This is a genomic window from Pseudomonas allii, from assembly GCF_055380095.1.
This window is the reverse complement of sequence record NZ_AP039450.1, coordinates 3208942-3324284: the sequence shown is the minus strand read 5'-3', so window position 1 is coordinate 3324284 and position 115343 is coordinate 3208942. Positions and strand designations below refer to the sequence as shown.

General features: G+C 60.8%; 107 protein-coding genes (2 of these 107 only partly in view). 62 read left to right on the top strand and 45 right to left on the bottom strand.

Features of this window, described 5'->3' with window-relative positions:
• Positions 1–305 carry the 3' portion of an Lrp/AsnC family transcriptional regulator gene (locus tag ACZ445_RS14830; protein ID WP_058425903.1) on the top strand. It extends 145 nt beyond the left edge of the window, so the window shows 305 of its 450 coding nt (coding positions 146–450); its start codon lies beyond the left edge, outside the window; its stop codon occupies positions 303–305.
• Positions 306–513: 208 nt separating this feature from the next.
• Here ACZ445_RS14830 and xylB read toward each other — a convergent pair whose 3' ends face one another.
• The 5 genes from xylB to ACZ445_RS14805 are packed head-to-tail and all read right to left on the bottom strand — an operon-like array spanning position 514 to position 6474.
• Entirely contained in the window at positions 514–1974 is a 1461-nt protein-coding gene (gene xylB, locus ACZ445_RS14825) for a xylulokinase (protein WP_464707178.1), read from the bottom strand.
• A 7-nt stretch (positions 1975–1981) separates the two neighbouring features.
• Positions 1982–2983 carry a LacI family DNA-binding transcriptional regulator gene (locus ACZ445_RS14820; protein WP_464707176.1) on the bottom strand — a complete coding sequence of 334 codons (1002 nt, stop codon included), beginning with the start codon at positions 2981–2983 and terminating at the stop codon, positions 1982–1984.
• A gap of 21 nt (positions 2984–3004) precedes the next feature.
• Complete coding sequence (locus ACZ445_RS14815) at positions 3005–3937, bottom strand: ABC transporter substrate-binding protein (protein ID WP_058425906.1); 933 nt, start codon at positions 3935–3937, stop codon at positions 3005–3007.
• A gap of 34 nt (positions 3938–3971) precedes the next feature.
• Positions 3972–4949, bottom strand: a complete 978-nt coding sequence (locus tag ACZ445_RS14810; RefSeq protein WP_310863064.1) for an ABC transporter permease subunit — start codon at positions 4947–4949, stop codon at positions 3972–3974.
• Complete coding sequence (locus ACZ445_RS14805; RefSeq protein WP_058425908.1) at positions 4942–6474, bottom strand: sugar ABC transporter ATP-binding protein; 1533 nt, start codon at positions 6472–6474, stop codon at positions 4942–4944. The genes ACZ445_RS14810 and ACZ445_RS14805 overlap by 8 nt, the downstream gene beginning before the upstream one ends.
• A 323-nt stretch (positions 6475–6797) precedes the next feature.
• Here ACZ445_RS14805 and ACZ445_RS14800 point away from each other — a divergent pair, with 323 nt between their 5' ends.
• Genes ACZ445_RS14800 through ACZ445_RS14790 form a run of 3 tightly spaced genes read left to right on the top strand, consistent with a single transcriptional unit; the run spans position 6798 to position 9745 of the window.
• Positions 6798–8138 (top strand): sensor histidine kinase, encoded by a 1341-nt coding sequence (locus ACZ445_RS14800; protein WP_310863065.1) that lies wholly within the window; start codon positions 6798–6800, stop codon positions 8136–8138.
• Positions 8123–8506 (top strand): response regulator, encoded by a 384-nt coding sequence (locus ACZ445_RS14795; RefSeq protein WP_058425910.1) that lies wholly within the window; start codon positions 8123–8125, stop codon positions 8504–8506. Before ACZ445_RS14800 ends, ACZ445_RS14795 begins: the two co-directional genes overlap by 16 nt.
• 9 nt (positions 8507–8515) lie before the next feature.
• Positions 8516–9745 (top strand): EAL domain-containing response regulator, encoded by a 1230-nt coding sequence (locus ACZ445_RS14790; RefSeq protein ID WP_058425911.1) that lies wholly within the window; start codon positions 8516–8518, stop codon positions 9743–9745.
• A 232-nt stretch (positions 9746–9977) separates the two neighbouring features.
• On the opposite strand, the gene ACZ445_RS14785 is transcribed toward ACZ445_RS14790, so the two are convergent.
• Entirely contained in the window at positions 9978–10976 is a 999-nt protein-coding gene (locus tag ACZ445_RS14785) for a M14 family metallopeptidase (protein WP_058425912.1), read from the bottom strand.
• Positions 10977–11067: 91 nt separating this feature from the next.
• Here ACZ445_RS14785 and ACZ445_RS14780 point away from each other — a divergent pair, with 91 nt between their 5' ends.
• On the top strand, positions 11068–11703 hold the full coding sequence (locus ACZ445_RS14780; protein WP_464703596.1) for a TetR/AcrR family transcriptional regulator: 636 nt from the start codon (positions 11068–11070) through the stop codon (positions 11701–11703).
• Positions 11704–11710: 7 nt separating this feature from the next.
• Here the strand turns inward: ACZ445_RS14780 and ACZ445_RS14775 are convergent, their stop codons facing one another.
• The 5 genes from ACZ445_RS14775 to ACZ445_RS14755 form a co-directional block, all read right to left on the bottom strand.
• Positions 11711–12409 (bottom strand): ABC transporter permease, encoded by a 699-nt coding sequence (locus tag ACZ445_RS14775; protein ID WP_179030063.1) that lies wholly within the window; start codon positions 12407–12409, stop codon positions 11711–11713.
• Positions 12410–12416: 7 nt separating this feature from the next.
• Positions 12417–13121: an ABC transporter permease gene (locus ACZ445_RS14770; protein WP_058425915.1), complete on the bottom strand. Its 705-nt coding sequence runs from the start codon at positions 13119–13121 to the stop codon at positions 12417–12419.
• A gap of 2 nt (positions 13122–13123) precedes the next feature.
• Positions 13124–13978: a transporter substrate-binding domain-containing protein gene (locus ACZ445_RS14765; protein WP_058425916.1), complete on the bottom strand. Its 855-nt coding sequence runs from the start codon at positions 13976–13978 to the stop codon at positions 13124–13126.
• Between the two features lie 25 nt (positions 13979–14003).
• The gene (locus ACZ445_RS14760; protein WP_310863066.1) at positions 14004–15998 is read right to left on the bottom strand and encodes an aminotransferase class I/II-fold pyridoxal phosphate-dependent enzyme; all 1995 of its coding nucleotides are present in this window, start codon (positions 15996–15998) and stop codon (positions 14004–14006) included.
• Between the two features lie 417 nt (positions 15999–16415).
• Complete coding sequence (locus tag ACZ445_RS14755) at positions 16416–17399, bottom strand: aldo/keto reductase (protein ID WP_179030475.1); 984 nt, start codon at positions 17397–17399, stop codon at positions 16416–16418.
• A 114-nt stretch (positions 17400–17513) separates the two neighbouring features.
• On the opposite strand from ACZ445_RS14755, the gene ACZ445_RS14750 reads away from it, so the two are divergent.
• The gene (locus ACZ445_RS14750; protein WP_464707175.1) at positions 17514–18434 is read left to right on the top strand and encodes a LysR family transcriptional regulator; all 921 of its coding nucleotides are present in this window, start codon (positions 17514–17516) and stop codon (positions 18432–18434) included.
• A gap of 3 nt (positions 18435–18437) precedes the next feature.
• On the opposite strand, the gene ACZ445_RS14745 is transcribed toward ACZ445_RS14750, so the two are convergent.
• The gene (locus tag ACZ445_RS14745; RefSeq protein WP_259641570.1) at positions 18438–18563 is read right to left on the bottom strand and encodes a hypothetical protein; all 126 of its coding nucleotides are present in this window, start codon (positions 18561–18563) and stop codon (positions 18438–18440) included.
• A gap of 14 nt (positions 18564–18577) precedes the next feature.
• A complete protein-coding gene (locus ACZ445_RS14740; RefSeq protein WP_058425920.1) occupies positions 18578–19123 on the bottom strand; it encodes a hypothetical protein in 546 nt (181 codons plus the stop codon).
• Positions 19124–19596: 473 nt separating this feature from the next.
• Between ACZ445_RS14740 and ACZ445_RS14735 the strand changes: the two genes are divergently transcribed.
• Together ACZ445_RS14735 and ACZ445_RS14730 are read left to right on the top strand one after the other, a co-directional pair.
• Complete coding sequence (locus ACZ445_RS14735) at positions 19597–21006, top strand: circularly permuted type 2 ATP-grasp protein (protein WP_058425921.1); 1410 nt, start codon at positions 19597–19599, stop codon at positions 21004–21006.
• Positions 21007–21008: 2 nt separating this feature from the next.
• Positions 21009–21959 (top strand): alpha-E domain-containing protein, encoded by a 951-nt coding sequence (locus tag ACZ445_RS14730; RefSeq protein ID WP_071495662.1) that lies wholly within the window; start codon positions 21009–21011, stop codon positions 21957–21959.
• Between the two features lie 114 nt (positions 21960–22073).
• On the opposite strand, the gene msrA is transcribed toward ACZ445_RS14730, so the two are convergent.
• From msrA to msrB, 3 genes are read right to left on the bottom strand one after another with little or no spacing between them, the layout of a single operon-like run.
• Entirely contained in the window at positions 22074–22769 is a 696-nt protein-coding gene (gene msrA, locus ACZ445_RS14725) for a peptide-methionine (S)-S-oxide reductase MsrA (RefSeq protein WP_058425923.1), read from the bottom strand.
• A 15-nt stretch (positions 22770–22784) separates the two neighbouring features.
• Positions 22785–24485, bottom strand: coding sequence for a cytochrome c biogenesis protein DipZ (locus ACZ445_RS14720; protein ID WP_058425924.1), 1701 nt, complete (start codon positions 24483–24485; stop codon positions 22785–22787).
• Between the two features lie 32 nt (positions 24486–24517).
• Positions 24518–25018: a peptide-methionine (R)-S-oxide reductase MsrB gene (gene msrB / locus ACZ445_RS14715; protein WP_464705452.1), complete on the bottom strand. Its 501-nt coding sequence runs from the start codon at positions 25016–25018 to the stop codon at positions 24518–24520.
• Positions 25019–25299: 281 nt separating this feature from the next.
• Here msrB and ACZ445_RS14710 point away from each other — a divergent pair, with 281 nt between their 5' ends.
• Complete coding sequence (locus ACZ445_RS14710; RefSeq protein WP_058425926.1) at positions 25300–26010, top strand: response regulator transcription factor; 711 nt, start codon at positions 25300–25302, stop codon at positions 26008–26010.
• Complete coding sequence (locus ACZ445_RS14705) at positions 26007–27473, top strand: sensor histidine kinase (protein ID WP_058425927.1); 1467 nt, start codon at positions 26007–26009, stop codon at positions 27471–27473. Before ACZ445_RS14710 ends, ACZ445_RS14705 begins: the two co-directional genes overlap by 4 nt.
• On the opposite strand, the gene ACZ445_RS14700 is transcribed toward ACZ445_RS14705, so the two are convergent.
• The 3 genes from ACZ445_RS14700 to ACZ445_RS14690 all read right to left on the bottom strand — a co-directional run bounded on the left by ACZ445_RS14700 (position 27436) and on the right by ACZ445_RS14690 (position 32347).
• On the bottom strand, positions 27436–28368 hold the full coding sequence (locus ACZ445_RS14700; RefSeq protein WP_058425928.1) for an alpha/beta fold hydrolase: 933 nt from the start codon (positions 28366–28368) through the stop codon (positions 27436–27438). The genes ACZ445_RS14705 and ACZ445_RS14700 overlap by 38 nt on opposite strands.
• Positions 28369–28448: 80 nt before the next feature.
• A complete protein-coding gene (locus tag ACZ445_RS14695) occupies positions 28449–30704 on the bottom strand; it encodes an ATP-dependent DNA helicase (protein WP_058425929.1) in 2256 nt (751 codons plus the stop codon).
• On the bottom strand, positions 30701–32347 hold the full coding sequence (locus tag ACZ445_RS14690) for a VRR-NUC domain-containing protein (RefSeq protein WP_179028708.1): 1647 nt from the start codon (positions 32345–32347) through the stop codon (positions 30701–30703). Before ACZ445_RS14690 ends, ACZ445_RS14695 begins: the two co-directional genes overlap by 4 nt.
• 186 nt (positions 32348–32533) lie before the next feature.
• Here ACZ445_RS14690 and ACZ445_RS14685 point away from each other — a divergent pair, with 186 nt between their 5' ends.
• Positions 32534–32758 carry a YgdI/YgdR family lipoprotein gene (locus tag ACZ445_RS14685; RefSeq protein ID WP_058425931.1) on the top strand — a complete coding sequence of 75 codons (225 nt, stop codon included), beginning with the start codon at positions 32534–32536 and terminating at the stop codon, positions 32756–32758.
• A gap of 47 nt (positions 32759–32805) precedes the next feature.
• Here ACZ445_RS14685 and ACZ445_RS14680 read toward each other — a convergent pair whose 3' ends face one another.
• The 11 genes from ACZ445_RS14680 to ACZ445_RS14630 all read right to left on the bottom strand — a co-directional run bounded on the left by ACZ445_RS14680 (position 32806) and on the right by ACZ445_RS14630 (position 50013).
• Positions 32806–32970 (bottom strand): hypothetical protein, encoded by a 165-nt coding sequence (locus tag ACZ445_RS14680; protein ID WP_179028709.1) that lies wholly within the window; start codon positions 32968–32970, stop codon positions 32806–32808.
• Between the two features lie 185 nt (positions 32971–33155).
• A complete protein-coding gene (locus ACZ445_RS14675; protein ID WP_058425932.1) occupies positions 33156–34586 on the bottom strand; it encodes a polyurethane esterase in 1431 nt (476 codons plus the stop codon).
• Positions 34587–34673: 87 nt separating this feature from the next.
• Positions 34674–37784 (bottom strand): autotransporter domain-containing protein, encoded by a 3111-nt coding sequence (locus ACZ445_RS14670; RefSeq protein WP_179028710.1) that lies wholly within the window; start codon positions 37782–37784, stop codon positions 34674–34676.
• Positions 37785–37827: 43 nt separating this feature from the next.
• Complete coding sequence (eprS, locus tag ACZ445_RS14665; protein ID WP_464708590.1) at positions 37828–40785, bottom strand: autotransporter serine peptidase EprS; 2958 nt, start codon at positions 40783–40785, stop codon at positions 37828–37830.
• A 30-nt stretch (positions 40786–40815) separates the two neighbouring features.
• Complete coding sequence (locus ACZ445_RS14660) at positions 40816–42150, bottom strand: TolC family outer membrane protein (protein WP_058425935.1); 1335 nt, start codon at positions 42148–42150, stop codon at positions 40816–40818.
• Positions 42151–42152: 2 nt separating this feature from the next.
• Positions 42153–43466, bottom strand: coding sequence for an HlyD family type I secretion periplasmic adaptor subunit (locus ACZ445_RS14655; RefSeq protein WP_310863076.1), 1314 nt, complete (start codon positions 43464–43466; stop codon positions 42153–42155).
• Positions 43463–45214 (bottom strand): type I secretion system permease/ATPase, encoded by a 1752-nt coding sequence (locus ACZ445_RS14650; protein ID WP_464708588.1) that lies wholly within the window; start codon positions 45212–45214, stop codon positions 43463–43465. The genes ACZ445_RS14655 and ACZ445_RS14650 overlap by 4 nt, the downstream gene beginning before the upstream one ends.
• 103 nt (positions 45215–45317) lie before the next feature.
• Positions 45318–45686: an AprI/Inh family metalloprotease inhibitor gene (locus tag ACZ445_RS14645; RefSeq protein WP_464708587.1), complete on the bottom strand. Its 369-nt coding sequence runs from the start codon at positions 45684–45686 to the stop codon at positions 45318–45320.
• Positions 45687–45735: 49 nt separating this feature from the next.
• On the bottom strand, positions 45736–47169 hold the full coding sequence (locus tag ACZ445_RS14640) for a serralysin family metalloprotease (protein ID WP_071495677.1): 1434 nt from the start codon (positions 47167–47169) through the stop codon (positions 45736–45738).
• A gap of 363 nt (positions 47170–47532) precedes the next feature.
• The gene (locus tag ACZ445_RS14635; RefSeq protein WP_058425940.1) at positions 47533–48639 is read right to left on the bottom strand and encodes a DmpA family aminopeptidase; all 1107 of its coding nucleotides are present in this window, start codon (positions 48637–48639) and stop codon (positions 47533–47535) included.
• A gap of 9 nt (positions 48640–48648) precedes the next feature.
• Positions 48649–50013, bottom strand: a complete 1365-nt coding sequence (locus tag ACZ445_RS14630; protein WP_310863079.1) for an APC family permease — start codon at positions 50011–50013, stop codon at positions 48649–48651.
• Positions 50014–50213: 200 nt separating this feature from the next.
• Between ACZ445_RS14630 and ACZ445_RS14625 the strand changes: the two genes are divergently transcribed.
• On the top strand, positions 50214–50999 hold the full coding sequence (locus tag ACZ445_RS14625) for a helix-turn-helix transcriptional regulator (RefSeq protein ID WP_058425942.1): 786 nt from the start codon (positions 50214–50216) through the stop codon (positions 50997–50999).
• Between the two features lie 78 nt (positions 51000–51077).
• Here ACZ445_RS14625 and ACZ445_RS14620 read toward each other — a convergent pair whose 3' ends face one another.
• From ACZ445_RS14620 to ACZ445_RS14600, 5 genes are all read right to left on the bottom strand, one after another.
• Complete coding sequence (locus ACZ445_RS14620; protein WP_464708586.1) at positions 51078–51494, bottom strand: hypothetical protein; 417 nt, start codon at positions 51492–51494, stop codon at positions 51078–51080.
• Between the two features lie 235 nt (positions 51495–51729).
• On the bottom strand, positions 51730–52809 hold the full coding sequence (locus ACZ445_RS14615; RefSeq protein ID WP_464708585.1) for a polyamine ABC transporter substrate-binding protein: 1080 nt from the start codon (positions 52807–52809) through the stop codon (positions 51730–51732).
• Positions 52810–52869: 60 nt separating this feature from the next.
• Positions 52870–53211, bottom strand: coding sequence for a cupin domain-containing protein (locus ACZ445_RS14610; protein WP_058425945.1), 342 nt, complete (start codon positions 53209–53211; stop codon positions 52870–52872).
• Between the two features lie 26 nt (positions 53212–53237).
• A complete protein-coding gene (locus ACZ445_RS14605; RefSeq protein ID WP_464708584.1) occupies positions 53238–54644 on the bottom strand; it encodes an NAD(P)/FAD-dependent oxidoreductase in 1407 nt (468 codons plus the stop codon).
• Between the two features lie 49 nt (positions 54645–54693).
• Positions 54694–55503 (bottom strand): helix-turn-helix transcriptional regulator, encoded by an 810-nt coding sequence (locus tag ACZ445_RS14600; RefSeq protein ID WP_058425947.1) that lies wholly within the window; start codon positions 55501–55503, stop codon positions 54694–54696.
• A gap of 257 nt (positions 55504–55760) precedes the next feature.
• Between ACZ445_RS14600 and ACZ445_RS14595 the strand changes: the two genes are divergently transcribed.
• On the top strand, positions 55761–56033 hold the full coding sequence (locus ACZ445_RS14595; RefSeq protein ID WP_058425948.1) for a DUF1652 domain-containing protein: 273 nt from the start codon (positions 55761–55763) through the stop codon (positions 56031–56033).
• A 152-nt stretch (positions 56034–56185) separates the two neighbouring features.
• Here ACZ445_RS14595 and ACZ445_RS14590 read toward each other — a convergent pair whose 3' ends face one another.
• Positions 56186–58633: a UvrD-helicase domain-containing protein gene (locus tag ACZ445_RS14590; RefSeq protein ID WP_058425949.1), complete on the bottom strand. Its 2448-nt coding sequence runs from the start codon at positions 58631–58633 to the stop codon at positions 56186–56188.
• 218 nt (positions 58634–58851) lie between these two features.
• Between ACZ445_RS14590 and ACZ445_RS14585 the strand changes: the two genes are divergently transcribed.
• Positions 58852–59547: a pirin family protein gene (locus ACZ445_RS14585; protein WP_179028660.1), complete on the top strand. Its 696-nt coding sequence runs from the start codon at positions 58852–58854 to the stop codon at positions 59545–59547.
• 112 nt (positions 59548–59659) lie between these two features.
• Here ACZ445_RS14585 and pgm read toward each other — a convergent pair whose 3' ends face one another.
• The 4 genes from pgm to ACZ445_RS14565 all read right to left on the bottom strand — a co-directional run bounded on the left by pgm (position 59660) and on the right by ACZ445_RS14565 (position 65964).
• Entirely contained in the window at positions 59660–61303 is a 1644-nt protein-coding gene (gene pgm / locus ACZ445_RS14580) for a phosphoglucomutase (alpha-D-glucose-1,6-bisphosphate-dependent) (protein WP_058425951.1), read from the bottom strand.
• 106 nt (positions 61304–61409) lie between these two features.
• Positions 61410–62816, bottom strand: coding sequence for an aminotransferase-like domain-containing protein (locus tag ACZ445_RS14575; RefSeq protein ID WP_058425952.1), 1407 nt, complete (start codon positions 62814–62816; stop codon positions 61410–61412).
• Positions 62813–64237, bottom strand: a complete 1425-nt coding sequence (locus ACZ445_RS14570) for a hypothetical protein (RefSeq protein ID WP_179028659.1) — start codon at positions 64235–64237, stop codon at positions 62813–62815. Before ACZ445_RS14570 ends, ACZ445_RS14575 begins: the two co-directional genes overlap by 4 nt.
• A 704-nt stretch (positions 64238–64941) precedes the next feature.
• The gene (locus ACZ445_RS14565; protein WP_058425954.1) at positions 64942–65964 is read right to left on the bottom strand and encodes a zinc-dependent alcohol dehydrogenase family protein; all 1023 of its coding nucleotides are present in this window, start codon (positions 65962–65964) and stop codon (positions 64942–64944) included.
• Positions 65965–66211: 247 nt separating this feature from the next.
• On the opposite strand from ACZ445_RS14565, the gene ACZ445_RS14560 reads away from it, so the two are divergent.
• The 3 genes from ACZ445_RS14560 to ACZ445_RS14550 all read left to right on the top strand — a co-directional run bounded on the left by ACZ445_RS14560 (position 66212) and on the right by ACZ445_RS14550 (position 69149).
• Complete coding sequence (locus ACZ445_RS14560; RefSeq protein WP_003230110.1) at positions 66212–67126, top strand: LysR family transcriptional regulator; 915 nt, start codon at positions 66212–66214, stop codon at positions 67124–67126.
• 152 nt (positions 67127–67278) lie between these two features.
• Positions 67279–68529: a tyrosine-type recombinase/integrase gene (locus ACZ445_RS14555; protein ID WP_464708583.1), complete on the top strand. Its 1251-nt coding sequence runs from the start codon at positions 67279–67281 to the stop codon at positions 68527–68529.
• A gap of 377 nt (positions 68530–68906) precedes the next feature.
• On the top strand, positions 68907–69149 hold the full coding sequence (locus ACZ445_RS14550; protein WP_464708581.1) for a hypothetical protein: 243 nt from the start codon (positions 68907–68909) through the stop codon (positions 69147–69149).
• Between the two features lie 470 nt (positions 69150–69619).
• Here ACZ445_RS14550 and ACZ445_RS14545 read toward each other — a convergent pair whose 3' ends face one another.
• Positions 69620–70474: a LysR substrate-binding domain-containing protein gene (locus ACZ445_RS14545; RefSeq protein WP_092243375.1), complete on the bottom strand. Its 855-nt coding sequence runs from the start codon at positions 70472–70474 to the stop codon at positions 69620–69622.
• A gap of 162 nt (positions 70475–70636) precedes the next feature.
• Here ACZ445_RS14545 and ACZ445_RS14540 point away from each other — a divergent pair, with 162 nt between their 5' ends.
• From ACZ445_RS14540 to ACZ445_RS14525, 4 genes are all read left to right on the top strand, one after another.
• Positions 70637–71620: a hypothetical protein gene (locus ACZ445_RS14540; protein WP_464708579.1), complete on the top strand. Its 984-nt coding sequence runs from the start codon at positions 70637–70639 to the stop codon at positions 71618–71620.
• A gap of 18 nt (positions 71621–71638) precedes the next feature.
• Complete coding sequence (locus ACZ445_RS14535) at positions 71639–72607, top strand: 2OG-Fe(II) oxygenase family protein (protein WP_092244407.1); 969 nt, start codon at positions 71639–71641, stop codon at positions 72605–72607.
• Complete coding sequence (locus ACZ445_RS14530; RefSeq protein WP_464708578.1) at positions 72601–73515, top strand: DMT family transporter; 915 nt, start codon at positions 72601–72603, stop codon at positions 73513–73515. The genes ACZ445_RS14535 and ACZ445_RS14530 overlap by 7 nt, the downstream gene beginning before the upstream one ends.
• Before the next feature lie 352 nt (positions 73516–73867).
• Positions 73868–74881: a YiiX/YebB-like N1pC/P60 family cysteine hydrolase gene (locus ACZ445_RS14525; RefSeq protein WP_464708577.1), complete on the top strand. Its 1014-nt coding sequence runs from the start codon at positions 73868–73870 to the stop codon at positions 74879–74881.
• A gap of 90 nt (positions 74882–74971) precedes the next feature.
• Here ACZ445_RS14525 and ACZ445_RS14520 read toward each other — a convergent pair whose 3' ends face one another.
• Positions 74972–75601 carry a hypothetical protein gene (locus ACZ445_RS14520; protein WP_169892568.1) on the bottom strand — a complete coding sequence of 210 codons (630 nt, stop codon included), beginning with the start codon at positions 75599–75601 and terminating at the stop codon, positions 74972–74974.
• A gap of 504 nt (positions 75602–76105) precedes the next feature.
• Here ACZ445_RS14520 and ACZ445_RS14515 point away from each other — a divergent pair.
• The 11 genes from ACZ445_RS14515 (at position 76106) to ACZ445_RS14465 (ending at position 84301) form a co-directional block, all read left to right on the top strand.
• Positions 76106–76840, top strand: a complete 735-nt coding sequence (locus tag ACZ445_RS14515) for an ATP-binding protein (protein ID WP_464708575.1) — start codon at positions 76106–76108, stop codon at positions 76838–76840.
• Between the two features lie 113 nt (positions 76841–76953).
• Positions 76954–77172, top strand: coding sequence for an AlpA family transcriptional regulator (locus ACZ445_RS14510; protein WP_123750546.1), 219 nt, complete (start codon positions 76954–76956; stop codon positions 77170–77172).
• Positions 77173–77184: 12 nt separating this feature from the next.
• Complete coding sequence (locus ACZ445_RS14505) at positions 77185–78036, top strand: ParA family protein (protein ID WP_464708574.1); 852 nt, start codon at positions 77185–77187, stop codon at positions 78034–78036.
• Positions 78026–78229 (top strand): hypothetical protein, encoded by a 204-nt coding sequence (locus ACZ445_RS14500; RefSeq protein ID WP_464708572.1) that lies wholly within the window; start codon positions 78026–78028, stop codon positions 78227–78229. Before ACZ445_RS14505 ends, ACZ445_RS14500 begins: the two co-directional genes overlap by 11 nt.
• Entirely contained in the window at positions 78222–79541 is a 1320-nt protein-coding gene (locus ACZ445_RS14495; RefSeq protein ID WP_464708571.1) for a ParB family protein, read from the top strand. Before ACZ445_RS14500 ends, ACZ445_RS14495 begins: the two co-directional genes overlap by 8 nt.
• Positions 79538–80098, top strand: coding sequence for a DUF2857 domain-containing protein (locus ACZ445_RS14490; RefSeq protein WP_464708570.1), 561 nt, complete (start codon positions 79538–79540; stop codon positions 80096–80098). The genes ACZ445_RS14495 and ACZ445_RS14490 overlap by 4 nt, the downstream gene beginning before the upstream one ends.
• Before the next feature lie 3 nt (positions 80099–80101).
• Positions 80102–81238, top strand: a complete 1137-nt coding sequence (locus ACZ445_RS14485) for an STY4528 family pathogenicity island replication protein (RefSeq protein ID WP_464708568.1) — start codon at positions 80102–80104, stop codon at positions 81236–81238.
• A 155-nt stretch (positions 81239–81393) separates the two neighbouring features.
• Positions 81394–82152, top strand: a complete 759-nt coding sequence (locus tag ACZ445_RS14480) for a PFL_4669 family integrating conjugative element protein (RefSeq protein WP_464708567.1) — start codon at positions 81394–81396, stop codon at positions 82150–82152.
• Positions 82140–82616, top strand: a complete 477-nt coding sequence (locus ACZ445_RS14475; RefSeq protein ID WP_464708565.1) for a DUF3158 family protein — start codon at positions 82140–82142, stop codon at positions 82614–82616. The genes ACZ445_RS14480 and ACZ445_RS14475 overlap by 13 nt, the downstream gene beginning before the upstream one ends.
• Positions 82613–83014 carry a single-stranded DNA-binding protein gene (locus ACZ445_RS14470; protein WP_169892550.1) on the top strand — a complete coding sequence of 134 codons (402 nt, stop codon included), beginning with the start codon at positions 82613–82615 and terminating at the stop codon, positions 83012–83014. The genes ACZ445_RS14475 and ACZ445_RS14470 overlap by 4 nt, the downstream gene beginning before the upstream one ends.
• Before the next feature lie 381 nt (positions 83015–83395).
• Positions 83396–84301, top strand: a complete 906-nt coding sequence (locus ACZ445_RS14465) for a hypothetical protein (protein ID WP_464708564.1) — start codon at positions 83396–83398, stop codon at positions 84299–84301.
• Positions 84302–84408: 107 nt separating this feature from the next.
• On the opposite strand, the gene ACZ445_RS14460 is transcribed toward ACZ445_RS14465, so the two are convergent.
• The gene (locus tag ACZ445_RS14460) at positions 84409–86238 is read right to left on the bottom strand and encodes an AAA family ATPase (protein WP_464708562.1); all 1830 of its coding nucleotides are present in this window, start codon (positions 86236–86238) and stop codon (positions 84409–84411) included.
• Positions 86239–87124: 886 nt separating this feature from the next.
• Between ACZ445_RS14460 and ACZ445_RS14455 the strand changes: the two genes are divergently transcribed.
• Positions 87125–88444 carry a hypothetical protein gene (locus tag ACZ445_RS14455; RefSeq protein WP_464708561.1) on the top strand — a complete coding sequence of 440 codons (1320 nt, stop codon included), beginning with the start codon at positions 87125–87127 and terminating at the stop codon, positions 88442–88444.
• A 96-nt stretch (positions 88445–88540) separates the two neighbouring features.
• Here ACZ445_RS14455 and ACZ445_RS14450 read toward each other — a convergent pair whose 3' ends face one another.
• Positions 88541–89164 (bottom strand): hypothetical protein, encoded by a 624-nt coding sequence (locus ACZ445_RS14450; protein ID WP_464708559.1) that lies wholly within the window; start codon positions 89162–89164, stop codon positions 88541–88543.
• A gap of 612 nt (positions 89165–89776) precedes the next feature.
• Here ACZ445_RS14450 and ACZ445_RS14445 point away from each other — a divergent pair.
• From ACZ445_RS14445 to ACZ445_RS14370, 16 genes are all read left to right on the top strand, one after another.
• Positions 89777–90169, top strand: coding sequence for a hypothetical protein (locus ACZ445_RS14445; RefSeq protein ID WP_464708558.1), 393 nt, complete (start codon positions 89777–89779; stop codon positions 90167–90169).
• A 76-nt stretch (positions 90170–90245) separates the two neighbouring features.
• Positions 90246–90965 (top strand): DUF5983 family protein, encoded by a 720-nt coding sequence (locus ACZ445_RS14440; protein ID WP_464708556.1) that lies wholly within the window; start codon positions 90246–90248, stop codon positions 90963–90965.
• Positions 90966–91251: 286 nt separating this feature from the next.
• Entirely contained in the window at positions 91252–91725 is a 474-nt protein-coding gene (locus ACZ445_RS14435) for an STY4534 family ICE replication protein (protein ID WP_464708555.1), read from the top strand.
• Between the two features lie 75 nt (positions 91726–91800).
• Complete coding sequence (locus tag ACZ445_RS14430) at positions 91801–92094, top strand: plasmid related protein (protein ID WP_464708554.1); 294 nt, start codon at positions 91801–91803, stop codon at positions 92092–92094.
• 72 nt (positions 92095–92166) lie between these two features.
• Positions 92167–92811 carry a DUF6904 family protein gene (locus ACZ445_RS14425; RefSeq protein ID WP_464708553.1) on the top strand — a complete coding sequence of 215 codons (645 nt, stop codon included), beginning with the start codon at positions 92167–92169 and terminating at the stop codon, positions 92809–92811.
• 119 nt (positions 92812–92930) lie between these two features.
• Positions 92931–93422 (top strand): PFGI-1 class ICE element type IV pilus protein PilL2, encoded by a 492-nt coding sequence (pilL2, locus tag ACZ445_RS14420; RefSeq protein WP_464708552.1) that lies wholly within the window; start codon positions 92931–92933, stop codon positions 93420–93422.
• Positions 93419–94042 (top strand): hypothetical protein, encoded by a 624-nt coding sequence (locus tag ACZ445_RS14415; RefSeq protein WP_464708550.1) that lies wholly within the window; start codon positions 93419–93421, stop codon positions 94040–94042. The genes pilL2 and ACZ445_RS14415 overlap by 4 nt, the downstream gene beginning before the upstream one ends.
• 3 nt (positions 94043–94045) lie before the next feature.
• Entirely contained in the window at positions 94046–94792 is a 747-nt protein-coding gene (locus ACZ445_RS14410) for a TIGR03759 family integrating conjugative element protein (RefSeq protein WP_464708549.1), read from the top strand.
• Positions 94777–95340, top strand: coding sequence for a lysozyme family protein (locus tag ACZ445_RS14405; RefSeq protein ID WP_169892526.1), 564 nt, complete (start codon positions 94777–94779; stop codon positions 95338–95340). The genes ACZ445_RS14410 and ACZ445_RS14405 overlap by 16 nt, the downstream gene beginning before the upstream one ends.
• Positions 95337–95756 (top strand): integrating conjugative element protein, encoded by a 420-nt coding sequence (locus ACZ445_RS14400; RefSeq protein WP_464708548.1) that lies wholly within the window; start codon positions 95337–95339, stop codon positions 95754–95756. The genes ACZ445_RS14405 and ACZ445_RS14400 overlap by 4 nt, the downstream gene beginning before the upstream one ends.
• A 1-nt stretch (position 95757) precedes the next feature.
• Positions 95758–97821, top strand: coding sequence for a type IV conjugative transfer system coupling protein TraD (gene traD, locus ACZ445_RS14395; RefSeq protein WP_464708547.1), 2064 nt, complete (start codon positions 95758–95760; stop codon positions 97819–97821).
• Positions 97814–98557, top strand: a complete 744-nt coding sequence (locus ACZ445_RS14390) for a TIGR03747 family integrating conjugative element membrane protein (RefSeq protein ID WP_464708545.1) — start codon at positions 97814–97816, stop codon at positions 98555–98557. Before traD ends, ACZ445_RS14390 begins: the two co-directional genes overlap by 8 nt.
• Positions 98558–98807: 250 nt before the next feature.
• Positions 98808–100397: an SAVED domain-containing protein gene (locus tag ACZ445_RS14385; protein ID WP_464708544.1), complete on the top strand. Its 1590-nt coding sequence runs from the start codon at positions 98808–98810 to the stop codon at positions 100395–100397.
• A 23-nt stretch (positions 100398–100420) separates the two neighbouring features.
• On the top strand, positions 100421–101695 hold the full coding sequence (locus ACZ445_RS14380) for a nucleotidyltransferase domain-containing protein (RefSeq protein ID WP_464708543.1): 1275 nt from the start codon (positions 100421–100423) through the stop codon (positions 101693–101695).
• 17 nt (positions 101696–101712) lie between these two features.
• Entirely contained in the window at positions 101713–103392 is a 1680-nt protein-coding gene (locus tag ACZ445_RS14375) for a ThiF family adenylyltransferase (protein ID WP_464708541.1), read from the top strand.
• On the top strand, positions 103389–103964 hold the full coding sequence (locus ACZ445_RS14370; protein ID WP_464708540.1) for a Mov34/MPN/PAD-1 family protein: 576 nt from the start codon (positions 103389–103391) through the stop codon (positions 103962–103964). The genes ACZ445_RS14375 and ACZ445_RS14370 overlap by 4 nt, the downstream gene beginning before the upstream one ends.
• Here ACZ445_RS14370 and ACZ445_RS14365 read toward each other — a convergent pair.
• The gene (locus tag ACZ445_RS14365; protein ID WP_464708539.1) at positions 103961–104530 is read right to left on the bottom strand and encodes a 3'-5' exonuclease; all 570 of its coding nucleotides are present in this window, start codon (positions 104528–104530) and stop codon (positions 103961–103963) included. The two genes, ACZ445_RS14370 and ACZ445_RS14365, sit on opposite strands and share 4 nt — an antisense overlap.
• 420 nt (positions 104531–104950) lie before the next feature.
• On the opposite strand from ACZ445_RS14365, the gene ACZ445_RS14360 reads away from it, so the two are divergent.
• From ACZ445_RS14360 to ACZ445_RS14300, 13 genes are all read left to right on the top strand, one after another.
• Positions 104951–105292, top strand: a complete 342-nt coding sequence (locus ACZ445_RS14360) for an integrative conjugative element protein, RAQPRD family (protein ID WP_464708538.1) — start codon at positions 104951–104953, stop codon at positions 105290–105292.
• Positions 105282–105515, top strand: a complete 234-nt coding sequence (locus ACZ445_RS14355; RefSeq protein ID WP_464708616.1) for a TIGR03758 family integrating conjugative element protein — start codon at positions 105282–105284, stop codon at positions 105513–105515. Before ACZ445_RS14360 ends, ACZ445_RS14355 begins: the two co-directional genes overlap by 11 nt.
• Positions 105516–105568: 53 nt before the next feature.
• Entirely contained in the window at positions 105569–105898 is a 330-nt protein-coding gene (locus ACZ445_RS14350; protein WP_464708614.1) for a TIGR03745 family integrating conjugative element membrane protein, read from the top strand.
• A 9-nt stretch (positions 105899–105907) separates the two neighbouring features.
• On the top strand, positions 105908–106300 hold the full coding sequence (locus ACZ445_RS14345) for a TIGR03750 family conjugal transfer protein (RefSeq protein WP_464708536.1): 393 nt from the start codon (positions 105908–105910) through the stop codon (positions 106298–106300).
• Complete coding sequence (locus tag ACZ445_RS14340) at positions 106297–106956, top strand: PFL_4703 family integrating conjugative element protein (RefSeq protein WP_464708535.1); 660 nt, start codon at positions 106297–106299, stop codon at positions 106954–106956. The genes ACZ445_RS14345 and ACZ445_RS14340 overlap by 4 nt, the downstream gene beginning before the upstream one ends.
• Positions 106953–107792 (top strand): TIGR03749 family integrating conjugative element protein, encoded by an 840-nt coding sequence (locus tag ACZ445_RS14335; RefSeq protein WP_464708534.1) that lies wholly within the window; start codon positions 106953–106955, stop codon positions 107790–107792. Before ACZ445_RS14340 ends, ACZ445_RS14335 begins: the two co-directional genes overlap by 4 nt.
• On the top strand, positions 107782–109161 hold the full coding sequence (locus ACZ445_RS14330; RefSeq protein ID WP_464708533.1) for a TIGR03752 family integrating conjugative element protein: 1380 nt from the start codon (positions 107782–107784) through the stop codon (positions 109159–109161). Before ACZ445_RS14335 ends, ACZ445_RS14330 begins: the two co-directional genes overlap by 11 nt.
• Complete coding sequence (locus tag ACZ445_RS14325; protein ID WP_464708532.1) at positions 109142–109561, top strand: TIGR03751 family conjugal transfer lipoprotein; 420 nt, start codon at positions 109142–109144, stop codon at positions 109559–109561. Before ACZ445_RS14330 ends, ACZ445_RS14325 begins: the two co-directional genes overlap by 20 nt.
• Positions 109561–112380 (top strand): conjugative transfer ATPase, encoded by a 2820-nt coding sequence (locus ACZ445_RS14320; protein WP_464708531.1) that lies wholly within the window; start codon positions 109561–109563, stop codon positions 112378–112380. Before ACZ445_RS14325 ends, ACZ445_RS14320 begins: the two co-directional genes overlap by 1 nt.
• Positions 112381–112445: 65 nt before the next feature.
• Entirely contained in the window at positions 112446–112757 is a 312-nt protein-coding gene (locus ACZ445_RS14315; protein ID WP_464708530.1) for a type II toxin-antitoxin system RelB/DinJ family antitoxin, read from the top strand.
• Complete coding sequence (locus ACZ445_RS14310; RefSeq protein WP_464708529.1) at positions 112754–113053, top strand: type II toxin-antitoxin system RelE/ParE family toxin; 300 nt, start codon at positions 112754–112756, stop codon at positions 113051–113053. The genes ACZ445_RS14315 and ACZ445_RS14310 overlap by 4 nt, the downstream gene beginning before the upstream one ends.
• Positions 113054–113137: 84 nt before the next feature.
• Positions 113138–114451: a hypothetical protein gene (locus ACZ445_RS14305; RefSeq protein ID WP_464708528.1), complete on the top strand. Its 1314-nt coding sequence runs from the start codon at positions 113138–113140 to the stop codon at positions 114449–114451.
• Positions 114452–115221: 770 nt separating this feature from the next.
• On the top strand, positions 115222–115343 hold the beginning of the coding sequence (locus ACZ445_RS14300; protein WP_464708527.1) for a DUF6124 family protein. The gene runs 124 nt beyond the window's last position; 122 of the gene's 246 nt are visible here — the first part of the coding sequence; it begins with the start codon at positions 115222–115224; its stop codon lies beyond the right edge, outside the window.

Sequence of the window (115343 nt, the reverse complement as noted above, 5' to 3'; positions counted from 1 at the left end):
CCCACTACACCGTCGACATCGACCCCAGGCACTTTGGCTACCTGCTGCAGGCCATCGTGCGCATCCGCCCCTTGCCCGGCAAATTGCATGAGGTGGAGCGGCAGATCCAGGCGATTCCCGAGTTTACCGAGTGTGACAAGGTCACCGGGGATGATTGCTTCATTGCGCGATTGCATGTGCGCACCATGGATCATCTCGACAGCCTGCTTGACCGGCTTAACGCCTACGCGGAAACCAATACGGCCATCGTCAAGAAAACCCCGGTGAAACGGCGTCTGCCGCCCTTGGGGACTAGCAAAAGCTGACCTGTCGTGGCAAGCAGGCCTGCCCCGCGTTGGGGCGCAAAGCGGCCCCCTCTCGGCATCACCGCGTTTCTCCAGAAAAACCGTGGCGCCTGGGTTTGGGGCTGCTTCGCAGCCCAACGCGGGGCAAGCCCGCTCGCCACAACAGGCCCTCTCACCACAACAGGCCTCCTCACTACAACAAATCCCCTCAGCACAGGAAACCCGGTCATCAGTCGTGAAGGGCCTTGGCAGCGCTCAGCAAACCTTGAAACTTGCGATAACGCGCCTCCAACACGGGTTGCTGCATAAGATCCGGGCTGTACCGGACCTTGACCGGCATCCCCGCCTCGAGCAATTGCGCACCCTGCCCTATCGCCACAAACCCCAGCTTCGCCGCACCGATACACGCGCTCAATTCGCTGCCGTGCAGGGTGAAGATGTCCCGTTGCAGGATGTTGGCCAGCAACTGCGCCCAATATTCACTGCGCGCACCACCACCCACCAACGCGCAGGCGCCCACGTCGGCTCCGGCTGACTGCACTGCGCGCAACGCATCCAGCAGCCCGAACCCCACACCTTCCATCACCGCATAACCGAGCATCGCCGGCGTGCAGTCATGGCCCAGGCCCATGAAACCACCGCGCAGCAGCGGGTCGTTATGCGGGGTGCGTTCACCGGCCAGGTATGGCAGGAACAATGGCGTACCGAGCGGCACTGGTTGTTCGATCGGCAGTTGCGCCTGCACCTGGTTCAATAAGGTTTGCTCATCCGCCGTTCCCGTGAGGCGTGTGACCCAGCGCAGGCAACTGGCGCCGGCCAGCATGGCACCCATGGTGTACCAGCGATCAGGCAGCGCATGACAGAAACTGTGCACGGCACTCGCGGGATTTCCGGCAGCGTGATCGGTAATCGCGACAATCGCAGCGCTGGTACCGAGGGTGATGAAGCCATCGCCGGCATTGATCGCCCCGATCCCCACGGCAGCCACCGGGTTGTCACCACCGCCGCCGGCAATCACCACCGAGGGCGCCAAGCCCAGGCCTTGCGCCGTCAGCACGGCACTCGCCGCGCCGCCTTCCACCAGCCGAGGCATCTGCTCCGGCGAGAGACCCGTCGCCCGCAGCATCGGCGCGAACCACTCGCGTTGCGCCACATCCAGCCACAACGTACCCGCCGCATCGGACATCTCGCTGATGCGCTCGCCACTCAAGCGCAAACGCAGGTAATCCTTGGGCGACAGTACGCAATCAATGGCCTTGAACACCTCGGGTTCATGGCGTTGCAGCCACAGCAGTTTCGGCGCCGTCAGCCCGGCCATGGGCAGGCTGCCAGTGATGTCGGCAAACGCAGGACCCAACTCTTCGGCCTCGGCAACGGCACGGGAGTCGTCCCACAGGATCGCCGGGTACAACACGCGGTTGTCCGTGCCCAGCAACACCGCACCGTGCATCTGCCCGGACAGGCCGATACAGGCCACGCGGGCAAATCCAGGATGCTCGCGCAATTCGGCCAGCGCCTGCAAACACGCCTGCCACCAGTCTTCCGGCGCCTGCTCGGACCAGCCGCTGTGGCGCCGCGACACACTCAAGCGCACGCCGGCATGGGCCAGCACCGTACCGTCGAGGTCCATGAGGATGGCCTTGAGTTCCGAGGTGCCGAGGTCGATGCCGAGGGAAACGGGACTGCTCATAAGGGGGTCATTCCAATCCATTACAACCACATGAATTACGGCGTTGCAGAGTCGGCGCCAGGCGCACACTGTGGGTGGGGGCGTCGGGCGACGCCATGCGCTGCAACAACAGGTTCACTGCCTGCGTACCCAAGGCCTGGACCGGCTGCGCGATCAGGGTCAGGCGCGGCACGAAAAAATCCGCCCAGTCAAAATCATCAAAACCCACCAGGGCCATCTGCGCCGGTACGTCGATCTTCGCCTCTCGCAAGGCCTGCATCGCGCCGAGGGTCATCAGGTTATTGCCGGCCATGATCGCCGTGGGTGGCTCCGCCAGGCGCAGCAGCTGCACGGTCGCCTGGCGCGCCGGCGCGGTACTCGAGCCGCCGTTGACCAGCAAGTGCGGATCAAACGTCAGCCCGGCGCTTTGCAGCGCCGCGCGGTATCCGGCAACCCGCTCATCGGTGGTGCTGAAACCCTCACGCCCGGCGATAAAGCCGATGCGGCGGTGCCCGTGTTCAATCAAGTGCTTAACCAAGGCTTGGGTGGACTGCGTGTTTTCCACCCCGACCTGGTCGAATTGCTCGCTCATCATGCGGTCCACCAACACCGCCGGGATCTGGTTGTCCCCTAGGTACTGCAGGGCCTTGGAACCGTTGGAGGGCGCCAGCACTATGCCGTCGACCCGTCGATGATGCAGCGCCGTGACCACCCGTAGCTCGTGCTCCGGGTCGTCGTGGGTGTCGACAAACAGCATCATGTAACCGTGCTTGGCGCACTCGTTCTCAATGGCATGCACGGTTTCGCTGAAGTAATGGTTGGACAGCGCCGAAATCGCCACGCCAATCGTGCTGGTGCTCGACCGCGCCAACGAACGCGCCAGGGTGTTGGGGATGTAGCCCAACGCCTGGATCGCTTGCTGCACCGCGTGCACCGTTGCCGGGCTGACCTTGCGGGTGCCGTTCAACACATGGGACACCGTCGACGTCGACACCCCCGCCCTGCTTGCCACGTCATCCATGGTGACCACGACGCTGTTCCTCTCAGTTGATCAATGTTTGCTCGACCAACCGCTGTACGTCGCGACGTTGTCACGGGTGATCAGTTTTGGCGTGAGCAGGGTAACCGCTTCGGCCGGGGCTTTGTCATTGAGAATGTCGTTGCCCACGTTGACGGCAGTCTGCGCCATGGCCCAAGGGTCCTGGCTGGCCGACGCCTGGATCTGCGTGTCGGTTTTCAGCGCGTTCTCGATATCCGGCGCACCGTCCACCGAAGTGATGATGATGCCGCTGCGCTTGAGCTGCTTGGCCGCCAGGTCGCTGCCGATGGCTTGCGGGTCGTTGATCGCGAACAGGCCGTCGATTTTCGGGAAGCGCGTGAGGTAACCCTGCATCACGTTCAGGCCGCCTTCGCGGGAGCCTTTGCCGTCCTGGTCATCGGACAGCACCTTGATCTCCGGCGCGGCGGCCAGTGCGGCCTTGCAACCCTTGACGCGATCGGTCACCGCGGTGACCTGCGGGCCGTTCTGGATAATCACGTTGCCCTTGCCGGAGAGCTTGTCCACCAGGTACTGGCAGGCCAGCTTGCCGGCTTCGACGTTGTCGGTCTGCACCGTGGCGTTGACGCCCTTGGCATCTACGTCCACGGCCACCACGACGATGCCGGCATCGCGGGCTTTCTTGATCGCCGAGGCCATGGCGGACGGGTCGACGGCGTTGATCAGGATCAGGTCGACCTTGGACGAGATGAAGTTGTCGATCTGCGAGAACTGCTTGCTCAGGTCATAGTCAGCCGACACAGAGGTGACCTTGACGTTGGGGTTCAGCTCCTTGGCGCGGGCGGTCGCGCCATCGGCCAGGGTCACGAAATACGGGTTGCCCAGCGAGCCCATGCTGATGCCGAGGGCCTTCAATTCGCGGGCTTCGACGGCTTGGGACATCAGGGCAGCCAAGGCAATGACCGGAAAGATACGTTTGAGGTTCATGCGGGTCTCTCTTGTGATTGTTGTGGGAATGAACTCAGGTCCGTGCGCCGGACTGGCGATAACGATCCAGCGCCACCGCGCCGATGATCACGATGCCCTTGATGATGTACTGCCAGATGTCCGAGACACCCAGCAGCACCAGGCCGTTGGTGAGTACCGCGATGATCAGCGCGCCGATCAGCGTGCCGCCGATGGTGCCGACACCGCCGGTAAAACTGGTGCCGCCGAGGATCACCGCGGCAATCGCATCCAGCTCGTAGGATTGCCCCAGTTGCAGGCCATTGGCGGCGAACAGGCGCGACGCGCTCATCACCGCGCCCAGCCCGGCCAACGCGCCGGACATGGCGTAGACGAACAGCAGCACCTTCCACACCTTGATCCCCGACAGCCGCGCCGCTTCCGGGTTGCCACCCACCGAGTAGATCTGCACACCCATCACGGTGCGGCGCAGGATGAACCACGACAACGCCACCACTGCCACGGCGATCACCACCAGCCAGGGCACGCCGAGGATCGAGTCGTTGCCGATGAAGGCAAACGGCAGGTCCGGGTTGAACACGGTCTTGTCGTCGGCCAATAGCCGCGCCAGACCGCGCATGGCCGTGAGTGCACCGAGGGTGACGATAAACGGCGGCAGGCGCATAAAGGCGATCAAGCCGCCATTGACCAGGCCCAACAACAGGCCAAAGCCGATACCGGCGGCTATCCCGAACATGCCGAACTGCGGCGACATCGACGCCTGCAACGCCACCACTGCCGACGCCGCGAGGATCGCGCCCACCGACAGGTCGATGCCCGCCGTGAGGATCACAAAGGTCATACCCGCCGCCAGCACCACGTTCACCGACGCCTGCTGGGTGATGATCGACAGGTTCTGCACCGTCAGGAAGTTCTCGCTGGCCAGGGCAAAGCCCACCAGCAGCAGAACCAGCACCGGCAACATGCCGACCGTGCGCATCAGCTCGCGAGCGCGCTCTGCCTTACCGGTTGTTGCGATATTCACTTCAGCCATGGGCCACCACCTGATCGCCACCGGTGGCGAGGTCAATAATACGTTCCTGGGAAATAGCGTCGCCGGAGGCGCCGCCGACTTCTGCGACCAACTGGCCTTCACGCATGATCAGCACGCGGTCGCAGGTGCCGATGATTTCCGGCAGCTCGCTGGAGATCACCACGATGCCGACACCGGCCTGGGCCAATTGGTTGATGATGCGGTAGATCTCGGACTTGGAGCCGATGTCGACGCCACGGGTGGGTTCATCGAGGATCAACACGTGCGGCTTGACCTCCAGCAGCCGTGCCAGCAGCACCTTCTGTTGGTTGCCACCGGACAACGCACCGACATTGACCTTGCCCGAGGCCACGCGAATCGACAGTGACTTGATCGCCTGCGTGGCGCGCTGCGCGGCATGGGCGCGATCGAGTACCCCGCCGGCGTGGGCATCCGGCACGCAGGCGCAGACATTGATGTTGTCCGCCACGCTCATGTCCAGGAACAGGCCCTGGGCCTTGCGGTCTTCGGTGAGATAGACGACACCGGCACGGATCGCATCCGCCGGGGTGCGCAGTTGGGTGACGGTCTTGCCGACCACTTCCAGGCTGCCCGAGGTGCGTGGGTCGGCGCCGAAGATCAGCCGCGCCAGCTCGGTGCGCCCTGCCCCGACCAGCCCGGCGATGCCCAGCACTTCACCGGCGTGCAAGTCGAAACTGCACGGGCGCACGCGCTTGCCGTCGGCCATGTCGCGCACGCGCATCACCACGTTGCCGGGGTTATAGGCGGCGTGTTCCTTCTTGTAGAACCCTGACAGGTCGCGACCGACCATCATCTTCACCAGCACGTCGGCCGACAGCGCTTCGCGGGTCAGTTCGCCGATGTACTGGCCGTCGCGCAGCACCGAGACGCGGTCCGACAGCTCGTAGATCTCGGCCATGCGGTGGCTGATATAGATGATCGCCAGGCCCTGGCTGCGCAGTTGTTTGATCAGCGCAAACAGGCGGTCGGTCTCACGGGAGGACAGCGGCGTGGTCGGTTCGTCCATCACCAGGATCTTGGCGTGGGCATGCAAGGCGCGGGCGATTTCCACCAATTGGCGCTCGGCAATCGACAGGCTGCTGACCCGCGTGGCCGGGGTGAATTCGGCGCCCAGGCGTTGCAGCACTTCGCTGCAACCGGCCTGCATGCCCTTGCGGTCGATGGTCCAGCCACGGCGCAGTTCACGGCCCAGGTAGATGTTCTCGGCCACGCTCAGGTTGGGGCACAGGCTCAGTTCCTGGTAGATCACGGCGATGCCGAGGGCTTTGGCGGTGGCGGGGTCGAATGTGGGGACGGGCTGGCCGGCGATGCGGATTTCGCCGCCGGGGTCGGCTTGGTAGGCGCCGGAGAGGATCTTCATCAGCGTCGATTTGCCGGCGCCGTTTTCCCCCATCAAGGCGTGGATTTCGCCGGGGTAGACCTTCAGGCCGACATTCTTGAGCACGCGCAAACCGTTGAAGGTTTTGCTGATGCCCTGCATTTCGAGCAAGGGTTCAAGGCTCATGGATGAGCTCCTGGTTTTATTATTTTTGTCGTCAGTGGGCCGACTCTAATGTAGAAACATTTCCTTACGCAAGCGCTTGCGTCGATCATTTATCGCCAGATGAAACGTTTCATCAGTCATTAATCCGAAAAGTACCCAATTTCACCCACGGGTATCCGTTTGAAGTGAAATAGCCTGTGGCCCGCCATCCAAACGCCACAATCTCTGCTATTGTCCAAGGACCTCATCTCCTCCTCGTCGCCCCCCAGCGATCTTCTGTGAGCATGCTCTGCGCCATCGCCGCTTGACGATGGCGGGCCTGAACGTCACGGAACGCCAACGCGATGGACACACCGTTACCCGAACAACCGCAATCGCGGGCTGAAAAGATCGTCGAGTTCAAGCGGCAGAAAACCCTGCTCAAGACCGGCGCCCTGCAAGACGCAATCTTCAACAGCGCGTACTTCTCCAGCATCGCCACCGACGAGAAAGGCGTGATCCAGATCTTCAATGTCGGCGCCGAACGCATGCTCGGCTATGCCGCCGCCGATGTGGTCAACCGCATCACGCCAGCCGATATTTCCGACCCCATCGAGCTGATCACCCGCGCCGCCGCCCTCAGCCTGGAACTGGACACGCCGATCACGCCGGGTTTCGAAGCGCTGGTGTTCAAGGCCTCGCGGGGTATCGAAGACATCTACGAGCTGACCTACATCCGCAAGGACGGCAGTCGCCTGTCGGCCATGGTTTCGGTGACCGCCCTGCGCAACCGGCATGACACCATCATCGGCTACCTGCTGATCGGCACCGACAACACCGCCCGCAAACAGGAAGAGGCCGAGCGCAAAGGCTTCGAGCGGGCACTGGAAGAAAAGAACCTGGAGCTGGAGCACGCCAGCCATATGAAGTCGGAATTCCTCGCGACCATGTCCCATGAGCTGCGCACACCGTTGAACGCGGTGATCGGCTTTTCCGAAGCGCTCAAGGATGGCCTGGTCGGCGACATGAGCGAGACCCAGCGCGAATACATCGGCGACATTTTCACCAGCGGTCAGCACTTGTTGTCGTTGATCAACGACATTCTCGACCTGTCCAAGGTCGAGGCCGGCATGATGGAACTGGAACTGGAAAACGCAGAACTGCCGGGGCTGTTGGCCAATAGCCTGCTGATCGTGCGGGAAAAGGCCGCGTTGCAGCGCATCCAATTGAAGCTGGAATATCCCGAGGACCTCGGCCTTCTACAGCTGGACCTGCGCAAGACCAAACAGATCGTCTACAACCTGCTGGCCAACGCCGTAAAGTTCAGCGCCCACGGCAGCTCTGTGACGTTGACCGTGCGCCAGGTGCCCCGCGCACAGGTCGGGCAGATTCCCGGCGACTGGCCGGTGTACCGTTTTGCCTTGCCCGACGGCGCTGATCAACCCTTCCTCGAACTCAGCGTCAGCGACACCGGCATCGGGATTGCCGAGGTGGACATGGACAAGCTGTTCAAGGCGTTCAGCCAGATCGACAGCAGCCTGGCACGCAAATTCGAAGGCACCGGCCTGGGGCTGGCGATGGTCAAGCGGCTGACCGACCTGCATGGCGGCAGTGTCGCCGTGGCCAGCCGTGAAGGCTGCGGGGCGCGGTTTGTTGCCTGGCTGCCGCTGCACCGCGCCCCGGAGGCCACATGGCCCACATCCTGATCGTTGAAGACAATGAAGCCAATATGCGCCTGGCGCGCCTGTTACTGGTCAATGCTGGCCACGACGTGCTGTGGGCCGCGGATGCGGAGACTGGCCTGACCCTGGCCCGCGAACAGCAACCGGCGCTGATCCTGATGGACATCCAGTTGCCCGGCATGGACGGCCTGGCTGCCACCGCGCTGCTCAAGCGCGACCCGCTTACCGCCCACATCCCGGTGATCGCCCTGACTGCAATGGCGATGAAAGAAGATCGCGAAAAGACCCGGCTCGCCGGTTGCGACGCCTACATCATCAAGCCGCTGCGTTACAAAGAGCTGTACCAGGTGATCGACACCTTGCTGCAACAGCACACCCGCCCTCTCACATGAGTCCTCTCCATGGCCAGCCAACCCGCAACGTTGTTGATCGTTGATGATGAACCCCAGGTGCGCAAACTCCTGGAAACCCTTCTGCAACATGAGGGCTACCAGACCCTGAGCGCGAGCAGTGGCGAAGAAGCCTTGCTGTTGGTGGCCCGGCAGCCGCCGGACCTGATCCTGCTGGACATCATGATGCCGGGCATGGACGGCTACGAGGTTGCCAGCCAGTTGAAAAACGATGAAACCACGGCGGGTATTCCGATCATCATGCTGTCGGCCCTCAGCGAACCGAGCGCGCGCGTCAGCGGACTGCAGGCCGGTGCCGAAGAATTCATCAGCAAGCCGGTGGAACGTGTCGAGCTATGGTTGCGCGTGCGCAACCTGCTGCGGCTCAAGGAACGCGGCGACCTGGCGAGCCACTCCCGTGAGTTGGCGCAACGACAGATCGGCATGAACGTGCATGACCTGGCCCACGAGGCCCTGGAAAACGACTTGCGTGAAGCGGTGGCGCGCCATGACTTCACGGTGCATTACCAACCCAAGGTCGAGGTGCTGAGCGGTCGCATCTGCGCCCTCGAAGCGCTGCTGCGCTGGGAACGGCCGGCATACGGCGCGGTATCGCCGGCAGTGTTTATACCGATCCTGGAAAGCCTGGGCTTGATCGTCCCCGTGGGGCGCTGGGTGATCGAGCAGGTCTGCCAACAGATCGCCGAGTGGCAACGCGGTGCGATTGGCGCGGTGGAGGTGTCGGTGAACGTCTCTGGCCATCAATTGATCGAAGGCGACCTGATCGCCGATATCGCCAGCACCCTTGCCCGCACCGGGGTCGAGCCGCATTGGCTGGAGGTGGAACTGACCGAAGGTTCGTTGATGGAAAACACCCAGCACACCATCGCCAGCCTGCAGCGCCTGCACGCCATGGGGGTGAAGATCTCCATCGATGACTTCGGCACTGGCTATTCGAGCCTGGCGTACCTGCGACGGTTTCCCATCGACACGCTGAAGATCGACATCGCGTTCATCCGCGAAGTCACCAGCAACCCGCAGGACGCGGCGATCACCCGTACCATCATCGAACTGGCCCACAGCCTCAGCCTGCGGGTGGTGGCCGAAGGCGTGGAAACCCAGGCGCAACTGGCGTTCTTGAAGGAGGCTGGCTGTGATCAGATCCAGGGCTACCTGTTCAGCCGGCCGCTGCCGGTGGACACCCTGGAGCGCTTGTTGCTGGAACGTTTAGAGAGTCCGTGAGAGTTCCTCACGCAGGCACTCGATCAAACCCCGGTAGGTGGTGCATATCTGTGCAAGCCTGCATCTGGACAGTGCGATGCGGCGGTTGAAGCGGTTGGGATGACACTTCGAGCAATGACACACTGCGCTAGAAATGTGGGAGGGGGCTTGCCCCCGATAGCACCAGGCCAGTCAACTCATCTACAGCTGATCCACCGCAATCGGGGGCAAGCCCCCTCCCACACAGACGCCGCTACGGGTCCAGCACGCCGCCGCTGTAGCTGTCGGATAGACGCGTCCCGGTGAACTTGGCGACTACCGCCCCCTGCGCCACCAGGCGTTCGCGGTGGCCGGTGACCATGCGGCCGGCCTGGGCGGCGTGCAGGATCACTTCGGAACACGGGTCACCGGGGCGGCCGATGATGCGTGCGAAACGCTGGCCTTCCTCCACGTAATCCCCCAGGGCTATCTCGAATACCAGCACCCCGGCACAGGGCGCGAGGATGGTTTCCATGCAGCCCATGTCGACCACGTCCCCTGGCCACTCGGCGATGGCGGCCACCTCGTCGATCACGCCATTGATGCACAACCACGCCCACAGGCCGTCGGCATCTTGTTGCGCCAGCGCATCGCTGACGTCTGCCTGGCCGCGCAGCTCAATGGTCGCGGCCAGTTGCGGCGATGCATGGTTGATGATGGTCTCTTCAAAGGAGCCATCGCCGCCCTCGTCCCAGACGATCACCAGGTCCACGCGCAAGGCCGCCGCCAACGCCAGGCCCTGGTCGGGCCAGAAGCTGCGGTGGATGTAGAGGTACGGCAGCGCTTCGTCATCGGTGTGCAGGTCCAGCACCAGGTCGGCTTCAGCGGCCAGTTGCACCAGGCGCTTTTGCCACTGCGCCAGGTTGCTCGCCGGGTGCGCCATGGCCAGGGAGTGATCAAAAGCGCGGTTGAAGTTCTGCCCGGTGGCTTCATGAAAGCGCCCCAGCAAACGGCCTTGGCGGAACTGGCCGATCCCGAACGGGTTGGCCTGGGGCACCACGGTGACGCCGCCCTTGAGGCGCCCCTGGTCCTGGCACGCCTGCAAGCGCGGCAGCAGCTGATGCAGCACCAGCATGCCGGCGATTTCATCCGCGTGCACACCCGCCTGCAGGTGTACGCTGGGCCCGCTGCCGTCGCCTTCGAAGCGCCAGGCGCCAATGTGCAGCGGGTTGCCGGCGTCGCCGGTGACGTGCCACGAAAGGTCGTTTGCCATGCCTTGCCCTCCTCTCATCCATTAACCGCTAGAGATTGAACACACGTTCAACTAACCTGAGCGCTGTGGTGTTTCCATCAAAGGCCTGCCCATGACCGTCGACCCTCCCAAACTGCGCCGCGCCGACCCCGACGAGCGCCGCGACCTGCTGATCGCCGCCGCCCTCACCTGCCTGGCCCGCGACGGGCACGCCGGGATCTCCGTGCGCCGCATTGCCTCCGAAGCCGGTGTATCGGTGGGCTTGCTCAACCACCATTTCGGCAGCATCGACGCGCTGATCGCCGAGACCTACCACAAGCTCGCCAACGAACTGACCAGCGCCCTGTGGGAACAGGTCGAGCTGGCTGACGGCGCCGCCGCACGGCTGGACGCGTTTCTCAGTGCCTCGTTCTCGCCACGGGTCATGGACCCCGACCTGCTTGGCGTGTGGGTGGTGTTCTGGAGCCTGATCCGTCACTCGCCCCACGTTAATCAGTCCCACGAAAACAGTTACCACGCCTACCTGGGGTTGATCCAACGCCTGCTGGACGATCTGGCCCGCAGTGAAAACCTGCTGATCCACGACAGCCACCTGGCCGCCATCGGCCTATCGGCGATGCTCGACGGACTCTGGCTCGAAGGCTGCCTCAACCCCGGCACCTTCAGCTCTGCCAACGGGTTGCACATCTGCCGCTGCTGGGTCCAAGGCTTGCGTCACGGCGCATTCAGCGCCGATTACGTCCTGTGACAGCGGTTTATCCGGCCGACCTGCGCAGCGGCGTGCCGCGCCGTTCGGCGATGGCGTAGACGCCTTCGATCAGGAAGGTCAGGCACAGGTAGACCCCCGCCACCAGTAGCAGCGGCTGGTAGATCTGCAAGGTCTGCGCGCGCACCACGTTGGCCGCACCGAGCAGGTCGACCACGGCAATGGTCGACGCCAGCGCGGTGGACTTGAGCAGCATCACCGTTTCCCCGGCCAGGGTCGGCAGCAACAGGCGCATCGCCCGTGGCAAACGCACACGCAGCAGCGCCTGGCGTGGGGTCATGCCGAACGCCGAGGCGGCTTCCATCTCGCCTTTGGGCACCGCCAGCAGGCCACCGCGAATCACCTCGCCGACATAGGCGCCTACCGACAACACCAGGGCAAACAAGATGTACCAGTAGCCATCGCGCAGATACGGCCACAGGAAGCTGCCACGGATCATCGGGAACTGGGCGAACAGGCTGCCCAGGCCGTAGTAGAAAATGTAGATCTGGATCAGCAACGGCGTACCGCGCAGCACGCTGGTGTAGGCCAGCGCACTGCGCGCCAGCCACTTGCGCCGCGACAACCGTGCCAGCGCCACCAGCACCGCCAGGGCAAAACCGAGTACTGCCGAAACCACCAGCAGCGACAAGGTGGTCTGCAACCCCTTGGCGATGAGCCCGGCGTAGTAGCTTATCCACTCAGGCATGTGCGCCTCACTCGACAACCGGCATCCAGCGACGGATACGGCGCTCCAGGCGCCCGGACAGGTAGTTGGAAGCCAGCGTCACCAGGTAATACAAGGCGGCGGCCGCGAGGTAGAACAGCAGGTATTGGCGGGTCGACCCCGCTGCCTGCTTGGCGGTGTACAGCAACTCGTTGGTGCCGACCACGCTGATCAAGGCGCTGTCCTTGATCAGGTTGATCCACAGGTTGGACATGCCGGCCAGGGCGAACGGCGCCATGATCGGCAGCGTCACCCGCCGGAACAGCCCCAGCCCGCTCAAGCCAAAGGCCCGCGCCGCTTCGATCTGCCCGTGGGGGATCGCCAGGATCGCCGCGCGAAAAATCTCCGAGGCATAGGCGCCCTGCACCAGCCCCAGCACCAGGATCGCCACCAGCGGGCCGCTGATATTCACCTGGGCGAAGCCCAGCCACAGCATCAGCGCGTTGAGGCCCATGGAGCCGGCGTAGTACAGCAGCAGGATCAGCAGCAGTTCCGGCACCGCGCGAAACACTGTGGTGTAGCCGCGCATCAGCAGCGCGATCGGGCGCGGCGCGCTGAGCTTAGCGCAGGCCACCACCAGGCCGATCAGCAAGCCCACCGCAAATGACCCGGCGGAAATCTGCAGGGTCATCCATAGACCCTTGAGCAACGCCTGGCCCCACCCTTGTTCGCCGAAGCCGAGAAGGTCGAACATGGTTATTCGGTCTTCTGGGCGATTTGCTGGTACGGGCTGTCACAGGTCTTGCTCACAAACGCGGGGGTCTCGGTGCGCTTGCACGGGCTGACCGACAGGCCGAAATAGTGCTGTGACAGGTCGTCGTAGTCCTTGCTCACCAGCAACTCGCCGATGGCCTTGTCCAGCCGGGCCTTGAGCGCGGTGTCTTCCTTGCGCAAGCCGGCGCCGACGCCACGGCCGATGATCGGGTCGTAGGGCACGCTGGCGATGTGCGCCAGGCCGCTGGCTTCGGGGGTCTTGACCATCATGGCGATGGCGGTGTCGTCGGCCATCATGTAGTCGATACGCCCGGCGATCAGGTCGGCGTTGGCCGATTCCTGGGTGTCGTAGTACTTGAGGTCGGCGATGTTTTCGTAATACTTCTTCAGGTAATTGGCGCTGACCGTGGAGATCTGCACGCCGATCAACTTGCCCTTGAGGCCCGTCGGGGATATCTCCACTTCGCTGCCTTTTGGCCCCGCAACCCCCAGCAGGGAGTCGTAGTAGGCGCGGCTGAACGCGATCTGTTTTTCGCGCTCGTCGGTCACCGACATCGACGAGAAAATCACGTCGATCTTCTTCGCCAGCAGCGAGGGAATGATGCCGTCCCACGCCACTTCCTTGATCTGGCACTCGGCTTTCATGCCTTCGCAGAGCTTGTGGATCAGGTCCACCTCGAACCCGGACCACTGGCCGTTACCGCCCTTCACGGTAAACGGCGGGTAGGGTTCGGCCGCCACCGCAAACACGATGGGTTTGTCGCCCGCCCAGGTAAAACCTGCGGCCAGCATCAACACTGCACTGCTCAACCACGTTGCCATACGTTTGAATTGCATGATGTTGCCCCGTCTTTTTCTGGAGTTAGCGAGTTTGGTGCGCGTTGACGAACTGTCGGCAACGTTCACTGCGTGGGTCGATAAACACCGCGTCCGGCGAACCGGTTTCTTCGATCATGCCTTGGTGTAGGAACGCCACTTTCGACGACACATCCCGGGCGAATGCCATTTCATGGGTGACCAGGATCATGGTACGGCCCTCTTCGGCCAGGGAGCGGATCACCCGCAGCACTTCGCCCACCAGCTCCGGGTCGAGGGCCGAAGTGGGTTCGTCGAACAGCATGACTTTTGGGCGCATGGCCAGCGCCCGGGCAATCGCCACGCGCTGTTGCTGACCACCGGAAAGGAAGGCCGGGTATTCATTGCGCTTGGCGGCCAGGCCGACGCGGTCGAGCAGGCTTTCTGCGCGTTCGATGGCCTCGGCGCGGCTTTCGCGCAATACCTGGGTGGGGGCTTCGATGAGGTTTTCGAGCACCGTGCGATGAGGCCACAGGTTGAAGTTCTGGAACACCATGCCCAGGGTCGAGCGGATGCGCACCAACTGCCGGGCATCCGCCACCAGGGGCGCGCCGGGGCGGCCGTAGTTGAGCTTGATGCTTTCGCCGTCCACCTGAATGCTGCCCTGGTCCGGCACTTCGAGCATGTTGATGCAGCGCAGCAAGGTGCTTTTGCCCGAGCCGCTGGCGCCGATCAGCGAGATCACCTCGCCTTCGTGGGCCGTGAGGGAAATGCCCTTGAGCACTTCGATATTGCCGAAGCGCTTATGCAGGTCGATGACTTCGATCATCTTCCGGGCTTCGGCCGGTTGCGCCACTTCAATCCTGGGAGCAGTGGCGATACGTGGCTCACCGGCCAGCTTGGCGACAAACTGCGCGATACGCTGGCAGGCCTGCGCCAGGCGTTCTTCGCCGAGGGTAAACGAGAGCCGCACGAAACCTTTCGCGGGCTCGCCGAAGGCCGCCGCATCCAGCACCGACACCCCGGCCTCGCGAAACAGGCGCCAGGCAAAATCCAGGGAGCCCAGGCCGGTGCCGCGTACGTCCACCAGCACGAACATCCCCGCTTGCGGCGCCTGCACCTGGATCCCAGGGCAGGCACTCAGCGCGGCCACCACCAGGTCGCGGCGGCGCCGGTAAATCTCGCGCATGCCCCGGGTCACTTCATCATGGGCCAGCACGGCGGCGGTGGCGGCTTCCATCACAAAGCCGGGCAAGCCGTACAGCATGCTGAGCACCAGGGTTTCGGCATGGGCGATCAGCGCGGGCGTGGCGATGAGCCAACCGATGCGCCAACCGGTCATGGCATGGGACTTGGACAGGCTGCCAATCACCACGCAGCGCTCGGCCATGCCCGGCAGTGCAGCGAGGCTGTGGTACTCGCCGTCAAACACCAGGCTTTCGTAGACCTCATCCACCACGACCCACAGGTCGTGGGCGATGGCCAGTTCGGCGATGGCCTGCAACTCCTGCGGGTTGAGCACCACGCCGGTGGGGTTGTTCGGGTTGGAGAAGAAAATCGCCCGTGTGCGCGGGGTGATCGCGGCGGCGAGCAACGTGGCGTCGACGCGAAAGCCCGATTCAGGGGAACACGGCACGCGCACCAGTGTGGCGCCGCTGGCCTTGAGCGTGGCTTCGTAGGTGACGTACATCGGGTCGAGCACCAGCACCTCGTCACCGGCCTGCAACAGGCACAGCGACGTTACGAACAAGGCGTTCTGCGCACCGGCCACAGTGATGACGTTTGCGGCATTGAGCGGGCGTGCCAGCGTCTGGCTGTAGCGTGCTGCAATCGCTTCGCGCAGTGCCGGGCGGCCAGGGATTTCGGTGTAGTGGGTGTCGCCATCGCGCAAGGCACTGACGGCAGCGTCGGTGATAAAGGACGGGGTGGCGAAATCCGGGTCGCCGACGCTGAGGATGATGATGTCTTCGCCCTGGCTGGCGGCGTGGAACGCGGCGTGGTGGATGTCCCAGGCGGCGACGCCCTGCCCTGCAATTCGTTCGACGAAGGGGGAAAACCGCATGCCAGAGCCTCTCGTTCAAGAAGAAAAAGCGCTAACCCGTTCGGTTGCAAACGGGTGGATGCGGTCAACATAGTGCAAACTGAACAGTCGTTCAATGGGCGTGTTTGGCTCGGTGTCGTTTATCGTCCAAAGAGGTCGTTATGGTGATTTCTGCTCATTTACAACCAGCCCTTTCAAAGTCTTGGAGGGCGAGCACTGCAACTGTGGCGAGCGGGCTTGTCCCGCGTTGGGTTGCGAAGCGACCCTGGCAAGAGGAATGCGGTGAGTCAGGCACGCTTCGACCGCCGGTTTTGGGGCTGCTTCGCAGCCCAACGCGGGACAAGCCCGCTCGCCACAGGGTACTTATCGCCTGTTCTACGGGGCTGACAGATCAGGTACCGCGCTTCATGCAAAAACCTCGACATCCCTGTCGAAGGGTTAACGCTTGGGGGGCGCCAAAAATTCCGCGCCGATGGGATCTTTTATCGTGCTGGCCAGGATACGGTCGATATGCGACAGGTCTTCGGGCGTCAGGTGCCAGCCGAAGGCTTCTTCATAACCCTTCAACTGCTCCGGCCGGCGGGCGCCCCACAGCGCAATGGTCGGGCCTTGGTCAAGCACCCAGCGCAGGGCCAGGGCGAGCACCGACTTGCCGTGGCACTCGCGGGCGTAGCTACTCAGCGCGGCCACGGCGGCCAAGTATTGCTCGAAGCGTGGCGGCTTGAACTTGGGGTCGAGCGTACGCACATCGTCGCCGGCAAAGCGCGTGGCCGAGTGCATGCTGCCGCTGAGCAAACCCCGGCACAGCGGGCCGTAGGCCAGGACCACCAGCGAATGCTGCTTGGCGTAGGGCAGGATGTCGCTGTCGATGGCGCGTTCGAACAGGTTGTACGGTGGCTGCACCGTGGCCAGGGCGGTGTACTGGCGGAAATCGTCCATTTGCGCCGAGGAATAATTACTCACGCCAACCGCCAGGATCTTGCCCTCACGGCGCAGGCGCTCCAATTCATCGGCGGTTTCTTCCTGGGCCACCAGCGGATCGGGCCAGTGCACCTGATACAAGTCGATGTAGTCGGTTCCCAGGCGTATCAAGGAATCTTCGACCTCTTTGCGAATGCGCTGGGCCGTGGCGTTGCGCCGAGTGGCGCCGGTGTCCCATTGCAGCCCCGCCTTGGTCGCGATCACGGCGCTGTGGCGCACTCCGCGCAAGGCCTTGCCGATCAGCTCTTCGGACAGGCCAAAGCCGTACAGCGGCGCGGTGTCGATCAGGTTGATACCCACCGCCAACGCGTGCCGCAAGGTGCGCGAGGCTTGCTCGGTGTCCGCCCCGCCCCACAGGTGCCCGCCCATGGACCAGGTGCCGAGGGCGATCCGCGAGATCGCTTGTTCGATGCCGGCAATTCTGATGGTCTCAACGCGCATGAAAATATCCCGTGGCTTGCAATAATGCTTAGAAAAACAATTACTCTAAGTCATCCACGGTTGAATCGGGCTCAACGCCGCATGCAGCCGAACTCCCGCATAAGAGACTTGAAAATGGCTGCTTTCAACCGTTCCGAACTGGCCGATCTCAACGTGTTCATGGCCATCATCCGTCGCCGCAGTTTTCGCCACGCCGCTCATGAGTTGGGCGTTACCACCTCGGCCTTGAGCCACACCATGCGCAACCTGGAAACCCGCCTGGGGGTGAAGCTGCTGTACCGCACCAGCCGTGCCGTGGAACCCACCGATGCCGGTTCGCTGCTGGCAGAAAAACTCACCCAGGGCTTTGCCACCATCAAGGACGGCCTCGACACCCTGGAGTTGTACCGCGACGCGCCCATTGGCCGGCTACGCTTGAACGTGCCACGGGACGCGGCGGTATTGCTGCTGGCGCCGATCCTCGGGGACTTCTGCACCGCCTACCCGCAACTGCGCGTGGACCTGATCGTGCAGGACCAGATGATCGACATCATCGCCGAGGGCTACGACGCCGGTATCCGCTACGGCGCCACCGTGCCCCAGGACATGGTGGCGGTGCCCTTGACCGGTGAGCTGCGCTGGATCGTGGTCGCGTCGCCCGCCTACCTGGCCCGCCGGGGCACGCCGCAGGTGCCCAAAGACCTGCTGCAACACGCCTGCATCCGCATGTACCTGGGCGACAAGACCCCCTACAAGTGGGAACTGGGCAACGGCACCCGCCAGCAACGCATCGACGTGCCGGGCCACTTCAGCGCGGCTGATACCGAGACTATTGTGAATGCGGCGCTGCAAGGGGTGGGCATCGCCTACTGCCTGTCCAACCGCGTGGAACAGGAGCTCAAGGACGGCCGTCTGGTGGAGGTCATGCCCGACTGGGCCTGCATGGGCGAGCCGTTGTGCATGTACTACCCGAGCCGACGGCAGTCGCAGCCGGGGCTGCGGCAGTTGATGGACATGATCCGGATGAAAACCATCGGCAAACAGTTGATCGAATAGGCTTCAATCCGGCGGCTCGGTAGCGTCATCCTCCTGGTCAATCAACGGCACGGTTGCATCGTCCATCAAGGAACCCGGGTCTTCGTTGCCCGGGTCATTCGGTTCTTCTTCCTCGCAGTCGTTTGTCATGACGCTCTCCTCGGTTATGAGCCAGGGTTATCCACCTGGATGTAGAACGCATAGGCCCCCAGCAACAGCCAGAACACCATGAACAGCCAGGGCGCACGCATTGAGAATAGCAGCGACTTGCGATAGCCCTTGTGGGACGACTCCATCTCGGAGAACAACGGCGACTCATCGTAGGCCAGGCCCATCACCGGCTCGCTGCGCAGCAGTTCGCTCTGTTTGTAGTGCCAATGATCGATGATCTCGTAGGCCGCGCGGATGCCCGGCCAGGCGTTCAATGAGCTGAGTACGCCCAGCATCACCAGGAACACCGGCACCACCAGGGTGAACAACTTGCCCCACTCCGGGTTGAGATTGCCCATGCCGGAGACGAAGGCGATCACCAGGAAGGATTGCGCGGTGAGGTAGGCGTCGGTGCGGTTGGCCAGGATGGTGGTTTCGTACTGGATTTCGCGCCGGTAGAAGTCCAACCGGTCCTTGGGCGAACCGAAGATCTTGGCGTTGTGTTCGCTGTGGTCGGTCAGGGCCGCTTCCGGTGTATGGGGAGAGATGATTCTGGGCACGACGGTGCTCCCTGCGGGTTCGAGTCCTGTTAGAAGAAGCGGCGATGAGTGAAGTTCAAGTTTGTTCATGCACCAAGTTGGGGCGCCAACCAGGCACTGCCCCCTTGTGGTGAGCGGGCTTGTTGTGGTGATGGCCTTCTGTGGTGAACAGGCTTCTGTGGCGAGCGGGCTTGCCCCGCGTTGGGCTGCGCAGCGGCCCCAGAAAGAGCGGGAGCGCTGCGCACTCCAACGCGGGGCAAGCCCGCTCACCACAACAAGCGCCTCGCCACAAGATTCGCCGTTTCGGCACACGCATTGCTTTATCCATTCATCTGCCCGTAAACAGGAGCATTCGTTACCCCCCGACCCAGAGCCGACCCCACAAGAAAGTAAGGACCAGGCCCAATGGCACCCTCAGCCACGGGCTCATAAAAATGCGTTTTTTGAAACGGCAGTGCCACCCAAGCGTCCCTCGGCACTGACAAGGTACTGGAATGGCTCGATCTTTCTTCGATGAAATGAATGACGCAAACGGCGCCTGCCGTGCGCACTATCAGGACTTCTCCCGCTGGCTGGCGAATACGCCGCCGGAACTGCTGGCCCAGCGTCGCCGCGAAGCCGATTTGCTGTTTCATCGCGCCGGGATCACCTTCACCCTCTACGGCGACGAACAAGACACCGAGCGCCTGATCCCCTTCGACATCATCCCGCGCAGCATCCCTGCCAGTGAATGGAGCGTGATCGAGCGCGGCTGTATCCAGCGCGTCAATGCGCTGAACATGTTCCTCGCCGACATCTACCACGACCAGCGCATCATCAAGGCCGGGATCATTCCCGCGGACCAGGTGCTGGGTAACGAGGGCTATCAGAAGGCCATGGTCGGCCTGGACCTGCACCGCGACATCTACTCGCATATCTCGGGTGTCGACCTGGTGCGTGACGGCGACGGCACCTACTACGTGCTCGAAGACAACCTGCGCACCCCCAGCGGCGTCAGCTACATGCTCGAAGACCGCAAGATGATGATGCGCCTGTTCCCCGAGGTCTTCGCCAAACAGCGCATCGCGCCGGTGGACCACTACCCCAACCTGCTGCTCAAGACCCTCAAGAGTTCCAGCCGCCTGGACAACCCCAATGTGGTGGTGCTGACCCCAGGCCGCTTCAACAGCGCGTTCTTTGAACACGCCTTCCTCGCCCGTGAAATGGGCGTCGAGCTGGTGGAAGGCGCAGACCTGTTCGTGCACGACCTCAAGGTGTTCATGCGCACCACCGACGGCCCCAAGCCGGTGGACGTGATTTACCGGCGTATCGACGACGCCTTCCTCGACCCCAAGGCCTTCAACCCCGAGTCCATGCTCGGTGTGCCTGGCCTGGTTGCCGCCTATTGCGCCGGCAACGTCGTGCTGGCCAATGCCATCGGCACCGGCGTGGCGGACGACAAGTCGATCTACCCCTATGTGCCGGAAATGATCCGTTTCTACCTGGACGAAGAACCGGTGCTACAAAACGTACCGACCTTCCAGTGCCGCAAGCCCGATGAACTCTCCCACGTCCTGGCCCACCTGCCGGAACTGGTGGTCAAGGAAACCCAGGGGTCCGGCGGCTACGGCATGCTCGTCGGCCCGGCCTCCAGCGCCGCCGAGATCGAGGACTTCCGCCAACGCATCAAGGCCCGTCCCCACGCCTACATCGCCCAACCGACCTTGAGCCTGTCCACCTGCCCCACCTTCGTTGAAAACGGTATTGCCCCACGGCATATCGACCTGCGGCCCTTTGTGCTGTCGGGCAAGGAAACGCGCCTGGTGCCCGGTGGGCTTACCCGCGTGGCATTGAAGGAAGGCTCGTTGATCGTCAACTCGTCGCAGGGCGGCGGAACCAAGGACACCTGGGTGGTGGAGGGCTGAGTATGTTGAGTAGAACCGCCGCAGATCTGTACTGGATGTCCCGTTACCTGGAGCGTGCCGAAAACCTGGCGCGCATGCTCGAAGTCAGTTACTCGCTGTCGTTGATGCCTCAGGCGGGGCGCAGCGACGGCCTGGACGAACTGGCCATGTCGTTGCTCAGCAGTGGCACCCTGGACAGCTACCTTGAGCGGCATAAGCAACTGGATGCCGAACGCATGCTGCACTTCTTCGCTCTCGACGAAGAAAACCCCGCCAGCATCTACAACTGCCTGCGCGCCGCCCGTGGCAATGCCCACGCCGTACGCGGACGCATCACCGCCGACATGTGGGAAAACCTCAACGCCACCTGGCTGGAAATGCGCAGTATCGCCGCCGGCGGCCTGGCGCGACATGGCATCAGCCACTTCTGTGACTGGGTCAAGCAGCGTTCGCACCTGTTTCGTGGTGCCACCTCGGGGACGATCATGCGCAATGACGCCTATCGGTTCATTCGCCTGGGCACCTTTGTCGAGCGCGCCGACAACACCCTGCGTTTGCTGGATGCGCGCTACGAGATGTTCGGCGAAGAATCGGAAGAAGTCAGCGACTTGTCGGCACGCGGTTACTACCAGTGGAGCGCCCTGCTCCGCGCGTTGTCGTCGTTCGAGGCGTATACCGAGCTGTACCCGAACGCGCTGAATGCCCGTTCCGTGTCCGAATTACTGCTGTTGCGCAGCGATGTACCGCGCTCGTTGCATGCGTGCATCGAGGAGTTGAGCCATATCCTCGCGGACTTGCCCGGCAGTTATGGACGCACGGCGCAGCGCCTGGCGGCGGAGTTCGAGGCGCGACTGAGGTACACCGGCATCGATGAGATCCTTGAAGACGGCCTGCACAGCCGTCTCACCGAGTTTATCGACACCGTGCGCGAGCTGGCGCGGGCGATTCACAGCTCGTACCTGGAGGTCATCTAACGTCCACTGGGATTAAGCAATATGGGAGGGGTTGCCCCCGATAGCAGTGGGTCAGTCAGCCAATTCGGGGACTGATTCACCGCTATCGGGGGCAAGCCCCCTCCCGCATTCCGGTTATTGGTGTTTTACCAGCACCGGCTCGGCGCGGTATTGGTCGGGGAAGAGTTTCTTGAGCTGCGCCACCTTCGGCAGATCATTGATCACGATGTACGGGTAGGACGGGTTCTCGGTGAGGAAGTCCTGATGGTAGGACTCCGCCGGGTAGAACACCTTGCCCATCTCGATTTTAGTCACGATGGGTTTGTCGAAGGACTTGGCCGCATCCAGCTGGGCGATGTAGGCCTGGGCGACTTTTTGCTGTTCGGCGTTTTGCGCAAAGATCGCCGAACGGTACTGGGTGCCGGTGTCGGGGCCCTGGCGGTTGAGTTCGGTGGGGTTGTGGGCCACCGAGAAGTAGATCTGCAGCAATTTGCCGTAGCTGATCTTGCTCGGGTCGTAGGTGACCGACACCGACTCGGCGTGGCCGCTGTTGCCGTCGCTGACGGACTCATACTGTGCCGTGCTCGCAGCACCGCCTTCGTAGCCGGACACGGCGTTTTTCACGCCTTGCACATGTTGGAACACCCCTTGTACGCCCCAGAAACAGCCGCCGGCGAACACAGCGGTTTGCAGGTTGCCGGCTTCGGCGGGCAGGTCCAGGGCGGGTGGCGCGATCACCACGGCGTCGTCGGCGGCGCCGAAGGAAAAGGCCTGGCTTTGGCCGACGAACGCGGCGAAGGCCAACACGGGCAGGTATTTGAATACATTCATGGCAGGGACTCCGGGTTAACCAAAGGTGAAGGCATACGCCGACACGTTGGGGTCAAGGAATTCAATGGTGAAGGTGCGGTCCTGCACGGCACCCGGCTGACGCACCAGCTGGTACAAACGCTGTTCGGTGACGGTGCCGCTGCCATCTGGCGCAACGTCGGTGCCATGGGCATCGCCCGGGGCCTGGCCGTCGATCGTGACCTTGTAACGCACCGGCTTGCCGTCGGCGCCGGGGCCGAGCACCAGGTGCAGGTCACGGGCGTGGAAGCGATAGACGATGCGCCCACCGGCCTGGTCGAGGTTGGCTTGCTGGCCGCCGACGTTCCATTGGCCTTCCAGTGTCCACTGGTTGAGTGCCAGGGGGCCGGACTTGACGAAGTTTTCGGCGCGCTGCGAACCCAGGTAGGTTTCCGGCGACTGCACCTCGTTCATGTCCGGCGCTTGCTGCACGCCCTTGGCATCGGCTTCGATCAAACCGCCCGCGACGTTCTTCGCGCCGGCTTCACGCAACAATTGCTGGATCACCCGCTCCGACTCGGCGTAATCGCCTTCACCGAAGTGGTGATAACGAATCTGGCCCTTGGCGTCGGCAAAATAATGCGCCGGCCAGTACTGGTTGTTGAACGCGCGCCAGATCTTGTAGTTGTTGTCGATGGCCACCGGGTAAGTGATGCCCAGGTCCTTCATGGCCTGAGTGACGTTGTTCACGTTGCGCTCAAAGGCGAATTCCGGCGCATGCACGCCGATCACCACCAGGCCCTGGTCGCGGTATTTCTCGGCCCAGGCCTTTACATACGGCAGCGTGCGCAGGCAATTGATGCAGGAGTAGGTCCAGAAATCCACCAGCACCACCTTGCCCTCGAGTGCTTCGGCGGTCAGTGGCGGGCTGTTGAGCCATTGCACGGCGCCATCGAGGGACGGCAGCGCGCCTTCGATCGGCAAGGTATCGCTGTGGTTGGCGGCCATCATCATCGCACCGCTAGGCTGCGCCGGCTTGGCGCTGAGGCGATCCACCAGGCTTTGTTCCAGGCCACCGGTGGATGCGGTCGACAGCCGCGACAGCACGCCGGTGTCGAGGCCCAGCGCAATCGCGGCCACACCGGCCAGCATCAGCGCGCCCAAGCCACGGCGTAGCCATTCGCCGGCGCCGAGGGACTTTTTCATGAAACCAAAGACTTTACCGCCGACCAGCAACGCCAGCGCGAGGGAGGTGGCAGCACCGGCGGCGTAAGCCAGCAAGAGCAAGGTAGTACCGATGCTGGCGCCCTGCAGCGCGGCACCGGTGAGCACCAGCCCCAGGATCGGCCCGGCGCACGGCGCCCACAGCAGCCCGGTGGCCACGCCGATCAGGAACGACGCGCCCGGACGCGGCCGGGCATCGGCCCCGGCGGCTTCCGACAAACGACTGCCGGCGGCCACCAGTGGGCGCGTCAGGCGCTCCGAGAGTTGCGGCAACAACAACGTGAGTCCGAACAGGGCAACGCACAGCAACGCGAGCCAGCGCCCGTATTGATTGACTTGCACCACCCAACCGCCGCCGACTGCCGCCAGCGAGGCGACCAGGGCGAATGTCACCGCCATCCCCGCTAACAGCGGCAAGCCACTGCGCAAAAACGGCTGCCCGGTGCGAGCGAAGACAAAAGGCAGAACAGGCAGGATGCACGGACTGACGATTGTCAGCACGCCGCCCAGGTACGCGAGAACCAGAAGCCACATGGGATGGACCCTTATAGGAAAAAGACATTGGCTTACGCCGCCGTGAACGTCATGGCGGCGCCGTTCATGCAGTAGCGCAGGCCGGTGGGTGGCGGGCCGTCATCGAACACGTGCCCCTGGTGGCCACCACAGCGACGGCAGTGGATTTCCTTGCGCAGCACGCCGTAGGACGTATCGGTACGGCTGGCCACCGCGTTCTCCAGCTGCTGCCAGAAACTCGGCCAGCCGGTGTGGCTGTTGAACTTGGTGGCCGAGGCAAACAGCGGCAGCGCGCAACCGGCACAGGCGAAGGTGCCGGCGCGGTGTTCATCGTTGAGCGCGCTGCTGTACGGGCGTTCGGTGCCCTCTTCGCGCAGGATGGCGTATTGCTCGTCGGTGAGCAGGCTGTGCCATTGCGCGTCGGTGTGGCTGACCTCGAAGGTTTCGGCGGCTTCGGCGTCAGCGACCCTATTGAGTTGCTTGAGCAGGCCGCCCGCCAGGACGGCGACACCCAGGCCGCCACTGGCCAGGAGTATTTGTCGGCGTGAGTACATGAGCTTCTCCTAACTACATAGGCCTGATGGCTAGCGATAGTCCTGTAGTGAGCGAGCTGGCTCGCGCTGGGCTGCGTAGCGGCCCCAAAAAAACGGGAGCGCTGCGCACTCCAGCGCGGGGCAAGCCCGCTCACCACAGGTTTCTTTTGCGCGACAAGCAATGAGGTCATCCTGCGCGTTCGCCGGTCGCGGAATCCTCACGCAGAGTTAAACAATTCGTGATAACTACACTGTTGCAAAAGCCGCACAATGCGCGAACTACAAGCAAAGGTTTCTCTTACATGGATCAGCCAAAACGTGTCCTGGTGGTCGAGGACGATGCGCATATCGCCGACCTGATCTGCCTGCACCTGCGTGACGAACAGTTCGAGGTGGTGCACAGCGCCGATGGCAACGAAGGCCTGCGCCTGCTGGAGCAAGGCGGCTGGGATGCGCTGATCCTCGACCTGATGCTGCCCGGCGTCGATGGCCTGGAGATCTGCCGGCGCGCCCGTGCCATGACGCGCTACACCCCGATCATCATCACCAGTGCACGCTCCAGCGAACTGCACCGCATCCTCGGCCTGGAGCTGGGCGCGGATGATTACCTGGCCAAGCCGTTTTCCATGCCGGAACTGGTGGCCCGCGTGAAAGCGTTGCTGCGCCGGGTCGACGCCATGGCGCGCAACCTGAAGATGGACGCCGGCAGCCTCGACCTCGGTCAATTGTTCATCAACCCGCTGACCCGCGACGCCACGTTGCAAGGCCAGCGCCTGGACCTCACCCCACGGGAATTCGACCTGCTGTACTTCTTTGCACGCCAGCCGGGCAAAGTGTTCTCGCGAATGGACTTGCTCAACGCGGTGTGGGGCTACAGCCACGAAGGCTATGAACACACGGTCAACACCCACATCAACCGCCTGCGGGCCAAGGTCGAAGCCGACCCGGCCAACCCGGCGCGTATCCTCACGGTGTGGGGCCGTGGCTACAAGTTTGCCGAGAGCCCGCCATGAAGCTCACCCTCACCCAGCGCCTGTCCCTGGTGTTCGCGGTTTTGCTGTTGATCTGCAGCGGCACGTCGGCGTGGCTGCAGGTGCGTTCCAACCACATGCACGAGCTGGAGGTAGTGCAAGGCCTGTCCCGCGATCTCGCGGCGCACATTGCCCGCGACACCCAATTGATGGACGCCGACGGCCTCAAGCCCGACGCCGTGCGCAACCTGTTCAGCCAGTTGATGCTGGTCAACCCCAGCGTCGAGGTGTACCTGCTCGATATCGACGGTCGCGTGGTCGGCAATGCCGCACCCAGTGGCCACCTGCTGCGCGACAAGGTCGACCTGGCGCCCATCCGGCGCTTCCTCGCGGGCTTCATGCTGCCGATCCTCGGGGACGACCCGCGCAGCGTCGATGGGCGCAAGGTGTTCAGCGCCGCGCCCCTCATGGCCGGCGGTAAGCAGACCGGGTTCCTGTATGTGGTGCTGCTCGGTGAAGCCCACGATGAATACGACGCCAAGGACGCCACGGGCATGGCCTTGAAGATTGCCCTGTGGTCCATCGGCCTGGTCGCCCTGCTCTGCCTGATGGCCGGCCTGATCGCATTTGCCTGGATCACACGGCCGCTGCGTCAACTCACCGACAAGGTTGGTCAGTTCGACATCAATGGCGCGCCCAAACCGGCGGAGTCCGTCGCCGTGCCACTCGCCAGCGGCGATGAAATCGCCGTGCTGGACCACGCCTTCGTGCAAATGGAAAACCGCCTGGGCGAACAGTGGCGCGCCATCACCCACCAGGACCAGGAACGCCGGGAAATGGTCGCGAATATCTCCCATGACCTGCGCACACCGCTGGCCTCGTTGCACGGTTACCTGGAAACCCTGTCGCTCAAGGATGCCAGCCTCAGCCCTGAAGAGCGCCGCCGCTACCTCGGTATCGCCCTGGACCAGAGCCGCAAAGTCGGCGGCCTGGCCCAATCGCTGCTGGAACTGGTGCGCCTGGAGCATGGCTTTGTGCAGCCGGTGATCGAAGGTTTTTCATTGCCGGACCTGGTGCAGGACATCTTCCAGAAATTCGAACTGACCGCCGAAGCGCGCGGCATCACGCTGACGGCGAGCCTGCCGCCGCAGGTGCCGACGGTGCAGGCAGACCTGGGGCTGATCGAACGGGTGCTGACCAACCTGCTGGACAATGCCCTGCGGCACACACCGGTGAACGGCGAAATCGAGGTCATTCTGTCGCCTCAAGCACACACGGTAGCGGTCACGGTCAGCGACAGCGGGCCTGGCATCGACGCCGAATTACGCGAAGGCTTGTTCCTGCGTGCCTTTACCATCGGCGGCGCTCGGCGCGACGGCGGCCTGGGCCTGCGCATCGTGCACCGTATCCTGCAATTGCACGGGCGCAGCATCAGCCTGGTGGACCGCCCCGGCCGCGGTGCAACCTTTACGTTTTGCCTAGAAACCCGAGCATCAGCGCGTTGACCTGTTGCCCCTGCTCGTTCTGGATCCAGTGGCCGCAGTTGGGCAGCACGTGCTGCTCCAGCTGAGGCACGGTGTCTGGCATGCGCTTGAGCGTATGCGCCTCGAATACCCCGACCGGGTCGCGGTCGCCAATCAGGAACAGCGTGGGTTGCAGCACCTGCCTGCCCGCCAGGTGTTCTGTGCGTTGCCAGTTGCGTTCGAAGTTGCGATACCAGTTCAACGGGCCGCGAAACCCCTGCTCGGTGAAGGTTTGCACGTAGACGTCGAGGTCTGCCTGGGAACACCAGTGTGGCAACGCGCCGGGGGCTGGAACGCCTTCAAGCAACCTGGCATTCGCCGGTTTCCTTTGCAGAAATACATCCTGATCCTGCATGAACAGCCGCAATGTGCGTTCGATATCGGCGTTCAGTTCCTGCTCGGCAACGCCGGGTTCCTGGAAATACAGGATGTAGTTGAAACGGTCGGCGTACAGCTCACGCATGATTTCAATCACCGGCCGCCGCGCTCGCCCGGCAAAAGGCACCGACATCGTGATCAGGCGCGTGACCCGATCAGGTTCGAGCAACGCCAGGTGCCAGGCGACGACCGCGCCCCAGTCATGGCCAACCATCACCACCTGGCTATGACCGAAGTAATCCATGGCCTGCTGGATATCGCCGCATAGCGTCAGCACGTCGTAAGCGGCGACCTCGGCCGGTGCGCTGGTCTGGCCATAGCCACGCATTTGCGGGGCAAATACCCGATAGCCCGCCGACCCCAGTGCGGGAATCTGCTCGCGCCAGGAGTGCCAGCACTCCGGGAAACCGTGCAGTAGCCAGATCGGCGTGCCCTGGTCAGGGCCGGCAATGTGGACACTCAACTCAATACCGTTGACGCTGATGATCTGCTGGCTCATGGGCATCGCCTTCTTCAAGGTTTTTGCCAGCGTGCGCGATTACCGGCCCAGGCGCCAGCATCATTGATGGCAGGAATAACTCACGCCAGCGCCCACCAGCGCGGCAACAACTGGCGTACCCATCCTTCACCGAAACGGTCATCGATCAGCATTACCACGCCACGGTCCTGCTGGCTGCGGATCACCCTACCCGCCGCCTGCACCACTTTCTGCAGGCCGGGATACAGGTAGGTGTAGTCGTAGCCCGCGCCGAATATCGCACCCATGCGCAGCTTCATCTGTTCATTGACCGGGTTCAGTTGCGGCAACCCGAGGGTGGCAATAAACGCACCGATCAAGCGTGCCCCCGGCAGATCGATGCCCTCGCCAAATGCGCCGCCCAGCACGGCAAAGCCGATGCCCTGGCTGTGCTCGGTGAACTGGTCGAGGAACGCCTGGCGCTCGGCCTCGGCCATGCCGCGTGACTGTTGCCACAGCACGATCCGCGGGTGTCGCTCGGCCAGCAACTGCGCGACCTGTTGCAGGTAATCGAAGCTTGAGAAAAACGCCAGGTAGTTGCCCGGTTGTTGCGTGTACTGGCGGGCAATCAGCTCGACGATAGGCTCCAGCGAGGCCTGGCGGTGCACAAAGCGCGTGGAGATTTCAGCGACGATGCGCACTTGCAGCTGCTCGGCCTTGAACGGTGACTCTACATCGACCCAGGCGGTGTCGGCCGGCAGGCCCAGCAGGTCGGCATAGTAATGCCGGGGGCTCAGGGTCGCGGAAAACAGCACGCTGCTACGGGCGGCGGTCAGCCGTGGGCGGATGAATTCGGCGGGCACCACATTGCGCAGGCACAGGGTGGAACTGCTGCGTTTGCCGCTGAGCTGGCGCTTGCTGATGTCGAAAATGAAGTGCTCGTTGAACAGCTCGGCCACCTTGGCAAATTGCAGTACGTCGAAGTAGAAGGTTTGCAGGTCGCCGCTGAGGGACTCGGGATGCTCGTTGAAGTATTCGCCCATGGCGCTGGCGCACAGGCTCAGGGCCTGCAGCAGTTTTTCCGGGCGGGCGGCGTAGGCCTGGTACGGCGCGAGCTGGTCCTTGTGCAACGCGTTCCACTCACGGTTGAGGCGCTGCAAGGGTTTCTTCAACGGCTCCGGGGCGCTGTCGCGCAGGGTCTTGAGGTGGTACTGGTCGAGGCTGGCGCTGTACATCGAACGCGCCCGCTCAACCAGGTTGTGCGCCTCGTCCACCAGCACCGCCGCGCGCCATTGGTTGAGCTGGGCCAGGCCGAACAGCATGGCGCCAAAGTCGAAGTAGTAGTTGTAGTCAGCGACCACCAGGTCGGCCCAGCGCGCCATTTCCTGGCTCAGGTAGTACGGACAGACCTGATGGGCCAGGGCCACGTCACGCAGGTTGCGCTGGTCGAGCAGGCGCACCTTGGACGCGGCGATGCGCGCGGCGGGCAAGCGGTCGTAGAAGCCCTTGGCCAACGGGCAGGACTCGCCGTGACAGGCTTTGTCCAGGTGTTCGCAGGCTTTGTCCCGCGCCACCAGTTCCAGCACGCGCAGTGGCAAGCCAGGGCTGCTGGCATACAGCACTTGGGCGGCGTCCAGGGCGAGTTTGCGGCCGGGAGTCTTTGCGGTGAGGAAGAACAACGTGTCCAGTTGCTGGGGCGCCAGGGCCTTGAGCAACGGGAAAATCGTGCCGATGGTCTTGCCGATGCCGGTCGGTGCCTGAGCCATCAGGCAGCGGCCGGTGCTGACCGCCTTGTACACCGACTCGGCCAGTGAACGCTGGCCAGGGCGAAAATCCGCATGGGGGAACGCCAGGGTTTGCGCAGCGGCGTTGCGCGCTGCGCGGTGCTGCATTTCCTGCTCGGCCCAACCGAGGAACAGCGCGCATTGCTGGGTGAAGAACGCTTCCAGGTCGTTGGCGTGGAAGCGTTGATTGAGCAGCGTCTCACCTTCACCGACGATATCGAAGTACACCAGCGCCAGGTCGATCTCCGCGAGCCCGAGTTTCTGGCACATCAACCAGCCATACACCTTGACCTGAGCCCAGTGCAATTGCCGATGGTTGGCAGGCTGGGCGTCGAGGTCGCCACGATAGGTTTTGACTTCTTCCAGGCGGTTGGCATCCGGGTCATAGCCGTCCGCCCTGCCCCGCACCGTGAGCTGCTGGTAGTGCCCCTCCAGCGCCACTTCATTCTGGTAGTGCTGGCTGCGCCGCGAGGCCACGGTGCGGTGGCCGGCGATGCCTTCCTGGGCGCTCGGTGACGGCGTAAAGCGCAGGTCGAGGTCACCGACCTTGGCCGTGAACTCGCACAGCGCCCGCACCGCCACGGTGTAGCTCAAGCGGGTGGTGCCCAGCGCACATAGCAGACCGTCACCGGCATCTGGTACTCGCCGCAGAACTCCAGCCAGCGCAGTTGGTTGTCTTGCAGGCGATCGCCGGGGCCTTTCACCTCGATCATGCGGTAGGTCTTTTGCGCAGGCCAGAACTGGATCAGGTCGGGCATGCCGGCGCGATTGGCGCGGATGTCCAGCAGCAGCCGCTCGAACCAGTAGCGCAGGTGATCGGCGGGCAAACAGGCCAGCGCCTGCTCCAGCAGCTCTTCGCTGAGCAGGTTCCAGAACACGAAGGGCGACTGGATCCCCCATTTGTCGCGGTAGCGTTGGCGGATAATGGTTTTGTAGCGCTCATCCTGCAGTTGCTCGAAACACGCGGCGAACAGCGGCGCACGGCGCTGGTGAAAATCCGCGCTGTGCAGGTCGGCAGGGCCGCGCTGGAACGGGTGGAAGAACGAACCCGGCAACGGCGCAAAAATCACCTCCCAGCACAGCAGGCCGAACAGCGAATTGATCAGGCCGTTTTCCACGTAGTGCACCGGCCCATCCGGCTCGCTGAGGTGCGCCTGCACGCAGTACTCCACCGACATCAAGGGTTCCGGCAGCGCGAGGGCCAGGTCCAGGCGCGTGACCGGCCGTGGCTTGACCTTGGGCAATGCCGGCTCGCCGAGTTTGCGGCGCAGGCGTGGGATGACACGCAACACGTGCTGCTGTTCGGCGGCGCTTTCCGGGGCCTGTCGGGCGGCGTTCGCCAGGGCCATGGCCTGGGTGTAGTCCTGCTGGCGTTCCAGCACGCGGATCAGCCGTGAGCGGGCACCGGGGTAGGCGCAGTTCCGGTAAATCCGCTCCGCCAGGGCCAACTCGGCAGTGCGCTCGCAATATTGCCCCATCTGGAACAACAACTTGGCGCGGCGTTTTTCCAGCCAGGGGTTATCGGTGTCCAGCGTGGCAATCCCGGCCAGTACATCTTCCAGCGGCTCACCGGCCTCGTACGCCTTCTGGCAGTGGTGCAGGAACAGATACCCCTGCACGTCGTGACGGTGGCGCAAACCCCGGGATTCGGCGCAGAACTCGACTTTTTCATAGGTGTAGATGCCCAGGTCGGCCAACACGAACTCGGACCAGTCCTGATGCAGGTTACCGAAGAACATCAGGCGCAGACGGTCGCACAGTTCCATCACAGTAAGGCTGAACAACCTGTCGGCCAGGTCGGGGCACCAGGTGGCAAAGCTGCGGCTGTCCATGAATTGTGCCGACAGCCCTTCCAGCCAATCGGTTTTCTTGCCTTTGGGCTGGTCGATCCAGGGTTTGAAAGCGGCCAGGATTTCACCTTTTTGCAGCACGGCGAACAGCTCGTCAAAGGCCAGCAGGTACTGATCGTCCACCCACCCCAGTTCCATCAGCGGCCCGGCAGCGGCGTGGGGGCAACCAATCTCCAGGTAATTGAGCTTGCCCGCACGAAAGTGCACACCCTTGCGCATCACCATGCGCACCAAAAGCGCCTGGGACGCCTGCGGCAACCTGTCAAATTGCTGAATAAAAAGCTGTTCGTCCGCGTCGAGCAAATCGGCATAGCGCTGCTCCAGCCAGAGCAGCACTTGGCGGAAGTTATGCAGGTAATACAGGGGATCGTCGAGGGGATTGGCCATTTCACGCGCTGATCGAATACTGGTTATGCATACAGAGTGCCGCTCCAAATGCCCTGTTGCAATCGGTAATAGATAAATGGCACCTGCAACTTTTTGTATAAAAGTGATCAGATGGGAGAATCGATGGCGTAACATTTGTCGCCCGCCGCCTCTGGCGCGGGACTTTTCAAGGTCAAGGTAAGGGTTATGAACATGAAGAATTTGGGTCTGCCGCTGGTTGCACTCACATTTCTGGTATTGGCCGGTTGCGCGACGCAAACCGTAGTGACGCTGCAAAATGGCACACAGTATTTGACCAAGGACACCCCAAACGCCAAGACCGCCGATGGCTTCTACGAATTCACCGACATCGCCGGTAAGCGGGTACGGGTCAAGGCTTCCGATGTCGCGACGGTGATCAAAGAAAAATAACAATGAAAAGCCCCGCAGTGCGGGGCTTTTTTTGCATTGTCGCCCGGTCAATACCGGTAATACGGGTGGTAATACGGGTGATAGTAGGGATGGTAATAGTACGAGTGGTAGTACGGGTGATAGCAGCACGGGCCCGAATACGCCGGGTACACCGCACACCCACCCAACCCCAGCAGTACCAGGGCGCACAGCAACAATCGCAATCGGGACATGCTCGGTTCCTCCCACGTCATCACGCGAAACGGCTCGCTTGATCGTTAAACGCAGGCGTACCGGGCGATCCGTCGCAACAAATAGTTAGATATTTATTTACCGAAGGATTTTCCACGCCGCTGCGTGTAACCGATACCACAGGCCTTACCGGGTGATAGCTGGTGGGGGGCAGCATCGGCATTGATCAGCCGATGCTGACGCCGTCCGCCCACAGGCCGCCATGCCCGACGCCCACCAAAGTCACCGAGTCGGCGCCAAAAGTGAGCACCGTATCCGCGCCGACCACTTTTGCATGGTCACGCAGGTCGGTGCTGCCTTCCACATCCTTGAACAGCAACTTGTCCGTGGTTTGATAGCCGATCACCCGATCGGTGCCGAAGTGGCCGCTGAACAAAAAAGTGTTGTGCCCACTGTTATCGCGGATCGTGTCATTGCCCTTCCCCCCCTCGATAAAGTCCGCGCCCTTGCCGCCCTGGATCAGGTCATTGCCGTCGCTACCGATGATGAAGGTATTCCCTTTGTGCGGCTCGGCATTGCGGTTGAGGTCCTGCACCCAGGTGTTGGCCCGTGCCGGGTCGGACAGGTTGGCGACGATTACCGTGGAATCGCGGGTCATCTGCTCGTAGAAGCCCGATTCGAGGATGCGCGTCATGCCATCGCCATAGCCGGTGGGCAGGTGCGAGATCCAGGTCGGCAGATTAACGATGGAAAACGGCATCACATTCCATAGCGTCGACGCATAGTGGTCGTTGAAGCTGACGATATTGTCGGTGGTCGACTCATGGGGTTTGTCGTGCACGCCCAGGGACGACAGGTTGAAGGACGAGCCATCCAGCGCCCGGAATACCGGGTCGTTTTCGTAGCCGATGTTGAGCACCTTGTCGCCGGCACTCTGGGTCGGCGACGCATAGGCCACGTAGTTGGCGTCCTTGTAGAAGCCGGACCATTTGCTGTTGCTCAGGTCGGCCATGCTGTTGACCGCCAACCCACCCAGGCTGTGCCCGCTGACCACCACGTCCTTGCCGCTCAGGCCATGGGCGCTGGCATAGTCGGCGACATTCTTGAGCAAGCCGCCAAAAGCTTCTCCGGCGTAGTTCTTCGCGTAGTCCTTGGGCCCCAGTGCCGCCAGCAGGTCGCTGACCAGGTCGCCGATGGAGTCGCTGATCAAGGTTTCCCGTGGGCCGGAGGTGCCGCGAAAACCGATGCCGATTTCCAGCAGCTTCCCGGCGTCATCGTACTTGCCCAGCACCTCGACCTGGGCCGTGGTGTAGCCGGCCTTTTCACCGAAGAACGTACCTCGCGCATCGACCTTGCCACCGTAGCCCAGGGCGCTGGCGCTGATCGGCGTCCAACCGGCCTTTTGCACCGCGTCCAGGGCGGCTTTTTCCGAATCCGGGTTCCACGGAATGCCGGGGATCACCCCCTGTGAATCCGTGCTGCCGAGCAACGCCCCGACCAACGTGGCCGGTAGGCCCAGCCCCAGGCCATTGTGTTGGTAACCCACGGCAAAGCCGTTATCCAGGTTGTGATAGGTGTACAACGTGATCGCCATCGCATCGGCGAACAACGCTTTGGATCCTTCGGTGCCGAGGTTTTTATAGTCAAAGATACCCATGGGTAGTGCCTCTCTGTTGTTGGAGTTGTCGAGAAAGCCAAACCTGCGGGTGCCGGTATGCCGGCACCCGCAAAGGTCGCTAAACCATCAGAACGCCCAGTCCAGGCTCAAGCCCACGCCATGGACTTTTTCTTTGCTGGCCAGCAGGCCGTTGTAGTCAAAGTTCACTCGCGCCTCCTTGCTCAGCGCCAGGCTTACCCGCGCCCCAACCAGCGCCGCGTCACGCACCATCGGCGCACTTTCCACCGCAAACGTCGGACCGCCCGAGGCAAACTCCAGGCGTTGCTCGGAGTCGGTGCTGCTGAGGTTGTGCTGCCAGCCCAGGGTGCCGGACACCGCCAGTTGCTGGTGGTCATTCACATTGAAGGTTTTCAAGGCCCGCATACCCAGGGTGCTCAGCACCAGGTCGCGGCTGTCGTCGCGACTTTTCAGCGCGGCCGCGTCACCTTTTTCGGTAACGCCATCGCTGTCCAGGTGCACGTAGGCCAGGTTGGCGAACGGCTCCAGGGCCAGTGGTTGCAGGTTGAGCCGGTAGGCTGCTTCGGTGAACACCTGGGTGCTGCGTGCATCCACCTTGGCTTTCTGCTTGCCTGAAACATCGCCGTATTGCAGGTCACGTTTCACGTCTGCGCGGTGCCAGCTGTAGGCCGCGCCGCCGCTCAGGCGCCAGGCGCCGATCTCATGCCCGGCATAGGCGCCGAAATGGTAACTGTCGACCGAAGCACGGGAATGGGTACCGCTGCCCATGTTGAGTGACGTGTCGCTGTAACCGGCGACCAGACCGATGCGCGTGGACTCGTCGAGCGCACCGTCCACCCCGGCGAGCATGCCGCCGACGGACGTGGTGTAGCCGGCCGTATCGCCGCGGCTGTCGGTCTTGCCCCAGGCGCCCAGGGCCTTCACCCACACGTTGCCACGGCTGTCGAGCGTCTCGCTGGGCGCGCCCATCTCGCCATTGCGCAAGCGCTCGCCCACGGCTTCACGCACATAGCGGCTGTCATTGACCAAGGCCGTTTCCAATGCCGGGTAGATTTCCCCCGACAGCTGCTGGAAAGCCCCTTGCGCCGATGCCGCGTTCGGCGCCAACAACAGGCTTTCATACACGGCGTTGCCCGCGCCCAACTGCTCGGCGGCGCTGGCCACGGCGCGCTGGTTATCCGTGACGCCCACGCTGGCAAAACTGTTGGCGTTACGCGCCACGTCCAGTTGCACGCCGTTGGCCGCGTAGTTCAGGTTACCGCCAAGGAACAGGTAGTTGGGCAGCACCGCGCCAAAGCTGCCGGTAATGCCGCCGGCGGCTTGCAGGATGTTGTACTGGCGCCCGATCAGGCTTTGCGCCTGGGCACCGCTGAGCAGGGTCGGGCTGTTTTCCAGCGCGAGGGTCACCGTGCCGCCGTTCAAGGTGGCAGTGCCTCCCGCCACAATGCTATCGCTGTTGGTCGGCGACAGCTCCACGGCATAGGTCGACCCGGGTTCGAAGGTGACATCCCCGGCCACGTTCAGCGTGCCGATGGAATTGCCCGGCGCTACGGTGCCGCCGTTTTTCGCCAACAGCGAACCGATGCGCCCGCTCCCGCCAACCACCCCACTCTGGCTGACGGTGACGTTCGAAATGACCGAGCCATTGATGGCCAGCAGGCCCTGGTTGACCAGCGTCGGGCCGCTGTAGGAGTTGGTGCCGGTGAGTACCAGGGTGCCGATACCTTGTTTGGTCAAGCCGCCGTGTCCGCCGATGTCATTGCTCCACACATCCAGCCCGCAATGCACATCGTTGCACAGCCGCTGCGTCGGCTTGCCGGCATCGACCAATGCGCCCACACCCGGCAAATCCGCGACAAACTGGCCACTGCCATAGGCGCCGTCGATGCGAAACTCGGCCGGGATGTCCTCGGCCGTGACAAACATGCCCGGGCCATTGATCGCCTTGCCCAGGTTGATCATGCCCCAGCCGTACAGCGCGTCGATGCCCGGTGCGCCGAGGTCGGTGGCGGTGGTTTTGAGCAGTGTCGAGATCTGGTCGCCGCTCATGTACGCAAAACGCTGCATCAGCACGGCCGCGCTGCCGGCCACATGGGGCGCGGCCATGGAGGTGCCGTTGAAGTTGGCATAGTCGGTGGTGAGGTTGTCCAGGTTGGTGCCATTGATGACCGAACTGTAGATCCGGGTACCGGGCGCCGACACGCAGAAGCTCGCCGCATAGCCGCAACGCGAGGAAAACGTACTGATCACATACGGGTCGGCGCTGGCAGTGTCCGGGTTCTGTTGCAAGGCCGCGACGGACAGCCAGTTGGGCGCAATCTCGGGCACAAAGTACGCCAGCCCGGAAATCGCGTCCGGGTTGTTGCGGTTGTAGTCGTTGCCGGCGGCGAAGATGGTCAGCACGCCGCTGCGGGCCGCGTCGATGGCGCCCTGGTAGGCGCCCCCGGCGAGCGTACCGAGGATCGGCCGGATGTTATTGAACTGCGCCTGCGCTTCATTGACCGTGAAATTCGGGAACGCCGGGTCGCGTCCGCCCTGGGCGTATGGGTCGCCGATGCCGATGCCCCAACTGTTGTTGATGATCCGCGCACCGCTGGCGACCAACGCGTCCCAACCGGCTTTGTACACTGCACCGTCGTTACCGAGGATGATGCCGTCTTCCGGGCCCGGGTCGCCGTTCTCGGCGCTGATGATTTGCGCATCGAAGGCCACGCCATGCATCGGCCCGCCATCGCGATTGCCCGCGGCGATACCGCCGACATGGGTGCCGTGGTTGCCCAGCTTGCCGTTGGAGCCCAGCGACGGCGTGCCGTCATAACGAAACGCATCGCCGGCCTTTACCGGGATATACGGGTCGGTGTACTGGCGGATGCCCTCAGTGACAATCGTCACGACTTTGCCGGGGCTGGCGAACTCCGGATGCTGGGCGTACACCGGCTGGTCGAAGATCCCCAGCTTGACCCCTTTGCCGGTATAGCCCGCGGCATACGCGGCGTCGGCATGCACGGCGCCCAGGCCCCAGTCGGCCTTGAATTCAGTGCTGCGCCAGCTGGCGGCGTCACCCAGCTTGCCGGTTTCCACATAGGGTGCGGCCTGGGCGGTTCCCAGGCTTGCCAGGCAGCACAGCAAGGCACCGTATGGCGCGCTGCGGGTCGCGTTGAGCGGGTAGCCCAAGGCGGTGTGGATGGCGGTTGTTAACCCTGACTTGCGTTTGTTCACGCTGACCTTCCTTAGTTTTCTTATTGAACGTGTGTAAGTCGCTTCAGAACTGCCAGTTGAGGCTCAGCCCCACCCCCTGGGTGTTCTCCCGTCCACCCAATTGGCCGTTGTAATCAAGGTTGACCCGCATGGCGGGGCTCAACGCCAGGCTGGCCTGCACGCCGACCAGCGCGGCGTCGCGCAGCAACGGCGAACTGTCCACCGCAAATGACGGCCCACCGGCGACAAACGCCAGGTGTTCTGCGGATTCGACGGCGGTGAGGCTGTGTTGCCAGCCCAGCGAAGCGGAAAGCTGCAGTGGCTGGTGGTCGTTCAGGGCAATGGTTTTCAACGCACGCATGCCAAGGGTGCCGAGCACGGCGTCTCGCCGATCACGGCCACGCTCAAGGGCGGCGGCGTCGCCTTTTTCGTGGATGCCGTCACTGTCCAGGTGCACATAGGCCAGGTTGGCGAACGGCTCCAGGGCCAAAGGTTGCAGGTTGATCCGGTAGGCTGCTTCGGAGAACAGTTGCGCCGTGCGCGCCTCCAGTTTGGCTTTCTGCTTGCCGCTGACGGCGCCGTAGTGCAGGTCGCGCGTCACGTCACCGCGATGCCAGCTGTAGGCGCCACCGGCACTGATGCGCCAATCACCCAGCTCGCGCCCGACATACGCGCCGAGGTGATAGCTGTCGATGGATGCCGAGGCCTGCGTGCCGCTGCCCATATTCAATGAGCTGTCGCTGTAACCGGCGACCAGGCCCACGCGCGTCTGTTCATCCAGCGCACCATCGACGCCGCCCAGCAGGCCACCGAGGGACGTGGTGGAACCCGCCGTTTCGCTGCGGCTGTCGCGCTTGCCCCAGGCACCGAGTGCCTTGAGCCACAGGTTGCTTTCAGCAGTGACCGGCACGTGGCGCAAGCGCTCGCCCACGGCGTCGCGCACTTGCAGGCTGTCGTTGATCAGCATGGCGCCGATGGCCGGGTAGATTTCACCGGACAGTTGCTGCAAGCCGTGTTGCGCCACCTCGACGGAATCGGACTGCAGAATGCTTTCATACACCGGGTTGCCCGCGCCCAGTTGCTCGGCGGCGATCGCCACATTGCGTTGGTTGCGGGTCGCCGCGACGCTGGCAAACGTGGCGGTGCTGCGGACCACGTCCAATTGCACGCCATTGGCGGCGTAACCCAGGCTGCCACCGAGGAACAGGTAGCCGGGCAACACCTGGCCAAATTGCCCCTGGATGCCACCCGCCGCCTGGAGAATGCTGTACTGGCGGCCGATCAGGCTTTGCGCCTGGGCGCCGCTGAGCAGGGTCGGGCTGTTTTCCAAGGCCAGGGTAACGTTGCCGCCGCCGAGGATTGCCTTGCCACCGGCGACGATACGGTCGCTACTGGTGGGCGTGAGCTCCACCGCATAGGTGGAGCCTGCGCCCAGGTTCACGTCACCCGCCACCTGCAAGGTGCCCACCGAATTGCCCGGCGCCACTCGTCCACCCGTGTTGACCGACAGCGCGCCGATCCGTCCGGAACCGCCCAATGTGCCGTTGTCATTGACGGTCACCGCAGACGTCAGTGAACCGTTGACCGCCAGCAGCCCGCCGTTGACGGTGGTCGCACCGCGATAGGTGCTGTCGCCGTCGAGTACCAGCGTGCCCGCGCCGGACTTGATCAGGCTGCCTTGATAAATCCGTGTCGCAGCCGCCTGGTCACGTGCTGTGCCGACCGCGTAATCGGTCTGGTCCTGCTGGCTGGCAGCGGCGCCCACCCCGTTTTGCCAGCCCTTGTCGACCAGGGTCTGTTGCCAGGCGCTGTGCTCGGCAGCGTCTTGCGCCTGGCGCTGCAGCAAGGCCTGGTCGGAAATGCCATTGCTCCAGACATCGCCCTGTCCGGCCGCGAGGCTCACGTTCATCGGCCCGAGTAACTGCCCCGGCCCGCGCATCGCCCGGTCCAGGTCCGGCACGCCCCACCCCACCGTCGTGTTGGGCGCCTGGGTGATCGAACCATCGAGCTGCGTGGCGGTGGTCAGCAGCACCTGCAACGCCTGTTCGTTGGTCATGTAGGGATAGCGTTCCATCACCAGCGCCAACGCACCCGTGGCATGGGGTGCCGACATCGAGGTGCCGGATTTCACGCCGTAGCCGCCGCCCGGAACGGTACTGTTGATCAGCGCGCCAGGCGTGGAAATGCACCAGTACTGGGCGATGCCACATTTGTTGTATTTCTGGTTATTGGCTTTATCCAGCCCTGACACCGCCAGCCAGTGCCCTTCCAGTTCCGGCTGGAAATACGGCAGCGCCGAACGCACGCTGGCATTCGCGTAACCGCTGTTGCCGGCACTGAAGACATTGATGACACCGGCCTTGGCCACATCCGCCGCCGCGTCCAGCCAGGTGCCCTGGTGGTAATGCTGGGCGTAGGCGGCGTGCAGGTCGCCCAGGGTCTGGTAGCTGACGTCCCTGGGTTGGCTGCCCCAACTGTTGTTGATCGCACGCACACCGGAATCCACCAGGGCGCTGTACACCGCCTTGAAATACTTGGGATCCGGGGTCGGGCCGAACAGAAAGCTGTCGTTGGCGTTGGTATTGCCCACGAAAATCTGCGCGTTATAGGCCACGCCGTGCATACCGACGCCATCGCGGGCGGCGCCCAGGGTGCCGGTGACATGGGTGCCGTGGGAGTCATTGTTGGGGTTGAGCGCACCGGTGGTGCTGAAGGGGCGGCCATCCACGTAAATGCCATTGGCGGTGACGGCGTGATAGCGATCCTTGGCGGCTTCCGGGTGGTCGGGATCGAAACCTGAGTCCAGCGCACCGATCTTCACCCCGCTACCGGTGATGCCGGCGGCGTAGGCTTCATCCGCCTTCATGCGGCCCAGCCCCCAGTCGCTCTGGAACTCGGCGGAACGCCAACTGGCGGCGTTCCCCGGTTGACCGGCCTCGGTATAGGCCGCCTGCGCCGCAACGGACACCAGCAGCAAGGAACCGGCGGCAAGCGGTTTGAAACGGGGTAAGTCGCAGATCATTGAAACCCTCCTTGTTATTGTTAGGGCGGCTTATTTCATCGGGCCGAACGCCTCATCCACTTTGGCCAAATCGGTGTCGCGCAGGTTGCCCGCGTAGTAATGCAACTTGGTCCAGGCCATCAGGTAGTCATACCGCGCCTGGGCCAGATCACGCCGGGTGCTGTAGAGCTGCTGTTCGGCGTTCAGCGCGTCGAGGTTGACCCGCTCGCCACCGAGGATGCTTTGCCTGGTCGACACCACCAGCGCCTCAGCCGACACCAGAGCCTTCTGGTACGCGCGCAACTTGCTCACCCCCGACAGGCAGGCGCTGAACTGGCGGCGCAGTTCGATCAGGGTTTCGCGGGTCTTGCCCTCAAGCTCGTACTCGGCCTGCTCCATGGCGCGGCTGGCCTGGCGGGTAGAGGCCGAGATGCCGCCACCGGCATACAGCGGCAGGCTGACTTCGACGCCAATGGTGTTGGTGTCGTAGCGCTGGTTGTAGGTGTTGCCGCTGTCGGACTCCTGCTGGCGCGAACTGGCATAAGCGGTGACCTTGGGCAAATGCCCGGCGCGGTTGCGTTCCACCTCATAACGGGCCACTTCCAGGGCCTGGCGCTGGGAGGCCAGCGTGGGGTTGTTGCTGATCGCCAGCTCATGCCAGGTGTCGTAATTGGCCGGGGTCAGGGTGAACGCGGCGAAGCCCTGGTTCAGCGGCGCCAGGTCGTGGATGTCGACGCTCTGTACGCCGATCAAGGCGCCCAGTTCACGCAAGGAGGCGTCCTGTTCATCCAGCGCCTGGATCTCTTCGGCGGTGGCCAGTTCATAACGCGATTCGGCTTCCAGAATGTCGGTACGAGTGCCCTCGCCTTGCTGGAACAAATGCCGGTTCTGCTGGAACTGCTGTTCGAATGCCTTCTTCTTGGCGCGGGCGATGTCGATCTGGTCCTGGGCGAACAAGGCCTGGGTGTAGTAGGTCAGCACCCGCACCAGCAACGCCTGGCTCTTGTCACGAAAGCTTTCGTCGGCAAACAGCGCTTGGGCCACGCCCTTGCGGTAGTTGGCGTAGGCTTCGTAGTCGAACAGCGGCTGTTGCAGGCTGAAGGTGGAGCCGTAGCTGTTGTAGTTGCGGTCGTCGTGGTAGTTGCCACCGCGCCCGTCCGGCAAGGTGGCCTGGGAGTTATTACGGCCCTTGTTGTAGTTGTACGACAGCCTGGGCAGCAGCCCGGCGCGGCCGATGGCGCGGTTTTCCAGGCCGGCGTCGCGCTCCTTGATCGCGCCGAGAAACACCGGATCGTTACGCAGGGCCTGCTCGTACACATCGAACGGCCCCATGGCCGCCTGGGCACTCGCGCAGGTCAACAGCAAGGCAATAAACACCGGTTTCATGTTCATTCCTCGGTCAACGCCGAGCCGGCGCGGTCGAGCAGCGGCTTGAACAGGTAATTGAGCAACGAGCGCTCGCCGGTGCGCACGAACATCTCGGCGGGCATGCCTGGCTTGATCACCAGCCCGTGGAGTTTTTCCAAGGCCGCGTCGCTGACCGTGGTGCGCAGCACGTAATAGGGCGCGCCGGTCTTTTCATCGAGCATCTGGTCGGCGGAAATCAGGCTGACCTCACCCGGCACCCGGGGCGTACGGCTTTGGTTGAAGGCGGTGAACAGGATGTCCACCGGCAGGTGCGTGCCGACTTTGTCCACCAGGTGCACCGGCAAGTGCCCTTCCACTTCCAGCCGCGTGCCCTGGGGCACGATTTCCAGCAGGGTTTCACCGGCGCGGACCACCGCGCCTTCGGTGTGCACGCTGAGATTGACTGCGATGCCATCCGCCGGGGCGTTGATTTCGCTGTGTTGCAGGTCGAACCCGGCTGAGGTGAGTTGCTGTTCCAGGGTCAGGCTGCGCAGTTGCGCATCGGCCAACTGGCTGCGTACCTCTTTTTGATATTCCTCACTGTGTTGTTGCAGCTTGAGGCGCGATTCGAGAATGCCCTGCTCCACACGGCCACTTTCGCCAGTGTTCTGCGCCAAGTCTTGTTGCACCTGGGACAACTGCCGCTGGTACTCCATCAGGCGGTTGCGCGGGATGTAGCCGTTGTCGGCCAGGGGTTGCAGGTTGCTCAGTTGGTCACGCAGGGATTGCGCCTGGGCGGTCAGGTCAGTGCGCGCACGGCGCATACCGCCCAGTTGCGCGGTTGCGCCCTCGATATTGGCGCGAATGCCGGCCTGCTCGCGGGCAAAGGCTTCGCGGCGGCTGCTGAACAACTGGCGCTGGCCTTCCAGCACCAACGCCAGGGCCGGGTCGGGAGCGGCACTGAGTTCGGCGGGAAAGGCGATGCTGGCGAGGTTGTCGCGCTCGCTCTGCCAACGCGCCACGCTGGCCCAGGCCATGCGGTACTGGGCTTGCAGGGATTGCACGTCGGCCTGGTGCTGGGTCTGGTCGAGACGGAACAGCGGCTGACCCTGTTTCACATGCTCGCCCTCCTTCACCAGAATCCGGCTGACGACGCCGGGGCTGAGGGTTTGCACGGCCTTGCGCTTGCCCGACACCACCACTGTGCCCTGTACCGGAATGCCCTGGTCCAAGGGCGCGAGGCTGGCCCACAGGAAAAACCCACCGGCGCCGACCACGGTCAGCAACCACCCCATGCGCGTGAAAAACCTGGCGTCGTGCTCTTTGAAGCGTGGTTCAACCGTGATGCTGCTCATGCGCCTGGATTCCTTGTGGCTTGGTACTGGCGACTGAAACTCACGCCCGGTTTGTCCTTGGGTGTTTCCTGCTGGCCGGACAATGCGCGCAGCACCTCCTGGCTCGGCCCGAACGCTTGCAAATGACCGTCACTGAGCACCAGCAACTTGTCGGCCTGGGCCAGCGCCGACGAACGATGGGTCACCAGCACCACGCTGCTGCCCTGGGCTTTCATCTGCACGATGGCACTGGCCAGGGCGGCTTCGCCCACGGTGTCGAGGTTGGAGTTGGGCTCATCCAGCACGATCAGACGCGGCCCGCCGTACAAGGCGCGGGCCAGTGCCACCCGTTGCTTCTGGCCGCCGGACAGGCCGCCGCCGTTGTCGCCCAGCACGGTGTCGTAGCCCTGGGGCATACGCAGGATCAGTTCATGTACACCGGCCTGTTGCGCGGCACGCACCACCTGCTCGGGGTCGGCCTCGCGAAAGCGGGCGATGTTGTCGGCGATACTGCCGCTGAACAGCTCGATGTCCTGGGGCAGGTAGCCGATGTGCGGGCCGAGGTCATCGCGGCCCCAGCGATGAATGTCGGCGCCGTCCAGGCGCACCGTGCCAGCGAGTGTCGGCCATACGCCCACCAGCACCCGGGCCAGGGTGGATTTGCCGGAACCCGACGCCCCGAGCACACCGAGCACTTCGCCGGCGCCGAGGTTGAAGCTGACCTGGTGCAAGGTCGCCATACGCCGTCCGGGCGGGCCGGCGCTGACCTGTTCGAAGCTGACCTGGCCCTTGGGCGCCGGCAACTTCATCTGCTCAACCTCCGGGGGAAACTCGCGCAGCAAGCCGTCCAGGCGCTGATAGGCCAGCTTGGCCGAACTCCATTGCTTCCACACCGCGATCAACTGGTCGATGGGGCTGAGCACCCGGCCCATCAGGATGGAGCCGGCGATCATCATCCCGGCGGTCATATCGCCCTTGATCACCAGCAACGCCCCCAGGCCGAGCACCAGTGATTGCAGGCACAGGCGCAGGGATTTGCTCAGGGAGGTGATCACCGAACCGGTGTCACTGGCCTTGTTCTGCAAGCCGAGAAACTGCGAATGCAGCGCAAACCAGCGGGTGCGCAGTGCGCCGAGCATGCCCATGGCCTGGATGGTCTCGGCATTGTGCAAGTGGCTGGTGGCCAGTTGCGTGGACTGCTGGGAGTAGCCGCTGGCTTCGCCCAACGGCTTTTTGGTCAGGTATTCATTCAGGCATGCCAGGCCGATCAGCAGCACGGCGCCGGCCGTGGCCAACACGCCAAGCCACACGTTGAACAGGAAAATCACAAACAGGTAGATGGGAAACCACGGCGCATCAAAAAATGCGAACAGCGCCGGTCCCGTGATGAATTGGCGGATATGGGTCAAATCGCCCAGGGATTGCCCGGCGTGCCCCTGGCCGCGTTGCAGGTTGCGTTCAAACGCTGCCTTGTACACGCGCAAGTTGAAACGCCGCTCCAGTTGGCTGCCGATGCGGATCACGATAAAACTGCGGATCACCTCCAGCAGGCCAATAAAGGCAAAGAAGCCGACGACCATCAGCGTCAGCATCACCAGGGTGGTTTCATTCTGGGAGGACAGCACGCGGTCATACACTTGCAGCATATAAATCGACGGCACCAGCATCAGCAGGTTTATCAATGCCGTGAAACAGCCAATGCTGATCAAAATACTCTTGTACTCACCCAGCGCCTTGAATAACGGCGCGACGGCATGGGACTTTGCCATGGTGTCTGATCTTCCTTGAACCAAATTGCGCGCAATAGTCGCCCCAGCCCCGAATAACGGAGCGGCCAACTAATGAAATCAAGTTATTTGCTTATAACGGCAACTAAGGTACGCGTTGCAGTACAACTTCGAGGCCTATCGTTGTTCGACCTTTATATTCGCCTTCTTTCTGCCGGTTGAGGTGAGTAATGCCACTGCCTTCGGCATTCATCAGCCAGATGCCGTCTGGCGTTGGCGTCCAGGTCAGGGGTTTGTCGCCCAACCAGTTGGCGACACACGCCACATCGCCGCCCAAGGCATTGGCCTGTTCCAGCAGGTCCAGCGCGCAGACCTGGTCCTGCTGGTGCAACTGCCAATGCCCGGCCAACTGGGCGGAGGTAGGTAATACGAGACTGCTCGCCATTGCGTGGGCTCCTGCCGACACGAACATCACCTGCAACATGCAGGCGATCACATTAAACATACGCTGCATCTTCCTGCCTCATCCGTAAGGCGCGGCGCCGAAGCGCCGCGCCCGTGCATCACGCTACGATGTCGCTGACCGCAGCCTGGCCGACGGTGGTGACGAGGAAGTCCGCCACGCCGTGCCCGGAGAAGTCCACAGCCAGGGTGCCCAGGTTGGTACCTGCGGCGTAGGTGAGGACCGCATCGCCGGCATGCCCGGTGAAGGCATTGACGAAGGTCAGGCCTGCGCCCTTGGTGATGCCGGACAGGTCGATCTTGTCGGAACCGGAGGTAAAGTCAAAGATTTTGTCCGCCGCGCCCGGCTTGGAATCGGAGCTGGCACCGAACACAAAGGTGTCGTTGCCCGCGCCGCCCCACAGTTGGTCCGCCCCACCGCCGCCGTAGATGATGTCGTTGCCGGCACCGCCCTTGATCACGTTGGCCGCGTTATTGCCGATGATCAAATCGTTGCCGGCACCGCCAAAGGCGTTCTCGACGGTCACACCCTTGGCGATGGACACGTTGCCCACCAGGCCGCCCACGTCGGAGAACGAGGCTTCATTGAGGTTGATCTTCTGGTTCTGGGTGAAGCCGGAGAAGTCCAGGGTGTCGTTGCCACCGCCGTCCCACACCGAGAACACCAGCTTGTCGGCATTGGAGGTGGCGCTGTAGAAGTCACGCCCGGTGTTGGAGTTGAACCCGTAGGTGGTGTCGCCGGCACGGGTGTTGTAGTTGGCACCGTAGAGCTTCTGGATCGCCGCGATGTCGTCGATCAGTGGAGCGGACGCGTAAGCCTCGACCCCACCCTTGCTGAAGTTCTGGTTGGTGTTGCTTTCGCTCCAGTAGCTCATCAGGCTGTAGCCGCGCGTGTCCTGTCCATAGGTCGCGTCGTTGTAGGTCGGGTTGCCGTTCCCGGCGTTGTAGTCGCCAGGGTGGGCCAGGCCCAGGGTGTGGCCGATTTCGTGGGTCAGGGTCTGCCGGCCGTAGTTGTTCAGGTCCGGGGTCTTGTTCGGCGTGTAGCTGTTGTTGGTCAGGTACCACGACGTGCCGTCGTAGCCTGCGCCGGTGCCGGGCAGGTAGGCGAAGGCGGCCGCGCCGTCCTGGCCGCTGCTGTAGTTGCCGAAGGTCATGTGGCCGTCACCGCCGGTGGCTTTCTCGGTGAAGGTGACGTTGGCCACATCCGCCCAGGATTGCATGGCCAGTACGGCCTGTGCTTTCTGCTGGGCGTTGAACTGGCTGAAGCCTGCGATGCCATGCTTGTTCATGGTGCTCGAGGAGGCCGAGGTCAGGAAGGTGTAGGTCAGGTCGATCTTGCCGTTGCCGTCAAAGTCCCGGTACGCGGCGCCGTCGCGCAGCAGCTGGGTGGCCGCCTGGTCAACGGAGTAGGAGGGTTTGCCATTGATCGTGAGGTTGCCGCCACGGTCATACAGATGGCTGAAGCTATCGATTTGCGAGTAAGCGGTGCTGGCTTGCGCCGCCGACACGATAGCCTTGTCTTTTACTTTTGACATAAACGTACTTCCTTGTTTGCAAGTGCATCAGTCTTTGATCGATAGGAACCCCGCGGGCGAGATCGTCCTATCACTCGCCTCTTTTGAAGGCGTAAGAAAACTGACACAACTTGAAATCTTTCGTCTACATCTTTTCCAGCACTAAAAAACGCCAGGCAAACACCTCATGTAAGTTCCGCTCCCTGTTTATTGGGGAGTACCGCTGTTGTCCGACAAAAAACACCGCAACGGTATTTAAATATTAAATAGCACTAGTGCCGCTCAAGTTGAGCGGCATTCGCTATTAATGGATCCAATATATTGCCACGGTGCCATTGGCAACATTAAACCGCCACTACTTATAGTCATAAGTTAGTGTGTCCCCTATTTCCGGGACACACTCCAGCCGGTGTCGTGCAATGCCGCCAACAGCGTGTCGGGGTCCAGGCCCGGCACGCGCACACCTTGATCGGTGAGCATGTCCTCCCCGGCCAGCATCGCATTGATGATTGCCTCCTCCACGGCCTCCGCCGCTGCGCTGAACAGCGGCGAGATGTGATCGTTGTTGACCATCTGCAATGCACTGCTGAACGGCAGGCCCTTGCGCCCGTAATCCGCCGGCGGCAAGTCCTGGTTGCCGGTGGCAAAGGCCAGGAACAGATCGCCGCTGGAATCCTCGGTGCCGCCACCGGTGCGGGCGATGCCGATGGACGCACGTTGTGCCAGGCGCTGGCACTGATGCGGCAGCAACGGCGCGTCCGTGGCGATGATCACCACAATCGAGCCCATGCCTGGCGTGCCTTGCTCGGCGAACGGCGACGCAATGTCCATCAGGCGGCGCCCCACCGGGTAGCCGTCCACCCGCAGTTCCTGGCGCTTGCCGTGGTTGGCCTGCACCAGCACGCCAACGGTCCAGCCGCCCTGCTCCGCCGGCAGGCGCCGCGAGGATGTACCGATGCCGCCCTTGAACTCGTGGCAGATCATGCCGGTGCCTCCGCCGACCGCGCCCTCCTGCACCGGGCCGGTTTCGGCGTTGTCCACCGCTTCGCGCACATGCTCGGGCCCTACGTGCTGGCCCCAGATATCGTTGAGCAGGCCGTCATAGGTTTCCATCACCACCGGCATGCACCAATACACCGCCGGGTCCGCCAGGCGTTCGCGCTCCAGGGCAATCAGGCTGTCGCGCACGATGCCGATGCTGTGGGTGTTGGTGATCGCCAGCGGCGTGGTCAGCAGCCCCGCCTCGCTGACCCATTCCAGGCCGGTGGCGTCACCGTTGCCATTGAGCACGTGATACCCGGCAAAGCACGGTTGCAGGCGAGCCTCTCCCGCGCGCGGCTGAACCACGCTGACGCCGGTGCGTACCTGCTTGCCATCGATGCGGGTCTTGAGCGTGCTGTGCCCGACCCGCACCCCCGGCACATCGGTGATGGCGTTCCACTCACCGGGCGTGCCCAGCCCCAACGTGATGCCCAATTGACGTGCGCGCATAACCACTCCTTACAATTTCTGGAAGACCGGACTCAACCGGCCACTGATGCAATACAGAATCACCGACAGGGCCAGCAGGCCGAGGATGATCAGAATGTCGCGGACCGAAGCTGCCGCGATCAAGGTCATTAACAGATAGCCCGCGCCCAGCACCGCCACCAACGCCGGCAGCGGCCACAGCGGCATGCGATAGGGATGCTCGCGATCACGCAGCAGCACCCGGCTCATCAACGCGCTCAACGCCACCACCAGGTACACCAGCATGATCAGCAATACGCTGAACGAGGTCAGGTCGGCCAGGTTGGAGCTGAAACTCAGTAGCGCCGAAGGGATCGCCAGGAACAGCGTAGCCAACCATGGCGAATCCCAGCGCGGATGAATGCGCGTGAACAGCTTGTTGATGCCCGGCGTCCATAGGGCATCGCGGCCGCTGCTGAACACCACGCGGCCGATCTGGATCACGATGGCGACGATGGCGTTGAACACCGACAGGAAAATCCCGGCGCTGACCAGGCGCGACAGGGTTTCATTGCCATGGCTGGTCAGCAGGTAGCCGATGGGGTCCGGGCTGCTGATCATCGCGCTCAGGGACGGCGCGCCGATCAACAGGGCGGTGATCGGCACCAACTCGATGATCACCACCAACGCCAGCGACCACAGCACCGCCTTGTGTACGCCTTTGCCGCCGCACTTCATGTCTTCGGCGAGCAACACCGCCGGGCCGTAGCCGTTGTAGGAAAACAGGCCGATACCCACCGCGCCAATCACCAGGGCCCAAGGCGCCAGGTGCAACACGCCGTTCTCGACGATCTGCGGCTGGAACAGCACGCTTGCCGGTTGCACCGGGTTGCCGAAGCCGATCACCACGATCACCAGCAGCGCTGCGACTTCCAGCAACAGACAGGTACCGGTGATCCAGGCATTGAGCTTTATATTCAGGATGCCCAGGGCGTAGCTGCACACCACGATCACCAGGGCCACCGTCTGCGAATCAAACTTCGTGCCCAGGGCGTTATTCAGATACGTTGCCGCGCCCGTAGCCAGTACCGGCGGGATAAACAGCAACATTACCAGCACGGTCAGGAACGTCGCGTAGCCCGCCATGCCACCGAACACGCGCTTGGCGTATACATATTCGCCACCGGCGCTGTTGTGGGCACGGCCCAGTTCGGCGTAGCAAAAGGCAAACATCAGCGCGAGCAGGCCGGCCATCACGAACGCCAGGAACACCCCGCTGCCAGCCTGCTGGATGGCAAACGGTGCGATCACAAACACGGAACTGGCCGGCGTCACCGCTGATACGGTGATGGCGATCACATCGAACACACTCAAGGTGGGTTTCAACACGCCATCGGGCGTGGCGGAAGTGCTCATATCGTTATCCTCTGTCGTTGTTCTTGGTATGAGGCAGAAACGAAGAATGTGGTACGTCACGGGATATGTTCCCCGCTGAATGATGCTGACGTTAAAGCTTGAGGGCATGTCAGCCAATTCCCCTATTGGCGTACTCCCCTTGACGCCATCCGGCAAAAGCCGAACCCTTGGCCGATCTTTTGCCGGCGGGAGCCTGTCACATGAGCCTGTTTCGCGAGGTTGGGATGCACGCCGGCCTGGGCCGCACCGTCGCACACATCGGCACCGAGCGTTTCTGGAAACAACTGGTGCTGTTGTTGCACCAGTGCCTTCCCTTCGATAACGCCCTGGCGATCTTCTACCCCCTGGAGGGTCCGCCCCAGGCCCTGGAGGAATACGACGCCCAGCCCAGCAGCAAGCCGGCGTCGATGCTGGTGTACCTCAATGGCTTGTATTTGCTCGACCCGTTCTTCCAGGCCTGTCGCGAGGGGTATGCCAGCGGCGTGTACCGCCTGGAGGAAGTGGCGCCGGATCATTTTCGCCAGAGTGAGTACTTCCTCAATTACTTCCACGACAACGTGCTGGAAGACGAGGTGCAGTTCATCCTGCAACTGCCGGGCGCGGGGACGCTGTCGTTGTCCCTGGGCATGCAACGGCGGTTCAGTTTCGATGAAAGCGGGTTGATGACCACGCTGGCGGCGTGGGTGCTGCCGTTGATGCAGCAACATTGGCAACAAAGCACCGAACGAGCGCCGGCGATGGACAGCCAGATCCGCGATGCGTTGAGTCAATTCGGTTGCGGCGTGCTCTCGGACCGCGAACTGGAAATCGCCCGCCTCGTACTGCGCGGGTTCTCGTCCAAGGCCATGGCTGAGCGCCTGAACATCTCGCCGGACACGGTGAAGGTGCACCGTCGACACTTGTACGCCAAGCTGGATATCTCGTCACAGCCGGAGCTGTTTTCGTTGTTTATCCAGTCGTTGGGGCATGATCTGGAGAACCCGTGAATGCCGGATGTCACTACACGGTAAAGGGCGGCTATCTGAAGTCAATTTCAGAAAACCGCCCTGTCGGTTTCAAGCCTTTCAAGCCATTCCGAAGATAAAGAACACAGCGTCTATCACAGTACCCTGCTGGGTTGTAGCCGCCACATGCCCTCGAATCGAGTCAATCGGACCGGACCGAATAAACAGCACCTCGGCACTGACTGCAGGGTCGACCTGAGTTGATCCAGGCGGGACGTAAGCAACGCTCAAGACTTTGTCCGCTAATGTGTAAGTGCCAGTTGGCGTGTCAGAATCCTTAATCACAACTTCGATGATTCGTGGCGTTAGCGGATCTAAATTTTCCATCCTGCCAAAAAATCGAATATTTCCATTTCGTTCGTCGCGATAGACCGATGTCGACATGAAAGTACTCTGCACACCGGCAGTGGTTACCGTACCAACCATGCTGCCGTACGGGTAGATTGGCGGCAGGACGAAATTAGGGACGTTTGGCATAAAAACTCCTTTTTCCATTTGATGACTAATAGGCATCAGGAGCTTAAGTCATTTGTCCAAGCATGAAACCTGTCAGAAATGACAGTCTAAGAAGTCGATTTTAATCGCTAGAAACTCTATGGACCGCGCCTGCCGTGAAGGACGGGTCCATAGGCGGCCTGCCGCAGCTACCGAGATGCTGGATTTAGGGCCGCTTCGCAGCCCAGCGCGGGACAAGCCCGCTCACTACGGACCTTCAGCGGCCGGTACGGACGGTGTTCCACACCCGTGTACGCACCCGGTCGATATTCAGTGGCATTGCTTCCAGCGCAAACAACTTGCCCATCATTTCCGGGCTTGGGTACACCTTGGTATCGGCCTTGATCGCCGGGTCCACCAGGCTGTCGGCGGCCTGGTTGCCATTGGCGTAGTGCACGTAGTTGGTGATGCTGGCCATCACGTCCGGGCGCAACAGGTAGTTCATGAACGCATAGCCGGCTTTTTCATCCGGCGCATCGGCGGGCATGGCGACCATGTCGAACCAGATGGCGGCGCCTTCCTTGGGGATGTTGTAGCCGATGTTCACGCCGTTCTTGGCTTCCTTGGCGCGGCTTTCGGCTTGCAGAATGTCGCCGGAAAAGCCGACTGCCACGCAGATGTCGCCATTGGCCAGGTCCGCGGTGTATTTCGAGGAATGGAAGTACGCCACATACGGCCGCACTTTCATCAACAGATCTTCGGCTTTTTTGTAGTCCTCAGGCATTTTGCTGTGGTGCGGCAAGCCCAGGTAGTTCAGCGCAGCCGGTAGCAGTTCCGGGCCGTTGTCAAGGATCGCCACCCCGCATTTCTGCAGCTTGGCCATGTTTTCCGGCTTGAAGATCAGGTCCCAGGAATCCACCGGCGCGTTGTCGCCCAGCACGGCCTTGACCTTGTCGATGTTGTAGCCAATGCCGGTGCTGCCCCACAGGTACGGGAAACCATGGGCATTGCCCGGGTCGTTGTTTTCCAGGGCCTTGAGCAGCACCGGGTTGAGGTTCTTCCAGTTGGGCAACTGGCTCTTGTCGAGCTTCTTCAATGCCCCGCCCTGGATTTGCCGGGCCATGAAATGGTTGGACGGGAATACCACGTCGTAGCCGGATTTACCGGTCATCAACTTGCCGTCGAGGGTTTCATTGCTGTCGTACACGTCGTAGGTGAAACCGATGCCGGTTTCTTTCTGGAAGTTCTTGGTGGTGTCCGGCGCAATGTAGTCCGACCAGTTGTAGATTTTCACCGTCTCGGCGGCCTGGCTGACAGAGGCCACCAACATCAAGGGCAACAGGGCAATGGCTTTCATGGTTCGATTTCCTGGCGGTTTTAGGGCTGTTTTTATGGCAGGCGATCAAGGATCAAAGCGTTACAGGATCAATACATAGGTCTTGCGCACGGTCTCCTGGATATCCCAGATGCCGGTGCTATTGGCCGGCAACATCAGTGCATCACCGGCTTGTATGTGGACGACTTCACCGTTGTCCGGGGTAAAGGTGCAGCGGCCCTGGATAAAGTGGCAGAACTCCTGGGATGTGATCTGCCGACGCCAACGGCCTGGGGTGCACTCCCAGATGCCGGTCTCGACACCGTCGTTGCGCTCCACGCTCAGGGTCGACGCAACGGCGATGGGTTCGCCCAAGGGCACGGCGACGGGGGACGAGTCCGGCAGGTGGGCGTTCTGCGTGTCTTTGAATTGAGTGATGCTCATGGGCTTTCCCGTGTGAGTGAAACGACTTAGTGCATGAAACCTTCCATGAACCCGGCCACGCCGGTCGCCAGCTTGCGGCGCCAAGGGGCGGTATTGGGGTTGGCCATTACCTGGTCTTCATGGACGAAACTGCGAATGATCGCGTTGTAGCCCAGCCAGCGGCAGGGTTCGGGCTCCCAGGGTTTGAGCGCGTCCAGGCCGCGCTCGCGGATCACCCAGGGTTGATGGGTCAGTGCAGTGTCGCGCCCCAGGATCAGGTCGGCCAGGGTGCGGCCGCCCAAGTTGGTAGCACCAACGCCCTCCCCGCCGTAACCGCCGGACAGCGCGATGCCGGTCTTGTGATCGCAGAGCATGTGCGGACGGAAATTACGCGACATGCCCAGGTTGCCGCCCCAGGAATGGGTAATCCTGACGTTCTTTAGCTGTGGGAACAGCTCACCGAACAGGTAGCGACGCAGGTCGACTTCGCTGTCGGTCAAATCGAAGTTGTGGCGTAGTTTCCCGGCGAATTGGTAACCGCCGCGCGCACCGAACACCAGCCGGTTATCCGCAGAACGCTGACCATAGGTGACCTGGCGACTGCTTTCACCAAAGGCCTGGCCATGGCTCAGGCCGATTTCATCCCAGGTGCTGGCGGGCAACGGCTCGGTGGCGACGATCAGGCTTTGCACCGGCAGTTGGTAACGGCCCAGCGGCGGCAATGTAGTGGCATAGCCCTCCACCGCCGGCACCACCCAGGCCGCCCGCACACCGGCCTTTGCGGTACGCAGGCTGCCGGATTGCCAGTGGGTGACCGGGCTGTTTTCGTAAATCTTCACGCCCATGCTATCGACCACCCGCGCCAGGCCGCGTACCAGCTTGGCCGGGTTAATGGTCGCGACATGGGGCGCGTAAATTCCGCCATAGGGCTTGGCGATGCGGATTTGCTCGGCCAACTGCTGCGGGCTGAGCCAGCGGTAGTCGGCTTCGGTCAGGCCCTGGGCGTAGAGTTTGTCCAGGTAGCGGCGCAGGCTGCCTTCCTGCTCGGGGTAACGCGCGGCACAGTACAAGACGCCGCCCTTGCGGTAATCGCAGTCGATACCTTCACGCGCCAGCACCTGGGCCACTTCGTCGGGGATGGCGTGCAGCAGGTCAAACGCAGCGCGGCGTTGTTCGGGATTGAGGCCGGCGAGTAAGCGGTCTTCACCCAGCAGGTTGCCCATCAGCCAGCCGCCATTGCGGCCGGAGGCGCCGAAACCGGCGGTTTGCGCTTCGATAATGGCAATTTTCAGCTCGGGGGCCTGGCGCTTCAGGTAGTACGCAGTCCATAGCCCGGTGTAACCGGCGCCGATAATGGCCACGTTGACGTCCAGGTCATGCTCCAGCATCGGCCGCGCTTGCAGCGGGTCGTCCAGCTGATCCATCCATAAGCTGATGTTGCGCCATGCCGGCATGCCAGGTTCCCCTACCTCGTTTCGATAGGGTGGATCCTAGAGCGCCGTGTTATGGGCTGTCTTGCGCGCGTGCACGCAGAGAAATTTGTTTGACGTAGGCCTTGGGCGACTGGCCCGTATGCTGGCGGAACGCGCTGTAGAACGCCGACAGCGAGTTGAAACCGGCGGCAAACGCCAGGTCATCGACCTTGATCGGCGGTACGGCCTGATCCAGCGCGGCCAGTAAATGCTGGAGCCTTGCCTGGTTGACGTAGCGGTAGAAGCTTTGCCCCAGCACCTGGTTCAGCAGGTAGGAAATCTGATTGCGGCTGTAGCCGCACTCCTTGGCCACCCGTTGCAGGTCCAGCCCCGGGTCCAGGTAAGGTTGCTTGCGATCGAAATACTGCTGCAGGTCGTTGGCCATGTGCCCCAATTGCTGGGGCGACAGGCCCAGGCGACTCACCGAAGGCCGCGCGGCCTGGGCCGGTTGCTCATGTACCAGCGACGCGTACTCGTTGACCCGCCAGATCAGCCCGTCGCGCACCGTAATCGCTTCGCTGGTGCGGAATGACACCAGGCCCTGGCCGCCCCTTAAAGTAATGCGGTACTGGATGAACGCCGTGTCGCCGTCGGCGCGGATACGGTCAGTGTGCTCGATTGCTTCGTCGGCCTCACGAGGCATGCTGGCTTGCAGGTAATCGCGCAAGTCGGCGAAACCGACGACACGGTTCTGGAAAAAGTCGTGGTATTGGATATCCGGGTGGTAGTAGGACATCACGCCTTCCAGGTCCCGGTGGCGCCAGCAAAGGTGATGGCGCAGCACCAGCTCGCGTGTGGCGTGGGATTGCTGGCAATCATCGTCTGCAGCGATGTCAGGCATGGAAGGCTCTGCGGCGGGTAAACCCTGGAGATTGCCGAAATTTACCGGGCGCTTCAATGGCCAATTGGCGCTTCCGACTAATGGCCTTTTGCCCAATCCCAAGTAGCACATGACCCACATCAACCTTATGGAAAACAACCGCCGAACGGGGCCGAAAAAGTCACCTTGCGGTTACGAACGAATGCTATTTTTAAGCTCTACAATGCCACGACCAGTGAAGGTCATGGCCCCCTGCCGCGAGCTAAAGGAAGCGCTCAATGAACAAGGTGGGCAACATGAACAAAGTGACGTTCCCCAACGCCTGCCAGCTGATGCGCTGGCATTTTCATCCGATGGGCTTCGAGGGCAGCATGGACGCGCCCGGCAGTATGATCGCCCGCCTCTTCGACCGCGCCAGCGGCGAGACATTGATCGCCATCGCCGGCATCCCCTGTGCCACGGTGATGAATGCCGCCGATGTGGAGCGGATTATCGAGGCGGTGGAGGATGAGTTGGAGTCGTTTGTGCCGCCGCAGTCCCTGCGGGCCTGAACTCAATCCTTCAGACAGCCCATGTCACCTGTGGGAGGGGCGGTGCGACGATTCGACTTGCCCCCGTTTGCAGTGTGTCAGTCAGTACATCTGTCGCTGACCTGCCGCAATCGGGGGCAGGCTCCCTCCCACATTTGAATGGCCTCCACCCGTTAATTGCGTTGGTCGTCGAAGAAAGCTTTCCTGCCATCCACCCGCTCCGACGCCTTGGGCACATTCACTGCCTGGCCTTCGGGCTTTTCCACGTACCAGTAGCAATGACTCACCGCCCGGGTGATGCCCACATACGCCAGGCGCAAGACCTCGTCTTTCTGCGCGTTGTCATACGGCTCGCTGTCCCCGTCCTTACCCAGGCCCGCCATGCGGTACACCTGATTTTTATACGGTGAATGGGTGACATGTTGGCAATCCCCAAGCAGGAATACCGCATCGGCCTGCAGCCCCTTGGCGCTGTGGTAGGTCAATTGTTTCAGCCTGCGCGCCGGAGGCGGCAAGCTAGAATCCACATTAACTATTGACTGAATATGCTCTTGAATCAGTAGCTTATCGCTACTTTTTCGATAGAGCATTAACACTGATTCGCCGCGATGGTAATGCTCCAGCAGTTGCCGTCCCAATGCCGCATCATCCCGCTCCAGCACCATGACCGGCACCAAAGCCTTGGGCGCCCCGCTGGCCTTGGCTTTCTTGCCGGGGATGGCGGGTGCGGCGCGCACGATATGCTCGGCCGCGTCGATGATGTACTGGTGACTGCGATAGTTCTCGCCCAGCATCACTCGGGTGGTGGCAGGCGATGGGAACTCCGTGTTGAATTCCATGAAGTACTTGGGCGAACTCCCACGCCAGCCGTAGATCGACTGCCAGTCATCTCCCACACATAACAGTGATGAATGCTGGGCGCCGCGCCCGACGTGCATGGCCGGGCCACGGCTGCGGATCTCGCGCAGGCTGGCGCGGATCCACGAGACGATCTGTGGCGAAACGTCCTGGAACTCGTCGATCATCAGGTGCGACAGCGGCCGCAACAGCGGGTCGCTGAGCAGCTTGAGGTTTTCCGGGGTGTTCTCGCCGAACAGCGAGAACATGCGGTTGTAGGTCATGATCGGCGGCGACTGGTCCAGCAGGTGATCTTCCAGGGCCTTCCAGAAAATGCTCAGGGCTTCGAAGAAGAAGCGGTCCGGATCATCCTTGGCGAAGCTCATCTGCCCAACCGCAGTGGGCACATCCAGCCCAAGGTTCTCGATAAACCCGGCCGCCATCACGAAACTGTCCAGCAATGGCGCCGAAGCCAACTCGCCTTTGACCTTGTAATCAAAGCCTGGCCCGGCTGCGGCATCACCGGCCAGGCTACTCAAAAGCCGCTTGGATGACTCGTAGCTATCTAGCCATATCAATGGTTTACGACAGAAAGCTTGAAACAGTGTGCGCTTTACCGCCCACTCGGCGCGCACTGACAGTTTCGCGTTGGGCCGGCTGAGCTGGGCATTTTCCCGAGCATCGAAACCCAGCACCACCCAGGCGTCCAATTCGGGGATATAGCCATGGCAGTGGAATTGCGCGCCATTGATCTCCACGGTCTGGCGATTGGGCTCGATGCCCTTGATCGGCCAGGCACCGGCGCGAAACCACAGGTCCTCGATCACATCACACAGCTCTTCATCACGCTTGGCGGCCAATTCAGTCACCGCTACGCGCTTTTGCACATCGGGATGATCACGCTCCAGCTCCTTGAGCTGCAGGCCATGGCGCGCCAGCGGCGCAATCAACTCGCGAAAGCGTGGGTGCCGCCCGTGCAGGTGGTGATAACAGGCATTCATCTGCTGGCGCTGGGCATCGTTGATGCGCAGGTCAAAGGGGTTGCTGTCAGCGTCTTCGAAGCCCGAGCTGAGGTTTTCGAACGCTTGCAGGCGTTCAAAGCCCGGCAGGCTGCGCACCATCGGCAGAATGCGCGAATGAAAGGTACGCACCACGGCCTGCGCTTCTTTCATATCAAGGGGTTGGCCCCACAGGCTAAGAATTTTTATGAGCTTGTTGATGAAGTCTTTGCGCGACTCTCGGGTAAAGGTCACCACCGTCATCGAGCTCAGCTCAAAGCCCAAGTAATGGGTCAGCAACAGGATACGCAGCACCAGCGAGGTGGATTTACCCGCGCCAGCCCCGGCAATCACCGAGGTTGAAGGCGTGTCGCTGAAAATCATCTTCCACTGCGCCGCGCTGGGCTGGGCATGGGCCGGCAGCAATCGCGCGACATCTGCCTTGATACGCTTCTTCAACTCGGCGGTGAGCGGCAGGCGCCAATCATCGAACAGGCTATCGTCCACGCCCGGCGCACGGTGCTCATCCGGGCGGAAATCACGAATCAACAGGACCTGCCGGCCTTCCTCGATGCCATCGGCCTTGCCTTCGCGGTAACCGTACTCCACGCCCGCCTCGTGCCCACTGCGAAAACCGTCGGCCTGTCCGTGCAACCAGGAAAACCGGTGCTGGGCGCGCAAGCGGGTCAGGCCGTGGCCAAACAGGCGCGCGGCCAGGCGTTTCAATAGCGGCATTTCGGCCAAGGGGCGCAGTTCGGGAGGAAGATCAGGCTTTTGTTGCGACACGCGGACTCCTGCGATGAGCTGGGTTCTGACAAGTGCGCCATGGTCGCCGGAATCGACGTTCAGTGCCAGCCAATTGCTTTGCGGTCATGCAGTTAGGCGATGAACTGAAAGTCAAAACGCCGCTAACCAATCCATTAAATCGATAGGAATCAGGCATTTTTTACGCTTTTTATCGATCATGGGCTGCAGGATCATAGGGCTATCTACAGGAGACGATCATGCTTGAACTTCGACCTTTCAATTCCCTGGGCGGCGCCCACCATGGCTGGCTTGACGCCCATCACCACTTTTCATTCGCCGAGTACCACGACCCCAACCGCATGCACTGGGGCAACCTGCGGGTGTGGAACGACGACATCATCGCGCCCGGCACCGGCTTCCCGCAGCACCCGCACCGCGACATGGAGATCATTACCTATGTGCGTGAAGGTGCGATCAGCCATGCCGACAACCTTGGCAACAAGGGCCGTACCGAGGCCGGCGATGTGCAGGTGATGAGCGCGGGCACCGGGATCGCTCACAGCGAGTACAACCTGGAAGATGCGCCGACGAAGATTTTCCAGATCTGGATTATCCCGAATGAAGCCGGTTTGCCGCCTTCGTGGGGCGCCAAGCCGTTTCCGAAAGGTAACCGTGAGGGGTTTGTGACACTGGCCAGTGGCAAGGCCGGGGACAATGAGAGCCTGCGCATTCGGGCGGATGCGCGACTGGTTGCCGCGAACCTTAAGGCTGGGGAAAGTGCCGAGTACCGGTTGGACAGCGGGCGTCGGGCGTACCTGGTGCCGGCGACGGGCGTGATTGAAGTCAATGGCTTGCGTGCGCAAGCGCGAGACGGTGTGGCTGTAGAGAATGAACAGGTATTGCGGGTAACCGCGATCGAGAACAGCGAAATCGTCCTGGTAGACCTGGCCTGACCTCGATCAACTGTGGGAGGGGGCTTGCCCCTGATGGCTGTGTTTCAGAAAAAGAGATGCAAACTGACACACCGCTATCGGGCAAGCCCCCTCCCACATTGTTATTACGGCGTTATCCGGAGATGGCGCCGTCGACCAGCACCTGCGCTTCTTCCACCAACTGCTTGAGGTGATCGTCACCGATAAAGCTCTCGGCGTAGATCTTGTAGATATCCTCGGTGCCCGATGGCCGCGCGGCAAACCAGCCGTTTTTGGTCATCACCTTCAAGCCGCCGATCGCCTGGTTGTTGCCCGGCGCGTGGCTGAGGATCTGCTGGATGCGTTCGCCGGCCAGCTCGGTCGAGGTCACCTGGTCGGGCGACAGCTTGCCCAGCAAGGTTTTCTGCGCCGGCGTGGCCTTGGCGTCCACTCGAATCGCAAACGGCTCACCCAGGGCGTCAGTCAGGCCACGGTAGATCTGGCTCGGGTCCTGGTCTTTGCGCGAGGTCATTTCCGCTGCCAGCAACGCCGGGATCAGGCCGTCCTTGTCAGTGCTCCAGACCGTGCCGTCCTTGCGCAGGAACGAGGCGCCGGCGCTTTCTTCGCCGCCAAAGCCCAGCGAGCCTTCGAACAGGCCATCGGCAAACCACTTGAAGCCGACCGGCACTTCGTACAGGCGACGACCGATACGGGCCGCCACGCGGTCGATCAAGCCGCTGCTGACCACGGTCTTGCCCACCGCAGCGTCCGCGCGCCAGTCAGGACGGTTCTGGAACAGGTAGTCGATGGACACCGCCAGGTAGTTGTTCGGCGCCAGCAGGCCGCCGGACGGGGTGACGATACCGTGACGGTCATGGTCCGGGTCGCAGGCGAAGGCCACGTCGAACCGTTCCTTGAGGCCGATCAGGCCTTGCATGGCGTAGCTGGAGGACGGGTCCATGCGGATCTGGCCGTCCCAGTCGACGCTCATGAAGCGGAAAGTCGCGTCGACTTCGGTGTTCACAACGTCCAGGTTCAGGCGGTAGTGCTCGGCAATCGCCGACCAGTAGCGCACCCCTGCTCCGCCCAACGGGTCTACGCCCAGGCGCAGGTCGGCGCTGCGGATAGCGTCCATGTCGATCACGTTGACCAGGTCGGCCACGTAGCTGTTGAGGTAATCGTGGCGATGGGTGGTGTCGGCCTTGAGCGCCTGCGCGTGAGTGATGCGCTTGACCCCGGCCAGTTTGTTGGCGAGCAGCTCGTTGGCCTTGGCTTCGATCCACTTGGTCACGTGGGTGTCGGCCGGGCCGCCATTGGGTGGGTTGTACTTGTAGCCGCCACTCTGCGGCGGGTTGTGCGACGGCGTGATGACGATACCGTCAGCCAGGCCGCTGGTGCGACCACGGTTGTAGCAGATGATGGCGTGGGAAATGGCCGGGGTCGGCGTGTATTCATCGCCTTCGGCGAGCATCACGTGCACGCCGTTGGCGGCCAGCACTTCCAGGGCGCTGGCACCGGCAGGCGTCGACAACGCATGGGTGTCCAGGCCGACAAACAGCGGGCCGTTGATGCCCTGGGCTTCGCGATACAGGCAGATGGCCTGGCTGATGGCGAGCACATGCCACTCGTTGAAGCTCAGTTCGAACGAGCTGCCGCGGTGCCCGGACGTACCGAACGCCACGCGCTGAGTGGAGATTGCTGCATCAGGCTGGCCGGTGTAGTAGGCCGTAACCAGTCGCGGGATATCCACCAGCAACTGGGCTGGCGCCGGCTTGCCCGCAAAAGGACTGATTGTCATGCATAAACCTCGGAAAGAAGGATTCGGAAAAAAATGGCAGTTTACTGAGAGTTGGACTGCTGCGCGACGGTATCGATCCTACAACAGTAAGAGAAACTTCACGCGGTCATCCCGTTTGAGCCTGACGCAGCGCTTCGCTTATGGCCGCCAAGGCGATCTCCAGGTTGGGCTGCCCATGAAAGGTATGGCTCACGCGCAAGTGCTGATGATGCAGGCCGCTGACACTGAACAGCTCACCCGGTGCAACCACGACCTGTTGGGCAAGCAGGCGCTTGAATACCTGGCGCATGTCGACGGCCTGGGTGGAGCCCAGCCAGAACGCCGCCCCGGCAGCCGGCATCCGATAACTCACCTGCTGCCCCAGATGCTGCTCAAGGCGCCCGCTCATTTCAGCCGCTTGCGCCTGCAGTAGTTGGCGTAACGCCCGCAAGTGCGGGTCTATTCGCCCGCTCTGATAAAGGCGGGCGATGGCGCGCTGGCGGATTGACGACAAGCGGAACGAGCGCAGCAAAAACTGGCGCTGCAGTTCACTGCTCATGCGCCGTGACAACAGATAGCCGTAGGGCGCTTCCGCTCCCAGTATTTTCTCGAACGAGGAAAACACCATCAGGCGCTCCGGGTTCACCCATTCACGCAACGCCGCCTGGGGTTCCTTGAAACCCAGCTCGCCAAAAGTGTCGTTTTCCAGCAGCCAGCAACCGTACCGGTCCAGCATCTGTGCCACGCTAAGGCGGTCGTGGGCAGGCAGTGCATTGCCTGATGGCAGGCTGACCTTTGACGACAGCAATACCAAGTGCACCGGCTCATCGCGCAACAGTTGGTCAAGGGTCGTCAGGTCCAGGCGCCCTTCCGGGGTCCAGGGCAACTCGATGATGCGCACTGCGCAATCCTGGAACAGGCGCAAAATCAGCCAGTCGCAGGGGGATTCAACAATCACTGTGGTTCCCCGCAGACCCAGCACCTCTATCAGGATATCCAGCACCCCGCGCAGGTCGGCACCGATGTAGATGTCGTCGGCATGCCAGCAACGCGTGGGCGACGAGGTGTACCGCGCGGCCAGTGCAGCGCGCAGCTCCCATACGCCGCACGGCTGTGACCAGGGTTGCAGATGACGCGGGTACTGGCGCACCAGCTCACGCTCCAGGCGCAACAGGGTCCCATCCAGCGAAGCCAGCAACGCCGGCTCATCGCCGCTGAACACCGCCATGCACGGGCTGCGTGCCGCCGCGTAGAGCCGGTCAAGCAAATCGCCGCTCCCCCCTGCCACCGTACTTGCTGAAAGCGGCCAAGCGTAATAACCCGACTTGGCCACCGAGTAGACCCTGCCCTCCTTCTCCAGCAGCGAGTAGGCGTATTGAATGGTCGAGATCGATACGTTCAGCCGCCTCGCCAATTGCCGCAGCGATGGCAGTTTTACTCGGGTATCGCTGCTGACTTCATTGATCAGGTTGATCATGTAGCGGTAGACCGCCTGATACGCGAAGTCCGCTTGTCGCTCGCCGCGCAGTGTCATCGCCCGGACAATTGGCAAGCGGGTGTGTTGCCATGGGCCATGGCGCCAGCACTGCGCGATTTACCACCCGCGTTGGGCACCGGACGCTTGCGGTAGAGGTGCTGCAACAAGGGCATCGGCAGGCCACTGGTGTCGCTGACCCACTGCTGCAACATATCGGCCGATTGCTTGCCCTGCAGAACCTTATGCAACTCAGGCAAGGCCACCAGCATGCCGGGGTGGCATTGACGCAAATAACCTTCAAGCCGCTCCCCATGGTGGATAAACGGCGAGAACAGCAGGCATACCAACTGTGTTTCATCCAACCCAAAGAACTGCTGCGCGGCGGCACTTGGCAGGGCAGCGTCTGCACCGATGCCAACCTGCGCCAGCCACTCCTCGGGCAAGTGCTGGCGACGCAGGAACTGCGAGGCCTGGCGGATAAAGCCCTGTACCCCCTCTTCGTAGTCAAGGTCCCGCAGACAGCGGGCCTGCAAGCCACGCAGATGAGCCATCATCAGAGGATTGGAGTAGCCAGGATGGCTGAAATGAAATCCAAGCGGGTCGGGAGCAAACGCCATGAATTCAGTCAATATCGGCGACACTTGCGTATCCACATCCTCTAGCAGGTCGGCAATGCTGATGTAAGCCAAGTGACGGTGACCCGTCTTGCTGGGGTTGGCACTGGCGACATAGTGTTCACCGTACACCTCGCGGTAGTAACTGGTGCTCCACTCGTCCATGCGCGCAAACAACCCGGTGAGCGACAACGGCCAGGTGCTGGGGATCGGAACGCCGGCGCTCTGGGCGGTTTTCTTCAGCCAGGCCAGAAACTGCCCTTGCTTGCGCGGGGAGTCACCACTGACCAGTGCGTGCACCCCGCCATTCCAGGTGGTCACCCGCTGGTAGAAATCCCCGAGTGCCAGATAGGTGTCGCTGCACAAAGTGGCACGGCAATCACCTGAACTCAGGTGGCCGATCATCAGCATGTTGCGCTGGCTGTTTTCTCGCCCCATGGCAGAGGACGGCCGTTGATGGTTGAAGGGCAATACTTCCTGGTTCTCCACCATCAGCACTTCCACCCTCGGATCATCGTGAAGGAACAAGCGCCCGTAACCCTGATTGATGCTGTCGAGCCTGCTGTCGGTCATACCCGAATGGCGCAACGTTGCCACCCGCAACTTGAAGGTTCGTGGCGCTCGCCCGGCGATGGTCAGCTGTGCAGCACGCAGCAATGCCAAGGTACAGCTGCTGACTTCGCCTCCACCATGGGCCATCAATACCTTGTATTCTCCCACTTGCTCCATACCACCCGCGGCCACGACAATCCGCTGGACCAACAACTGGAGCGCTGTTCGCTCCGCACGATTTAAGTGCCCGATCAAACGCTGCAAAACTTGTTGGTAAACATAATTCATAGCCTGTTCGTGAATAGTGCTCATCGTTCTACTACCTGAGTTGAAATGTCAGTTTCGAGCAACTACTGAGCGTATTTGCCCGATCTATTACGCGCATAGAAAGTTCCGCATCACTTTGTGAAACGCTAAATAAACAGTAGCATCGCGCAACAAAACGACACGGATATTCCCGGGTATCAGCCCAGCCTTTAAACCCTCTACCCCTAGATTTATCTAGGCCAAAGCGCGGCCGAGCTGAAAACCTAGGAATATTCCGACAACTTCCTACACGCCTTTAACCAGTCAATCAAAGACGTGTCTGACAAATAAAAGCACGAACTTTCCAACTTATTGGATTGAGGATCGCCCTGAATACATCTACTTCCCTGATTCCAAACAAGCGCAGCAGTCTCTGCTTCGAGCACTCGCGATTGCAGTGTCGGATATTCAATCATTGCTCAGTCCTTGAGATGAAAGTGAAGGCTCAATTATCAGTGCTGGAATAATGATTAATAGATACAGAACCTGACCGAAAACCAGTGCAGATAAACCACCATCGCCTGCATTAATCACGCGCGCACAAAGACGCCGCGCTGGATTCCAGGGCGGCGTAGGAGAGAAAGGCCGGATTTATGGGCTAAAGCGCCAGCTGGATACCTGGCGGGCTGTGCAGGTTCAACCTTGTCAAATGGGGCATTTACCTCATGCGGCGGGTGCTAGGAAGACTGGTTTAAGAATCTTCCTACGCCCTAAACAGCTTCAACCTGCAACGCAACGCGTTCGCGGCACGGGCATTCGTCCATGTAGCGGTGCGCTTCCACGAACTGGCTGAAGGGAAACACCGTGGTCTTCAGCGGCACCAACACGCGGTCGGCGGTCAGTTGGTTGATATCCCGCAGGGCGCGCTGCAAAGCCACCTGATCCTGGATGATGCCCAGTTCGGGTTTGCCGGTGAAGTTACCAATGCAGTGCACAAAGAACTGAATGTTCTTCTGGAACGCTGCACACGCCGGGAATGGCGTCTGGTTACCGCCTTGCAAGCCATACAGCACCAGGCTGCCACGCGGTGCCAGCACATCGCCGAGCAATGACATCTGCGGGCCGCCCAAGCCATCGAACACCACGTCGACACCGCGGTTGTCGGTGAACTTGTTGATTTGCATGAGCAGGTCCTGCTCTTCTGTGACGATGACCTTCTCCGCACCGAGGGACAGCAGGTACTCGCGCTCCGCGCTGTCCTTGGTCGCGGCAATCACCCGTACACCCAGGGCCTTGCCCAGTTGCACAAAGGAAGGGCCAGCACAGTGACTGGCATCCGTCACCAGGGCAAACTGCCCAGGCTTGACCCGGGCCAGATCCACATAAGCAAAATAGGCAATCAGCAGCGGCGTGTAGTGCACGCTGGCTTCAATCGGGCTCAACACATCCGGATAGCGGGTCACGGCCGAACGGGGCAGGACGATCTGCTCGCCATACACCGGGTAATCATTGGGGCTTTCCGCTGGAAAGCTGGCGACTTTGTCGCCCACGGCCAAATCATCCACACCGTCGCCGACGGCGACCACCACCCCGGCCATCTCATGGCCAAGGCCGGACGGCAAGCGTGCGTGGGAAGACGCCAGGTTCTGGCGCCACAGAATGTCATACCAGCTGATGCCAATCGCTTCGACACGCACCTGCACTTCGCCCGGTGCGGGCTGCGCGGTTGCATGCTCTTCGCATTTGAGCACCTCGGCCGGACCAAACTTGTGAAAACGGATCGTGCGGGACATCGCAAACCTCGTCAAAGTAACCTCTAATGCCATGAACTCTATCTGGGCTTTGCGGGTAAGACCACCGGTCGCCATTAATAGTCGACATGCCTGTCATTGATTCCGCAACTGAGGAATAGACCTCAGAGCTTGTAAGAAAACTCAATTTTCCTGTGCAGAGTAACAGCCTTTACCCGTAAGATTCATGCCGGTCATTCTTCTTATATGGCTGCTCTCGTCAAGTTTGCTGACTCTTCCAGGACACAAGATGAACCGTAACGACCTGCGTCGTGTCGACCTTAACCTCTTGATCGTATTCGAAACCTTGATGCATGAGCGCAGCGTGACCCGCGCCGCCGAGAAACTGTTCCTCGGCCAGCCGGCCATCAGTGCGGCGTTGTCGCGCCTGCGCGGGCTGTTTGATGACCCGCTGTTCGTGCGCACCGGTCGCAGCATGGAGCCGTCGGCCCGGGCGGTGGAAATCTTCGCCCTGCTCTCCCCGGCCCTGGACTCGATCTCCACCGCCGTCAGCCGTGCCGCCGAGTTCGACCCGGCCACCAGCACGGCGGTGTTCCGCATCGGCCTGTCCGACGACGTCGAATTCGCCCTGTTGCCGCAACTGCTCAAACGCCTGCGCGCCGAAGCCCCCGGCATCGTGCTGGTGGTGCGTCGCGTCAATTACATCCTGATGCCCGGCTTGCTGGCCTCCGGCGAAATCTCCATCGGCGTCAGCTACACCGCCGACCTCCCCGCCAACGCCAAACGCAAAGTGTTGCGCCGCAGCCTGCCGAAATTGCTGCGTGCCGACAGCGTGCCGGGTTCCCTGAGCCTCGACGACTTCTGCTCGCGGCCACACGCACTGGTGTCGTTTGCCGGCGACCTGAGTGGGTTTATTGACGAAGAACTGGAGAAGCTCGACCGCAAACGTCACGTGGTCTTGGCGGTACCCCAATTCAACGGGCTGGGGACGTTGTTGGCGGGTACTGACATCCTGGCGACCGTGCCGGATTATGCGGCAGAGGCATTGACATCTGCGGGTGGGCTGCGGGCGGAGGATCCGCCGTTGCCGGTGCGCAGCTTCGAACTTCACATGGCGTGGCGTGGGTCGCAGGATAACGACCCGGGAGAGCGGTGGTTGCGGTCGCGGATTCAGATGTTTTTTGGGGACCCCGAGAGTTTGTAACTGAATTCCACAGAACTCCAAAAAGCCTTTTATAACAACCTGTTATACGACTTTCAAGTCCATTGCCGTTTATCTAAATCCACTGAGTTCCGAAGCAGGTGGGGGCACAATTGGGGGCAAATTTCGGTTCCTTAAAAAGGATGCCCCCACCGATGCCCTCAGAAAATGCAGTCGTTTTCAAACGAAAACTCAGCGACGCCTTCATCCGCTCGCTGACCGAACCCGGCAAACACGCTGATGGCGAAGTCCCTGGTCTCTACTTGGAGGTGAGGGCGTCGAGCAAGGTCGGCAAAGCTCCCTCCAAGTTCTGGCGCTTGAAGTATCGGCTGCACGGCAAGGAGAACCGCTTCTCCATCGGCGCTTACCCCGACATCGGGCTGAAAGAGGCCCGCGATATTGCCCGTAGTGCACGCCGTGACGTGGCCAACCACATCGCCCCGCTCAAAGCCAGGACCGCCAAAATCGAAGCGCAGTTGCTTAATGAAGAGCGCACCTTCGAGTACGTAGCCAAGCAGTGGCTTGCGTTCAAGTCTGCCGAACTGGTGACCAAGTCCATCTCGGGATTTAACGGAGCGCTGAACAACCACATCTTTCCTGCGATTGGTAAAAAGCCGGTCAGCGAGATCAAGTTGGAGCACATCACCACAATCATTACGGAGTTGCGCCGCCAGTGCACCATGGCCATGGCCCGACGTGTGCGTACCATCATCCGTGCCGTTCTGGGCTTTGCCGAGGGGCGCGGATGGGTGGAACGCAATGTGGCGCTCAGCAACATTGAGGAGTTGAAAATCCGTCATGTCGTGACCAGCAACCCAGCGATCGAAAGGCCTGCAGACCTGGGTAGGTTTCTCCTGCGTCTAGATGACCTCAACGACGGCAGCGTTGCCGCTGCAATGCGCTTGCTGGTCATGTTGCCGGTCCGACCTGGCGAACTGGTGAAGATGCGCTGGGAAGATGTCGACTTGGTAGGCGCCGATTGGCGTTATGTGGTGAGCAAGACCAAGCATCTGGATAAGAGCAAACACATCGTGCCGTTGCCTGAACAAGCCTTGGTTCTTTTACGCGAGCTACATAAAACCCGCGTGGTGGATGAAGAAGGCAAAGGCTGGGTGTTCGCCTCACCGGTCTATCCAGGACGCCCCATAAACCCGACCTCCATGCTCAAGTCCTTTCAGCGCATCTGGCCGGAGTACGGCATCACAGCTCACGGCTTTCGTGCGACCTACAGAACCATTGCCCACGAGCACTTGGGTATTGATCCAATCGTGCTCGAACTGTCCTTGTCCCACCGGATGCCAGGTGCGTTGGGGGCTGTGTATGCACGGGCTCAATTGCTGACGCAACGCCGAGAGGCTGCCCAACAATGGGCGAACTACCTAGATCAGTTGCGTCAAAACGCTTGAGATCAAACGTTTTCGATGGACAGGATTCTGGGCTGGATTGACGGGCATGGCTTGGCAGTTGAACGGCGTCTAGTCGTCCACAGCGAACATCGAACGGCGCAATGTGAAGCCAGATTCCATTGTTGCAGCAATTATGTATCCCAGTCTTGACGCGATCACTGGTGCGAGTTCACATGCGAGCGCCTTATCTCCCGTAACCACTGCGGGAGTGCCGACAAACTTATACCTATGCTGGCGCAGTATGGGTAATAACAACCAGAGGTTCAGGTCACCTTCCCGGTTGCGTAGGTACGGCAAAGCTCTATGGCAAAGCACGGGACCTCAGCTTTCTATCTGTTCCGGTTGGCCCTCCCACCTACAAACCAGAGCTCGGAGCATTGAGCAAAGCTCTGCTCAAGGGAATCCAGCTAGGGAGCGAGCGAGGAATGCTAACTGGCGCATCGTGGGCGAGCATATCTACAGGATTTGAGGAAGTCCTCGCCGTTCCAAACAATCAGCTCATCTGGAGCTATTTCAACAAGGGTACTCATGATGAGGTCGATCGTGAAGACTTCGAACTTCCAGCTGTAAGGCATACGTTAATGGCGCTGAAGAAGATCAGCGTCGGCCTGCCCGATTGAGCGGCTGACGGCATTTCTCGCCTGCAATGGACAGGGCCATCATCGCAGGTCCGCGAACGGCGCGCGGACCTGCTATTTGGCCAGGCACCAAGCTCCCCTACCGAGCCTCCGGACTCCCAATCACCCTAGCCACCGGCTTGTTCTCATCATCGATGAAGACACACAGCAGCTTGATCGCCCTGTTGCTCTGGCCACTGGCGAAATGCACATCCCCGTCGGTAATCATGTAGGACATGCCCAGTACAAAATGCTGATCGGGCCTACCCCCCGTGACCAGATCAGACCCCCATCCAGTACGTAGGTCAACTCCCGGCCAGACTGCGCGTCCGGTGAGACACTGGTGCCCTGAGGTGATTGACGGTGAAACCACCAGGGAATGCGCGGGGAGACCTGCTCGATAGGCGTCGGGGCACGATGACGCACTGGGAAATACATCTGGGTCAAACACCAAGATGACTAGTGCCCCGCATCTACCCAGCCTGCTGCATCGTTGATCTCAACAGCCCGTGCAAATGCAGGGCGGCATGATGGGAGCTATCTGTAAGCAGATAGACCTGGTGCTCAGGAAGAGCAGGAAGATTCAGCCCCACCGCGAGCCCAAGCGACATATCACCGGCGTCCAGTTCCTCGACGACGCCAACTGCCAGCCCGCTCTTCATACACGCCAACACCGCATGCCAGTTCGCACTCTCCAGCAAGATGCGGTACGAAATGCCCCGTGCCTTGAGCGCCGACAGTGCCACTTCTCGATACGGGCAGCCCTTTAGTTGCAGGGCTAGAGGCAGCGGGCGATTAGGGTCGTGCGTGAAGCCTGGCGCCGCCACCCAGCAAGGGCGCGTTGAACAGAGCCTTTCGCCCTGCGCCAGCTCCTCACCACTGACCGCCAGCGTCAGATCCAGATGTTGCCGCGCAAACAGATCGATGAGCTCCGCACTGGATCGCGCCACGACCTCCAGCTCCAGCTGCGGGTGGCTGACGACAAACACCGGCAGGAAGTCGCTCATGAGATCCGCAGCATAACCGTCGGGAACGCCCAGACGCACCTTTCCCGTCATCTGCTGGAGTGAAAGTGTCGCTAATAGCCGGTCGTGCGCCATCAAGAAGCGCGTGGCCTCCCCCAGCAACTGCCGCCCCGCCGGGGTCAGTTCAACGGCCTGGTTGCTGCGCAAAAAAAGTTGCCGCCCGAGCTTCTCCTCCAACCGCTGGATCTGCGTTGTCACCGCCGACGGGCTGCGGTGGACGTAATCGGCGGCCGCCTTGAATCGGCCAAGTCGCGCCACGGCCTGGAAGGTTCTCAGTACATCGACATCTAGGCCTTTTCCCATAGGGTCACCTGATTTCGTCGTCTCGAATTACCGGTTCACTTTATTCGGCTGTACAGCATTTTTCCCCCCGCCTATGGTTCGGTCAAGGTAGATCCTCTACCTGCCAACTGTGCTCAAACAAGGGTGAAACCGCCACGCGACTCACAGCACGGAGCCATGGGGATGAGTTTGAACAATGTCGTCGTCGATGCGCTCACGCGCTGCAACCAGTATCAGGGCCAAGCCATCTGGACCGTCGAGAACCACGCCAAGTACTCGACGTTGAAGAATGCGGCGGGGCATCAGCAGGATCATCGCATCAACCACCAGATCTTCATGTTGATGCGCGCCCTCAATGAGCAGGGCATCAGTACGAACGGACTCTGTGCAGACGCACAGGGCCATGGCTCACTAAAGAGTCTTCTGGCACAACTGACCCAACGCCTGGTTCATATGAGCCGTGGCAAACGCGTTCACTACGTCGAACTGGGGCCGGAGCCGGTCAAGACCTCGTACATCCTTACCCAGATCGCGCAAGCTGCGACGGCCGTGCGCTACACGGCGATCGACATCAACGCGACATCCGAAGGCGCCATGCGCGACGCGGTGATTCCAATCATCGCCGACCCAGCAAATTTTAACTATCTGGCGGCCGACTACCGAACCGTGACGCATGACACCCTGCGCCATGACCAGGATCTCACTCTGATCACCATGCTTGGCTTCCAGGAGGGCAACGAGTCGCCACTCGCAACTGGGCGCCTGATCCAGGCCTTGGCAGATGACACTACCTGCATCATCTCGGAGATGCAGGTCTATGAAGAGGGCCTAGAACACTGCATCCATGCCTTCTACGCCAATCCCCACATGCTGAGCTTCTCGCAACTGATTGCTCGCCAGCAGGGCTTCGTTCCCGCGGGCGATCACGAAACCACCCTGTTGCGCCTGACCATCGCAGGTGAGCTGCTGCATATCGCCGTCACCTTGCAACCGGCGGAGCACTTGCAGAAGCGCGGCTACCTACTGACCAACAGCTGCATCAAATACACACCAGACCAGTTCCGCCGCGTCAGATCACTGCACGGGAACTGCACCGTGCTGGATGAACTCGTCAGCGGCGATGGTTCGGTCCGCTACCAGATCGCCCAGTACCTCCCACCACTATGAATTAGGGAGCGAATGACCATGCATCGCACAGACCTCCCCCTCTATGCCCGCGGCCTTGATCGCGTGAAATTAGCGTTCAAATCGACGCTGCACCGCATGCCCCGTCACCCGGTTATTCAGCGGGACGAGCAAGATCATTGGCACGACGGCCTACTGACTGAGGCCGGCCCGGTGATCAGCGACAGTCGCACGCTGACCGAGCTGGGCTATACGCAGAGTCCCCATCCCAACATCGCCGTGGACACCATCACTGGCTTGAGCGCGGTGCATGGCCTGTTCACCCCCGACGCGGTGTCGGCACTGCAGCGTATCTGCGCCGACCTTGAGCAAGACGCCGGCGACAGCGACTGGATCATCTCGCGCCGCACCCGTGGCGTCACTGCACTTTCGCCATTCCTCCACTGCATGATGAGAAGCCGTACGTTCCTGCTGGCGGTCTCGAGGATCGCTGGGGTTCCGCTGGTTCCCTACCCCATGCTCAACGCCCGCGCCCAGGTCAACTACTTCTATCCCAAGGCGCCTGGCAGCCCGCGTGAACAGGTCGGAATGTGGCACACCGACGGCACCAACTACGTACTGAACATCGTGCTTTCCAACGCATCGGACTACACGGGCGGCGAGTTCCTGTTCCACAACCGCACTATCGACACTTTCGATGCCCTGGACCACCGAACCTTCGAGACCGCACCGCTGGTTGAGCCAGGTGACGCGTTGTTCATCTATGGCAGCCGGCTGTTCCACGGCGTATGCCCGGTGAAGACCGGCCGGCGCATGTCGCTGGTGTTGTCCTTTCACTGCCCCTATGCCCGGGAAGACTCCAACCGCTTTTGGCATCTCGCCTCCGATGATGGCATTCCCACGACCGTGCCCAACTGGCTGCGCCTGCATTGGTCCCTGCAACAATCCGCGGCCCGCCAGTTCGCGGCGCTCGGCATCGAGCCGATCACCTTCGAAGAGCTGGGACGGGTCCAGACGCACGCATGCTAGCCAACCCGCTGTACCTGCTCCTGCTGCAGGTGGTGTTTGTGCTCTCATGGAGTTCGGGATTCATCGGTGCGCGCCTGGGCACCGAGGATGCCGGCGCGATTAACCTGCTGTTCTGGCGTTTCCTGCTGGTCAGCCTCTGCCTGCTGCCATTGGTGTGGCATAGGCTGCGGGCGCTGTCTTGGGCGCAGGTGCGCTACAACGCGATGATCGGCTTCCTGGCCCAGTTCGCCTATCTGGTCAGCGTCTACATCGCCATTCGCGGCGGCCTGCCGGCCGGCATTGCCGCCATCATCTGTGCCTTGCAGCCGCTGATCACTGCGACTATGAACAGCCGAGGCCGACATGAGCGCAGCAGTGTTCAGGAATGGCTGGGGCTTGCGGTCGGTTTCGCCGGCGTCAGCGTGGTGATCCTGGGCGAGTACCGCTTTTCTGCCCAACGCTTGAACATTGGGTTGTATGCCCTGCCGTTGATCGCTGCGTTCACCCTCTCCATCGCCACCCTTTACCAAAGGCGGCAATCACTGCTGGCCACCGACCACAGCAAGGAGGGTTTGCTGATGCCGCTGTTTCTGCAGTCGGCGGCGACCTTGATCCTGCTGACGGCCACAGGTCTGCCGTTGGGTCTGATAGAAGTGCCCAGAAGCACCCAGGCCTGGGTGTCTGTTGCATGGCTGACCGTGTTCTCGACCTTCATCGCCTATCTCAGCCTGTGGAGCCTGCTGAAGTGGATATCGGCGACAAGGGTGTCTGCACTGGTATATCTGGAGCCGCCGGTGACCTTGATATGGGCGACGTTGATGTTTGGAGACGTGATTCAGTGGACCACCTATCTAGGCATTGGAGTAATCGCCGCAGGCACACTCATCACACGACGACGCGCCAAACCAAGCCTGGCCTGTACGAACTAGTCAGCCGTAGATGTATGAGTCGCATACTGCCCCTCCATCTGGGCAGAATTCTAGACGCATCATCGAACGTCCCCAACTGCGACCCGCAACTGGAAGTCCTTCAGTACCTCAGCCACCGTAAGATCAGCGATCAGGCTCTTCACCCGAACAACGCGAGCCCATCCTCCAACTGGACGGAGCTACCGTGAATGACCAGTTCCAGACAGCCACAGCCGTCAGGCCGCCTCAAAAATGGCGGATCATGCCGATAACCTAGCGGCCTCTCTCGTACAGTCAGCTATAGACTCATAGCGCCTGCCAAGATCGGCCACACTAGAACCACCTAAACATTAGCCATTTCGCGGATCAGCATATGGATATCACCAAGTACATCCTCGACACGTCCCTTCTAGAGAAGGGAGACATCATCCTGACCAGCATCGGTGAGCTACCCAGTGCCGGCATCAGAAAGATCACGAAAAGTGACTACTCGCATGCCATCCTCTACGTAGGTGGAAGCAGCTACATCCACTCCGACCGTAAAGGCGTTCACGCCGACAACCCGCAGCGCCTACTATTCGACTCCCCTGACCGGGCAACTGTCCTGCGCATAGTTCACCCGGAAAAAGATGCTGTCGTTGAAAGCGCGATCATCTACGCTCGCCGGATGGTAGGGACTCAGTACTCAAAGAAAGAAGCAGCCGGATCGGTCGTACCAAAGCTTCGCTCAGACCTGAAAAACCGGCAGTTTTGCTCACGCCTGGTTGCACAGTCATTTGAGGAGGCTGGCATACATCTTGTGGCGACCCCAGCCTATTGCACACCTCAAGAGATCCATGAGTCTCAACTACTGGTCGAAGTGTTGGGCTGCGTTCGGATCGCATCAGCCGCAGAGTGCAGGTTCGCTGAACAGTCAAATCCACTGGAAAAGCAGAAGGAAATAACCAACCAGTTCTTCAGTGAGATCCGGAAGCTGTCAGGGCAGGACATCCAGCAGCATGAGCAACTCGCTCAGTATGCGGTTGATCATCCAGAGCACGACTCAAAAATTGTGAATGCGCTGATCGCATCGGGATATCTCGACATCTGGAAAATGGATGTTGAGATCAACCCATGGCGTTACGAACTAGAGGAATTTCTTAATCGAGACATCCCACGTGAAGAACTCCTAAGCTCGGCGCAAGGCGAGATCCAGAGCGCATCCAGGATGATCGCCCAATTTCAGTCGCAGCATGAGCAGTACCAACAGCTCCACTCACGCTTCCAACGTCGCTATTTTCAGCATGAGTGCGATTTGTACGAACTATTGGTCAACCTTCACAAGAAGAGAAGATCCGTAGCAGAGGAAGCGATCATCTCGCTCAACAATCAGAAGACTGAAAGCTAGACCGCACAATAGTTCTAGCACGATGATTCACACATTCTTCTAGAGGAAAGCCCGGGGCGCATAGCGCCCGGGCGTTTGCAGGAGAGCAGCCTAGTTAGCTGACCAGTTTGTCTGCCCCGAAGGAATGACATCTGGAACTCTTCCATAGCGTTTCGCAAGAATCGCAGCCAGCACAGAGTTCATAGTCTCCAAGTGCGGAACCATCATCGCGACAAAGACCTCAAAAGTTGGGTGCTTTGACCAGCAGCCAGCCTCAATCGCCAAGCTCAATGATCGATCGAACCATCCCCGTGTAACCATAAGCAGACCTGCCACGCGATCTTCTTCATGTTCGCCATGGTTCATTTGATGGTGGCCATCCTTCTTCATACGCTCGCGCTCAACGTGAGTTCCAGGTCGGTACGCCAACTTTTCCTCAGCCTCCATGAAGGCTTCATGGAACTCCCGGTGCGCCTTCTGATCTGGCTTGTGATCAGCTGCGAAGCGAAAGTCGCAGTAACGACAATGGCTAACGCTATTAGGCTCGTCAGGCGTATCGACATGCTGGTTGATTGCGCGCTCAAACCAACGGTTCAGTTCGTGGAAGTTGCGGGCACCGCAGATCTCAACAGCCGCCTTGTCCAGGCGCTTGCTGTGCGGGAGATCAGGGAAGTCGACTTTGATTTTTTTGGCGTGGCGCTTAACGCGGTGAACGTCAGCAAAAGTGGTGGTGTGTTGCATCTCAGCCTCCAGGGCCGGGCCTAGTGTCCACTACAAGAACCCAATACAGGGCGGTTGGAACTGTCACGGTAGAGCCTGGGCTTTGCCATTTGTGGACGGCTGGCACCTACCGGGTGCCTAGAACAGAGCGTACGTCATTCATTCCGTAGATCGCAAGCCAAGAAGTCAAAGTGTCAGATGGCAGTGCTTTGCGACCGTCACTCCTCCTCGGCGCGTCCAGGTCGAATCTCGACGAACAAGCTCAGGGTGCTGCGCACGGAAAAATGTAACGACTGATGTCACCTGATCAGGCGTGATGCCCTGATGCCCCATGTTGCCTAAAGCGTGTGCACCACAACGTGACAACACTCTCCACATTGGCCTGAATTCAGCCCACCCAAGACCTCCATTTCGTTGGATGATAGCCACGACGGCTACGGGAATAGCCCCGCACTCCCATCACTACAACAGCCGCCTAACCAAGGAACCCATTGATGACTTCACTATTCATGCAAGGTATCGATCATGCGCGAACTTACTACCTCATTGATGAAAGCCTATTACCACCCGATTGAAGCAGCGATCCGCTGGAGTGACCTGCATCATTTCGAAACCTCAATCCTGGCACAACTCGGCGACCGTCTGCGCCCGACCAAGGACGACTTCCCACGCTGGCCAAACCTGCATTTGAACAGCGAACGCATCTACTGCGCGCTGTACAACGGCGACCTCCCCTTCGGCAAGCACGGCATCATCTGTCAGGACAAAAGCCTGCTGGATTCTCCCGAACTGAGCATCTGCGAGCCGCACCTGAAGGCCTGGATGCAACTCCACTATCCGGCAGACAAACCGAGGTTTTTGTATGGGCCTTCCGAACGTCGCGGCCTGACGTGGACGGCGATGCAGGAGATGTCGGCCAACCACACGGAGCTGAAAGTGCAGCTCGAAATGTGCGCCAAGAACGGGGCACAGTTGAAAGAGCAGAAAGCCCTGCTGGAGCGCGACCTGGCTAAGTTGCGACACCTGGCCCCACCCGGCGAAGAACTCAGTGACCGTGGCCGCTCTGCCCTTTTGAACATCATCGGCGGCCTGCTGACGGTCCTGCGCGGCAGCTCCCCCGGCGGGCAACGCTACAGCCAGTTCGACAGTGACTCGGCGATCATGCAGACGATCATTTCCTACCACGGCGGGCGTGTCGGCATCACCGAGCGCACGATGCAGAAGCATTTCGCCGCGGCTCGCCGCAGCCTGGGCGCTTGAGCTAGTCCCCGGAACCGCAACTGCGGCCGAGTCCCCCGCAGTTGCGGTAGCCGCAGGCTGACGCGGGCTATTGAATACCGATCACCCCTAACAAGCCTTCGGGAGTGATCATCATGATTGACAACATCTCCACAGAACCCCTGCACGCCGAGCATCGCGTGCTGCGCCGGGTCGATGTCGAGCACAAGACCGGCCTCAAGCGCGCCCACCTGTACGCGCTGATGCGCGCCGGGCGCTTTCCCAAGAGTTTTCCACTGGGCATCCGTGCGGTGGGTTGGGATTCGCTTGAGGTTGAGCAATGGATCGCCGAACGCCGCGCCGAGCGCGACTGACGGGAGAAGACCATGCGTATTGTGGCCATAGCGTCCTCCAAAGGCGGCGTCGGCAAAACCACCACTGCGGCCAACCTCGGCGGCTTTGCCGCCGACGCCGGTCTGCGTGTATTGCTGCTGGATCTGGATGTGCAACCGACCCTGTCCAGCTACTTTGCACTGACCTACCAAGCCCCGGCCGGTACTTACGAGTTGCTGGCCTGCAACGAGCGCGACCTGGACCGATTGGTGTCACGCACCAGCATCCCCGGTCTGGACCTGATCGTCTCCAATGACGAGTTGGGCCAGCTCGGCACCTTGCTGCTGCATGCACCCGATGGCCGCTTGCGGCTACGCAACCTGCTGCCGATTTTTCAGGCACACTACGACCTGCTGCTGATCGACACCCAGGGCGCGCGCACTGTGCTGCTGGAGATGGCGGTGCTGGCCGCGGACCTGGCACTGTCGCCCGTCACCCCGGAAATCCTCGCCGCCCGCGAACTGCGCCGCGGCACCCTGCGGTTACTGGACGATATAGCGCCCTACCGCCATCTGGGCATCCAGCCGCCGCCGCTGTACCTGCTGATCAACCGCGTGCATCCGGTGTCGGCCGATGCGCGGCAGATCCAACAGGCCCTGCGCCAGGTGTTCAGTCACACCGGCGGTGTCCAGGTGTTGCATACCGCCGTGCCGGCGATCGATGCCTACCCGCGCGCTGCCACGCAGCAATGGCCGGTGCATCGGGTCGAGTACCGCAAGCCGTCCGGGCGTGTGGCCCCTGCTGCACTGGAGACCATGCGCGCCCTGGCCAGCGAGTTGTTCCCGGCCTGGGTGGCGCGCTTCGCCACGGTCACTGGTCGCGGAGGACGTCAGCATGGACAGTAATCGCCTACCGCGCCGCCTGCGTCGGTTGATCCTGATGGCCCTGCGTGAGGGCTGGCGGGTGGAGATCAGCCCCGACCTGCACCTGACCCTGCGCAAGCCTGGCTTCACCCCGATCCACACCGGCGCCCGCGCCAACGACAGGCGCCCGGTGGTGCAGCGGGCCAAACCAACCGACAGTAATGACCATGGCTAAGCCGACCGCTCCGGACCTGGCCGCCCAACTGCTGGCCACGCCATTTACGCGCAGCGTGCCGTCTGAGCAGGCAGCCAGCGATCCCGTGGTGGACACCCCGATGCAGGTGAGCCTGGAGCAACTGCGCCCGTACCATTTCGACCCGCGTCGAGCGCCAAACCCGCAGTACCAGGCGATCAAGGCCTCGATCCGCCAGCGCGGCCTGGACCAGCCACCGAACATCACTCGCCGCCCGGATGAAGAGCACTTCATCATCCGCAACGGCGGCAACACCCGTCTGGCGATCCTCAATGAGCTGTGGGCGGAAACCGGCGAGGAACGTTTCCGCAGCTTCCTGTGCCTGTTCCGCCCCTGGACCGCGCGCGGCGAGATCCTGGCCCTGACCGGGCACCTGGCCGAAAACGAGTTGCGTGGTAGCCTCAGCTTTATCGAGCGCAGCCAGGCGGTGGATCAGGCGCGGCAGCTGTATGAGGAAGAATGCGGGCATGCGCTGAACCAGCGCGAGCTCGCCGAACGCCTGACCGAGGACGGTTACCCGGTTGACCAGCCAGCGATCAGCCGCATGGGCGACACCCTGCAGTACCTGCTGCCGGCCATTCCCGAGGCGCTGTATGCCGGGCTGGGGCGGCCGCAGATCCGCAAGCTGTTGGCGTTGCGAAAGGCCGCGCAGCACACCTGGCAGCAACATGCACCCGACGCCGAGGCCGAGTTCGCGCCAGCCTTTGAACACAGCCTGGCGCGCTGCGACAGCGGTCAGGGGCAGTTTTCGGTGGAGCGGGCACGCGATGAGCTGATTGGCGATCTGGCCCAGCGTCTGGAGCTGGGCTACGACGAACTGGCGCTGGACCTGGGCGAAACAGAACTGCATCGCGACCTGCTCAGTCAGTTGCTGGAGCCCGAAGTACCGCTGCCGCACCCTGAACCAGGCAGACTGCCGGCGGCCGCGACCGTTACCACACCGCCGACGAATGCCGCTGCACCGAATGGCGAACCGCTGCGTAAGCGCATTGCTGAGCTGGCGCAGGCGATCACCGAAAGCTGCGCGCCAACGATTGAGGTACTGGCGCAGACCGAGGGCCTGGGTTTCACCTGCCAATGCGAGGATCCCGGCACCCTGCCCGCGCAAGGCCAGGCCCTGCTCGGGTTCTGGCAGGCGTTGACTGACCCGGCCGATGCTACGTCAGCCAGCATCGGCGCGCTGCTATGCGGCACCCCGTCCCACGCCCCTTGGCTGGACGATGCGGCGCTGGCCCAACTGTTTCGCCTGATCAAGGTCGCACGCCAACTGCCCCATGCCGGTGAACCGCGATGAAGACACGGCAACCACTGAACCAGGCGGTGATCGCCCAGGCACTGCAAGACCTTCGCAACGGCCAACTACGCCGCTGCCTGGCAATGGGCTTTACCGAGCAGCAACTGGCTGCGCTCAAGCGCCCGGAGCTGCTCAGCGTCTTGATCAACGCCCAGGTCTGCTGGTGCAAAGTCACGGTCAACCCGGCGGTGGTGCAGCGCATCCTGACCCAGGCCATCGCCGTCAACGAGGAAGTCGCCACCATCGACCGCCTGCTGCGTGCCGGCGCCAGCACCGAGATGATGAGCCGCTACCACGGCCTGCCCCACCAGGAAGTGGCGACCCGGCGCGAGGTACTCGGCCTGCCCAAGCGCCGCGGCCGCCATCCCACCCTCGACGAGGCCCAGGACACCGAACTGTGGCGGCGCTGGAAACCCTTGCGCGATCAACGCCAGCTCGACTTGGCCGATGACACGGCGATGCTGCAACTGGCGCTGGAAGTGGCCGAAGACATGGCCCTGCCGCTGTCGGTGGTGTGGGCCACGATCCAGGGTTGGGTCGAACAGAAACTGGTCTGAACCATGGCGCGCCGTCCCGAGCCGCCCGCTACCACACCGGTCCGGCCACTGCCCCGCGATGACTTTGTATACAGCGGCCAGTTGCATGACTGCGTGCGACGCGCCTTGCTGCTGGACCGCCGCTTGTCACCGCTGGAGCGCAATGCCTGGCAGGTGATCCGCCTGCTGCTCAATGGCGATGGGCTAACCGCCCTGCCCACCTACGAACGCCTGCGCCCCTTCCTCACCACCTCCCCCTGCGCCAGCCAAGCCTCCTGCGAAACCGTCGCACGGGCGATGACCGTGCTGCGCCTATGCCGCTGGCTCAGCCTGGCGCGCCGGCGTCGGCCGGGGAGTCACGGCCAATGGCAGGGCAACCTCTACGTGCTGCACGAAGCGCCGCTATCGCCCTTCGAGGCGCTGCGCCTGGACGCCGAGTACTTGGAGCTGCTCAGCCAGTCGCTGACCCATGCCAGCAAGGCGGTGCAGTGGGTGGCCTACGACGCGCTGCAGGCGCTGGCCGAGGATCCGTTATTGACTACCCGCCCATTGCCGGAGCGCCTGCAACGGTTGGCCGATTGGCTGGAAAGCGCCACCGACATCCAGCCGCCACCGCCCTCCCTGATCTCACAGCTCACCGCGGCACGTACTTCGGATTCCGAAGCCAGACCTACTTCGGAATCCGAAATCACATCACCTGCTTCGGATTCCGAAGCAGGTCTGAAAGCCCCGAATTCCGCCTGCCTTCGGAATCCGAAGCAGGCGCCTAGTACTGTATTTAGTATCAGTAAAAGCTTTTGTATACCGCGCGCGCGGGAAACGAATCCGGCCACGCTGCCGCCCGGCTTTGCCCAACTGCGCCCGGAAGAACAGAGTGCCGCACTGGCCACCTTGCAACGCGTGGAGCCGGAATTACGCCAGGCGGTGCTGGACGAATGGCAGGTGCGCTGCGCGGCCGGTGGTGTGCAACGCCCTGCGGCCTACCTGTTCGGCATCCTGCAAAAGGCCCTGCGGGGTGACTTCCACCCCTGGGCGACCAAGGCCAAACCCGCCTCACCACCACCCGCACCGGCACCGCTATCGCCCGAACAGCAACAAGCGCGGTTGGACAATGCGCGCCACCACCTGGCCAACCTGCGCGAGCTGCTCGGCATCCGCTAACGCCCGTGCCCTGTTCTAGTGATGTCTGCCAACGACTTATGTCACTGACATAATCAACGCGGCAATCCGGAACACCGCGCTTGTGCATTGCCCACAGACACCGGGTAGCGAACCGGTCACGCTGAACCCTCGACTTGCCTTCGAGCCCATTGCCCATGGCCCTCACCGACCACGCCCCGCTCGGTCGCCTGCGCAGCGATATGCAGCTGACCCTGCACACCCACCATGCCATTCGCCTGTGGCAAGGCCGCCTGCCCGCCGCCGAGCTGCACGGCATCTTCGGCCTGAGCGCCTTTGTCGCCATGCTTAACCGCATCCACCGCGACGCCTCCCAAGATGACCCATATGCCGATGCCTGGCTGCTGCAGGTGGAAGCCAAACTCGACAGCACCCGCGCCGCCCTGCTCGACCTGCGCGCCCAGCTGAGCGACGCCCTGACCCAAGCTCCGGCCGCCCTCCGCCTGGGCGACAACCTCAACCTGGAGCCCGTGCAACTGCCCGTCACGGTCAACGCTCCGCTGGGGTTCCTTGGCCTCTACCTGCTGGCCGACTACGATGAACTGGCCCGACGCGCCCTGCTGGCCCAGCACACCGCGCTGATCGACCCGCCCACCCTTGATCGTTGGTTGGAGGAAGGTGCGCACCAACTGCGCAGCCTGTTCGGCCTGGTCCAGCCCTACCGCTCCAGCGGCGCCTGCCGCAGCGATTTCCAAGCCAACAACGCCCGGGCGGCGCACGCGCGCGAACAGTTTGGTGAACTGCCACAACCAGTGCTGGAAGGCCTGCAGCGTGCCCGTCATGCCCCGACGATCCGGCGTCCTGGGCCAACCGAGACCAACGGTGCTGGGTCAGAGCCCACGTTTGCAGACGCTGCTGCCAGCGATAACGAGGAGGCTCAACCATGCCCGCACTGACCCACGCCGAGGCGCTGGAACAGCTCGCCTCCCTAAAAGGCCTTTTCAAGGGTAAGGGGGAGTTGATGGTGCTGGCCGAGGCCTGCTGCGCATTACGCGATGAACTGATCCAGCAGGATCTGAGTACCGTGCTGGCGGATGCCCGTACCCCGCCGCTGCACCTGATGCCGGTACAACTCAATCGCCAGGCCACAGCCGCCGGCACCTGCTTCCTACGCTGGCGCCGAGTCGACCGCACGGCCATGGGCGTGGCGCAGTGGCAGGCGCTGTTGCTGGCGCCGAACACGCCCGAGCTACTCGTGCCCCAGTTATATCAGCTGGAACGCCAACGCGTGCTGCTCAACGCCCAGATCAGCTTGGCCCACAACCTGGCGCAGCTGGCCCGCAGCGCCGTCGACAAGCTGGCCCACGCCGAGCACATCGTCCAGCAGCGCCTACCCATCCTCGCCCCGGAGGTTCCATGAGCACCTATTTCATCGGCGAAGGCAACATCGGCTCCGCCCCGGAATTTCGCGAATTCCCCCGCGATAACGTCGAACCCCGGCGCCTGCTGCGGCTCAACGTCTACTTCGACAACCCAGTGCCGACCAAAGACGGCTATGAGGACCGCGGCGGCTACTGGGCGCCAGTGGAGCTGTGGCACCAGGATGCCGAACAGTGGCAGGCGCTGTACCAGAAAGGCATGCGTGTGCTGGTCGATGGCCGCACCATGCGCGAAGAGTGGGAAGACCGCGAGGAGAACCCGCGCGTCACCTTCAAGATCGAGGCGCGACGGGTGGCGATCCTGCCGTACCGGCTGGCGCGGGTGATGTTATTGGCACCCGCCGAGCCGGCCGCCGATGTGCCTGCCGACCCGGTGTGACTCAACTGCCAACATGCTTTTGTAGTTCGCTTCCCACGTCATTCGTCGCGTCGGTATTGAAACGATGTGCAGGGATTTTTACGATTCCAAGCGAAGGTGTACCGACACCGCCACGGAGTGACGGGTGGGTGACGGACCACCTCATGACCGCCCACTGCACCCGCCACTCTGTTCCTTGCGCAAGATTGAGCCTCAAGAAACTCTTCCCCCCAACTGTCGGCTTGAGCCTCTTTTTCTCATTTCAAGGTCACTTAGCCACCAGATGCAAAGACAGCAGCGCGTATCGCGGAAAGCTGACTTGGACCAAAAAAAGACTTGAAGTAGTATCCGGTGGATGGCTGACCACAGCCCTTTCTCCACCCTTAAGGGAAGTTCCATACCATGGATGCCGCTCGCGATCGTGTCACTCGGGTTATCGTCGAAGCTGACGATCTCAAGCTTCTGGATCAGGTCGATACGTACGGCTACGAATGTCATGGCTTTGAATGTGGCGTTCAAGCGTTCCCGCGCTCATTTCGTCCCGAGAACCTCATTCGCGCTCACTATCAAGTGAAGAGTGCTCACGGCCCCGAGTGTGACGTAGGCGCCGAAGAGGCAATCATCGGACGAGGTAGCAAGGGCAGTGTCCAGCGTGAACTGGAAACGTCGCCAGGTCTCTCGCCCGCTCGCCTGCACTTGGTTTCAGTGCGCGAGGTGGTGGATCCAACGCTGGTGCCAACCGAGAACCAAATCCAGTCGACCGAACGTCCGCCATCCGCCGGCAATACGAAACAACGTCCAGCGGGACGGCGCCCTGCCAATAGCATTCGTCCGATTTGCCGTGCTTTCCTGCGCTTTCCGTATGACAGAACACTGTCACTGCACATAGACGGCATCGATACCGACACCTACCAAACCGTCTTCAAGAAGTTGCGTTCCAATGGCTTCGAGCACTTCCCCAACCAGCGTATTTTCTACGCAGAACTGGCGTGGAAAGTTGCAGAAGAGACAGACGACCATCTGATTATTTCGCTCAACGCAGGAGAGTGGGCGGAACGTAAGCTGGCGCCCTACTGCGTTGTGGTGCATTGGGCCGAATGGTCCAAGACTGCACGTTCCCGGCTCAAGCATGAAATAGAAGCGGCACGAAAAGAGAACAGAGAAGCCAGCCAAGATAAGAAAACCAGCCGCAGCTACCTATTCTTCATTGGGCCCCAGGATGCAGAAACATTCTCAAAATTCCATGTTACGGACCAGCGTCTGATCTGCACTGTCCATGATGAGCTGACGTTCATCAGTAGAGAGTAGGGACTGACTCCATCTGAGCAGCGAACGGCACCATCAGTCATGGTGCCCCAACCCAAATGTTCGCTCGGCGTAGCCAAACCACCCACTATGCCCTTTTGACAATCAACTCAGGCAACCAACTTCAACAGGTTGTTGATCAGCTCTTTGATCTCCGAGCGTTCTCCATCGTGGTCACGGTACATTGAGCGCAGGAGAATTTGTTCAGCGGTCATCAGCGGCCAGAACTTATCAATCACATCATCCGCCTTGACACGAACTGCCTTACCAATGATTTTCTTGGCGTCACAGGTGTCGGTGAAAACCACCCTTACCCCGGCGTGGGCATCGATCATGTCAGGACATAGGTAGTTCTCGATCTCCCGTTTGCGTGTCGAATAAAAGGGACGATTCCGGGCATCAACTTCCTGTTTACGTTTTGCAATTGAGGCCACCTGCTCCGGTGCCCCACCAATGTCCGAGTCCAAAAACACGCACCATGGGAGGCCTAAATCATCTGCCAGGTTAAGAGTGACCCAGTGCTTCACACTGCCACAGCCTCCGATAAGGATCGGGACCACACCAACGTCCTCCAAACTGAATTCAAGATGCCCGCCAGCCTTCAGGATATTGGCTGCATGACGAAGAAAAATGACGTCTGATTTACCCTCCACCAACACGACCCCTTTCGCTCGCTCCATTCCCGTTTCAGGAAGTACCCCCAAGCTCTCTGCAGCCTCCTTAAGCACGTCGTTGCTGGGCATCTTGACTGCTGGAATACCGTTTTCGTCTTTAGTAACGTAACGAACGCCATCGATGGGCATCAAACCCGCCAGACCTGGGACATGGGTGGTAACGACGATTTGCCGGTTCGGCTGACTGGAAAGCTCCAGCAATGCCTTCATTAGCATCATCTGGTAGTTGGGATGCTGAGAGGTCTCGGGTTCCTCGATGGCGTAAATAACATTGCGTTGGGTGCCCACCACAGCTTTCTCCGCCTCAGCCCGGAAAAAGTTGAGCAGGATAAGCCGACGAACACCGCTACCACGCTTATTAATCGGAATACCGTTCTCGCCATCCAAGGTGAAGTTGAAGGTCCACTTGGGCTTTTCCTTAAAACGCGGGGTGAGCTCGCTGGCCAACTCAGGCGCCATTTCACGAAGCTTTTCGAGAGTGCGATTGGCAACATCCAGTACGCTAGCCTCGACTTTCTGCTCAAGCAAACTGATTTCCTGTTGGAGTGCGGCCTGAGCTTCCTTAACGGCCTGCTGCAGCGGATTTTTTGCCTCAGCGTCTCCGTCACTGCTTTCACGATCCGCCTTGAACAAGGCAAAGGTGGGCAGTTGGTCTTGAATTTTGTCCCAGATGGATTTGCTGTCCGTTGAGAGGCCTTTGCTTACATCAAGTAACGTGTCCTGGCAGGCAATAGGCTGCGCCGCAGCGCGAATAGCTTGCCGCCACTGTGAAGCCACCCGCTTGTCTACCACCTGATCGGCAACACCTCGCTGCTCACCTAGTTTTTTCAATTCTGCCATCTTGAGGCTAAGCAGAGTTGCTACCTCCGCATTGGCTGGGTGCTGGCACCTAATGGAAGTACGCTCCAACTTACCGGTACTGGCTTTAAATACTTTTACAATCTCAAGCGCGCCTTCCTCATTAAGCAAATACTCCTGCGCCAACGAGGTTGCTGCGTTTTCATCCAGCACCAATGCCGCAGGCAGGCCATCGAACTCACAAGCAATATCAAACTGCTCGGCACCCTCGGCCAAACTGAAGCAATTCATATCACTCCTGTCGACCTTAACGCCATCCGCCTCAAAGAAAATGGCTAGGGCTTCGAGAATGGTCGACTTGCCATAGTCATTTCGACCGACGAAGCCAGTCATAGCTTCATCGATTGGAATGATTGTGGTAGTTCGGTAGCCGCGGAAATTGGTAAGTTTTATGGACTTCAAGCGCATGACGATTTCCCTATCTGCAACTGCTCTTTTGATTGTTCAATATTCGGCAGCTCCATCCGTTCAGATGGTACTTCGGCTGAGCTAGCTAGAACGCCACCATATCTACCATGACGGAGAGCTAGTAGCTATCGATCCATGACCGACCCGGCAACCGCCTGCGGGCGTTGCAGCGGTTAATGATCGGTCAGCGTCTCGGGTAACAGACGCCTCACGCTCCGTTTGGACGGTACCGATGTTGGCCTGGTCGATTACCTAGAATATCACTAAGGAGATTGATGATACCCATACACAACCCGCCTCACCCGGGCGAAGCCATCTACGGGGATGCCCTGCCCTCCAAAGGCTTAAGTCTGACCGCACTAGCACGGCACCTAGGGTACTCGCGCGGCCAACTGCCTACCGTGCTGTACGGCTATGCAGCAATCTCTGCCGATCTAGCGTACCGGCTTACCAAGCAGCACCTTGCTGAGCAGGCTGTCTACGATCTGTGGCAGGCCCAACACCACCAACATCCATCGCGCGACTGCATTTAGCGCAATCACTAATGCCCCTTGCTGAGGCTACGGACGCTTGAGAAATATTCTAATGAGTTTTCGCCTCTCTAGAAAAAACAACAGCACCAGAGAAGATCAAGTAGTTCGAGCCAACCAGGGTTCAGCGCACTCACGTGACTGGGCCCGGCAGTCAGGGGGCACGCTCAAAGAATCAAGTTAGCCATCACGACAACTGGATCTAAAAGCCCTAATACAGGCAGTACGCTGATTGCACCGACACTGTTAAGATCATGCAGACAAATTGCCTATCTCTACCTAGCGTCCAGGGATTTCTGCGAAAAGAGCTGCGCTGTCGCCCTCTCTACTGCACCCAGTGAAAAAGGATGAATCACATGACTTATGAGACAGACGAGAGACTTAAAAGCTATCTCGATACGAACCAACTGCATAGAGAGCAGATGTGCCTTGGGATTCTTGCGCTGGACAAACGCTTCACCCACGTCAAACCACGTCATCCTCGAGGCGGACCGGATGGAGGAAGGGATATTGAGGCACAGTTTCGTGGTACAGAACTGGCATATGGGGCCGTTGGTTTTATCAATCAGGCAGCTGACGTCGAAGAAAAAAAACGAACGATAAGATCCAAATTTTCTGACGACCTAAATAGTGCTTTCCATGCAACCCCGAAACCATCAGTTTTCGTTTTCTTTACCAACGTCAACTTCACAATTGGAGAAAAATCCGAACTTGTTGAAATAGCAAAAACAAAAGGATTTTCCACCTGCGAAATACTCGACCGGGAACGGCTCAGAGTTGCATTGGATAGCCCAGACGGATTTGCTGCCCGCTTTCAGTTCCTGAATATACCCATGTCGGAATCCGAACAGGCTAGCTTTTTCGCAAAGTGGGGCGATGAAATTCAATCAGTCATTTCGACGGGCTTTCAAGAGGTGCATTCAACTCTATCTCAGCTTCTTTTCCTTCAAGAAGCAAGCCGCCCCCTTTCAGGAATACACGTTCAATTCCTGCTAAATCGTGAGTATAACTCAAGTGAAATTGGACATTTCCGCGCCTTCTGCTCAGTCTATCTGCGAGAACCAAAAGTTGGTATTTTGGCACTTTTATTTGGAAATACTGACAAATCAGAGAGATTCAGAACAGACGTCAAAGACGTCAAGAATGAACCATCAGGGATCGCTGCAGGAATTGCTTCTGGGCAATGGAAGATAGCGTGGGAAAGAACGCCCAATCTAGATGAACCTGCCGCCTCGGAAACTGATGAAGATGACACCTATGATAAATACATACCCATCGGATCCGGCTCCAGAATAGGAATTAATAGTGTCAAACAGATCGTCACGTCCTACAGCACGGATAGCTTCATACGTTTCGAGCCAGTCCTTTCACTTATGGATTTAGACGAATGCATGCTAATGCCGATATTGAACAGATCGTTAGCGGAAAAGTTAGAGCGCATTCGGATCATTGCAAATGGCTATATGCTCGTTGATTTAGACATTAGCAGTTTCATGATCGACAACTCAAATTTCTCTCTTGATTTAAAAGAGGTATTTTCTGGGAGCGAGTTATCTGACCCCTGGGTTCGCATTCGCCCCGCAAATCTCTCATCAGCATTTAGCCTATCTTTTTCTGACAGCGTTCCGGTCCGCATGTTCAAGTCAAAAAAGTCAACTTCAGGACCAGACAAATAGATACATAAATGCATTAAAATTTTCAAAAATTTAGTCAGACAGTAAACCATCTCATCTGGTCGATCTCACTACGTCAGAGTCGATATAAATCAGCCGCTATGCGATCCTCTCAACCCTGCCAATCCTGCCTACATCTACAACTACTTCATACTCAGGAGCCAGACTTGCGTAGTAGACAAAACGCCTTGAATATCTTGTCTTCAAAACAACGCGAACCTCTCTCTTGAACCAACTTTGGCTCTCGTAATGTTTATAAGCAAAATCGTGAGCCACGCGCTCCTCGGTGCTCCAAGATTGACCGAAGCTCGCCTGATCGTATTCCAACACATCTGTACCCCTATAGAGGACTACCTCTTCCGGTAAGGAATCGATGCTGTTTGGCTTTAATTCGCAATCTAAAACCACTTTAGGGTACCAAGATTCATTCTCCTGACGGGAGAACAATTGATGAACCCCATTATATGCAAACGAGCAAAATGCATGCCTTATTGAATCCAAGACAGCAGCTGCCTCTGCACTATCAAACTTCTCAACCTCCTCAATATAATATTTATTTATCGCCTTTTCAGCTGGACTATCCTCAAACGAGGCCGGATCGCACCTGTAGCCATACGCAACTTGCATACGGACGCATTTTACGAAGAAAGAGATTGCCATCTCTAACTGGTGTCGGTACAGGATCACAGCCCCCTCTTCCAGCTTTGAGTCGATGGAACTCATCAAGATCTTCATCTTTTGAGAAATAAAATTTCGATCTTCAATAAAAATCACAGCTAACACACTCAACATCAAAAGAAATACTTACAACACTTATTGTAATTCCCCCTCCCTGGTCGTGTCGACTCGCTTTAATCGAAAGAGTCGAACGCTAGAGAACTCAATATTGGCACAGAGAAATAGACAATACCTACTTGAGGCGCAGAACATCGTTAGTGGCAGATCTGCCATCTTTTTAAACGTAAGAGCGTCGCCAGTGGCCGTCCGCGTCCGGCCTATTGTATTCCGTGGAGTTATTCTCGGCGATTCCTGCTGGCCTGAAACCAACGCCATTTGATCCCTCTGCACTGACGAGGCAGTGGATGCTGAAACGCTCAGTCGGCAGAGAAAAGCGGATCACCTGCGTCATCAGATTTGCGATGCAAATATCAGCAGCACAAGACCAAGCTTCCAACAGCACTGCCGACCCCGTCGGCACTCGCCCAGGTAGCCCCGATCTTCAAGGCTACGACACGGCACCCGCCGCGTTGATCCCACAGCCTGTCCGCACTCCCCACAGGCACCCATCCCTTCCAGCGGCCCACCCAGGCCGTCACTGAGTGGAGGTTCCTCACCATGCACCCACAGCTCCCAGAGTCCGCACTCTCGGACCTGATCAACGCCCATCAACAGCAAGACCTGGCACCAGAGCAGTTCTTCCAGGCCTGGAAGAAAGCCGTCCTGCTCGCCGGGCCGCGTCACTTCGGTATCGAGTGCCGAAGCGACATCAACATGGCCCGCAGCAAGCGGGACCTGTGCCCCGATGTCCCACTGATTGAGTCTGCCATCGGCGTAATGAGTCATGGCGAGCAGGTGTTCCTTGCCGCGCTCGTCAGCTTCTACAACGATGAGACCGGGGGACGCCTGTTGCAGCGGGCCGGCGTCCGCGGCCTGGCCGACATCGGTCTGCTGGACACGCAGCGACGCATGCTCCTTGCCACCTTGATCATCCACTACAGCGGCTGGTAACCCACCGCACGATGGCACCCGACGGGACACCTCCCGTCGGGCGGTGTCCCTCCTTCATAAACATAGGAGATCACCCATGCCTATTCATAATCATCCGTCCAATCCGTTTGCCCGCGGGTTCAATGACCTGCGCATCCAGCGTCTGTTGGCCGTGCTCTACGACGCGAAAGCGCCGCTGTGTTATCTGCCGCCGCATCCATCCCAGCAGCACCTGGGCGACGCCGAGCTGGAGCGCCAGCCGTGCCTGTTCAATGACCAGCATGCGCTGATCGTCAATTCCAGTGGCTCACTGGCCGCTCATGAGGACAGCTACCCTCATCCGGGCATCGTCGTACAGGTGATCTATGGGGTCTTTTCCCATGATCAGTCACCGCCGATCCTGGTGGGTGACCTGTACTCCGAGGCGCTGGCCCAGGAGCGGGTCCGGCAGATCGCGTTCGAAACCGGCCATTACAGCCGGTGCTGGGAGATCAGCAGCGCGCATTTGCCTCAGGTCGCCTGGGAGCGACTGGCGTCATCGTCAATCCCAACGGGGCTGCTGCTGGAGGCGTTCGAACTGCCGGACAGCAACGCGCTCGGCTTCAAGCTGATTGCCACGCCCTGGACGGATAGCAATCTGGATCAAATCGACGTATGCACCGCCGATCAGTTACGCCAACAGCAGTTGGACGCTGGATTGCCGCTGGAGCTGGTGGAGGTACTGCACCTGGCCGCACAGGCCGATGTGCGCATACTCATTTTCGACCCCGATGCCGCTGACTTGGACGGCTTGCCGACCTATGTTCATCAACCATGAGCCTCAACCAGAAGCCCCGATATCGGGGCTTCGCTTTTTCCGACCTGCCTTGCAACACGGAGGTGCTGCGCGCCGTATTGAGATAAGCACTCGGCACGCCACAGCGTCAGGCTGACCCCATGTTCCGCCGACCTGCTCGGCAACATGCCCAGGTGGCCCCGATCTTCAAGGCCACGGCGCCAACGCGCTGATCCACCCGCCAGTCCTGCACTGGCATCCGACCCGTGGGGCCACGTCCCGACGGGGCGTCTCCACGTTCACGTCTGTTCCGAACCAGGAGACTGTCATGTCCCATTCATCTGCCGTCGCCGGCGAGGCGACCTACTTCGATCTGCACACCCAGGGCCTGGGTTACCTCAACCGCATCCGTGAGATCTGCCCCAAACGCGGCAAGCCGTTTCTGGCCTGCACCATCGCCGCGCTCAATGGCCCAACCGAAGCGCCGGAGTACCGCTACTTCGATGTCACCGTCTGCGGCGCCGAGGCCCAGCAACTGGTCAACCGCTACGCCAGCGCCGTCGATCAAGGCCGCAAGGTGCTGATGGGCTTTCGGCTCGGCGATTTATGGACCGATCTGTTCCGCTACAGCCGGGGTGAAAAGTCCGGGGAAACCGGCGTCAGCCTGAAGGCGCGGTTGTTGTTCGTCAGTTGGGTCAAGGTCGATGGGAAGCTGGTCTATCAAGCCCGGCCCAAGGCTGAGTCCGACGATGCCGCGGCTGCACAAGCCTCGGATACATCGGCGATTGCCCAGCCCGTCTAGAACCTTGTTCTTTTCATCCTTGCGACCGGATCACGGCATGCCGTGGCTTCGGCGCACGCCATGGAGGAGTCCATCATGGAGTCCGCACGCTCTGTTGCCCCTTGCTTTGCACCGGGCAATATCTACGTTACGGCCGGGGTTCACGCTCTGGTCGAGAACGGCACCTTCCATCCTGCCCCTTATCTGAAACGCCACCTCAGCGGTGACTGGGGTGATATCGACCCCGAAGACTGGGAGGAAAATCAGTCCGCACTGGCGCATGACAATCGCCTGCTCTCGGTCTACCACGTCACGCCCGAGCTGACGTTGTGGATCATCACCGAGTGGGATCGGTCGGTGACGACGATGCTGCTTCCTGAGGAGTATTGAGCATCAGACAACGGCCTTCCTTGGAAGGCCGTTTGTCTTTAACCTTGGGGGAAACTGGAGAGAACTGACGCCATGCTTTCTTACAGGCTGCTCAATAACCATGCCGGCTTACTTCTTATTGGTGACTACACATCGCTGCGGTGGCTGCATGAAGTCATCCACGAAATAAACGACCGATCGCCGCTCATACGTGTTGATGATGGCCCGTTTCTTGGCTTGGCCTATGAGGTGCGCAAAGCCTATGAGCAGCAGCGCGAGATCATTCCCGCCCCCGAGCACTTCGAAGAAGTAGGCACACGGTACGGCACCAAACTCCTATGGCCGGTACTGCTGTTGCAGCAACGCATGATGCGCGTCTCCCTGGCCTATCTCGATCACAGTGCTAAACATCAAGCCATCACCTATGCACTTGAAGCCGTGATTGGAGAAGCCCTCATCGAGGACTTTGGCCCCCATAGCCGGGTTGTCATCGACCATTGGCAGCAAACTGACCCAGCCTCACCTGATGTTCTCGACAAGCTGGACAGTCGTGGAGGGATCTTCTGTTCTTGGACCAAAAGCGAGCGTAAGTACCGCATCGCGGCATTGCTCGCGAGCTTTGATCGCCGGTTTGAGGATAACCATCTAGCTGAGGTCGCGCGCGGGGAGAGTCCAGTGCTGTCACCAGAGGAATTGCGCATGTGGGAACAAGCTGAATGGCCAGATCCAAACTGGTGACGCAGGACCATCAGCATCACCGAGTTGGCAATGTATACGGCTACCCGCGGCAACGTTTTACCGCCTGCCCTCTTGCCCTAAGTGAGGCTAGATAGCTCTCTCCGTGAGAGGGCTATTTGATGTTTTCGTCGCGTATTCGCCAGTGCCGCAATGCACTTTTTCTAAGCATGCCCCTACTGGGCGGCTGCGTTACAGCACCGTCTTTCAAACCTGCTTGTACCGCCGTTTCGATAACGGCGTCCTCTGCGGCGCCGATCTCTACACTCAGGCAAAGCCGCTACACCTTGGTTGAACTGCGCCCCGACCGCGGTCAAGAAGATTTACAACATCAGATCATCGACCTGCGGATCCCCGCCACCGCAGCCACAACCGTCGGCGATGCTATGCGCTATGTGCTGCGTCATTCGGGCTACCAGCTGTGTGAGGGCGATCCGGCCTTAGCAATCTTGTGGACCCTGACCCTGCCAGCTGCCCACCTACAACTTGGCCCGCTGCCGCTGAACCAGACCCTGCAACTGTTAGCCGGATCTGCCTGGCGTCTATCGGTGGATGAGCGCACACGGCAGGTCTGCTTTATCGCCGCCCCACTCGCCGGGGAGGCTCAGTCATGATGCAAACACCCCTCACCAATCCGCGTCTGACTCGCCTGCTGGTTGTAGGATGGCTGACGCTGCTCAGCCTCGCTCTGGTCGCGCTGGCACTGTCCCTGACCCGCCAAGATGCGCAGGCGCCGGATGCCCAGATCGCCGAACTGCAAACCCGCATGCTTGAGCTGGAAGCGTTCCGCGCCTCGGTGGAGGTTTCGCCGGCGGTGGTCACAGAAAGCGATTTCCAGCAGATGCGCGACGACTGGCAGCAACAGTGGGACAGTCTCAATCAGCGTCAACGGGACTTCGCCAGCAGCACCGACCTAGCTGCCATGCAAGACCGCCTTGGCGCCCTAGCGCAACAGGTCAGCGGCACCAAACCCGTTGCAAACAAAGCTCGTTCTCGTACTGCCAAGCCGCGTCCGACGCCCACAACGCCAGCCTTCCAACTGCTCGGCGTGGAGTCGCGCGGCGGCGAGCGTTTCCTGGCCATCCAACCCCAAGGCTCCGCTGGGTTGGCCGCCGTCCGCCTGCTACGGCTCGGCGATGCCGAGGGACGTTGGCAACTGGACGCCCTGGAGCCACAAAACGCGGTGTTCCGGGTCGACCAACAGACGCGGCGCCTGCCGCTGCCGCAGGAGTAAGCCATGGCCATGCACATGCTCTCCCGTGCCAAGCCTGCGCTGGCCGTAGCCGTCCTGGCAGCCCTGTTGATCGGGCTGGCCTCGGCACTGGCCGGTGGCGAAGCCACCAGCGATACACGACTCAGCCAGCAACGTGACAGCCGCGAATTCCGCAGCGACGAGCAATTGGCCCAGGACTGGGGCCTGCAAGCCGAAGACTGGGCACGCTACCGTCAGTTGCAGCAGGGTCCGCTGGGTGTCTATTCGCCCAATCTGGACCCGCTAACCGCGCTCGGCATCGAGGCGCGCAGTGACGACGAGCGCCGCCGTTTCGCCGAATTGCAGGTGCGCGCCGAATCAACCCGAGTGAACAAGGAGTTGGCTTATCAACGCGCCTACGACCAGGCCTGGAAGCGCCTGTATCCGAACCTGCTGCCCGTCACACTGCTCGACGCCCACAACAGCAACCCCATCCCTCAACCTGGAAACGGGCGCCTGGCATTGTTCATTGAGGACGGCTGCGTGGCCTGCAACCTGCAGGTCAAGAAGTTGCAGGCCACGGGCAGCGAGTTCGACCTGTATATGGTCGGCAGCGACAGCGACGATACCCGGCTGCGACGCTGGGCCCAGCGTGTCGCGCTGGATCCGCGCGCCGTGCGTGAGCGCCGGGTCACCCTGAATCACGATGCGGGCCGCTGGAGCAGCTTGGGTGTGGCCGGAAACCTGCCGGCGCTGGTGCGCGAGGTGAATGGGCAATGGCAACGTCAGTGACCGGTCACTGTGCGGCGCTGGTATTGATTCCGGCACTGCTCAATCCCAACGCACTTGCAGCGCGGGAGCTGCCGCCGCCGGCCTACCAGATGGCCGCGGCTCAGGCCGAAGTCCCACCGAACCTGCTGTATGCCGTGGCCCTGCAGGAAAGCGGTCGCAGCCTGCGTGGACGCATCGTGCCCTGGCCATGGACGCTGAACGTCGCCGGGCAATCTCGCCGCTACGCCACCCGCCACGAGGCCTGCGCCGACTTGCGTCGCACCCTGATGGTCACTCCAGCGACGCGGATCGATGTTGGCCTGGGACAGCTCAACGTCGGCCATCAACGCCACCGCGTGCGCCAGCCCTGCGAACTGCTGGAGCCCTACCGCAACCTGCGTCTGGCCGCGACCATCCTGCGCGAACAGTACGACCCCGCGCAAAGCTGGTTGATGGCTGCCGGGCGCTACCACCGCCCGGCCGGTGGCGCGCCAGCCGTGCGCTACCGGCAAAGTGTCGGCCGGCACCTGGCTCGTGTTGCCGAGCCTGTACCGAGGAATCAACCATGAAGCACTTGCTATTGGTCGGCCTGCTCAGCCTCCCCTGCGTTGCAACGGCACTTGAAGAGCCCGATGACCCACCAGCGATAGCCTACGACGAAGCGGCGCTCCTACCCATCCGCTCGCCCTCGCTGCGCCCCGGCCCGATGGAGCCGCGAGTGAACAATCTCCCAGGCATCACCGCGCTATTCCTGATCGGCGATGACCCACGCTCCCACGCCTGGCTGCAACAACGTTTGCCGGACCTGCAACGCCTTGGCGCCGCCGGGCTGGTGGTCAATGTCGAATCTGCGGCGGCGCTGCAAGCACTACGCGAGCGTGCCCCAGGCCTGAGCCTGACCCCAGTCCCCGGCGATGACCTGGCTCTACGGCTGGGCCTGAACCGCTACCCGGTGCTGATCACCGCCACGGCAATCGAGCAATGACATGGCCCAGACCGTCGAAGTGCTGCTGCGCCCGGCGGTGGAGCTGTACACCGTCGCGGTCTGTGCCGGCAGTGCCGTACTGTGCCTGGCCGCTCCCTGGGCGCTGGCACTGACCCCAAGCCTGGGCCTCGGGGCCGCCGTGGTATTTACCGCTTTGGGAGCAATCCGTCTGCGGCAGGCTTGGGTGATCCTGCGCTACCGCCGCAACATTCGCCGCCTGCCCCGCTACGCCCTGCGCGACGACCGCATCCCGGTCAGCCAGGAGCGGCTGTTCCTCGGCCGCGGCTTCCGCTGGGAGCCGCATCACACCCACCGCCTCCTGCAAACCTACCGTCCGGAGTTCCGCCACTATGTCGAGGCGCCCTGGCGGCTGCGCTACGCGCGACACCTGGAACAACGCCTGGAGTTTGCGCCCCGCCCCTTACCGCATCTGGCGCGACTCACTGCCTGGGACCATCCGCTGAACCCAGTGCGCCCCCTGCCCGCCGTGGGCGGCCTGCCGCGCCTGCATGGTGTGGAACCGCATGAGATGGATGTCACCCTGCCCCTGCGTGAACGCGTAGGCCACACCCTGGTGCTCGGCACCACCCGCGTTGGCAAGACCCGCCTGGCCGAACTGTTGATCGCCCAGGACATTCGCCGTGGCGAAACCTGCATCGTGTTCGACCCCAAGGGCGACGCCGACCTGTTCAAGCGCGTCTACCAGGAATGCCGGCGCTGCGGCAGACTGGATACCCTGTATGTCTTCCACCTCGGCTGGCCCGACAGCTCGGCCCGCTACAACGCCGTGGGCCGCTTTGGGCGTATCACCGAAGTGGCCAGCCGCATCGCCGGCCAGCTCTCCAATGAAGGCAACAGCGCCGCATTTCGCGAGTTTGCCTGGCGCTTCGTCAACATCATCGCCCGCGCCCTGGTCGAACTCGGGCACCGTCCGGACTACCTGCTGATTCAACGCCATGTGGTGAACATCGACACCCTGTTCATCGAATACGCCCAGCACCTGTTCGCCCGCAAAGCGCCCAAAGCCTGGGAGGCCATCGTGCAGATCGAAGGCGGTATCAACGAACGCAACACCCCGCGCCACATGCTCGGCCGCGACCGCCGGGTGGTGGCGATCGAGCAATACCTGACCCAAGTGCCGCTGTTCGATCCAGTGCTCGAAGGCCTACGCAGTGCCGTGCGTTACGAGCGTACCTTCTTCGACAAGATTGTGGCCTCGCTGCTTCCGCTGCTGGAGAAATTGACCAGCGGCCGCATCGCCCAGCTGCTGGCCCCGGACTACGCCGACCTCAACGATCCCCGGCCGATCTTCGATTGGATGCAGGTGGTCCGCCAACGCGCGGCGGTCTACATCGGCCTGGATGCCCTCTCCGATGCCGAAGTGGCTGCCGCCGTGGGCAACTCGATGTTCGCCGACCTGGTGTCGGTCGCCGGCCACCTCTACAAGTTCGGATTGGACGACGGCCTGCCCGGCACCGCAAACCGCCCCATGGCCCCTATCAACGTCCACGCCGACGAGTTCAGCGAACTGATGGGCGACGAATTCATCCCCATGGTCAACAAGGGTGGCGGCGCCGGCGTACAAGTCACCGCCTACACCCAAACTCTCAGCGACATCGAAGCCCGCCTCGGCAACCGTGCCAAGGCCGGCCAAGTGGTGGGCAACTTCAACAACCTGATCATGCTGCGCGTACGTGAAACCGCCACCGCCGAACTCCTGACCAAGCAATTGCCCAATGTCGACATCGCCAGCATCTCCCCCATGAGCAGCGCGACCGACAGCTCTGACCCACAGGGGCGCACCGCCTTCACATCAAGCAGCATGGACCGCATCACCACCACCAGCGTGCCGCTGCTGGAGCCCGCGCATATCGTTGCCCTGCCCAAGGGCCAGGCGTTTGCCCTGCTGGAGGGCGGCACATTGTGGAAGTTGCGTATACCGCTGCCTGTCCACCAAGCTGAAGACGGTCTACCCGACAACCTGCGGGCACTGGCCGAACAGATGCGCCGGCAGTACTCCGAAGATGAGGCAGGCTGGCAGGGCGAAGAACGCCGCCATGCGTGACCCGGCCAGCGTCGCCCAACAGCAGCAGGCGCGGCAGCAAGGGTTCGTCTCGGCGTTGATCACCCTGCCATTGCGCTTTCTCGGCGTGCTGCTGGGGTCGCTGCTGCTGTGCCTGGTGATCGAACTGGTGGGCATGCATCTGTTCTGGCCAGAGCAAGGCTGGCGGCATGCGCAGGGAATGATGAATTTTGAACTGCAACAGCTCTCGACCCAGTTCACCCGTAGCGTGGTGGTGCAGGAGCCGAGCCGTAGCGCCTATCGGCTGGTGGCTTGGCTGCACCAGAACCTGCTGCTGGATAGCGGGCTGCTCGACTGGTTGACGAGGATGAACGAACAGGCGAAGGCAGCTGATACTGAGACAGGGTTCAATGCCAGTCTGGCCCGGGCGGTGGTGTATGTGGAGAGCTACGTGCTGGCGGCGTTCTACACCACGGCGACGTTTCTACTGCGGCTGCTGGTGTTGGTGCTGACCTTGCCGCTGTTCGCCTTGGCGGCATTGACTGGGCTGGTCGATGGGCTGGTAAGGCGTGACCTACGACGCTTCAGTGCGGGGCGAGAGTCGGGTTTTCTGTATCACCGGGCACGGGCTACGATTCTGCCGCTGGCGGTATTACCTTGGGTGACGTATTTAGCCTTTCCGGTGAGCGTGCATCCGACAGCGATTATGCTACCCGCAGCGATGGTACTGCTGATAGTGGTGGACTTGACTGCCGGGAGCTTTAAGAAACACATCTGATAGGACCACCATCGTGCACCATACGAGGGATGCCCTGCCCGGAGCCTGCTTCTATACCTAACCGAGCTGGCAGGCTCACACCTATTCTGGCAAGATCAAAAATGGCTACAGGCCAGTACGCCCTGACATTCGAACCTCAACAACTTCCATTGCTGCACCCAAATGCAAAAGCGATTCGCCATTGAATTCGAATGCTCCGTCCACACATCTCCGGCACACTTAAATTAACGTTCATGGATAAGAGCGAAAAATGCCCATAACAACTACCGAACCGGCAACCGGAACCACCTCCTCTGGCTATCTTGGTGGCCAGGCGTTAGCAGACTGGCTGGACGAATGTTTGGCGAAGAATCACCGAGTCGCTTATATACATGCAGGGTTTCTCTGCAAGATGGTAGATCTCGATGAGCCCGGGCTCACTCTATACCCAGCGGACCCGGGACCCGAAGCCAAACCTATCCTGAAAAAACTCGTCACAAAAAAACGGCTATTCAGTGTTGAGTTATCGATTGAGAAATTTCTCGACACTCAGGTTGCCGAGTCCGATTGGACCTACAAGCAGGTACTGACCAAACCCGATGTGGATCACCTCATCGCGACTCGCGACGGATTACTTGGAAAAACCAGTGGCAGAGGGCCTGAGATCAACGAAAGAACCGCGCAAAAAGTTTGGGCAGATGCCGGCGCAAGATGCATGTTCGAAGGTTGCGCTGAAGATCTTTCAGAGATCTCTCTTTGGACCAAAGCCGCCCGGGTTGGATATCTTGCCCATATTGTGGCATCGGACCCCGAGGGGCCTCGCGGGAATCAGAATGACTCTCACCGGTTGGCCAACAACCCAGACAACATCATGTTGATGTGCGATGAGCACCATCGCCTAATCGACTCTTTTGCACCTCACCACTACACCGCAGATATCCTGAACGCTATGCGCCAGTCTCATCGGGACATCGTGCGGAACTACCTTGATTCACTCGCATTCCCACGTACGAAGGCAGTGACGCTTCACGCGAACTTGGCAAATGTGCCTACCTATTTCCACGACTCTGAGTTAATTGAAGCCATTGTCGCGACAAGGCGAGCGATGGCGCCTGGGGTGATCCATTACGTGCGCAGAAAATCTCAGCGTGATGACCGTCATCTTCCAAATTTTTGGCACCAGTATCTAAGAGAGCATGAAAATCACATTCGCCAATTGGTCGATGGCTTCAACTCAAACAGCGGCTTGATTACTGAAAGTCTGGCCATTTTCCCCCTGCACCATATTCCGACATTAGTTCTGGCAGGGCGTGTAATGGGCGAAGCACAGGCCATTCAGGTTTTTCAGTACGACAAAGATCGCAGGACTTGGAGTTGGAACTCTCAGACCGACGCCCATGCAGAGGGCACATTCAGTGTTGATGTGTTGCCACAAAAACGTGCTCATGAAGTCGTGATTACACTTGAACTCTCAGCACACCTAGACGAAGACGCATTGCCTGCCGACCTAAAAGCAGCAATGGAAGCGGGCCATCTTTCTCGGATTCGCGTAACGACCTCCAAGACAGGATTCAATTGCATTGGGCATCCAGGGGATCTTGACCAGTTCGCCCTTGCCGCCAGAAAGGCAATTGTTCACGCTCAGGATGTAATGAGGGTTCAAAGAGTGCACCTTTTCGCCGTCAGCCCTGCCAGCACAGTTTTTCGCTTCGGCCAAATGCTACAGGCGGGCCACCACCCAGAGTACATCGTCTACGACCGAGCAGCCCGGGATTACAAATTTGTACCTGCCCTGTCTATTACTGGCCACGATGTATCCGCCACTGATGGACAACAGTCCTTCAGCATTTCCCTTCGATAATCTGTGTGAACGAGCCTAATGCCATGAACCAATCCAAAAGCGCAAACCTGGTTATCTATGCCGAACAGGCACGCCCTGTTCGACTAACAAAGTCTCTGGAATCCTTTAGAAACCTGCGAGAAGGTTTCACCACAGACTCCAAAACCAAGCTGCTCGAATACCAGCATTGGGCAAAAGCACTGAATGAGGCGAACGTTCATATTACTGTGCGGCAAGATGAGATTGAGGCTGCAAAGGGAGCATATCAGGAGGTGGCTGAACATTTGGCAGCACGTCTCTCCTGGCCCCCCGAAGCAATATCCATTCTGCCTCAAGGATCAGCCAGTACCAGGACTTTGATTCGTTCGCCCAACGGTGGCGAGAAGTTCGACATTGATGCAGTTTGCCAGGTAGACATCACTCGCGTGGAAGCCACAGATCCCATGGCGTTCTTTGAGTCCATTGGACAAGCACTGGTTGAATTGGAAGCTCAAGCTAAACGCCGTTGCTGGTATATTCCTTTTCCCCGCCAGCCGTTCTACCTTGAGTTCACACCGTCCGTCCCTCTGCAGAGCGTACCCGCGCAAACTCTATATGCAATGTCGCCACGCTACAGTGCATCGCGATACGCGTACACGGCACTAGCGGTAGTAGACACGCCTACCAAGAGCTGGAAAACCTCCAACCCGGCAGGCATTAGCACATGGGTGAACGACACCGCCAAACGCCCCCTCATTCGTAGTGTGGCAATGGAAATAATTGCAAATGATCGGGCACTCGCGAGTGTGGCACCGGTTCCGGATCAGGCAGTGGAAATTTCCGACACCCTGCGGGTCGCTATCCGACTGTTCAAGCGCCATCGAGACATGTGCGTGAGGCGGGGAATTATTGAGGCATCGACCAAACCCATATCAATCATTATTGTCACGCTGCTGACCAGTTGCTATGAAGGTCTTGCTGACCTCAATCGCTCATTCGAACATCCCATCGAACTACTGGCGGAACTCGCAGCTTTACTGCCGCACCTAATTCTGAAACTTGACGGGAAATACCGTGTTGACAACCCTACGGTTGAAGGGGAGAACTTCGCTGAGAAATGGAACGACGATGATGGTGAACGCTACAGATCATTCACGATCTGGTGCGAAACGCTTTCTGCCGACCTCAAAACTATTCTATCCCTAACGGATCCCGCTGCCATTTCCAAGCGTGTTCGCGAGGTGTTTGGTATTCCTGCCCCAACACATGGTGGTAGCAGCCTTCCTACCCTCCAGCCGCCTGCGCCTAGAGCCACACCCGCAAGCAGTGGCCTAGCCTGACGCACACGGTGAATCAATTGAGTCTGAATCTACCCCTCTTGCGCGAGAAATTTCCGGACCTGCAGCCTTCGGCTCAGCCTCGATCAGGAGGCACGACCGCCTACTCGCTACAACTGCCATTTTTTCAACCAGGACGACAATTCAATTGGGCAGAGCTGCGATTACCCAAAGACTTCCCTGAGCGCGCCAAGGCATTTATTCAACTGTCTCCCGATGCAGTCTTGCGAGTTCCGCACCTTGATGGCGCGGGTGTCCTTTGTCTCGAAGGCGATCCGGGTCCAGACCTCGGCTATACCAATGAAGAGCGAATTCTTTTCCTTCTGCATTCCTACCTGGAGCAGTTCCTCAAGCCCTGGCTGCAAGGCGATCTTGATAAAGACTTTGAAGATGAAGCACTCAACTACTGGGCGATCAACGTAGCCAGGGCCCGCTCGAACACTGATCCTGTACGAGGGGTGTGGACAGTTGACCAGCCTCCCACAAAGGCCAATGTCAGGAACGGACTACTTCTGTTACCAAATCGGATCATTATTGCGGCAGATGAGCAGTTACGTATCACCAATCGCCTGGTTCAGACCATGGGACCGGTAGTGCAGCAATATGTCGGTGTGCTGGTAGCAGACATTCCCATCCCCCAGATTTTGACTCCCACTACGTGGCCTCAATCCACGGCCGACCTGGATCGAATACTCAAAGGCCGGTTGGCTCCCGTTGAGTATTTGAATTTTCAGTCATGTCGAAACCGCCGTGGCCGAGGCATACATCGTGTGGTGCTCATGCGAAGTGCTCACGCTGCCTTCGCCTACTTGCTGCCTCATGGCCCGCCAACGGTATTAGAAGTGGGCCGGCAGAAAAAGACCTTTCCTGCACCGTGTAAACCGCTACCACTCTCTGTCTCTCGCCTGGATCCTCATTGGACCTCTGGGCGAGATCAGCACCCGGAAGTCACAGGGCGCCAAAAGAAACATGTCCTAGTTATAGGCGCAGGAGCACTCGGGAGCCCGACGGTTGACCATCTTGCTAAGGCGGGACTCGGACGGATATCAGTGGTAGACGCTGACTTCATGTCTTCAGCCAATGTTGGACGGCACCTACTGGGCACTGAAGCAATCGGACAGTATAAAGTGAAGGCAGTAGCTCGGCGGATCAACTCCGGATATCCAGCTACAGAAGTAATTCCGTATGCGATCAACACCGCAGCATGGTTGAAGAAGAACTCTTTGAAAAGCATTGACGCCGTTCTTGACCTTACTGGCGAGCCAGATGTGCGGGCGCAAATCGACCAAGCACGCCGCGAGCACCCCTGCCCCTTGCTTATTGGCTGGATGGAACCCTATGTCGCCGCCGCACATGTTTGCCTGCTACCTGCGGGACAATCCTGGCTACAAGGAGCAGTAGACCCGTTGTACGATCTAGAGGCTGTGGAGTGGCCAAAGGAAGTCATTCAACAAGAACCTGGATGTAGCAGCCGCTTCCAAAGCTACACCGCTGCAGCAGCAGAACACGCCGTTGCACTAGTGGCAGAGTGCGCGATAGAAATGATCGACTGCGCCGCAGACCCATCCCGTCCTAAAGTGCACAGCTGGGTTCGCGGACAACGCTATCTGGATAAGCACTGGCCTGGCCTATCGCATAGGGATTGGGCTCTAGACGCGTCCTCGCATGACGGCATGATCCTCACACGGTCATTTCCATGAGCAGATTTTTCTTCTATCCAGACAACACCCGTTATGTACTGTTCACGGAGCAGGTCTTGACACATATGTATTCGCATGCTCAACGGCGAGTTTGGCAGAAGGAAGCAGGTGGCGAAATATTCAGTTCAGAGCCAGACGCCGGTGGTCTCATCATCACCGCCGCCACCGGGCCTAACCCGTCTGATTACCGGCGGCGCTGCTCTTGGAACCCTAATATCAAAGCCTCCGATAGGAATAGGCAAATCGAGTTCACCTTTAACCGACATGCAGTTGGTTTGTGGCACACGCACCCTGAGAACTCGCCCTCACCTTCGGGACGAGACCAGACAACCACTTGGGAATACCTAAATGCATTCTGTGGTGACAGGTCTCGTTATCTCATGGTGATTATAGGCAACCGCGGCAAAATACCCGGCATGGCAGTCTGGGTTGCTAGTTGCGCGCCATCTCGCGATTGGGTTCAGCTAAATGAAGTGGCGCCTCAGAATTTGAGAAAAATGTCCCTCGTGCAGTACGAACACGATGAATCAGCGACTAGTCGCCCAACCGTGCCGCATAGGCGTACCTGCTAGGAAAATTGTGAATCGCATTGACGCGGCGGGATCGCCCTAATCAAGCGAAACAGCTCTGCCTGGTATTGAGCGTCCTGCAGTGCCTGATGATCAGCCTGCAATTTAGGGTGAAGCCTTGCCGCCATCCGACTGGACCGAGTATCAGCCCAGCGTGATCCCGTCGCGCCCATGTAGAGCGCCTTGATATCCAACGCAGAAAATCCAAACGGGTTCGACTTAAGGTAATGATGAAAGTAGTAATTTATGAACGACCAGTCGAATGAGGCATTAAGTCCAACAAAGACAGGCAGGCTATCAGCGCCAGAGACATTCAGCACCCACTCCTGAAACTTTTGCATGGCGATTTCTGGTGCGAGCCCTTCCAATGCGAGCCTCTCTAGGGAAAGCCCTGTAACCGCCATAGCGTCGGGGTCCGCGTTGCTTGATAGTGGCTTGAGCTCGCAAGAGAAAACCTGATCAGGCTCGTAGATGTTGCACGCGCCAATCGTGAGCAGACTGTACTCACCAGGAATCGGGCCAGAGGTCTCGACGTCGACCGAGAGATAAACTTCACGCTTCTGGCTCATAGCACCCATTGGCCTACAGGAAAGGATGGAGGATTCGTGACAATATTTGGAGTCTTGCGGCGCGATGAAACACATTGTAGCCATGATCAAAGAGCTAATCTTGTCTAGCAGAAATCAGCGTAATCTCAGCAAAAGAGCATATCCCACTCCTTGTGTATTGCGGTAGAACGCCCACCACTTCTTTCGCCAAATAGTGTTGTCTACCCTCGGCCAATAAACCGGCAAGCTCATCACGAGAAAAAATGCTTATCCCCCCGCCATTCGCTGCAGCAGGCCAATTCATAGCACCAACAGAATCCCGTAGACTGTGCACCAAAAATCAATCCGGTACGTGTTCCAGTCCGATTGATTGCTGCTGCCCACGCTCGCAAACCGCACCGTCGTGCCATCGCTATAAACCTAGATGGCATTTAGATGAGCATGGTCACTTCAATCCGAGGTCAGCAGCACTTGTATTGCCTGGCGCTATTGCCCGCCGTCTTCAGCGTATCGACCGCTTATGCCAACGAACCCACCTCTCTAGCCATCCTCCTACGTCAACTCGACGTAATCGAACGCCTGACCGAAGACAGCGCCCGCCTCCCCCGCGATGACACCTCGCGCTACCACTTCGACTACGCCCGTTTCCGCGACGATTTACAGCGCATGCGCCAAGGCATCCGCGACCACCTGAGCCCACAACGCGCACAACCCCGCGATCCCTTGCCCTTGCAGGGCGACTACCGCCGGGAGACGGAGGTGGCCGGTGAGCCTGAGTTCTGATCAAAGCGCCGCCTTCCTGGCCCATGGCGGCTTCACGCCGGGAGCCAGTGCCACGCTGTTGGTGGGGGTGGTGTTCGCCGTGCTGTTGGTCTGGGGCGTGTGGGCATTGCGCACGGCCTATGTCGGCTGGGCCGAGCACAAGCTGACCCTGCGGCAGTTGCTGGGGGTAGCCGTGCGGTTTGCGGCGGTGTACGTGGTGCTGACCTACTTCCTGCTGTCTTGAGCGAGTCCGTTATGAAACGTTCCGATCAAGCCTTTCCTGCTGCACTCGCCGTGATGTGCGGCGCCTGGTTGTCTGCGCTGGCGGCGGTGTTGTCGCCGGCACGGGCGCAGGGCGCGTTGCCGTCCTTGGAAGATCCGTCGCGCGGTACCGGTGATGGGATCCTGAAGACGCTGCAGAACTACGGCTACGACATCGTGATGCTAGTCGCGCTGCTGGTGATCGCCTCGATGTTCGTCGGGGTCTGCTACCACGCCTACACGACCTATTCGGATATCCACGCCGGGCGCAAGACCTGGGGCCAGTTCGGGCTGACCGTGGCGGTGGGTGCGTTGCTGTTGGTGGTCGGGATCTGGTTGCTGACCAAGGCCACTGGGATCTTGTAGGAGGACGGCATGGACAGTGCGGCGCGCCAGGATCAGACCTTGACCTTTCTGCCCCATCGGCTAAACCGGCAGCCGGTGGTGGTGAGCGGGCTGACTGCCGATGAGCTATGGGCCTGTACTGGGCTCAGTGCGGTGCTGGGTTTGTTGATGGGCCTGCCGTTGGCCTGGTTGAGCCGCAGCCTGGCGGTCGTACCTACGCTGGTGCTGATTGCCGTGGCGGGCGGGGTGTTTTTCGGCGGCGGGTTGCTGCGTCGTCGGAAGCGCGGGCGGCCGGATGCGTGGCTGTACCGGCAGTTGCAGTGGACGCTGTGCCAACGCTTTCCCAGCCTTGCTCGCTACCTGGGCGGCGCGGGCTTGATCCTGCGTTCGGGTGCCTGGGGCATCCGCCAGAGCCGGACGTGAGCCGATTCAAGAATGAAGTCAGCCACCTGCAGGCGCATGTCCGGACCCTGCGCCTGGGTGGCGCGGCGCTGTTGCTGATATCGATGCTACTGGCCATCGGTTGGTGGAGCGCGCCACGGGACATGACAGTGCATATCCCGCCGGATCTGCGCTCGGGCAGCGTGCGCAAGTGGTGGGAGGTGCCGCCGTCGACGGTGTATGCCTTTGCGTTCTACATCTTCCAGCAACTCAACCGTTGGCCGAACAATGGTGAGGACGACTACCCGCGCAACATCCGCGCCTTGTCGAGCTACCTGACCCCAGCCTGCCGGGCGTTTTTGCTCGATGAATCCACGCGGCGGCGGGACAGCGGCGAGTTGCGCCATCGGGTGCGCGCGGTCTACGAAATTCCCGGCCGCGGTTACGGCGACAACCCGATGGCGCGGGTCAAGGTGGTGTCCGATGACGACTGGATCGTCACCCTGGACCTGACTGCTGACGAGTACTACGGCGCCGAGCAGGTCAAGCGCGCCCTGGTGCGCTATTCGCTGAAGGTGGCGCGGCGCGACATTGACCCGGAGCGCAACCCCTTCGGCCTGGCGCTGGACTGTTACAGCCAGGCGCCACAACGAATTGGCCGTAGCCCGGATGACACCAACGAGGAACCGTCCTCATGAAGCGATACCTGTTGAGCGCCGTGCTGCTGTTGCCCATCCCATTGGCGAGCGCGGTGGAGATCCTGCGCTGGGAGCGCCTGCCCTTGGCCGTGCCGCTACAGGTCGGTCAGGAGCGCGTGGTGTTTATCGACCGCAATGTCAGGGTCGGCCTGCCCGCCTCGCTGCAAGGCAAGCTGCGGGTACAGAGTGCCGGCGGCGCGCTGTACCTGTTGGCCAGCGAATCCATCGCGCCCAGTCGCCTGCAATTGCAGGATGCCGACGATGCCACGCTGATCCTGCTGGATATCACCGCCGAGCCGGCCAAGGCCGGGCAGCCCGCGCTGGAGGCGGTGAAGATCGTCGAGATCGAGCGCCCGGCGCCGCACGATCCGACGGAAGCACCAGCACCCCGCCCCGCTCCGCCTACGCCCCTGCCGGTGGCCCTGACCCGTTACGCCGCGCAAAGCCTGTATGCCCCGCTGCGCACCGTCGAAGCCGTGCCCGGTTTGGGAGCCGTGCCGCTGCCTGGTGATCTGAATCTGGACAGCCTGCTGCCGGAACTCACGCTGTCATACCGGGCACTGGCGGCCTGGCGCCTGGAGGATCTGTGGGTTACCGCGATACGCCTGCGCAACCGCTCGTTGCGCTGGATCGAGCTGGACCCCCGTCGGTTGCAAGGGGATTTCGTCAGCGCGACGTTCCAGCATCCCGACCTCGGCCCCAAAGGTGACGCCACCGACACCACGGTGCTGTACCTGGTCACCCGCGGCCGTGGCCTGGTCGGTGCGCTGCTACCGGCCATCAGCCCAGTCGATGCGGCCCTGAACATGCCGCGGAGCAGCAGTGATGAAGAGTAATGGCCTGCTCAAGTGGCTGATGCTGCCGCTGCTGGTGTTGCTGCTGTATGTGGGGATCAAGCTGGCCGCGCCCTCTCGCGACGCTGGCAGCGAGGGCAATACGGTTGATCCGCTCAGCCCGGATGAAATGCAGGCACTGGGTATCGAAGGCGACACCCCGCGCGACACCGTCGCCACCCTGGTCGCTCAGGTCAAGCAACTGCGCGGCGAACTGCAGGGTGCGCTGAAAGCCAATCAACAGGAAAAGGCCGAGAATGACCGGCTGCGCCAGCGCGAAGGCGCGATAGAGCAGCGTGTGCAAAGCGCGCTGGAGGACGGGCGTGAACAAGTCAGCGAATCCCAGCGCCAGACCAGCCAGCTGCTGCAAGACCTGCAGCAGCGCCTGGATTCGTTGGGCAGCCCGGACCTGCCACTGGGCCTGGGATTGGAGGATGGCGACGGCCAGGACCTGCTGCGCGACCGGTTGATCTGGATCGAGCCGCAGGACGGCCGCGATTCCAGTGCCAAACCGCGCAAACCGCTGAGTTTTCCATCGTCGTTCGGCGCGGCGCAAAAGCCGCTGGAAGACACCGCCGCCCAGCTCAATGCCGCCGGCAAGGCCTTGCAGGGCAAGCCGGTGTTGCAGCCGGTCTATACGGTGCCGGCCAACGCCACCCTGATGGGCTCGGTGGCGATGACCGCCTTGATCGGCCGGGTTCCCGTGGACGGCACGGTCAACGACCCCTATCCGTTCAAGGTGCTGATCGGCCCGGACAACTTGACCGCCAATGGCATCGATCTTCCGGACGTGGCCGGGGCAGTGGTCAGCGGCACCGCCTCGGGGGATTGGACGCTGTCATGCGTGCGCGGGCAGATCCGCTCGCTGACCTTCGTGTTCCGCGACGGCACGGTGCGTTCGATTCCCTCAAAAGGCAGCAAAGACACCGATGACGAGCAGAACAGCGGCGACAACCGCCAGGGCCTGGGCTGGATCAGCGATCCCTACGGCGTGCCCTGCGTCACCGGCGAGCGACGCAGCAATGCCCAGCAGTACCTCGGCTCACAGGCGCTGATCACCGCCGCCGGCGCTGGGGCCGCATCGTTGATCCAGGGCAACAACAGCACGACCTACATGAGTCCCGGCAATCCGCTGGGCACTGTGGGCATCACCACCAACGAGGCGCTGGGGCGGATTTTGGCCGGCGGCGTGCAGGAAATGGCGCAGTGGGTCAACAAGCTCTATGGCCAGGCCTTTGCGGCCGTATATGTGCAGCCGGGTGCCAAGGTCGCGGTGCATATCGAACGGGCGATCAATGTCGACTACAACCCGAGCGGGCGCCGGGTCGACCACAATCGAGGAGACAACGGCCATGTCGTTGAACTGGACTAGCCTGAGCGGCCTGGCTGCGCTACTGCTGTTGGCGGGCTGCGCGACCAATCCGGAGAAGCTGCTACCCCATGGCGATGCGACCATGCTGGATATCTGGAACCAGCAGACGGCGGGCAGCGGCGGCGGCCCGTCAACCCGTGTGCTGCTGGATGCCCGGCAGACGTTGCGACGGCCGCTGCAAGCACCGCTTCCTGTGCTGGATCAGACGCCTTACACCCGCACCGCGCAGAGCGAAATCTATCGGCAATTCCAGCGGCTACCCAACCCCGATCTGGTGATGTACATCTTCCCGCACCTGGCCGGCAGCGACCCGGTTCCGGTCCCCGGCTACAGCACCGTATTTCCGCTGTACCAGCGTGTCCAATATGCCCTGCCGGGCGAGCGGATCGAGGACTACTGATGAAGCGCATACGCCGCAAGCCGGGTGACGCCTGGCAACGGTACATCGCACGACTGCGGGGCCAGGGCATCCCCGCACCGGGGCACCGCTCGCAACAATCGCCGGCCACCCGCTCCGATGAGCAGCGCCTGTATGCCGCCCCGCCCTCCTTTATCGATCTGCTGCCCTGGGTGGAATACCTGCCCGGCTCGCAGAGCCTGTTGCTGGAGGATGGCCAATCGGTCGCGGCTTTTTTCGAGTTAAGCGCAGTCGGCACCGAGGGCCGTGAAGCCGAGTGGCTGCGCGAGGTGCGCGACGCCCTGGAGAATGCGCTGCAGGACAGCTTCGATGAATTGGACCAGCAGCCCTGGGTGGTGCAGCTCTACGCCCAAGATGATTGTGATTGGGGAGGCTATCTGCGCGGGCTGCACGGCTACATTCAGCCCCGCGCCCAAGGCAGTGCCTTTACCGCGTTCTACCTGCGTTCGATGGCGCACCACCTGCAAGCGGTGAGCAAGCCCGGCGGCCTTTTCGAGGACAGTACGGTCAGCCATCTGCCCTGGCGCGGCCAGCGCCGCCGTACCCGGCTGGTGGTGTATCGGCGTTCCCAGCATGCACGGTTGCGCTACGAACGCTCCCCGGAAGCGGCGCTCACGGCCGTGTGCGAACGTTTGGTCGGTGGCCTGGCCAACGCCGGGATCCACGCACAGCGAATGGACGCCGCCGCTATTCACCGCTGGCTGTTGCGATGGTTCAACCCGGCGCCCGACTGGCTAGGCCATGATCCGGCCGCACAGCAGCATTTCTATCAACTCACCGACCTGCCCCCTGCCCCGGATGCCGAGGAATTGGAACTGGCCAGTGGCACCGACTTCGCCCAACGCCTGTTCTTCCGTCAGCCACGCTCCGACACTGAGCACGGCGTGTGGTGGCTGGACGGCCAACCGCACCGAGTAATCGTCCTCGACCGTCTGCGCAGCCCACCGGGCATTGGTCATCTGACCGGCGAAAGCAGCAAGGGCGGCGATGCACTCAATGCCGTGTTTGACCAGTTGCCGGAAAGCACAACGCTCTGCCTGACCCTGATCATCACCCCTCAGGATCGGCTGGAAGCGCAGCTCAATCACCTCAGTCACAAATCCGTCGGCGATACCTTGGACTCGCAGCAAACCCGTGAGGATGTCGAGCAGGCGCGCCAGTTGATTGGCCGCTCGCACAAGCTCTATCGCGGTGCATTGGCGTTCTACCTGCGCGGGCGTGACCTACAAGAGCTAGACGCGCGCGGCCTGCAATTGGCCAATGCTCTGCTCAACGCCGGCCTGCAGCCGGTGCGTGAAGAGGACGAAGTGGCACCACTCAACAGCTACCTACGCTGGCTACCCTGCGTTTTCGACCCGGAGCTGGACAAGCGCCACTGGTATAGCCAACTGATGTTCGCCCAGCACGCGGCTAATCTCGCCCCAGTTTGGGGTCGCAGCGAGGGCACCGGGCATCCCGGCATCACCCTGTTCAACCGCGGTGGCGGGCTGATCACCTTCGACCCGTTGAACCGCCTCGACCGGCAGATGAACGCCCACCTGTTCCTGTTCGGCCCCACCGGTTCGGGCAAGTCCGCCACCCTGAACAACCTGCTTAACCAGGTCGTCGCGGTCTACCGCCCACGACTGTTTATCGTCGAAGCCGGCAACAGCTTTGGCCTGTTCGCCGAGTTCGCCCAGTGCATGGGGCTGAGTGTGCACCGGCTCAAGCTCGCCCCTGGCGCGGGCGTCAGCCTGGCACCATTCGCCGACGCCCGCCGATTGGTGGACAGCCCTGGCCGGGTCACAACCCTGGACGCCGAAGCCCTCGACGACGAAGACCTGCAGGAAGACCAACGCGATGTGCTGGGCGAACTGGAGATCACCGCCCGGCTGATGATCACCGGCGGCGAGGACAAGGAAGAACAGCGCCTGACCCGCGCCGACCGCAGCCTGATCCGCCAGAGCATCCTCGACGCCGCCCGCCTCTGCGCCCAGCAACAGCGCACGGTACTGACTGAAGACGTGCGCAACGCCCTGCGCACTGCCGGGCAGGACCTGGCCCTGCCCGAATCACGGCGCATCCGCCTGCTGGAAATGGCCGACGCCATGGACCTGTTCTGCCAAGGCAGCGACGGCGAGCTGTTCAACCGCGACGGCACGCCCTGGCCCGAGGCCGACATCACCCTGGTCGACCTGGCCACCTACGCCCGCGAGGGCTACAACGCGCAACTGTCGATCGCCTATATCTCGCTGATCAACGCGGTGAACAACCTCGCCGAACGCGACCAGATGCTTGGCCGCCCGATCATCAATGTCACCGATGAGGGGCACATCATCACCAAGAACCCGCTGCTGGCGCCCTACGTGGTCAAGATCACCAAGATGTGGCGCAAGCTCGGCGCCTGGTTCTGGCTGGCCACGCAAAACCTGGACGACCTACCCAAGGCTGCCGAGCCGATGCTGAACATGATCGAATGGTGGATCTGCCTGTCGATGCCGCCTGACGAGGTAGAGAAGATCGCCCGCTTCCGCGCCCTCACCCCGGCGCAGAAAGCCCTGATGCGCTCGGCGCGCAAAGAGGCCGGCAAGTTCAGCGAAGGCGTGATTCTATCCAAGTCGATGGAGGTGCTGTTCCGCGCGGTGCCGCCAAGCCTGTACCTGGCCATGGCGATGACTGAGCCGGAGGAAAAACACCAGCGCCACCAACTGATGCAGGCCAAGGGCATCACGGAATTGGAGGCGGCGTTCGAGATGGCCGCGGAACTGGATAGGCGCCGGGGCATTGAACCGCTGGTCATCGACTTGCCAGAAATGGGGTGACGGGCATGGAATTTGTAATTCACTTGCACTACATTCACCCTAAGACCCTCTCAGGTGCCCCCACCATGGCCAGTAATGCCCTGATCCAGACCCGCATCGACCCGGATGTGAAAGACCGCGCCACGGCCGTCCTGCACAACCTGGGGCTAACGGTGTCCGATGCCGTGCGCATCCTCCTCACCCGCGTCGCCAATGAAGGCGCCCTGCCCTTTGGATTTGCCAGCGACCCCGCCACCTATGACGCTTGGTTCCGCGCCAAGGTGCAGGAAGCCCTGGACGACCCGCGCCCGGCGATTCCCGTCGAAGATGTCGAAGCCCACTTTGCCAAACGCCGCGCCAAGGCCCAGCGCAAGCTGTCGGAAGGTGGTGAGGGGTGAGGCTCGAGTGGTCGCCATGGGCCCTGAAGGATCGCGATGCGATCTTCGACTTCATCGAACAGGACAACCCGCGCGCGGCCATTCAGATAGACAACCGGATTGCAGAACAGACCCAACGCTTGGCACTGTTCCCTGAGAGTGGGCGCATTGGGCGTTGCAAGGGCACGCGAGAGTTGGTGATTGATCGCACGCCCTATATCGCGGCTTACCTCATACGGGATGATCGTGTTCGGATCTTGCGCGTGCTGCATGAGGCGCAGAGCTGGCCGGAGGATCTACCAACACTGGCCGTGTAACCGTCCTAATTCCTCCTCTTTACTAGATGCGGTCATGATGAATAAAGTGGATTTATTGTTGTTCCCAATGCATTGGACGCTTGCATGATCTACCAAAGAAGAGCACTTCAGCGCCGCCTCAACGAGCTTCGCGACATTCTAGGTAATGATGCGGCAAGCAAACTGGCAGATCGCCTAAACCGGCCAGGAAAGGATCGCGTCGCCGCGATGTGGGAAGTAGTAGTGCTTCACGGCCTGTCGAAATGCGGCTCTCTCCAAAGCGAGATGGCACTGGCAACCAACCGACGTCCTGACGTGCTGTTCGAATGGAGTACATTGCGACTGAACGCTGATGTGACAGCAGTCTCGGACGATGGTCTTGATAGAGACAACCCATATTACGAGCTCAGCCAACTGATCGAGGCTGCCAAGAAAAAGCTAGGCCTGCCTCTCGGCGGCCTTGATCTTCGCATACGCTCCCGTCGCGATAGCACAAAACGTGGAACTCGCACGGTGCTGCTGCTCCCCGCCAGAGGGAAATTGCAGGAGTTTGTGAACCAGCGGGTCTTACCTAATCTGCGCGCGCAGATAGCGGATGGACAACTTCCGCTGAGCATCAAGATAGATGATGAGGATGTCGGCCTGGACATTACCATTGATGCAACTAAGTCACCCTACAGCTCAGCCAGCTTTGCTGCATATGACGCACCGACAATCAAGGATCGAAATCCTCTCTATAACGCGCTCAAGGCTAAGGCCGATCAGCTTCGTGGTGCCGTCGGAATCTCCGGAGTCATCGTCGGTGACGGTGATTGTGTTGCCCTCTCAGATCGATCGCTAAGCATGGGCCATGTCTCCACCAAAGAGATCGTGGATGAGTTCTTTCGGCAGTTTTCCTCTGTCAGTTTCGTTTTGCTACTGAGCGTCCGTGAAAGCAGAAGCAACTGGATGCGCACCACACCATCGGTACGACAGAACCATATGCATCTCTTTGTTCGAGATGGGAGCGAATCGTGCTCAGAATTGAATACGTTGTTCCAAATGATGATTGAGCACTTCCCTAAGCCTGCGATGATGCCTGTTAATGGCGCATTTCGGGCGAGCGAAGATGACTACGGCTTAGGCCATCATGGAGGATATTCTGTGTCTGGATCAAATGTGATACGCATCGGCTTACGTGAATTCACGGAAATCTTCGCAGGCCTTAGATCACTCCAGGATGGTGGCGCCAAAAATGTGGATGCGGCCCGCAAACTCCCACAAGATTCAAACATTTTGCAATCCGTTATCCTGCACAATTTGATGAATGGCCGCTTGCCAGAGTCAATTGAGATCATCAAAACTGATGAAGACAGTAGTGACGACTGGGTCGAAATTCGATTTGGCGATATTGACCCTGCCATTTCCGCCCTCCGATAGCTCAGCTCGAACTGGGGAAGCGAAATTCAATGGGCGTCTGACCTCCCAGCTCCATGTAAGTTAAGGATTTGATTTACCGGCCAACCAAGATCTTACAAGCAGCTCCAAGGTCCGGGAGCTATTCCAGGCCAAGAGAAAAACTAGTGCCTCACCTGCCATCATAAGCTGCAGCATGAACCATTATCTGCGTCCCTTTCAAAGACAGCCCATCTGGGCGCCATTTCAGGTCCATGAGCAATTTAGCGAGTGCCATCACCCTCAAGAACCTTAGCCAGGCGCCTTTCTCACGAGGACGATCTATTACACTGATTGGCCAATTATCAGAATTCTTGATGGCAGATGACGCTGTCATACGGCATCCAATATTGACTTCCAATGATCCGAGCATAGGCTTTTACACGTCGCAACTTTGTTGCGGCCGGGTGTCGCAACCTGCAATCGCACGAAGGCGCGGTCCAGCGCCATATGACAGTGGTCGACGCTTCATCTAGATCGGCAGCTGTCCTTCTATGGCAGGCCGTGCGGGGCAGGCTTCGGCCTGGCCGGTTTTCCTTCGTGTGCCGGTTTGCGACCCTCGCACGGTCTGCCACCTTTTCCCCGTGTCGCAACGGTCGGTGGCAGTTCCTTAACGACACGTTGGAGATAAGGAGAATGGCCTATCCCCCTTTTACGCCAGGGCACCGCCCGGCAAGCATCGTAAAAAGCCCGAAAGCATCCCGTAGCCAGCTTGTACAACCGCTTCGAGAAGCTGCACCGATGGAGGTTCTGCCATGAACAACGACCTCCCTACAAACGGCCCGCCGTCCAGAATTTTCAATGTGCGGCCCGGGCTTAACCTAGAGGAAACTTTGACCAATGCTAGCGAGCTTCTAGCCTCGGCGGTCAGCATGGG

Excerpts from the sequence above, each read along its gene's own strand:
- xylB (WP_464707178.1), bottom strand. The coding sequence starts at position 1,974 with ATGAGCAGTCCCGTTTCCCTCGGCATCGACCTCGGCACCTCGGAACTC.
- ACZ445_RS14815 (WP_058425906.1), bottom strand. The coding sequence starts at position 3,937 with ATGAACCTCAAACGTATCTTTCCGGTCATTGCCTTGGCTGCCCTGATG.
- ACZ445_RS14810 (WP_310863064.1), bottom strand. The coding sequence starts at position 4,949 with ATGGCTGAAGTGAATATCGCAACAACCGGTAAGGCAGAGCGCGCTCGC.
- ACZ445_RS14805 (WP_058425908.1), bottom strand. The coding sequence starts at position 6,474 with ATGAGCCTTGAACCCTTGCTCGAAATGCAGGGCATCAGCAAAACCTTC.
- ACZ445_RS14800 (WP_310863065.1), top strand. The coding sequence starts at position 6,798 with ATGGACACACCGTTACCCGAACAACCGCAATCGCGGGCTGAAAAGATC.
- ACZ445_RS14795 (WP_058425910.1), top strand. The coding sequence starts at position 8,123 with ATGGCCCACATCCTGATCGTTGAAGACAATGAAGCCAATATGCGCCTG.
- ACZ445_RS14790 (WP_058425911.1), top strand. The coding sequence starts at position 8,516 with ATGGCCAGCCAACCCGCAACGTTGTTGATCGTTGATGATGAACCCCAG.
- ACZ445_RS14785 (WP_058425912.1), bottom strand. The coding sequence starts at position 10,976 with ATGGCAAACGACCTTTCGTGGCACGTCACCGGCGACGCCGGCAACCCG.
- ACZ445_RS14780 (WP_464703596.1), top strand. The coding sequence starts at position 11,068 with ATGACCGTCGACCCTCCCAAACTGCGCCGCGCCGACCCCGACGAGCGC.
- ACZ445_RS14775 (WP_179030063.1), bottom strand. The coding sequence starts at position 12,409 with ATGCCTGAGTGGATAAGCTACTACGCCGGGCTCATCGCCAAGGGGTTG.
- ACZ445_RS14770 (WP_058425915.1), bottom strand. The coding sequence starts at position 13,121 with ATGTTCGACCTTCTCGGCTTCGGCGAACAAGGGTGGGGCCAGGCGTTG.
- ACZ445_RS14765 (WP_058425916.1), bottom strand. The coding sequence starts at position 13,978 with ATGCAATTCAAACGTATGGCAACGTGGTTGAGCAGTGCAGTGTTGATG.
- ACZ445_RS14760 (WP_310863066.1), bottom strand. The coding sequence starts at position 15,998 with ATGCGGTTTTCCCCCTTCGTCGAACGAATTGCAGGGCAGGGCGTCGCC.
- ACZ445_RS14755 (WP_179030475.1), bottom strand. The coding sequence starts at position 17,399 with ATGCGCGTTGAGACCATCAGAATTGCCGGCATCGAACAAGCGATCTCG.
- ACZ445_RS14750 (WP_464707175.1), top strand. The coding sequence starts at position 17,514 with ATGGCTGCTTTCAACCGTTCCGAACTGGCCGATCTCAACGTGTTCATG.
- ACZ445_RS14745 (WP_259641570.1), bottom strand. The coding sequence starts at position 18,563 with ATGACAAACGACTGCGAGGAAGAAGAACCGAATGACCCGGGCAACGAA.
- ACZ445_RS14735 (WP_058425921.1), top strand. The coding sequence starts at position 19,597 with ATGGCTCGATCTTTCTTCGATGAAATGAATGACGCAAACGGCGCCTGC.
- ACZ445_RS14730 (WP_071495662.1), top strand. The coding sequence starts at position 21,009 with ATGTTGAGTAGAACCGCCGCAGATCTGTACTGGATGTCCCGTTACCTG.
- msrA (WP_058425923.1), bottom strand. The coding sequence starts at position 22,769 with ATGAATGTATTCAAATACCTGCCCGTGTTGGCCTTCGCCGCGTTCGTC.
- ACZ445_RS14720 (WP_058425924.1), bottom strand. The coding sequence starts at position 24,485 with ATGTGGCTTCTGGTTCTCGCGTACCTGGGCGGCGTGCTGACAATCGTC.
- msrB (WP_464705452.1), bottom strand. The coding sequence starts at position 25,018 with ATGTACTCACGCCGACAAATACTCCTGGCCAGTGGCGGCCTGGGTGTC.
- ACZ445_RS14710 (WP_058425926.1), top strand. The coding sequence starts at position 25,300 with ATGGATCAGCCAAAACGTGTCCTGGTGGTCGAGGACGATGCGCATATC.
- ACZ445_RS14705 (WP_058425927.1), top strand. The coding sequence starts at position 26,007 with ATGAAGCTCACCCTCACCCAGCGCCTGTCCCTGGTGTTCGCGGTTTTG.
- ACZ445_RS14700 (WP_058425928.1), bottom strand. The coding sequence starts at position 28,368 with ATGAGCCAGCAGATCATCAGCGTCAACGGTATTGAGTTGAGTGTCCAC.
- ACZ445_RS14690 (WP_179028708.1), bottom strand. The coding sequence starts at position 32,347 with ATGGCCAATCCCCTCGACGATCCCCTGTATTACCTGCATAACTTCCGC.
- ACZ445_RS14685 (WP_058425931.1), top strand. The coding sequence starts at position 32,534 with ATGAACATGAAGAATTTGGGTCTGCCGCTGGTTGCACTCACATTTCTG.
- ACZ445_RS14680 (WP_179028709.1), bottom strand. The coding sequence starts at position 32,970 with ATGTCCCGATTGCGATTGTTGCTGTGCGCCCTGGTACTGCTGGGGTTG.
- ACZ445_RS14675 (WP_058425932.1), bottom strand. The coding sequence starts at position 34,586 with ATGGGTATCTTTGACTATAAAAACCTCGGCACCGAAGGATCCAAAGCG.
- eprS (WP_464708590.1), bottom strand. The coding sequence starts at position 40,785 with ATGATCTGCGACTTACCCCGTTTCAAACCGCTTGCCGCCGGTTCCTTG.
- ACZ445_RS14660 (WP_058425935.1), bottom strand. The coding sequence starts at position 42,150 with ATGAAACCGGTGTTTATTGCCTTGCTGTTGACCTGCGCGAGTGCCCAG.
- ACZ445_RS14655 (WP_310863076.1), bottom strand. The coding sequence starts at position 43,466 with ATGAGCAGCATCACGGTTGAACCACGCTTCAAAGAGCACGACGCCAGG.
- ACZ445_RS14650 (WP_464708588.1), bottom strand. The coding sequence starts at position 45,214 with ATGGCAAAGTCCCATGCCGTCGCGCCGTTATTCAAGGCGCTGGGTGAG.
- ACZ445_RS14645 (WP_464708587.1), bottom strand. The coding sequence starts at position 45,686 with ATGCAGCGTATGTTTAATGTGATCGCCTGCATGTTGCAGGTGATGTTC.
- ACZ445_RS14640 (WP_071495677.1), bottom strand. The coding sequence starts at position 47,169 with ATGTCAAAAGTAAAAGACAAGGCTATCGTGTCGGCGGCGCAAGCCAGC.
- ACZ445_RS14635 (WP_058425940.1), bottom strand. The coding sequence starts at position 48,639 with ATGCGCGCACGTCAATTGGGCATCACGTTGGGGCTGGGCACGCCCGGT.
- ACZ445_RS14630 (WP_310863079.1), bottom strand. The coding sequence starts at position 50,013 with ATGAGCACTTCCGCCACGCCCGATGGCGTGTTGAAACCCACCTTGAGT.
- ACZ445_RS14625 (WP_058425942.1), top strand. The coding sequence starts at position 50,214 with ATGAGCCTGTTTCGCGAGGTTGGGATGCACGCCGGCCTGGGCCGCACC.
- ACZ445_RS14620 (WP_464708586.1), bottom strand. The coding sequence starts at position 51,494 with ATGCCAAACGTCCCTAATTTCGTCCTGCCGCCAATCTACCCGTACGGC.
- ACZ445_RS14615 (WP_464708585.1), bottom strand. The coding sequence starts at position 52,809 with ATGAAAGCCATTGCCCTGTTGCCCTTGATGTTGGTGGCCTCTGTCAGC.
- ACZ445_RS14610 (WP_058425945.1), bottom strand. The coding sequence starts at position 53,211 with ATGAGCATCACTCAATTCAAAGACACGCAGAACGCCCACCTGCCGGAC.
- ACZ445_RS14605 (WP_464708584.1), bottom strand. The coding sequence starts at position 54,644 with ATGCCGGCATGGCGCAACATCAGCTTATGGATGGATCAGCTGGACGAC.
- ACZ445_RS14600 (WP_058425947.1), bottom strand. The coding sequence starts at position 55,503 with ATGCCTGACATCGCTGCAGACGATGATTGCCAGCAATCCCACGCCACA.
- ACZ445_RS14595 (WP_058425948.1), top strand. The coding sequence starts at position 55,761 with ATGAACAAGGTGGGCAACATGAACAAAGTGACGTTCCCCAACGCCTGC.
- ACZ445_RS14585 (WP_179028660.1), top strand. The coding sequence starts at position 58,852 with ATGCTTGAACTTCGACCTTTCAATTCCCTGGGCGGCGCCCACCATGGC.
- pgm (WP_058425951.1), bottom strand. The coding sequence starts at position 61,303 with ATGACAATCAGTCCTTTTGCGGGCAAGCCGGCGCCAGCCCAGTTGCTG.
- ACZ445_RS14575 (WP_058425952.1), bottom strand. The coding sequence starts at position 62,816 with ATGACACTGCGCGGCGAGCGACAAGCGGACTTCGCGTATCAGGCGGTC.
- ACZ445_RS14570 (WP_179028659.1), bottom strand. The coding sequence starts at position 64,237 with ATGAGCACTATTCACGAACAGGCTATGAATTATGTTTACCAACAAGTT.
- ACZ445_RS14565 (WP_058425954.1), bottom strand. The coding sequence starts at position 65,964 with ATGTCCCGCACGATCCGTTTTCACAAGTTTGGTCCGGCCGAGGTGCTC.
- ACZ445_RS14560 (WP_003230110.1), top strand. The coding sequence starts at position 66,212 with ATGAACCGTAACGACCTGCGTCGTGTCGACCTTAACCTCTTGATCGTA.
- ACZ445_RS14555 (WP_464708583.1), top strand. The coding sequence starts at position 67,279 with ATGCCCTCAGAAAATGCAGTCGTTTTCAAACGAAAACTCAGCGACGCC.
- ACZ445_RS14545 (WP_092243375.1), bottom strand. The coding sequence starts at position 70,474 with ATGGGAAAAGGCCTAGATGTCGATGTACTGAGAACCTTCCAGGCCGTG.
- ACZ445_RS14540 (WP_464708579.1), top strand. The coding sequence starts at position 70,637 with ATGAGTTTGAACAATGTCGTCGTCGATGCGCTCACGCGCTGCAACCAG.
- ACZ445_RS14535 (WP_092244407.1), top strand. The coding sequence starts at position 71,639 with ATGCATCGCACAGACCTCCCCCTCTATGCCCGCGGCCTTGATCGCGTG.
- ACZ445_RS14530 (WP_464708578.1), top strand. The coding sequence starts at position 72,601 with ATGCTAGCCAACCCGCTGTACCTGCTCCTGCTGCAGGTGGTGTTTGTG.
- ACZ445_RS14525 (WP_464708577.1), top strand. The coding sequence starts at position 73,868 with ATGGATATCACCAAGTACATCCTCGACACGTCCCTTCTAGAGAAGGGA.
- ACZ445_RS14520 (WP_169892568.1), bottom strand. The coding sequence starts at position 75,601 with ATGCAACACACCACCACTTTTGCTGACGTTCACCGCGTTAAGCGCCAC.
- ACZ445_RS14515 (WP_464708575.1), top strand. The coding sequence starts at position 76,106 with ATGCGCGAACTTACTACCTCATTGATGAAAGCCTATTACCACCCGATT.
- ACZ445_RS14510 (WP_123750546.1), top strand. The coding sequence starts at position 76,954 with ATGATTGACAACATCTCCACAGAACCCCTGCACGCCGAGCATCGCGTG.
- ACZ445_RS14505 (WP_464708574.1), top strand. The coding sequence starts at position 77,185 with ATGCGTATTGTGGCCATAGCGTCCTCCAAAGGCGGCGTCGGCAAAACC.
- ACZ445_RS14500 (WP_464708572.1), top strand. The coding sequence starts at position 78,026 with ATGGACAGTAATCGCCTACCGCGCCGCCTGCGTCGGTTGATCCTGATG.
- ACZ445_RS14495 (WP_464708571.1), top strand. The coding sequence starts at position 78,222 with ATGGCTAAGCCGACCGCTCCGGACCTGGCCGCCCAACTGCTGGCCACG.
- ACZ445_RS14490 (WP_464708570.1), top strand. The coding sequence starts at position 79,538 with ATGAAGACACGGCAACCACTGAACCAGGCGGTGATCGCCCAGGCACTG.
- ACZ445_RS14485 (WP_464708568.1), top strand. The coding sequence starts at position 80,102 with ATGGCGCGCCGTCCCGAGCCGCCCGCTACCACACCGGTCCGGCCACTG.
- ACZ445_RS14480 (WP_464708567.1), top strand. The coding sequence starts at position 81,394 with ATGGCCCTCACCGACCACGCCCCGCTCGGTCGCCTGCGCAGCGATATG.
- ACZ445_RS14475 (WP_464708565.1), top strand. The coding sequence starts at position 82,140 with ATGCCCGCACTGACCCACGCCGAGGCGCTGGAACAGCTCGCCTCCCTA.
- ACZ445_RS14470 (WP_169892550.1), top strand. The coding sequence starts at position 82,613 with ATGAGCACCTATTTCATCGGCGAAGGCAACATCGGCTCCGCCCCGGAA.
- ACZ445_RS14465 (WP_464708564.1), top strand. The coding sequence starts at position 83,396 with ATGGATGCCGCTCGCGATCGTGTCACTCGGGTTATCGTCGAAGCTGAC.
- ACZ445_RS14460 (WP_464708562.1), bottom strand. The coding sequence starts at position 86,238 with ATGCGCTTGAAGTCCATAAAACTTACCAATTTCCGCGGCTACCGAACT.
- ACZ445_RS14455 (WP_464708561.1), top strand. The coding sequence starts at position 87,125 with ATGACTTATGAGACAGACGAGAGACTTAAAAGCTATCTCGATACGAAC.
- ACZ445_RS14450 (WP_464708559.1), bottom strand. The coding sequence starts at position 89,164 with ATGAGTTCCATCGACTCAAAGCTGGAAGAGGGGGCTGTGATCCTGTAC.
- ACZ445_RS14445 (WP_464708558.1), top strand. The coding sequence starts at position 89,777 with ATGCACCCACAGCTCCCAGAGTCCGCACTCTCGGACCTGATCAACGCC.
- ACZ445_RS14440 (WP_464708556.1), top strand. The coding sequence starts at position 90,246 with ATGCCTATTCATAATCATCCGTCCAATCCGTTTGCCCGCGGGTTCAAT.
- ACZ445_RS14435 (WP_464708555.1), top strand. The coding sequence starts at position 91,252 with ATGTCCCATTCATCTGCCGTCGCCGGCGAGGCGACCTACTTCGATCTG.
- ACZ445_RS14430 (WP_464708554.1), top strand. The coding sequence starts at position 91,801 with ATGGAGTCCGCACGCTCTGTTGCCCCTTGCTTTGCACCGGGCAATATC.
- ACZ445_RS14425 (WP_464708553.1), top strand. The coding sequence starts at position 92,167 with ATGCTTTCTTACAGGCTGCTCAATAACCATGCCGGCTTACTTCTTATT.
- pilL2 (WP_464708552.1), top strand. The coding sequence starts at position 92,931 with ATGTTTTCGTCGCGTATTCGCCAGTGCCGCAATGCACTTTTTCTAAGC.
- ACZ445_RS14415 (WP_464708550.1), top strand. The coding sequence starts at position 93,419 with ATGATGCAAACACCCCTCACCAATCCGCGTCTGACTCGCCTGCTGGTT.
- ACZ445_RS14410 (WP_464708549.1), top strand. The coding sequence starts at position 94,046 with ATGGCCATGCACATGCTCTCCCGTGCCAAGCCTGCGCTGGCCGTAGCC.
- ACZ445_RS14405 (WP_169892526.1), top strand. The coding sequence starts at position 94,777 with ATGGCAACGTCAGTGACCGGTCACTGTGCGGCGCTGGTATTGATTCCG.
- ACZ445_RS14400 (WP_464708548.1), top strand. The coding sequence starts at position 95,337 with ATGAAGCACTTGCTATTGGTCGGCCTGCTCAGCCTCCCCTGCGTTGCA.
- traD (WP_464708547.1), top strand. The coding sequence starts at position 95,758 with ATGGCCCAGACCGTCGAAGTGCTGCTGCGCCCGGCGGTGGAGCTGTAC.
- ACZ445_RS14390 (WP_464708545.1), top strand. The coding sequence starts at position 97,814 with ATGCGTGACCCGGCCAGCGTCGCCCAACAGCAGCAGGCGCGGCAGCAA.
- ACZ445_RS14385 (WP_464708544.1), top strand. The coding sequence starts at position 98,808 with ATGCCCATAACAACTACCGAACCGGCAACCGGAACCACCTCCTCTGGC.
- ACZ445_RS14380 (WP_464708543.1), top strand. The coding sequence starts at position 100,421 with ATGAACCAATCCAAAAGCGCAAACCTGGTTATCTATGCCGAACAGGCA.
- ACZ445_RS14370 (WP_464708540.1), top strand. The coding sequence starts at position 103,389 with ATGAGCAGATTTTTCTTCTATCCAGACAACACCCGTTATGTACTGTTC.
- ACZ445_RS14365 (WP_464708539.1), bottom strand. The coding sequence starts at position 104,530 with ATGAGCCAGAAGCGTGAAGTTTATCTCTCGGTCGACGTCGAGACCTCT.
- ACZ445_RS14360 (WP_464708538.1), top strand. The coding sequence starts at position 104,951 with ATGGTCACTTCAATCCGAGGTCAGCAGCACTTGTATTGCCTGGCGCTA.
- ACZ445_RS14350 (WP_464708614.1), top strand. The coding sequence starts at position 105,569 with ATGTGCGGCGCCTGGTTGTCTGCGCTGGCGGCGGTGTTGTCGCCGGCA.
- ACZ445_RS14345 (WP_464708536.1), top strand. The coding sequence starts at position 105,908 with ATGGACAGTGCGGCGCGCCAGGATCAGACCTTGACCTTTCTGCCCCAT.
- ACZ445_RS14335 (WP_464708534.1), top strand. The coding sequence starts at position 106,953 with ATGAAGCGATACCTGTTGAGCGCCGTGCTGCTGTTGCCCATCCCATTG.
- ACZ445_RS14330 (WP_464708533.1), top strand. The coding sequence starts at position 107,782 with ATGAAGAGTAATGGCCTGCTCAAGTGGCTGATGCTGCCGCTGCTGGTG.
- ACZ445_RS14325 (WP_464708532.1), top strand. The coding sequence starts at position 109,142 with ATGTCGTTGAACTGGACTAGCCTGAGCGGCCTGGCTGCGCTACTGCTG.
- ACZ445_RS14320 (WP_464708531.1), top strand. The coding sequence starts at position 109,561 with ATGAAGCGCATACGCCGCAAGCCGGGTGACGCCTGGCAACGGTACATC.
- ACZ445_RS14315 (WP_464708530.1), top strand. The coding sequence starts at position 112,446 with ATGGCCAGTAATGCCCTGATCCAGACCCGCATCGACCCGGATGTGAAA.
- ACZ445_RS14305 (WP_464708528.1), top strand. The coding sequence starts at position 113,138 with ATGATCTACCAAAGAAGAGCACTTCAGCGCCGCCTCAACGAGCTTCGC.